A 115343-nucleotide genomic window follows, 5' to 3' on the forward strand; every position below is an offset into this window, starting at 1 on the left:
ACACAAACAACTTGACAGGCTCCGCCGCTATGGAGTCAGCCGCCGCTGGGTCCATGAACTCCTCAGGCGCGAAGCCGAAGGGGGCATCGACGCCGTCGAGCCCCGGTCCAAACGCCCGCTGAGCAACCCGCGCCGAACCACCGACGCTGTCACCGGCCGGGTCCAGGCCCTGCGGCGGGAACTGGACGCTGCCGGCCTGGACGCCGGGCCCGTGACGATCGCCTGGCACCTTGGACGTGAAGGACTACACGCGCCGTCGACCTCCACGATCCGCCGGATCCTGCACACCGCGGGCCTGATCGCCCCGGAGCCGAAGAAACGCCCGAAGTCCTCCCTGCACCGCTTCGAGGCGCACCAGCCCAACGAAACCTGGCAGTCCGACTTCACCCACTGGGCCCTGGCCGACGGGACCGATACCGAGATTTTGAACTTCCTCGATGACCACTCCCGCTACCTGCTCGCCTGCGCCGCGTTCACGCCCGTCACCGTCACTGCGGTGGTGTCCACCTTCCTGGCCGCCGCCGCGGAACACGGGTTGCCGGCCTCGACCCTGACCGATAACGGCATGGTCTACACCACCCGCCTGGCCGGCGGAAAAGGGGGGGGCGCAACGCCTTCGAACACCAGCTCCATGCCCTGGGCATCACCCAGAAAAACGGCTCACCCAGCCACCCGCAGACCCAGGGAAAGATCGAACGCTTCCATCAGACCCTGAAGAAATGGCTCACCGGCCAGCCCCGCGCCCACACCCTGGCGGACCTGAACGAACAACTGGACAAGTTCCGCCACATCTACAACCACGAACGCCCCCACCGGGCCCTGAACCGCAGAACACCGCACGAGGCCTACACCGCGACCCCCAAAGCAGCACCGTCCGGAGCGAAACAAGGAGACCACTGGCGCCGCCGCATCGACCGCGTCGACCGGTTCGGGAAACTCACCCTCCGCCACGCCGGACGGCTCCGCCACATCGGCATCGGGCGGGCCTACGCCGGCAAACACGTCCTGATGCTCATCCACGACACGGACGTCACGATCAGCGACACGGCCACCGGAGAGATCATCCGCGAACTCACCATCGACCCCGCCCGCGGCTACCAACCCAGACAAAGAAAAACACCCCGGTCCGAAGACCGGGGTGTTACCGATGACCCGACTCATCCATGAAGGATGTCTCGACTCATCACATTGTGCGCCCAGAGGGATTCGAACCCCCGGCCTTCTGTTCCGTAGACAGACGCTCTATCCAGCTGAGCTATGGGCGCATCTTGGTGATTCTCGGGAGTTTCAAACTCGTTCCCCCCTCGAACCTCAATAAACTTTACGCGAGATCCCTGTTGGTGCCAAATCGATGCGGTGTAATCTGCCTAACTAGACCGGTCTATGTGACCTTAGTCACTAAATTTGGCGTATCCGTGACGCGGATCCTTGATTTTTAGGGGTTTTGCTCCGAAATGGTCAAGAGATCCCACGTCCGAACCCAGATTGGTCTACTCCGCGACCCCTAGCATTTAGGACACACCACTGAACCCGAGGAAGGGAACCACGATGGGCGATCTGGCGCGACTGCCGTTGCTTGAGAAGGCACCTACTACGCATGCACGCCTGTTGGCCTGGGTGGAGGAAGTAGCCGAGCTGACACAGCCGGACCGCATCCACTGGGTTGACGGCAGTGAAGCTGAAAACAAGAAGCTGACCGACGAACTTGTCGCGGCCGGCACCCTGAAGAGACTGAACCAAGAACTCTTCCCCAATTCATTTGCTGCATTCTCTGATCCCGCGGACGTAGCCCGTGTCGAAGAGCAGACCTTCATCTGCTCCGAGAAGGAGCACGACGCAGGCTTCACCAACAACTGGATGGCTCCGTCCGAGATGAAGCTGAAGCTGCGCGGGCTGTTCGCCGGCTCCATGCGCGGCCGCACCATGTACGTCATTCCGTTCGTCATGGGCCACCTGGATGCCGAAGATCCGAAGTTCGGCGTCGAGATCACCGACTCGGCCTACGTTGTTGCCTCGATGCGCATCATGGCGCGCATCGGCACCGACGTCCTTGAGCGCATCACGCAGACCGACGCTTTCTTCGTCCCCGCGCTGCACTCCCTGGGCGCTCCGTTGGAAGCCGGCCAGGCCGACGTCGCATGGCCTTGCAACCCCGACAAGTGGATCGTGCACTTCCCGGAAGAGCGCTCCATTTGGTCCTTCGGATCCGGCTACGGCGGCAACGCCCTCCTCGGCAAGAAGTGCTACGCCCTGCGCATCGCATCCGTCATGGCCCGCGACGAAGGCTGGCTGGCCGAGCACATGCTCATCCTGAAGCTGACTTCGCCTGAGCAGAAGACCTACTACATTTCTGCGGCGTTCCCCTCCGCTTGCGGCAAGACCAACCTTGCGCTGCTCGACCCCACCATCAAGGGCTGGAAGGTCGAGACCCTCGGGGACGACATCACCTGGATGCGCTTCGGCAAGGAGGGCGAGCTCCGCGCCGTCAACCCCGAGGCCGGCCTGTTCGGCGTCGCTCCCGGCACCGGTTGGGGCACCAACCCCAACGCCATGCGTGCCATCGCCAAGGGCAACAGCATCTTCACCAACGTCGCGATGACCGACGACGGCGGCGTGTGGTGGGAGGGCATGACGGAGAAAACTCCGGCGCACCTGACTGACTGGCAGGGCAACTCCTGGACCCCCGACTCCGACAAGCCGGCGGCACACCCGAACTCCCGCTTCTGCACCCCGATCGACCAGATCGACATGCTCGCCGAGGAATACTTCAGCCCCGACGGCGTTGAGCTCTCCGCGATCCTCTTCGGCGGCCGCCGCAAGACCACTATCCCGCTGGTCACCGAGGCCCGAGACTGGTCCAACGGCATTTTCATGGGTTCCACGCTGTCCTCCGAGACCACCGCTGCTGCGGCCGGTGCCGTTGGCGTTGTGCGTCGTGATCCCATGGCCATGCTGCCGTTCATCGGCTACGACGCAGGCGACTACCTGAACCACTGGGTCAACCTGTCTGCCAAGGCGAACCTGGAGCGACTGCCCAAGATCTTCCTGGTCAACTGGTTCCGCCGCACTGCCGAGGGTGGCTTCGCCTGGCCCGGCTTCGGTGACAACGCCCGCGTCCTCAAGTGGGCCATCGAGCGCCTTGAAGGCAAGGCCGACGCCGTCGAGACTCCCATCGGCTTCGTGCCGACCGGCGAGTCCATCGATCTCGAAGGCCTGGACATGACCCCCGCCGAGGTGGAAGCCGCAGTGCGCGTCGACGCCTCCGAGTGGAAGACCGAACTGGCATCGATCGAAGAATGGTACGCAAAGTTCGGCGGTTCCCTGCCGGCTGCGCTCCTCTCTGAGCTCGACGGACTGAAGGCCCGCCTGGCCTAGACCACCTGCAGGCTTACGACGACGGTCCCGCACCTCGGTGCTGGACCGTCGTCGTCGTTTCCCCCATCTTGGAGCAGCCGAATCGGGAGCATTGTGCCGCGATTGGCGCGAGCGTAGCTTTTAGAGAACCAACAGTTCTCTATTTCGGGGGTCCGGGCCATGGACGATTCCCAGCCGCACACAGAAGAGTCCACTCTGCCTTCAGAACCGCGTGACGGGCCCAAAACGGCCCAGCAGGCTACCGCCCCCTTGGCCGATTTCGGCGTCGGGGATGTCGCCATTGCCGGTGGAAAAGGTGCCGCGCTGGGGGAATTGGTGCGTCAAGGGTTTCCAGTGCCGCCGGGATTTATTATCACCACGGGCGCGTACTCCTCCTTTCTGGCGGAAACGAACGTGGGTGCCGCACTGAGCGGTTTCCTGTCCGTCGGGCCTGATGAAGCTCCCGACGGCGGTGCGCCCGACGGCGGCGACGGTACCGGCGGTGACGGCGATGCGGCCCTCCGGGCACTTTTCGCCGCGGCGGAAATGCCCGGCCGGTTGCGGCAGGAGATCCTCGATGCCTATGCGAAGCTGGGCGGCGGGGCGGTCGCGGTCCGGTCGAGCGCCACGGCGGAGGATCTTCCGGGAGCCGCGTTCGCCGGTCAGCAGGACACCTATCTCAACGTGCTGGGCGGGGACGGTGTTGTCCAGGCCGTCGCCAATTGCTGGGCATCGTTGTGGACGGACCGGGCCATGGCTTATCGCCGACGGCAGGGAATTGATCCGCACGAGGTGGCCATCGCCGTCGTCGTGCAAAAAATGGTGCCGGCCGCCATGGCGGGTGTCCTGTTTACCGCGAACCCGGTCACGGGTGAGCGCGGTGAGATGGTGGTGGACGCGAACCCCGGGCTGGGCGAGGCCGTGGTCTCCGGGCGGGTGACCCCGGAGCACTATGTCCTGGACGCCTCGGGGAAAGTGCTGGGTTTCACGCCGGGTGGCCGCGAGGTAGTGATCAGCGCGGCTGAGGGCAGCGGCACGCGAGAAAGCTCCGGTATGCAAAGCACGAAACCAGGGCTCGCCGCGAAGGAATTGGCGGAGTTGGCCATGCAGGGAAACAAAGCCCAGCAGCATTTCGGCCGGCCTCAGGACATCGAGTGGGCGGCCGCCGGCGGAACGCTGTACGTACTGCAGTCACGGCCGATGACCGCTCTCCCGCCCCAACCGCCCGTCCTCAACGCGGTCCAACGTCGGGTGGGGCCGTTCTTCATCGAGATGTTCCAGGAGCGGCCCTATCCTTTGGACGTATCCGGCTGGATGAGTCGGGGGATCCTTGCGATGCTGCACGGCATGGCCGGGAGCGTGGGCGTGGTGTTCCCAACAGTGGAGGAGTTGTTGCCGGAGGAAGACGGGGTAGTGGTGCAGCTCATCCCGCCTGTGCCGCGCGCGACCATCCGAACGCTTGCCGCGCCGGTGTCCTTGCTGCGCCGGTCGAGGCGATTCAAAGCCGGCGCATGGACCCAGGATCCTCGTTTCTCCCTGTTTATCAACAACATTGAAAGGCTGAACGGCAAGGACCTCGGCCCGCTGCGGTGGCGTGCGGTGGTTGCATTTGCCGGGGAATGCTTCGCGGCGATGCAGGGCATTACGGACTTGAGGGTCTCCTACCTGCCCGGCATTCCGGTGCCGGTGCTGAAAATGCGTTTCATGCTTCTGCTCTTGGGCAAGATCAAGCTTGCGCCTGCGCTGATCGCGGGGGCGGAATCCCGCACGAGCCAGGCGAACCGGGCCCTTGAACGGCTCGCTTCCATCGCGGCGGACGATCCCGGGCTGTCCCGCGCGTTACGTGATGCAGGACCCCGTGAGCTCCTGGAGTTGCTGGAAAATGAGCCCGAACATCGCGCTTTCCTCGAGGCCTTCAAGGCGTTCCAGCTCGAGTACGGCCACCGCGAAACCACAAGCGTTGTCCTCAGCAGTTCGCCCACGTGGTCTGATGCCCCCGAGGTGGTTCTTGGTCTCGTGAAGGCCTTGTCTGGAGAGCGGCCCCAAACAGTCGACCAGGGCGGGATTGCGCTTGCGGAATTGAAACGTCATCCGGCTCTCCGCTTCGAACCGCTGCGGCGCAGGGTGCTCGCCGCCGTCGAGTCCGCCCAAGCCGGAATGGCTTTCCGCGAGGACAGCCACTTCTACGCCACCAAAGCCATCCCGCCTATCCGCCGGGCCTACCGGGAGCTCGGCCGCCGACTGGTGATGGCCGGCGTCATCGATGAGTCCGAGGAGATCTATCACCTGCGGTTCGAGGAACTGGAGTCCATCACAGACAACGACGACGGCGCGCTGCCGGCTTCACTCCGTGACCGTTTCCGGCCGCTGGTACTGGCTCGCGAGGCAAAGCGGCGCGAACTCGAAGGCATCCCGCTGCTCGATCCGGCTTTGCTCTTCGGCGGAGGCCGTCAGAGCCGTCAGAGCCGCCGAGGGCGCAAGGTGGAAGGGGTCCTCCTCTCCGGCACGGCAGCGAGCCGCGGCCAAGCGACCGGGCCGGTCCGGGTGATCCGTAGACCGGCCGAGTTCGGACGGCTGCGCAGCGGAGAGGTCCTCGTGTGCCCGTACACCAATCCAGCCTGGACACCGTTGTTCCAACGGGCCGCCGCGGTTGTGGTGGACGCCGGCGGGCTCGGCTCGCATGCGGCGATCGTTGCGAGGGAATACGGAATTCCGGCAGTTATGGGCACCGGTTCGGGCACGAGCGCCTTGACTGACGGGCAGCAAGTGCTCGTGGACGGAACCCTGGGGGTAGTCCTGCCGGCCGCTTCGGCGGAGAGACCTTGAGATGCCGGGGAACCGGGACCACCGGAAGCTCCCGCGCCGGCGCGGGGCGGCCCTGAACAGTGCGATTTTCGAGGCGGTCCTGGCAGAGATCGCCGAATCCGGCTACGCGGCGTTGACCATGGACAGTGTGGCCGAGCGCGCAAGGGCGAGTAAAGCTTCGCTCTATAGGCGGTGGCCCGGACGCGCGGCCCTGGTGCTTGAGGCAGCCTACGATGCCATGCCCGGCACGGCGTCCGCGCCGGACACCGGCAGCCTGCGCGAAGACGCCTTGGCGATCCTGCGGCTCGTCGCCCAACAACTCGAAGGGGCCGTGGGGCAAGCAATGCGCGGGCTCTTGGGGGAGGCGCTGCAGAATCCGGCTGTGGCTGCTGAGGTCCAGGAGTACGCCCGCGGCAACGTAGCCAAGACCATGCGAGCCATCATTGAGCAGGCCGCGGCCCGCGGCGAATGCGATCCCAGCGTGGTCACGGAGACAAGGATCGAGGCCGGCCCCGCCTTGCTGCGGCAGCGGTTCATCTTCTCTGGAGTGCCGATCGATGACGACTATTTGGTGCACGTGGTGGACGAGGTAATGCTGCCGTTGTTGCTGGTTGGGCCGCCCAACTGACTCGCAGTAGGTGTCGTTTTGGGGCCCCTAAACGACGCCTACTGCTAGTTAGTTGGCGAGCCAGATGTCCGGTCCGAAGACTTCGTAGTGAATCCTTGTGGCGGGGATTCCGGCGTTGATGGCTTCGTTGCGGATGTGCTTCATGAACGGCAGCGGTCCGCAGAGGTACAGCGAGGCATCGGCTGGGAGGTCCAGTTCGCGCAGTGACATGAAGCCCGCTTTGGACCCGGCCTGCGGTTCCTCCAGCCAGAGCTGGAGTTCCGCACCATCCAAGCGCTCGACGTCGTCCGTCATCTGGCCGCGCAACGCCCAACTGTCCAGATTGCTCTCCGCGTGCAGGACCAGCACTTGGCGGTCGGAGCCGGAATCGGCGAGCGAGCGCAGGATGGAAGCCGTGGGCGTGCAGCCGATGCCCGCCGAGGCGAGGACCACGGGACCGTTGCCCTCCTTGAGCGTGATCTCGCCATAGGGGTTGGAGATCTCCAGGACATCACCCACCCGAACGGTGTTGTGCAGCACGGGCGAGACCTCGCCGCCGTCGTCGATTTTTGTCGTGAAGCTGCGGCTGGTGCCGGCGTTGCCGGAAAGCGAGTACTGGCGGACCTGGCGCACGCCGTCGGGGAGTGTGACCTTGACGCTGATGTACTGGCCCGGCAGAGCTTCAGTAATCGGCGTGTCGTCGGCTGGCTCCAGGGTGAAGGTCGTCGACCCGGTGCCGGCAGGAGTCTTCGACGCGACCTTCCAGGGGCTCCACATCTTGCCATTGGCCTGCGCTGCGTAGAGTCCCTTTTCGAGCTTGATCAGCGCATCCGCCATGAGCCAATAGACCTCTGTCCAGGCTTCGGCGATTTCAGGGGTGATGACTTCGGCCAGGTCTTCCGCGATGGCGGCGAAGAGGTGCTCGTAGACCACTTGGTACTGTGGCTCGGTGATCCCCAGGGAAGCGTGGCGGTGTGCAATGCGGGACAGAACTGTCTCCGGCAGGGTTCCGGGGTTGCTCACCAGATGGCTTGCAAAGGCGGCGATGCTTCCAGCGAGGGCCTGCTGCTGGTTGCCGGAGCGCTGGTTCGAACGGCTGAACAGCCCATCGAGCAGTTCGGGGTGCGCAGCGAAGAGTCGGGAGTAGAACTTGGGGGTGATGTCACCAATCCGGGCGCCGACGAGCGGCAAAGTGGCCTCGATGACGGGGAAGGACTTGTCCGAGAGCATAGGTACTCCTGTCGTAGTGGCCCGTGGGACGCATACGGACCGGGATCAATACTTGTATTTGGAATGCAAGTATCTATAACTAATTTCTACACGTCGTAGAAGTATTTGCCTAATCGACCGCCCGAAGATGACAGAGGCCCGCCATAAGCCGGGTCTACAGTCCGGGGCGTAACCCGATCGTCTGGAATGCCGGCACCATCTGCCGAAGGCGCGGCAGCGAGGACACGACGACGTCGTCCAGCTCGCGGTAGAAGGCTTCCCTCGCGCGGGCCAGGGCATGCCGCAGGCCGCATTCAGTAATCAGCGGGCAGTCGCCATGTACGGATTGGCACTCGGCGGGGTCGGCCCTGTTATTCAGTTCACGCAGGATGTGGCCAACAGTGGCCTGCTGTCCGGCGGCGCTGAGCCGTGATCCGCCGTTTCGGCCGCGCTCGACGTCGATGAGGCCGAGCTCCCTCAGCCGGACGATGGCCTTGCTGACGTGGTGGTAAGGAGTCCCTACGGCGTCTGCGATGTTCTGGGTCGTCAGGAGTTCTCCTGCGGGCGCGGACGAGAGAACCAGGAGCGCACGCAGGCTCACATCCGCGAAGGCATTGATCTTCATGCCCTCAAGCTTACGGAGTAAGGTCTAGTCCACCCATACGAGGGGTTCATTGGTGTCGACTTCTGCGTTGTCAAAGCTGAAGCCTTCGGCGGTCTGGACATACGGGACAACGGCTGCGAGGAGACCGCCGCTGCGATGCTCAGCCGCGGCGTGGATCCCGTCCGAGCCGTGTTCCGGAAGGATGACGTCGTTGGCAATCGCCACCGCGCGGTATTCGTCACGGCCTTGGCGCAGTAATTCGAGGATGTCTGCCAGCATCGACTCTGTGTCGACGTTTCCCTCGTCGTCCGGCTCTCCGGGCGTTACGAAGACGATCCGGAGTTCGTTATCCTCCGCGAGTGTGACGGCGAAGGGCAGGAACCCACCGTTTTGTTCCAGGTGTTCCTGCGCTGTTGCCAAGGCGGCCCCAAGGGTTTCACGCACTTCGCGGAGTTCGTTTTCCTGTGTGCTTTCGAGGCCGTTGATCTGGGAATCCATGCTGCTGTCCGCCTTCGGGGCTGCCGGCTAGGACCGGACCAGTGCGAGGACGCGGTCCCGTACCTTTTCCATGGTTGCAACATCCTTCGCCTCGGCGTTCAGGCGCAGGAAAGGCTCCGTGTTGGACGGACGAAGATTGAACCACCAGCTGCCGTCCTTCGCCGTGAAGGTGCTGCCGTCCATGTAGTCCACGTCGACGTCTTCGCCAGCAAAATCGGCACGGACCCGCTCGATGGCTCCTGCCTTGTCCTCGATTTCGGAATTGATTTCGCCGGAAGAGACATATGGCTCGTACTGACGGCCAAGATCGGACAGTGGGCCGTCCTGCTCGCCCAATGCCGCCAAGACGTGCATGGCCGCGAGCATGCCGGTGTCCGCGTTCCAAAAATCGCGGAAGTAGAAGTGCGCCGAGTGTTCGCCGCCGAAGACGGCTCCTTCTTCGGCCATGACTGCCTTGATGAACGAGTGCCCCACACGGGTGCGCACGGCCCTGCCACCATCCGTCGCCACGAGCTCCGGGACTGCCCGCGAGGTCAGAAGGTTGTGGATGATTACGGGGGTCTTTTCCCCCGCCGCCTGTGCTCGGGCGATTTCCCGGCGCGCAACCATTCCGGTGATGGCAGACGGGGATACTGGTTCGCCCTTCTCGTCAATCACGAAGCAACGGTCGGCGTCACCGTCGAACGCCAGGCCGATATCCGCACCGTGCTCGATCACTGCGGCTTGCAGATCGCGCAGGTTTTCGGGCTCAAGCGGATTGGCGGGGTGATTAGGGAACGAGCCGTCCAGCTCAAAGTACAGGGGGACGATCTCGAACGGCAGGGCAGGAAGCAACTGGTCACCAAGCACCGCGGGAGTGGTCAGCCCGGCCATGCCGTTTCCGGCGTCAACGACGATCTTCAGCGGACGGGAGCCCTTGAGGTCAACCAGGCTGCGCAAGTACTCGGAATAGTCCTTCAGGACATCGCGGGTGCCGATGTTGCCTTGGACATCCGCAGCCGGAATGCTTCCGCTGTTGAGGTACTTCTCCGCCAGCGCCTGGATTTCCTTGAGGCCTGTTTCGGAGGAGATCGGCTGGGCGCCGGCCTTGGACATCTTGATGCCGTTGTACTCGGCGGGATTGTGGCTCGCGGTAAAAGTGGCGCCGGCCGCATTCAGGGCACCGCAAGCGTAGTAGAGCTCGTCGGTGGAGATGAGGTCCAGGAGCTGGACATCGGCGCCGCGGCGAGCGGCGCCGTCGGCGAATGCCTTGATGAATTCGGGAGACGACGGACGCATGTCGCCGCCAACCAGCACAGTTTCCCCGGCGAGGCCGAGGGTGTCGACGAAGGCCGCGCCGACGGATTCCACGATGTGGGAGGTGATGGATTCGCCGACGATCCCCCGAACGTCATAGGCCTTGAAGGAAGCCGAGAGGTCAAATGTATTGTTCTGCTCGCTAGTCACGCGCTCAATCTTACTGTGGAGCGAGGTCGTCGCTGTGCGGGAACGTCATCTATGTGGAAAACGTTTGTCCACATAGATGACGTCCCGGGTTCTGGCTGTCTGCGGGTGCTGGAATACTGAAGCCATGCCCAACAACCCGGATTCCGCCCTACTCGCAGCTGATCAGTCCACCACCCGGCTGCAGGCCCTTGAAGTATTGAAGGAGCTTGTGGGAAATGCGGACGCCCGTTTTCACGACGGCCAGTATGAGGCGATTGAGGCCCTCGTCGACGCCGGACGGCGCGCATTGGTGGTGCACCGGACAGGCTGGGGCAAGTCGGCTGTGTACTTCGTCTCGTCGTTGTTGTTGAGGCGCCGGGGCGCAGGGCCCACCCTCATCGTTTCGCCGCTGCTCGCACTGATGCGGGACCAGGTGGCGGCAGCCGCACGTGCCGGGGTGCGGGCCTTAGCTATCAACTCCGCCAATCAGCTTGAGTGGGACAATGTCCGCGAACAACTGGCCGCGGACGAAGTGGATGTCCTTCTGGTTTCGCCGGAGCGGCTCACGAATCCTTCCTTCCGGGAAAACCAGCTTCCCGAGCTCATCCGCCGTACCGGTCTCCTGGTGATTGACGAGGCACACTGTATTTCGGACTGGGGGCACGATTTCCGTCCCGACTATCGGCGCATCTCCGATCTCATCGAGCAATTGCCTGGCAGCGTTCCCGTCTTGGCCACCACGGCCACGGCCAACTCCCGGGTGGTCCATGACATCGAAGAACAGCTCGGCGCTGGAGTGCTGACCATCCGAGGTGAGCTTGGCCGGGAGTCCTTGCGGCTGGGTGTCTTGAAGCTCGCCGACTCGCGGGATCGCCTTGGCTGGTTGCTGACCCATCTTGCAGACATGCCAGGCAGCGGAATCATCTACACCCTGACCGTTTCTGCCGCTGAAGACACCGCCCGGCTGCTCTCCGAGGCAGGCCACCACGTCCTGTCCTACACCGGGCGGACGGACCCCGCGGATCGTGAACGGGCCGAGCAACTCCTCAAGGACAACCAAGTGAAGGCGTTGGTTGCCACATCGGCGCTCGGCATGGGCTTCGATAAGCCGGATCTCGGGTTCGTCATCCACCTTGGTGCCCCGTCATCGCCCGTTGCTTACTACCAGCAAGTCGGACGCGCCGGCCGTGGCGCTGCAAATGCCGATGTGCTCCTCCTGCCTGGATCCGAGGACCGCGAGATCTGGCAGTACTTTGCGACTGCTTCAATGCCCTCGGAGGAAAAGGCCGCAGCCGTCCTCGACGTCTTGGCCGAATCCAGCTCTGCCTTGTCCACGGTGGCCCTCGAAGCACGGGTGGACCTGCGCCGGACGCCTTTGGAACTCCTGCTGAAGGTGCTCGCCGTGGATGGAGCGGTGGAGCGCGTGGGCGGTGGGTGGAGGTCCACTGGAAGTCCGTGGATCTACGACGCCGAGCGCTACGCCCGGATCGCCGAGGCCCGGGTGGACGAGCAGGATTCCATGGTGATTTACCAAGAGACCGCCGGATGCCGCATGGAATACATCACCGCGGTCCTGGACGACGAGTCCGCGCGTGCATGCGGCCGCTGCGACAATTGCGCCGGCAGGTGGTTCCCGGCGGACGTGGCAGCTGCCGCCGCCGACGCCGCCGGGCAGACGCTTCGGCGCGCGGGTCTTGCGCTGGAACCACGGCTTCAATGGCCCAGTGGCATGGATCGGCTCGGCGTCACGGTGAAAGGCAAGATCAAGCCGGAGGAGTTGCTGGCCGAAGGGCGCGTCCTGGCCCGCCTGACCGATCTCGGCTGGGGTGGTGCCCTCCGTGAGCTCTTTGCCGCCGGCGCAGCTGACCGCGAGGTTGAACCGGCCATGTTGCAGGCTTGCGTACAGGTCTTGCGCGAATGGTCCGCCGGAGACGGCCGGTCCACGGGGTGGAGTGGCCAAGGCCGTCCGGCAGCCGTCGTGAGCATCCCCTCCAGGAACAAGCCGGCGCTGGTCGAATCCTTGGCCCGCGGCATAGCCGGCATCGGCCAGATGCCGTACCTGGGTTCCCTCCAACTCCAGCACGGCGGACCCACGGGCGGGCGCGGTGGCAACAGCGCCTATCGGCTGGCCGGTGTCTGGGAGCGCCTCGTGGTGGGTCCGGAACTTGGACAGAACCTTGCGTCGCTGGGCGGTCAAGGCATTCTCTTGGTCGACGACCTCGCGGACAGCCGCTGGACCATGACCGTTGCCGGCCGCGCCCTCAGGCAAGCGGGGGCAGGATCGGTGTTGCCTCTCGTCCTCGGTCAAGCCTCGTGACCGGCGCGGTCCCGGACGTCCAGTCCGGATCCAAGTGGCAGCCGCGGCTCGCTTTGCTGGTTGCCGCCACCTTCTTCATGGAGTTCCTGGACGGAACTGTCCTTACTACGGCCATGCCGAGCATCGCGGCCGACTTCAAAGTGGTCTCGGCCGATGTCAACGTCACGATGACTGCCTACCTGGTGACTGTGGCCATGGGAATTCCGCTCAGCAGCTGGCTCGCAGAACGCTTTGGGGCACGCCGGATCTTCTGCCTGGCGATCGCAGTGTTCACCGTGGCGTCGCTGTTGTGCGCGGCCAGCCAGGACCTCACCCTGCTGACCTTGAGCCGGGTGGCACAGGGGGCCGGCGGGGCCATGATGGTGCCGGTCGGGACTCTCGTAGTGCTGCGGGGCACGCCCAAGTCGGAGCTCCTCCGAGCCACCGCGTTCCTGGTGTGGCCCGGGTTGCTGGCCCCCGTCTTGGCGCCGCTTGTGGGCGGAGCGTTCACTACCTATCTTTCCTGGCACTGGATCTTCCTGATCAACGTACCGCTGGGGCTTGCTGCGTTCATCGCAGCCCTGAGGTTGGTTCCGCGTACGGGAGGCGATGCTGGCCGGCGGCTCGACTGGCGGGGGCTCACGCTCACCACCTTCGGCGTAGGATCGCTTGTTGTAGGCCTTGAAGGGGTTGGCGGCCACGGCGCGGGCGTGGTCCCGGCAGCTGTGCTGTTGGCCGGAGCACTGGCTTTGGCCGGAGCGGCCTGGTGGATGCTCAAAGCCAAGACTCCGCTCTTCGATCTCCGGGTTTTCGCCACTCGCACGTTCCGGGCCACCTCCACCGGAGGGTTCGTCTATCGCCTGACTATCAGCTCGGTGCCCTTTCTGTTGCCGCTGTTGTTCCAGGACGGCTTTGGCTGGGATCCGCTCAAATCCGGTGCCATGGTGGCTGCGGTTTTCATCGGCAACATCGGCATCAAGCCTGCCACGACGCCCATCATTCGGCGGTTCGGCTTCAAGCCCGTGTTGGTCTTCGCCTCTTTCGCTTCAGCAGTCACCTTTGCCGCTTGTGCAGCGCTCAACGCAGGGACCCCGGAGCCGTTGATTTTTGCCTTGCTCCTGGCCAGCGGAGCCTTCCGCTCGATCGGATTCTCGGCGTACGCCTCGGTGCAGTATGCGGATATCGTCCCGGGGGAGCTTCCCTCGGCCAACGCAGTATCAGCCACGTTGGTGCAACTGGCCGCGGGCGCCGGCATTGCAGTGGGTGCACTCTTCCTGCGCCTCTTCGACCATGTGTCGCTCTTCGGCGACGGCCCTTCCTCGGCGTACCGTGGCGCCTTCCTCGCCATGGCTGCCGTGATGCTGTTGAGCACAATAGACAGCCTGATGCTGCACCGCCACGCCGGCGCTGAAGTCAGCCGCAGTGCTGTGAGTAAACCCGAGAAACGGCGGGGCTGAGGCCTTCGAGGACGTTAGTCGCCGGAACTTCCATACGGGAGATCCCGGCGACTCTCGGCCGTCCGCCGTCTTGCTTGGATCGTTTAGCTAGGACGCCGGGTGCGTGAACGGGATCCGGTCGAACGACATGACGCTCGTTGCTTCACCCGGGTTGACCGTGACCTTCAGCCAGTCCTTGGCATTGTTGGATCCATCCACGGTGATTCGGGTCAGGTTCTTCGCTGCTGTGGCCTGGCCGTAGAAAGACAGCCATGTGGAACCGGCAGCGAGGGGGTGGTCTTGGTTGTAAACGTGACTGTCGCCATTGATCAGGTAGACCGGGCCGCCGAACGAGTTCGATTCCTCGATCAAGGTCTGCACCAGGGGCTTGAAAGCACCAAAATCCGCCTGGGAAGGGGCCGCGACTGTCGGGTCGAACATGTCCGCCTGAGTCATCACGACGACGGCCCGGTCACCGGTGTTCCGCGCCTTCCGGAAGGTATCCCTCAACTCCTGGATATCAGCCTCGGTCCTCTGCTGTACCTCGTTAAGTTGGGCGGCGGTGGGCTGGGTCTGGCCGAGTCCCGTCCAAGGCAGCATTGAATTGTTGCTGCCCGGAATGTTGACGGCAGTGAAGGCGACCTCATGCTTGCGGAAGCTGACGTTCTCCGGGAAGCCTTCCTTTGCCTGTGACTTCACCTGCATCGGCGAACCAAGCGTGACACCTGGCTGCGGGAAGAAGACTTCCCGCACCTTGGCCAACCTCTCCAGGGGGTTGTATGCACCGTTGTTCGTTCGGTGGCAGTCAGTCCATTCGTTGTCACCCGGGGTGTAGACGAGAGGGGCAGTAAAGCTGTCGAAGTTCGTCTTGATGGCCTGGAAGTACTGGTCCGTGCACTGGGACGATCCGTTCTTGATATCGCCCACGTGTGCTACAAAACTCAGTTCCTTGTGCGCGTTCAGGTCCTGAATGTAGGAGGGGAAGGCTTGGATTTCAGCGTTACCGTAGGGCACGTCGCCGATGACGCCGAAGCTGAAGCCCTCGGTATTGCCTTGGTGTCCGTTGCCGTTGGAGCCGTCTTGTCCCGCGTTGTTACCGGGGCTGGCCGCCAGTGCCGGCGGCGTGAGCAACGTGGTCGACAGCAGGACGGCCCCAACCGTTGCGATCGCGAACTTCGTCATTGAACGCATGAATCTCTCCTCGTCGTTGGTCTCCGTTACCCGGACGAGGTTATTGGCGCGAGCTGAATTCAAAGAGTCGGAGACATGAACCTTCCCCGCCGCCGCCGTTGAAGACCCAGGCCGCTGAGGGCCCGAGGAACGCAAAAGGCCCCGGTCAGGGACCGGGGCCAAAACGCGGAGACGGGGGTGTGTAGTTTCACGACATAGTTCACACATGAGTCGGGTCATCGTTCCCGGTTGACGCTTCACCGGTGAGTCGGGACATCGTTCACGCCCCGGGCGCGGCGAGCATGTTTCATGTCGAAGCAGAAAGTGATCGTCCTTGCAGTCCGTGACCAGGGCCTGAGCGTCGCGGATGCGGCCCGCCGCTATGGAGTCAGCCGCCGCTGGGTCCATGAACTCCTCAGGCGCGAAGCCGAAGGGGGCATCGACGCCGTCGAGCCCCGGTCCAAACGCCCGCTGAGCAACCCGCGCCGAACCACCGACGCTGTCACCGGCCGGGTCCAGGCCCTGCGGCGGGAACTGGACGCTGCCGGCCTGGACGCCGGGCCCGTGACGATCGCCTGGCACCTTGGACGTGAAGGACTACACGCGCCGTCGATCTCCACGATCCGCCGGATCCTGCACACCGCGGGCCTGATCGCCCCGGAGCCGAAGAAACGCCCGAAGTCCTCCCTGCACCGCTTCGAGGCGCACCAGCCCAACGAAACCTGGCAGTCCGACTTCACCCACTGGGCCCTGGCCGACGGGACCGATACCGAGATTTTGAACTTCCTCGATGACCACTCCCGCTACCTGCTCGCCTGCGCCGCGTTCACGCCCGTCACCGTCACTGCGGTGGTGTCCACCTTCCTGGCCGCCGCCGCGGAACACGGGTTGCCGGCCTCGACCCTGACCGATAACGGCATGGTCTACACCACCCGCCTGGCCGGCGGAAAAGGGGGGCGCAACGCCTTCGAACACCAGCTCCACGCCCTGGGCATCACCCAGAAAAACGGCTCACCCAGCCACCCGCAGACCCAGGGAAAGATCGAACGCTTCCATCAGACCCTGAAGAAATGGCTCACCGGCCAGCCCCGCGCCCACACCCTGGCGGACCTGAACGAACAACTGGACAAGTTCCGCCACATCTACAACCACGAACGCCCCCACCGGGCCCTGAACCGCAGAACACCGCACGAGGCCTACACCGCGACCCCCAAAGCAGCACCGTCCGGAGCGAAACAAGGAGACCACTGGCGCCGCCGCATCGACCGCGTCGACCGGTTCGGGAAACTCACCCTCCGCCACGCCGGACGGCTCCGCCACATCGGCATCGGGCGGGCCTACGCCGGCAAACACGTCCTGATGCTCATCCACGACACGGACGTCACGATCAGCGACACGGCCACCGGAGAGATCATCCGCGAACTCACCATCGACCCCGCCCGCGGCTACCAACCCAGACAAAGAAAAACACCCCGGTCCGAAGACCGGGGTGTTACCGATGACCCGACTCATCCATGAAGGATGTCTCGACTCATCACAAACGCGGAGACGGGGGGATTTGAACCCCCGGTGGAGTTGTGCCCCACACTTCATTAGCAGTGAAGCCCATTCGGCCGCTCTGGCACGTCTCCAGTTGCTATTGCTAGCCAACCAAGGATACGCAGAACTGGGCACCGAGCGCAAAACGGCCGCGCGGGCCGCCGTCGGGCGCCGTACCGCCGCTTGTCGGACTCGGCGCGGGCCGCCGTCGGGCGCTCCCCGTCGAGGGCGCTAGTGCCCCGAGCCCTCCTTGCCCGCAAGCGCCCGCCACAAGAAGTGTTGGCTGCGGGCTTGGAGTGAGGCTGCCTGACGGTTGTCCGATGCTCCGGCGTGACCACCTTCAAGTGCTTCGTGGAACCACACGTTCGGGATGCCCATTGCCTGCATCCGGGCTGCCATCTTCCGGGCCTGGACCGGGCCCACACGGTCATCGGAGGTGGCCGTCCAGATGAACGTCTCCGGGTACTCCACGCCGTCGCGCAGCAAGTGGTACGGCGAAAAGGTGCGGATGTACTCCCACTGTTCCGGGACGTCGGGATCGCCGTACTCGGCAATCCAGGAGTAGCCGGCCGAAAGCTTGGTGTAGCGGCGCATGTCCAGCAACGGGACGCCGCAGGAGATGGCTCCGAACAACTCCGGGTACTGGGTCAGCATGTTGCCCACCAGCAGTCCGCCGTTGGAGCCGCCCACGCAGCCGAGCCGCCGCGGACTGGTGACGCCCCGCGAAATGAGGTGCTGGGCCACAGCGGCGAAATCCTCGAACGCGCGGTGTCGATTCGCCTGCAAGGCTGCGCGGTGCCAAGCGGGACCGTACTCGCCGCCGCCGCGGATGTTGGCCACGACGTAGACGCCGCCACGTGAATGTGCCGCAGAGCCGTCTTCGGACGGGATGCTTTCGGTCCGGCGTTCCAGCCAGGCGCGCCCGATGGCTCCGCTGTAGGCCGGGGTCCTAGAGACTTCGAAGCCGCCGTAGCCCGAGAGCTGAGTGGGGTTCTCGCCGTCGAGGTCAAGATCTTTGGACGCCACCTGGAAATAGGGCACGCGAGTGCCATCTGCGGAGATGGCGAAGTGCTGCTGGACCTCGTAGTCCGCCTCGTTGAAGAACGACGGCGAGGACTTCACCACTGCGTGCGTGCTCGCCACCCCGCCGTCGTGGCCTGCGTCGAGCGTGTAGCTGGCGATGCCCGGGGACAGCGTTCCGCGCATGAGCGTGGTGGGGGTGGTGAAGCCCGTTGCGACGAGCCAGTAGTCGTTGCCGGCGTCGTCGCCTTCCACTTCGTCCTCATCGTCGACGGCGTAGGCGTTCACATCGTGCAGCGGCGGGGACGCATCCAACAATGTCGAGGCCCACCCACCCGCGGAGTCCTTGCGGGCCGGGTCGAGCACCCTGATTTCGGAAGAGACGTCGTGCAGCAGGTTCAGGAGGAGGTAGTTCCGGGTCCAACTCCACGACTGGAGGGACGTGTGTTCATCCGGGGTGAAAAGCATCGTGAAATCGCGTGCCCCGGACAGATAGCCCTCAAAGTCGGCAGCCAGCAGAGACCCGGCGGGATAGGTGGTTCCGTCCACGTTCCAGTCCTGCCGCGGTCGGAACATGAGCCATTCGCGGTGCGAACTGAGGTTGACGTCGGTGGGGACATCGATGGCCAGCCACGCGTCGTCATGCAGAACGGAAGTGGTCCGGTTGAAGAAGTCGATCCAGTCCACGGCGAAAGTGCGTTCGAAACCCGGGGTGGAGTCGTGGGCGACGAGGGACATCATGTGGTCTTCGGGGATCTCGAAAATCCGCTCCGCCTCAGTCAAGGATTGGCCGCGACGAAGCTTCACCCCGGTGCGCGCGTAGGACGAGCTGGTTTTCGGCAGGCCGTCGGCGGTGGTGGCAACCAACAGGGTGTCGGCATCGAGCCAGCTCACGTTGCCCTTCGCGGTCGGAAGGTCGAAACCGCCTGCAGCCGGGTCCACGAAGGTGCGGGTCTCAACGTCGAACTCGCGGTGGCGGTTGGCGTCACCGCCGTCGGGGGAGAGGGCGATGATGGCGAGGCGGTGCGGTTCGCCTTCGGCCGGGCGCAGGAAGTTGGCGCCGTGGAAAACCCATTCTTCGCCTTCGGCGGCGGCAAGTGCGTCGATGTCGAGCAGCACGTCCCATTCCGGGGCATCGCTGAGGTAGCTTTCCCACGTGGTCCGGCGCCAGAGGCCCTTGGGGTTCTGCTGGTCTTTCCAGAAGTTGTAGTAGTGCTCGCCACGCTTGTTGACCATGGCGATCCTGTCCGTGGAGTCCAGGACCTCCAGGATTCCGGCTTCCAAAGCCGGGTAGTCGGCGTCGTCGAGCAAGTCTTCGGTGCGGGCATTTTGCTCCCGCACCCAGGCCAGCTGTTCCCCGCCATGAATGTCTTCGAGCCAAATATTCTCGTCGACAGGTTCGGGGGTGATTGCGGTTCCCTGGGCAGTTTCGTTGTCGGGCGCGGGCGCTTGATCAGCTGCTGTGGTGGTCATCCCTCATCCTAGAGTGACTCTCTGAGAAGGAAGCAAGTCACAAGAAGTTAGGCTTGGGCGTGGGTAAATCGCAGAACATTCGGGTGGGGCTGATCGGGGCAGGTCCCCGCGGCACCAGTGTGCTGGAGCGTTTGCTCGCCAATTGGGCCGCGACGGAAACCCAAACACGTTCCTTGCACATCGACGTCGTCGACTCCTATCCCGCCGGCCCCGGGCACGTCTGGCAGCCCGAGCAGTCCCGGCTGTACCTCATGAACACGCAGTCGTTCTACCCCACGTTGATCCCCGAGGACGAACGACTCGCGCCGCCTTTGGCCGGGGGCTCCTTTGAGCAGTGGCGGGCGAAGCAGCGGTCAGGTGGCGGTCCGGGCCTGAGCGACGAGGAACGGGCCGAACTTGCCGTGCTCGCCTCCCACGACTTTCCCAGCCGTGCCCTTTACGGGCGGTATTTGCGCTCGACGCTGGAGGAACTGCTCCACCGTGTCCCCGCCGGCGTTGAGATCGCCTTCCACCGGAACAACGCCGTGGCGGCGCGTCCCCTCCCGGGCGGGCCGGCGGACGGTTCGCCGGGTGTGTCCACGGGCGGAGGGTTCGACGTCGAACTCGACGACGGCGCCCGGCTCACCGTGGATTCCCTCGTCCTCGCGCTGGGCCACCTTGAGTCCCGGCTCAACCCGGAGCAGCGTTCGTTCAGGGAGGTGGCGTCGGAGCTCGGGCTGCTATACGTCGCGCCCGCCGCACCTGCCGACGTGGACTGGGTGCTGGTGCCGGACGGGGAAACCGTCCTGGTCCGCGGCATGGGCCTGAATTTCTTCGACGTCATGGGCCAGCTGACGGAAGGCCGCGGGGGACGATTCGTGCCGGCTGAAGACGGTCTCCCGGGGAAGCTTAAGTACTTTCCTTCGGGCAGGGAACCGAAGATCATCGCGGCATCCAGGCGGGGAACTCCGTACCGGACCAAGGCCGGGTTGGACGGGTACTATCCCAAGTCCGTGCGCTTGCGGTATCTGACCGAGAGCGCGGTGGAACGCTTCGCCGCGGCAGGCATCCAACCTGGCTTCGACCACGATCTTTGGCCCCTCCTGCATCGGGACGCCCTGTGGGCCTACTACTCAACGTTGGTCGTGGCGGAACCCGTGGCCGTGTTTGATGCGAACGAGTTTCTTGCTGCCCTCGAAGACTTGTTGCAGCCGCACGCGCATGCCACCGGGCGATGGGAAAACCAGGTCGCAGAGCTGGTTGCCACCCACGTTGCAGCGTCGCGCCGCCTTGACCTGCTGGGCCTCGCGGCGCCCTTGGCCGGGCATTCCTTCGCGTCCAGGAAAGAACTCGACGCCGCCGTCGTCGACTATCTGGACGACGATGCCCGCCGCTCCGCGCTCGGAGAGTCAGATCCCGTGAAGATGGCCATCGGTGCCCTGCACGCGGGACGGGCCATCCTGAAGAGCGCCGTGGCCGACGGCGGCATCACGGACGAATCGTGGGTGGGCGAGCTGCGGGGCTGGTTCGAATCCTTCGTTGAGGGACTCGCGAGCGGTCCTCCCGCCCTCCGCGCCGAACAGTTGGCCGCTTTGGCGCGTGCCGGCGTCGTGAGTTTCGTTGGCCCGGATCCGCGATTCAGCGTTGATCGTTCCAAGCGCGTCTTCCGCGCGGTATCGGCCTGGGTGCACGACGACGCCGCGGAAGCCAGGACCCTGATTGAGGCCATGTCTCCCGCGAACCGCGTTGGCGTGAGTGTTTCTCCGTTCCTGCGTCAATTGCTGGCCGACGGATTGGTGCGGCCCAAAGTGATGATGACTGCCGAGGGAATGCCGGTGCAGACCTCCGGCTTGGACGTCGAGCCGCACCCCTACCGGCTGGTGGGCGCCAACGGTTCAGTGACTCCGGGGATGTACGCCCTTGGCCTGCAGCTTTCCTCCACCCAGTGGGGGACGGCCATCGCCGCCGAAGCCCGACCTTCCGATGGCACCGGCTACCGAAGCGGCCAACGGACCCTCCGCGACGCCGACGAAATCGCCAGGGACATGCTCGGCCTTCCCCTCGAAAAATGAGCATGCTCCGCCAAGAAAAATGAGCATGCTCCCCGCCCGATCCAACAAGTGGACATAAACCTGATATGTCCATTCGTCCGGGCCGGGGGAGAGCATGCTCATCCGGGGTTGGCGCTGCGGCTAGCCCCTAAGGCACTTCTGGTACTCAAGCCATGCGAAGGCGTATTTGATCCAGCCGAGCACGTCGTACCACTTGCTCGGCATGACGGGTGCAGTGCACTTGGGAGGCAGAGGAGCGGCAACCTTGACTGCAGCTTTGACTACCGTCCCGGACTCGACGGCGGTCAGCACCAGGGTTCCTGTTCCGGCTGCCGCTCCCGCGGGTACCTTGACGTTCACTGAGGCGGCACCGAAAGCGACGCTCACCGTTCCCAGTTGTGTCGCGACCCCCTTTGCATCCGTGAAGATTGCCTTGAGAGAGGTGTTTTGCGGGCTGCCGAGCGAGGTCAGGTTCAGTTTGGAGACGGACAGGGCCATGGCGTCACCGCTCCTCACCTCTGCTGCCGTGGTGTTTACGACTGCAAGGGAACGGCGGGCGAAGTCCGGTGACACTGGATTGTGGGCCTGCAAGTACTTGATCCACGCGTCTCGATCCACGAGTCCTGAGTCCTTGGTGTTGCTGCCTTCCTTGAAGACCCGGAAGTTGTCGCCGCCAGCGGCCAGGAAGCTGAAGGTTCCGATGCGGTACGACTTCGCGGGGTCGATGAGCGCCCCATTCACCCAGATAGAGGTGATCAGGTCGCCCGCAGCACGGGCGGCGTCGTACGTGTAGTTCACGTTCTTGGACACGCCTAGCTGCAAGTACGGACGGCTCGGCACGGAACCATCGGCGTTGGTCTGCCATTGCTGCTCAAGAAGCGACTTGAACTTGGCGCCCGTCAGCGACGTGGTCCAGAGATTGTTCACGAACGGCAGCACCGCGTTGGCTTCCGCGTACGTGATGGTGCCGTCGGGTGCGTAGTAAAGCTCGTTGCGCAGGCCGCCGGGGTTCACGACGCCGATCTCGGCCCCGCCAAGTTCGGGTGCCTTGAGGGTGTCCACGAGAGAATCCGCCACCAGGTTGCCCAGTGTGGATTCGCTCGCGCGGTCATCGCGCTTGGGAGTCCCGCCCGCGGGGTCCGGCGTGAACGCCGTGGTGATGTCCGCGGTGACGGCGCCGACCGGCTGATTGCCGACGACGGCGGCATCGGCCAGGGCCTTGTCGACGATGGCCTTGACCTGTGCAACACGGGGGTAGGTTCCGGACATCTCCGTTGTGGAGCGCTTGACGTTGCCGGCGGTATAGGCGGTCACGGCCATGCTCTTGGTATCTACAGTCAGCGTGATGCTGCCGATGTTTTCGCCGTAGTTGCCCGTCTGCACGATCGGGCGGGTCTTGCCTGTCGGCAGGCCGTTGGCGTCAAGGACTGGTGCGTCCCAGGCGTATTCCTTGTGGGTGTGGCCAGTGAAGATGGCTGCCACATCCGGTGTGGTTTCCTTCACGAGCTTGGCGAACGGCCCGCCCGCAGCAACTTCCTGCTCGATCGTGGCACCTTCCGGGGTACCCGCTCCGGCGCCGTCGTGGATTTCCGCGACAATCACATCGGCCAGCTTGCCGGCCTTGATCTTGGCGGCAACGCGGTTGACGGCGTCCACAGGGTCACCGAATTCAAGATCCGCGATGCCGGCCGGGCTGACCAGGGACGGGGTCTCCTGCGTCACGGTGCCGATGACGGCCACCTTGACGCCGTTCATGTCCAGAACCGTGTATTCGGGCAACACCGGTGTGGTGGTGCCCTTCTGGTAGACGTTGGCACCCAGGATTGGGAACTTCGCGTTGTTCCCGCCGGCGATGACGCGGTCCCGCAAGTCCGCCCATCCGCCGTCGAACTCGTGGTTGCCCACTGCGGACGCTTTGAGCTCAAGCGCGTTCAGCACATCGATGGTCGGCTGGTCCTTGGCCACCGCGGAGGCGAAGAGTGACGCGCCGATGTTGTCTCCCGCCGAGATGAAGGCGGTTGAACCGGGCGCGGCAGCGGCCCGGAGTTGTTCGATGGTGCTGGCGAACAGGACGGTGTTGCTGTCGATGCGTCCGTGGAAATCATTGATGCCCAGGAACTGCAGGTCTACGCTGGCCGGCGTGGTCGGCAGGTTCAGGCCGACCACCACGGGGTCGTGGTCACTCGCCCGGAACTGGTCCGCGGCGTAGTAGTTGCCTACGTTGTTGTTGTACCTGCTGTACTCGAAGGCGACCGACTCCACCGAGTTGATGTTCCAGATGTCGGTTCCGGTGACCACCTCATGGGCGGCGGGAGAGGCGAGGATGTGGTCGAGGGATCCGACCATTCCGCCGAACAGGTACGAGTGCTTCCCGGTGCTTGTTTCCAGGTCCGCGTAGCCGGCCCCGGTGAGGACGTTGATCGGGTCTTCTTTGGAATAGGCGTTGAAATCGCCGATGAGGAATACCTTGTCGGTGCCCTTGGAGGACTTCAACTGATCGGCGAAGGTCAGGAGCGACTGTGCCTGCTTGGTGCGGGCAACGTTGGAGGCGCCTTGGCCCTTGTCGGTGTCGTCCGGTGTTACTGCCGAGCCCTTGGACTTGAAATGGTTCACGATCGCGATGAACTTCTTTTCATCGCTGGCCTCCACGGGCTTGAAGACCTGGGCGAGGGGCTTGCGTGCGCTGGCGAAAGCGACAGTGTCGTTGTGGATGATCGACTCACCCAGTGGTTCGGCGCTGGCCTTCTTGTAAATGAACGCCGTTCGGATCATGTCCTCGTCGCTCAGCGGGGGAGCATTGGCTGGCGTGCGGACGTAGTCCCAGATACCGGGGGTTTCAATGTTGAGGGAATCCACCAGCTTCGCCAGGGCATCATCGCGGTTCTTGCCGAATTGTGCCGAGTTCTCGATCTCCTCCAGGGAGACGACATCGGCGCCGGACTTGGTGATTGCAGCCACGATCTTTGCTTGCTGGCGCTGGAGGTTCTCGGCGTTCGCCGCACCGCGGGCGTTGCAGCCGTCCTTGACCGTGATCGGATTTCCGTCGCGGTCAGTGTAGTAGGTGCAGCCGCTGAGCTGGTCACCGGTGGTGGGGAAGTAGTTCAACACGTTGAAGGAAGCGATCTTCAGGTTGCCGCCCACGTTGGCCGGGGCCTCGGGACGGCTACCGGTGAAGCTGACTGGCTGCACGGAGTCCGCGGTGGCCGGGGTCAGCTGGGAGAGCGGCTGGAATTTCCAGGCGTTGTTCCCGTAGCCGAGGATCACGTTGGTGCGGAAGGTCGCAGCCGATCCGACCCGGACAGGATTGCTCGTGGTCAGGTAGGGGAGCGGCTGTGCCTTCGTGGAGGCGTCCTTGAGGAAGTTGGTGGACGCGCCGTCGTCGAGTTTGATGCCGCGCAGTGCATTGTCGGCAACCACGGCGTTGTATTCCGCTGAGCCATAGTTTGCTACGGCAGTGGGCTGGACCAAGGGGGAGGTCCCTGCCGCCAGGCCGATTTCGCCGTACTGGTTCAGTGAATAGTTGTCCGTCACGGTGAAGGTGCCCTGGGGTGCCAGGAGCATGCCTTCATAGCGCTCGCGGGTGGTTTCGTCGGCCGGAAGTGCGAAGTTGCTGGGCTTGACTTCGGGCGCGGCTTCGCTGAGCTTCTTCACTCCAGCTGCGTCTGCGGTGAGCTGGGTCTGGTTGGAGAACTCGCTCACCGTGCCGGTGAGTTCGAGGTAGTCGCCGATCTGGGTGCTTTCCACGGTGGACGGTGAGTAGACGAAAATTGCGTCCGACGCCGTCCTGGCCGCCGGATCAGTGTCGCCGCCGGTTCCGGGGGTCTGTACGTAGTAGCCGTTGAATCCGCCCGTTGCGTAGACGGCGGTGACTTTGCCGCGGGTGGTGACCATGGCACCGGTGAAGGGGCTGGCCGCTCCGGTGCCTTGGATTTCCGCAATGGTCTTGTTCTCGGGCGCGGCGGGCGGAGGCGCTGTGGCTCCTGCCGCCGTCGGGGTGATGGCGGCGCTGAGGCTCAGGTCGGCGGCGTTGTCGTTGGTGTCCGCGCCGTTGCTCCGGTTCAGGCTCCGTACGTCGGTGTTGTTTGTCGGTGCCAGGGCCGCCGCGGTCTCAAAAGTGTTGCTGCTGCCGTAGCCGAGGAGATCGGCTACGGCAGAGTTGCCCACTACGGAACCCGTGGGGAGCGGGTTCACTGCAGTGCCTTGCTTCGCAAGGACGATGGTTCCGGCACTTCCGCTGGGGTTGAGGGTGCCGGAACCGTCGACGTCGGCAGCCGGCAATTCTGCCGCCGTCGAGGTTGAGCTGTTGCTGGCGCCCTTGATGAGGAAGTATCCCTTGGCCGGGATGTTCCCGGTGAGGGGAGTGATGAAGGTGGGCGGATTGACGTTGCTCGCCGCGCGGTATTGGAGCGACCAGCCGTTCAGGCTAACGGCGGAGTCCGAGTTGTTGTACAGCTCCACGAACTTGTTGCGGAAAGCAGCTCCGGCGCTGCCTCCGCTGAGATAGGCCTCATTGATCACCACCGACGGGCCCGTCGTGGGGGGTATATCGGCTGCCAAGGCCGGAACGGTGGCGAGCGGGGCTGCAAGCAATCCCGCCGACACCACCAAACCGACTAGAAATTTCCCATTTTTGAAATGCATTAGCTCTGACTTTCAATTGGCCCTGTGGGGCACAGTGGAAGACGCCCGCCGTGTGCGTCGGCGGGCGGTGATCCGGGCTTTACTCCGGTGGGGATATCACGCTCGGCATCTCATCAGTCGTGGGTGAATACCGGGTTGCCATATGGTGACGGCACAAACAAGAGAGAGCATGCCCTCCCTTTGAGGCGGGGAGTGGACATAATCCCAATATGTCCACTCCCCGCGTCGTGGGGAGAGCATGCTCTCTGGTGGGTGGCGGGCTGCGCCTAGCGGTTGGGCCTATGCAGCCTGGTTTTGGATGAGTTTGAAGATCGCACCCGTCGGGTCTGTCAGGGTGGCCATCCGGCCGTAGGGAGTGTCCTCAGCCGCCTGGACGACGGTGGCGCCAAGGGAGACGGCCTGCTCGATGGTGTCGTCGACCTTGTCCACCGCGAAGTAGACGCCCCAGTAGGACGGGACCTCCGCCGGGAGGAAACCGGAGGCATCCATGATGCCTGCCTTGGAGTCGTCGCCCGCCCCGAGGGTGGTGTAGCGGAACTCCGGGGTATCGCCCACTACGGTGGTTTCCCAGCCGAAGACGTTCTGGTAGAAGGAAACTGCCGAGTCGTACTCCTTGGCGAAGAGCTCGTGCCAGGCGGGTGCGCCGGTTTCGGCAGCCAGCTGATAGCCCTTCATCTCGCCGAACTGCCAGGCACCGATCGCTGCTCCGGAGGAATCCGCGTACATTGCCATGGTTCCCTGGTCCGGCACTTCCATGGGTTCCATGTAGACCTGGCCGCCGTTGGCGACGGCCGCTTCGGTGGTGGCCTTGATGTCGTCAGTGCGCAGGTAGGTGGACCAGACATCGGGCATCTGCGCCATTTCTTCCTGCTTCTGCATGATCCCGGCCACCATCTTGCCGTCCTTCGAGGCCGTGATGTAGCCGCCGTACTTTTCCTGGTCCCCGGTCTCGTAGGTCCAGCCGAAGAGCGAGTTGTAGAAGGACTTTGCCTTCTCCGGGTCCGAGGTCATCAGGTCGATCCAGCAAGGCGAACCGGGGGTGATGTCAGGCGTAGGCATGTTTGCTCCTGTGTCGTTTACCGCGGTTGTTGCCGCGGTTTCATGAGTGGGTGGTGGAGACAGACAAAACCCTATGCGGGGCCTCCGACAGTTTCAATGCCTTGGCTCGATGCCTTCAGCGGAACCTAGCCCATGACGAGCATCAGGATGAAGTAGATCGCTCCGCCGACCACCGAGTAGATGGCGAAGGGCGTCAAGGTCCGGGTCTCGAAGAAACGAAGCAGGAACTTGGTGGCGAACCATGCCGCGACACCCGCGCACAGCGCGCCCACCAGGAACACTCCACGCTCGTCGGCCATGGCCGGGGTGAAGAGTTCAGGCAGCTTGAGCACGGCGGCAGCGCCGATGATTGGCGTCGCGAGCAGGAAGCTGAAGCGCGCGGCGTTTTCATTGTTCATCCCGGACAGCAAGCCTCCGGCCATAGACGAGCCGGAACGGGAGATGCCCGGGATGAGGGCCGCTGCCTGGGCGGTTCCGATGGCCAAGGCGCGTTTCCACGGCAGGGTGGCGATTTCGGCGTCGGAAACCGTTGCGGTGGCCGCGTGTTCTGCTACACGGCGGCTGTCCCTGGTCCGCAGACGCTCGGCTGCAAAAAGGATGAGACCGTTAAGCACCAGGAAGGCGGCAGCGATCAGCGGCGAACCGAAGAGGTTCCGGATGGGCTTTTCCAGGACCAAACCGATGATTCCGGCCGGCACGGTTCCAACCACGAGGAGCCAGCCGAGCTTTGCGTAGGTGTCCGACGGAGCAATCTTCCGGTCCCGGATGGAACGGCCAAGGCCCTTGGCGATTTCAATCCAGTCCCGGAGGAAGAAGAAGAACAGCACAATTGCTGTAGCCAGGTGGGTGGCTATGAGGAAGTTCAGGAATTCGGGCGCCTTCTGGTCCAGGCCCCAACCGAACAGTTTGGGCAGGATGACGCTGTGGCCGAGGCTGGAAATCGGAAAGAGTTCGGTGATTCCCTGCAGCAGGCCCATAACGATGGCCTGGATCATATTAATCATGGGTTCGATCCTAGCCAGTACCGGTTACTGGGAGATGAACGTTTGCTGGGAGGCAGCCGTGTGCCAGCAGGTGAACGCGGTTAATGGGGTAGGTGACTAATATCGACCAATGACTCAAGAGCGATGGCGGCAGGTTTCCGAATGGCCCATGGTGGCGGCAGCGGTGCTGTTCCTGGTGGCCTATTCATTCCAAGTGATCGCCAATCTCAGCGAGGCCCAATCCACGGTCGTTGACACCATCATCTGGGTCACCTGGCTGGTGTTTGCCCTGGACTATGCGATGTGCCTCGTCCTGGCGCGGCGTCGCGCCCAGTGGTTCGTGCGGAACCTGCACGAATTGCTGATTTTGGCCCTCCCGGTCCTCAGGCCCTTGAGGTTGCTGCGGCTCGTGACACTCCTGAAGCTGCTTCATCGTACCGCCGGAAACGCCATGCGGGGCCGCATCCTCACTTTTGTCCTTGGGTCCGCGGCCCTCGTGACGTATTGCGGTGCCCTCGCCGTGCTTGATGCTGAGGAGAACGCCGCGGGCGCCAACATCACCAACTTTGGCGATGCCATCTGGTGGGCGATGGTCACCATCACCACCGTCGGCTATGGGGACCACTACCCGGTGACGGTTGTGGGCCGCTGCGTTGCCGGGGGTTTGATGGTCTGCGGAATCGCTGTCCTGGGCGTCGTGACCGCCTCGGTTGCCTCGTGGCTCGTTGAACAGGTCTCAACCGGAGCTGCGGCGGCCGCGACAGTCGCCGAGGAGCCCATGAAACAGGAGATCCGCCGGTTGGCAGAACAAGTCGAACGACTTAGCGCGCTTCTGGAAAACGCCGACGGCGAGCCACGGGGCGGCGTGGTCGGAGCCCGCGGCGACCACGCGCCGTCGCCCTAGCTCGCCGTCCGCATAGCCCTCCGCCGAGGTGCGTTCTTAGTCCCTTCCGCGGACGGGGATGCTCGCGGAAGAAATCAAGACGGCGCTTTTTTCTTCGTTGGTGGCGGGGCGGATCTGGCCGCGTTCGGGGACGAAGACGATTGCCTCGTCTTCTTGCTCGGGGGCGTTGACGAAGGAGCGGAAGCGGCGGAGGCGTTCCGGGTCCTTCAGGGTCGCCGCCCACTCGTCCTCGTAGGACCCAACGTGCTTGGCCATGGCGGCTTCGAGCTCGTCGGCGATGCCGAGGGAGTCCTCGACGACAACCTCGCGCACGTGCTCCAGGCCGCCGTCGAGCTCTTCCTGCCAGCGGGCCGTGCGTTGAAGCCGGTCGGCGGTGCGGATGTAGTACATGAAGTAGCGGTCGATGTATTTGATCAGGGTCTCGTCGTCCAGGCCGCCGGCGAGGAGCTGGGCGTGGGCGGGGTTCGCTCCGCCGTTGCCGCCGACGTAGAGGTTCCAGCCCTCCGATGTCGCGATCACGCCGACGTCCTTGCCGCGGGCTTCGGCGCATTCGCGGGCGCAGCCGGAGACGCCCATTTTGAGTTTGTGCGGGCTGCGCAGGCCGCGGTAGCGCAGTTCCAGGTTGATGGCCATGGCCACGGAGTCGAGGACCCCGAAGCGGCACCAGGTGGAGCCCACGCAGGATTTCACGGTGCGCAGGCTCTTGCCGTACGCCTGGCCGGACTCCATGCCTGCGTCAATGAGCTCGCCCCAGATCTCCGGGAGTTGTTCGAGGCGGGCGCCGAACATGTCGATGCGCTGGCCGCCGGTGATCTTCGTGTACAGGCCGTACTTCTTGGCGATCGTACCGATGACCACGAGCTTGTCGGGCGTGATCTCCCCACCCGGGATGCGCGGGACCACGGAGTAGGTGCCGTCTTTTTGCATGTTGGCCAGGGCGCGGTCGTTGGTGTCCTGCAGGGTGCCGCGGCCGGCGTCGAGCACGTACGCGGAATGCTGCGACGCAAGGATCGAGGCGATGGTTGGCTTGCAGATGTCGCAGCCCGCTCCGGTGCCGTATTTGGCCAGGATGTCTTCGAAGGAGTCCAGTTCCAGGACGCGGATCGCGTCGAAAAGTTCCTGCCGGGAGAGCTCGAAGTGCTCGCACAACGCCTTGGAGACTTCGATGCCGGACTTCTTCAGTTCCCCCTCGAGGAGCTTCTTGAGCATCGGCACGCAGGAGCCGCACTGGGTGCCGGCCCGCGAGCACGTCTTCAGTTCGCCGAGTTCCCGGACGGGGGTGTTGCCGTCGCAGGAGCCGCAGCCGTTGACCGCGTCGCGGATGTTCCCGGCGGGGACGTTGTTGCAGGAGCACAGGATCGCGTCATCGGGCAGTTCGGTGTCGGGGGCCTCCCCGCCGCCCGCGGCGGTGAGGTAGGCGCCCGGTTCGGCGGGCAGTTCGCGGCCGAGCAGGGGGCGCAGGCTCATGTACGGGGTGGCGTCGCCGACGAAGATGCCGCCGAGCAGGGTCTTGGCGTCGTCGGTGGTGACGATCTTCTGGTACACGCCGCGGGCGGGGTCGGCGTAGACGATTTCCAGGGAGTGCTCGGTTGTGGCGAACGCGTCGCCGAAGCTGGCGACGTCCACGCCGGAGAGCTTGAGCTTGGTGGCCGTGTCGAAACCGGGGAAGGTCGCTTGTCCGCCGTGCAGGCGGTCCGCGACGATTTCGGCCATCGTGTTCGCCGGTGCCACGAGCCCCAGGCACATGCCCTCGAAGTTCGCGACCTCGCCGATGGCGAAGACTCCGGGGATCTCGGTCTCGCAAGCATCGGAAATGACAACACCGCCGCGCTGGCCAAGCGTGAAGACCTGTTCCTCGCCCTCCGCTGCACGGAAGAGCTCATCGCGCGGCCTGACCCCGATCGCGACGATCACGATGTCGGCGTCGATGATGCGGCCGTCGGCCATGAGGACACCGGTGACCTGGCCGTCGTCGTCGGACAAAACTTCCGAAGGGAAGACGCCGCCGTGGATTTCGAAGCCCTTGTCTTTAATGAGGCGGCCCAGTGCCTGGCCGGCGCCTTCGTCGAGCTGGGTGGCCATGAGCCAGGACGCGCCGTCGATGACGATCGGGGTGGCTCCCAACCGCTCCGTCCCTGCTGCAGATTCAAGACCGAGGAGACCGCCGCCGATGGTGACAGCGTTGACCTTGCGGCCCAGCTTTTCCGTGAGCTGCGTGATTGCTTCGTTGATGGCCCAGACGTCTTCGAGGGTGCGGTAGACATGGGTGAGCTCGGCGCCCGGGATTGGCAGACAGGCGGCATTCGAACCCGTCGCAACCACGAGGGCATCGTATTCGTAGCTATTGCCGGCCGCGGTTTCCACGGACTTGGCATCGGTGTTGATCTTGACCACCCGCTCGCCGGTGCGCAAGTCCAGGGCCTCGTGCTCCCACATTGACGCGTGTCCGAGGGTGAGGTCGCAGTCCACCTCGATGAGCGCCTTGCTCAACGTGACCCGGTCATAAGGAAGATGCGCTTCCTCGGTCAGGACCGTGACGTGCCAGCCCTCGAGACCGCGGGTATGCATGGCATCGGCAAAGCGGTGGGCCGCAGGGCCTCCGCCCGCGACAACAATGCGGCGCGGGTTCTCTGAAGGGGAAGTATGTCCGGTCACTGGCGGCCTTTCGCATGTGCCGCAGAACCGTCATCCGCGACTTGTCACTTCAGACTAAAGACACGCAGTTTCGCGTCAGTTTCCCCTTTGTTTCGGGGGCTTAACTTCGGCATCACGGTGAGGATTGCGGCTATGTGAGGTCTCCTTTACGAACAGGACACATTGATTGCATTCCGGCGAAACATCGCAGGCCTACCGTGAAGTTGTGGCCGCAAACGGCCCGTGCCGGCTGGCGGAATTGGATCCGCCGGACCGGCAGGCTTAGCGATAGGGGCTGAAATGACCGTAATTCTGGATCGGCAAAACCTGATGGGCGCACCGACCGCGTCCGGCTGGCACCGCGTCTGCGCAATCGACGAGCTGGAGCCGGCTTGGGGCGAAGCTGCCCTGGTTGGAGGGAAGCAGGTAGCACTTTTCCGCACCACTCCGGATGAGGTCCTGGCGGTATCCCAGCAGGACCCGGCAACCCTGTCCAACGTCATGGCGCGGGGCATCGTCGGTTCCCGGGGCAGCCGTCCCACCATCGCCTCGCCGCTTCACAAAGAGGTCTACGACCTTGAAACCGGCGAATGCTTCACTAACCCCGAACTTCGGCTCGCAAGCTACGCCACCCGTCTGGTGGACGGATACGTCGAAGTAGCTGTCTAGGCTGCTTCAGCTTCCGACGCCAATGGCCGGTTCCGCCCGCGGAACCGGCCATTGGCGTTTCCTCGTGGTGTGTCGGGGGTCCGCCAGCGGGTTTGACGCAAAAGAGGCCGGCCATGGAATCCAAAGATTCGCATGAACCGGCCTCTCAGCCGCGCTGTGTCGCGCCACGCGGAAGGTAAGGGATTTGAACCCTTGGTGCGGGGTTACCGCACACTGGTTTTCAAGACCAGCTCCTTAGGCCGCTCGGACAACCTTCCCTGCCTAGTAGTGTTTCATAGGGAGTTGGCTGCGCCAAAAACCTGTCGCCGCGATTTGCGCGGTTAAGGTGTCTGAAAGGCCAACTGCACTGAGCGAGGGATCGGGAGCACTCTATGAAAGCCGTCTACATCTCCAAACCGGGCGGGCCCGAGGTTCTGGAAATCCGGGACGTCCCTGCTCCGGTTCCCGGCCCCGGCGAGGTTCTCATCGACGTCGTCGCCGCCGGTCTGAACAGGGCGGATGTCCAGCAGCGCCGCGGTTTCTACCCGCCACCACCGGGGGCATCCGAAATTCCCGGCCTTGAGGTCTCCGGCAGGATTGCCGCGTTCGGGCCTGAGGTGAGCAAGCCGTTTTCGGTCGGCGACAAGGTAGTGGCCCTGCTTTCGGGTGGCGGCTATGCGCAGCAGGTTGCTGTCCCGGCGGAGCAGGTTTTGCGATTGCCCGACGGCGTGGATCTGGTCACCGCCGCATCCTTGCCTGAGGTAGCCGCAACGGTTTACTCGAACCTCATCATGACTGCGCAGCTGCAGGCCGGTGAGACGGTACTGATCCACGGCGCCACTGGGGGCATCGGCACCATGGCCATCCAGCTCGCCAAAGCGTACGGCGCTACGGTCGCGACGACGGCCGGAACGGCCGAAAAGGTCGGAACCGCGAAAGCCTTCCTCGGGGCCGACATTGCCATCAATTACGCGGAGGAAGATTTCGTCGAAAGCCTCAAGGCACAAAACGGCGGCAAAGGCGCGGACGTCATTCTCGACGTCGTCGGTGCCAAATACTTGCAGCAGAACGTGGAAGCACTCGCGGACTACGGCCGGCTGGTGGTGATCGGGCTGCAGGGTGGCGTCAAGGGCGAACTCGACCTCGGCCAGTTGGTCAGCAAACGGGCGGCCATCATCGGCACGGCGCTCCGTCCGCGGCCGGTCGCGGAAAAGGGTGTCATCATGAATGCCGTCCGTGAATCGGTCTGGCCGATGCTGGCCGACGGCCGGATCAAGCCGTTCGTGGCCAAGTCGTTCCCCTTGGAGCAGGTCCGCGAAGCCCACGAGTACTTCGATTCCGGCGAGCACATGGGCAAGGTCTTGCTGCTGCTCTAGCGGCGCCCGCCAAACCCGCAGCACGAAGGAGAGCGATGTCCATTCGGTACAGCATCCTGGCATTGCTTCAGGAGCAACCACGCTACGGCTACCAATTGCGAGCGGCGTTCGAGGAACGCACGGGAGCCGTCTGGCCGTTGAACATCGGACAGGTGTACACCACCCTGAACCGCCTGGAGCGTGACGCTTTGGTCCGCAAAGAGGGCGACGACGGCCGCGGCCACGTGCTTTTCAGCATCACCGACGCCGGGACTGCGGAGATCCGTCGATGGTTCGCGACCGCAGTGGATCGTGGAGCGCCGCCGAGGAACGAATTGGCCATCAAGCTGGCGTTGGCCGTCACGACGGCGGGCACCGATGTCCCCGCGCTGATCCAGGCCCAACGTGAGATTTCCTTGCGCGAGCTGCAGGCGTATACCCAGGACCGCAGGGACCTGGCCGCCAACCAAAGAGTGACGGATACGGCCAGGCTGCTCGTCCTGGACTCCTTGATCTTCCATGCCGAGGCGGAGGTCCGCTGGCTCGATCTTTGCGACGCCAGGCTGGTGCAGCAGGCCAATGGCGCCAGCAACGGCATGATCGGAACCGTCCGCTCTACGGGGACACCCAACGCATAGACTGCTCCGCAGGGGAGGTGCTGACATCGAAACATTGACGAATGCCGGCGTCCGGATCCGGCTGCTCGGCCCCGAGGACGCCGACGCGCTGATCCGTCTGGCAGATACGGACAACTTGTTCGACGAGGATCCTTCAGTCGCGCCGTCAGGCGCGTTGACGTACGACGGCGCCCGCTCCTTTCTGGGCGACCCCGGCGTGCTTTTCTGGCTGGCTGAGCTCGGCGGCGAGACGGTGGGATTCCTCCACTGCTGCATTCAGCGCCGTCGTAATGCCGGACCTTGGGCCGAACTGCTCCTCATGGAAATGGGGACTCATGCGCAGTGGCGCCGCCGTGGTATCGGCCGGTCCCTTTTGGCCGTCATGGAGGAGTGGATGCGTGAACACGGGATGGAAGAAGTCTGGGTCCCGGCCAACCTCTATGCGACGGGCTTCTACGAAAAATGTGGTTTCGCTAAGGACGAAGGCGAAATACTCTTCAAGGCACTGGGCTGAGTTGCGGCCCGTGAGAGTATGAACGCATGAGCGATCAGGACGACACTCAACCCAGTGGCGAGAGTTTTGACGACCTCCCGGTGGAGGGCACAACCTTGGACGCTGGCACGGCACAGAGCACATCGGAAGCAGGTCCGAAGGCCGACGGGAAGCCTGGGGCCAAGAAGGGCAGCACCCTGCAGGACCTCGTCGACGAACCGGCCAAGGTCATGCGTATCGGCACCATGATCCGCCAGCTCCTCGAAGAGGTGAAGAGCGCCCCCCTGGACGAGGCAGCCCGCGGACGCCTTGCCGCGATCCACGAACGCTCCATCAAAGAGCTGGAAGAGGGCCTCGCACCGGAACTAGTGGAAGAGTTGGAGCGCATCAGCCTCCCCTTCCCTGAACACGCCACGCCCTCTGACGCCGAACTACGGATCGCGCAGGCCCAGCTCGTCGGTTGGCTCGAAGGGTTGTTCCATGGAATCCAGACCGCCATTGCTGCCCAGCAGGCAGCCCGGGAGCATGCTGTTGCCCAGTTGCAGCTTCGCCAGCTCCCGCCCGGAACCATGATCGCCCCGGGCGTCGTTATTGGCGAAAACGGTGAGCCGCAGCGTGCCCACCTTCCCGGCAAGGAAGCGGAACCCGACAAACCTTCTCGCGTTGAAGACCCGGACCGACACCCGGGTCAATACCTCTGAGCGCTGGGTTGGGATTCTTTGGGGCCGTCCGACAGGGACGGAAGGATGACGCTGAACTTGGCAAAGGACTGTGGCGCCGTGCCCACGATCGCTTCCATCGCGGCCTTGACCGGTACCACCAAGTGCTTGAAGGCGTAGAAGACGAACAGCTTTACGTCGAACTCGTGGCCATTGCGAACGAACTGGCGGACTTGTCGTCCAGGGTGCGTGCGATCTGCGTGGAGGCCCAACTCCAAGCGCCCAGTGATGGGCTGGACATTCCTGGATCGCTCGCGGGCGTCCATCGCGCGCTGTCCAAAGCGGGGAACTCTCTTGCCACCACGGCGGAGGCGGCCGCGATGCTGCGTCTCGCCGTCGGGCCCGTTCCTGTAGGAGCCGTTTCGGTACGACGACGCGCTGAAGCCGTTTACGAGCATGTCGAGGAAGCCGAACGCCTGCTGAGGGCCAAAGCCGGCTCGTAGGCTAATTGGGGATTTAGGTGCAGACGCGTCTATTCCCACATAACAACTATTAAGCGCCTAGCTTAGAGGGGCCGGAATCCGTAGCCACCCGGTGTGCGCGGCTGGCAGGATGGAAGCCATGACTTCGTCACCGAACCTTACTTTTAACGACGGCAACTCCATCCCCCAGCTCGGCTACGGGGTGTGGCAGGTTGAGGACGATGTAGCCGAAAAGGTAGTGCGTCAGGCCTTCGACGCCGGCTACCGCCACATCGATACCGCCAAGATCTACGGCAACGAGGCAGGCGTGGGACGCGCCATCGCATCCTCCGGCCTCAAGCCCGAGGAAATCTTCATCACCACCAAGCTGTGGAATGCGGACCAGGGCTACGAGTCCACGCTCGCGGCTTTTGAAGAGTCCATGAACCGCCTCGGCCTGGAAACCCTTGACCTGTACCTGATCCACTGGATGCAGCCGAAGCAGGACAAGTTCGTGGACACGTGGAAGGCGCTCATCGAGCTCCAGAAGCGCGGACGCATCAAGTCCATTGGCGTCTCCAACTTCAGCAAAGAAGGCCTGCAGCGCCTGATCGACGAGACCGGCGTCGTTCCGGCGATCCACCAGATCGAACTGCACCCGTTCTTCAACCAGGCCGAACTTCGGGAGTTCGCTACGGCGCGCGGCATTTTGACCCAGGCCTGGTCGCCCCTCGGCCAGGGCGGCGAGCTCCTTGAGAACGCCACTATCGCCCAGATCGCTGCCAAGTACGGCGCCACCCCGGCGCAGGTGGTTATCGCCTGGCACCTGGCGATCGGCAACGTCGTGATCCCCAAGTCCGTGACCGAGTCCCGGATCCAGGAAAACTTCGCAGCACTCGGCGTCACGTTGGATGAGGCCGACATTGAGGCCATCAACGGCCTGGACCGAGGCGCCGAAGGCCGCATCGGACCGGACCCGGCCGTCTCAGACTTCGCCTAGTTTCTCAACGGGAAGACCTCGCACCGAACAGGTGCGGGGTCTTCTTGCCTTAATCAGGCGCGATCTCGCAACGCGGGGTCACTTACGGCCCATTCGGCGCCACCAAATGGGCCGTAAGTGACCCCGCGTTTCTCAGAGGGGGCGCTGTGGGCTCACCTCGCTGGGCGGAGGGGTGGGCCGGTGGAGGCGCGGATCGTCAGATGGGTGGGGAGTTCGGCTTTCATGCGCATCTGGGACCGGCCGGGCCGCAGCCTGCTGACGAGCATGTCCGTTGCGACGCGCCCTGCTTGTTCGATGGGGGCGGTGAGGGTTGTCAGGGGCGGTTGGCAGAAGTCGGCTCCGAAGATGTCATCGCATCCGACGACGCTCATTTCATTGGGGACGTCGATGCCGCGTTCCCTCAGCCGGACGAGGACGCCGATGGCGACCAGGTCGTTGAACGCAATGCAAGCAGTGGCCCCGCTGTTGAGCAGGGTGTCAGCGGCGGCAGCCCCGGACCGCGTACTCGGGTGATAGGGGCCAAGACGCCTGATGGTGATTCCCAACAACTCGGCTCTCTCCTGCAGCGCGTCCCACCGCCGCCCGTCGGACCAGGAATTCGGCGGGCCCGCGAGATAGGCGATATCCCTGTGACCGAGTGAAAACAAGTGCTCCATCGCCTGCTGGACCCCCGAAGGGGTATCGATAATCACGCTGGGGACACCGGGTGTGCTGCGGTTTATTGTCACCAAGGGGGATTTGGCGGCGGCGCTGATCAGCTGTTCGTCGCTGAGACGGGTCGCGGGAAGAATGAAGCCGACGGCGGAGCCCCGGAACTCTTCCAGATACGTTGCTTCCAGCTCGACATCCTCTTCGGTGTCGACGAGCAGTTGGGTATAGCCGGCAGTCTTGAGTTGGTGCTGCGTGCTGCGGATGAAGTCAAAAAAGTACGGATTCGTGATGTCCGGAACCAGGACGGCGACGGCTCCGGACCTGCCCGGGCCGGTACTGCGGGGATATGCGGAGGGCGCGTAACCCAGTTCGCGGGCAGCCGCTTCGATGCGTTCCCTCGTCGCTTGGTTGACGCGATGCGGCTGAGATAAAGCCCGCGAGACTGTGGAGGCGGCCACGCCGCTGAGAGCGGCGACATCCCTGATAGTCGGTCCCCGCCCCAGAGGGCTGGTTCCAACGCCGGCCTCGCTAATGCTCATAGTGCTGCCCCCTTGCGGCCCCGCAATGCGTTCTGAGAATCCATCTTCTCTCATCTGCGTGGTCCCTTCCCATCTGTGACAGGACGGACCATGGAAGCAACTATGGCAATTTATGGCAACCGTTGCACTTGTTGCAGCAACTGTCATAGTGTTCCAGCTAACATCCGGTCTGTCTGGCCGGTTCCCCCGAAGATCTCGGGGCGACTCAACGAGGAGCATTAAGAAGACATGAACAACTCAAGGACGCGACTTATTGGCGCGGTCGTTCTCGTTTCGCTGGGAGCACTAGGAGTAACCGGATGCGGTGGCGACAACAGCTCCGCAAGCGCGAGCGGCGGCGCCCCCAACGGCCAGGGCAAGACCCTGGATGTCCTGGTCGGTGCCAACACAAACAAAGCCGAGCAGTACAAGGCCTGGCAGATTCACATTGCCGATGCATTCAAGAAGCAGACCGGCGCTGACCTGAAATTCGAGACGTTCGCCAACGCCAACGATGAGCTCTCGAAGATCCAAACCTCTGTTGTCGCAGGCCAGGGCCCGGATGTCTACGCAGTGGGTACGACCTTCACCCCGACAGCGTACTCAACAGACGCCTTCGTGAAGTTTGACTCAAATATGTGGAACAAGGTTGGCGGCCGCGATCGCTTCGTTCCGGCGACGCTCGGAATTTCCGGTCCCGACGCCCAGAACGAGGTGGGCGTCCCCTTCACCTCCAGGCCCTACGTTCTTGCCTACAACACCGAATTGTTCAAGAAGGCCGGGCTCGACAAGCCCGCGAACACCTGGGACGGGCTGCTGGATCAGGCCAAGAAGCTGACCACCGGATCCACGTACGGGTTCGCGACCGGATATGCGGACAACTACACACCCTGGAAGTTTGCCTGGGCCATGGCCAACCAGTCCGGCAACCCCCTGGTGGATGGAAAGACGGCCCGCATCGATGACCCCACGGTGCTCAAGGCATATGAAACGTACTTCGGCTGGCTGACCAAAGACAAGGTCGTCAACCCGGCCGCAGTGGGCTGGAACGACACCCAGGCTGCAGCTGACTTCGCCGCGGGCAAGTCCGCGATGATGTTGATGACCACGGCATCGTCAAAAGTCACGTTCGATGCCTCACCGGTGAAGGGCAAATACGCTTACGCCGTGATGCCGACCGTGCCGCCCGGACAGAGCTCCGCACCCTCCGGTGGCCAACCGGTGAGCTCAATCATTTCCGGTGACAACCTGGTGATCGCAAAGTACTCGGAGAACCAGGACCTCGCCGCTGCGTACATCAAGCTGCTCACCAGCGACGACGAGCAGATCAACTACAACAAGCTGTTCGGGGATCTTCCCACGAACGCCACAGCGGCCAAGAAGGTCCAGGACGCGGATCCCTCGTTGTCCCCGATTATTGATTCGGCATCCAAGGCCAAGACCACGCCGTTCACGGGCGCATGGGGCGACATCCAGCTGGCGCTGACCAACGTCGTCGTTCAGTCCCGCCCGGATCTTGGCAATGGCAGCTTCAATGAGACCAATCTCAAGGCTGCACTGGCCAAGGCCCAGAAGGACGCCCAAGCCTCCCTCGACAGGGCGACGTCAAACAAGTGAGCATCACTGTAAAAAAAGACGCCGCCCTGCGGCGCGCCCCGGAGCTTGGCGGGCAACCTCCTGCCAAGCGCCGGCGGACAGTGAGCGAACGAAACCGGCCGCTGTGGATGCTCACTCCGGGTGCGCTCCTGATCGGCCTGATAATCATCGTTCCCCTGATCCTGGGCATCTACATCGCGATGCTTCAGCTGGATCAGTACACCATCCGTAAATGGATCAGTGCCCCTTTCGTAGGACTGAACAACTTCGTCGAAGCGTTCACATCCACTGACTTGGTTCACGCCTTCGGCAACAGCGTCGGCTTCTCCCTGATCGCCACCGTCATCACCGTGCCGATCGGTGTTTACGCCGCACTGGCGACCCAGAACGCCTATCGCGGCAGGTCGCTGGTGCGATCGATGTTCCTGATTCCCTACGTCCTCCCATCGTTCGTGGTCGGAAGCTTCTGGCGCACCATGCTCCAGCACGATGGGATCGTCAACAAGGTGCTGACCGGGGTCGGGCTGCCTGCTGGTCAATGGCTCACTGGTCCGGCGAGCTTCTGGGTACTGATCCTGGTCGAAGTGTGGGCAGCTTGGCCGTTCATTTACCTCATGGCATTGTCGGGCCTTCAATCCGTGGACCAGGAAGTCCACGAGGCGGCGGCCATCGACGGCGCCCTGTGGTGGACGAAGCTGCGTTACGTGATCTTCCCTTATTTGCGAGGACCGGTCGCCCTGGCGTGCCTTATCGCGACCCTCCACCACATGAACAACTTTTCGCTTGCCTTCTTACTGTTCGGCGTCCCGGCTCCATTTGACGTGCAGGTTTTGCCGACCCTCGTTTACAGCATGAGTTTCACCAGCTTGCGGTTCGGCATGGGAGCGGCGATGGCCCTGATCTCACTTCTGCTGATCGCCATACCGCTCTACTTCTACCTGAAAGCCGTTCGACTCGACACAGGCGCTGACGCGGGAGGCAAGAAATGAGCAACAAAACCCCCGACGTCGTGTTGGACGTCCCGTTGGAGATCTCCGGGGGCCTTCGCACCGGAAGTGCGCCCCGCAAGACCGGGCGGCAGAATGTCGCGGTATACCGGCTGCTTCCGACACCTCTGCTGGTCGGAGGCACCATCTTTCTGTGCGCCATGGTCGGGATTCCTCTGCTATACATCGTGTTTTCGTCCATGAACTCCGATGTGGAAGTCGCCCGAGGGGCATTCTTCCCCACCGAATTCACCCTGGACAACTACACGAAGATCTGGAGCACGCTGCCCTTGGGCAATGGCCTGATCAATAGCGTCATGATCGCCGGCGCTGTGGCCGTCGTTTCCTCGTTGCTGGGTATCGTCACCGCCTACGTGCTGGTCCGGTTCGAGTTCGTGGGCCGCCTCAGCATTCTGCGCGGGCTCATCGGTCTTCAAAGCGTTCCGGGCGGACTGCTCCTGCTCCCGGTGTTTGTTCTCTTCGCCTCAGCGGGCAACTATCTGGGAATCACGGTCATCGGCACCTACTGGGGCCTTTTCCTCGCGTACCTGACATTTGCGCTGCCGTTTTCCACCTGGGTCATGGTCACCTACCTGAGGGGCCTGCCCAAGGAACTCGAGGAAGCAGCCCGCATCGACGGATCTTCTTCCCTCGGGGTCCTTTTCCGGATCATCTTCCCGCTCAGCTGGCCCGGGTTGGTGGTTGCCGGCGTCTTTTCCTTCCTGCTCGGCTGGAACGACGTCATGTTCGCCTCGGTCCTCACCCGTCCAAACACCCAGACCGTTGCGGTTGTCCTGCAGATCTTTGGTTCCTCCGCGGAGGGCGGGGCGCTTCCCCTTTACGGCCAAATGATGGCCGCATCCTTGGTCTGTGCCGCCCCGGTGGTCATCCTTTATCTCATCTTCCAACGATTCCTCGTCGGCGGCATGACCGCCGGCGGTGTCAAGTAGGCCAGCCACACCGGCTGCCACCCATGCATTACCTCAAGGAGAAAACGACGTGACCGTCAAGCAAACCCAGTGGACCCTGTCTGGATTCGGCGACGAAATAAGCGCTGACCCGCTCATCCAGATCGCAGTTCTGCAGGCCTTGGGCGCCAACCACATCGAAGTCCGCAGCGCTTGGGACACCAACATCGTCGAGATGTCCGAAGAGGACCTCGTCCGGCTGGACCAAATACTGCGCGAGCAAAACATGGGCGTGTCCGCGATTGCCTCTCCCATAGGCAAAGTGGACATCACCACGCCTGTCGCCTTCGAGGTGGACCGCCTCCACGCGGCCATTCGTGCCGCGAAGATCCTGGGCACCCGTTACATCCGGATCTTCTCGTTTTATCGACAGGACGGCCTCGCCGCCGAAGACATCCGCGACGCCGTCATGGTGCGGATGCGTGCGTTGGCCGCGGAGGCCCAGGCACACGACGTCGTACTCCTTCACGAAAATGAAAAGGACATCTACGGCGACACGCCTGAACGCGTCCTGGACATCATTACGACCGTTAATTCCCCGGCGCTGCGGGTTGCCTGGGACGCTGCGAACTTCGTTCAGGTAGGTGTCAAGCCCTTTGGCGAGGCCTACGACATGCTTCGCCCTTACCTGGAATATCTGCAAGTCAAGGATGCCCGAGCCGATGACCGCCTGGTGATGCCGGCGGGGGATGGCGACGGCCAACTCCGCGAAACCATCAACGCATTGAAGGCGGACGGTTTCGAAGGCTTCGCGTCCTTGGAGCCCCACCTGGCAAACACCCATCACCTCGGAGGGTTTTCCGGACCTGCGGCGTTCGGAGTTGCGGGCCGCGCATTCAACCGCCTCCTCGCTGAAGCCGGAGTTAGCACCAAATGACCACCTCGAACACAGCAACCACGCCCAACCGTCGGCTGCGCACCGCCGTCGTCGGCTGCGGAGTCATCGGACGCCAGCATGCCCGGGTCATCACCGAGAACAAGGATCTGGAGCTCATCGCCCTCGTTGACCCGGTTGGGCCAGCCGCGGCTGCACTGGCAGACTCGGTCGAGAATGAGCTGCACAACCCGCGTCCGGCGACGTATTCGTCGCTGGTTGCGGCACTGAAGGATGCCGACATCGACCTTGTCGCGGTCTGTACGCCAAGCGGTCTGCACTCCGATCTGGCAGTTGAGGCCCTGAATGCCGGCAAGCACGTCATCATCGAAAAGCCCATCGACGTGGACTTGCCCAGCGCCAGGCGCGTTGCCGATGCGGCGGCTGCCGCGACCGGGCAGGTCATTTCGGTGATCAGCCAGCACCGATTCGATCCGGCCAGCGTCGCCGTCGCCCGTGCGGTCCGGTCCGGACGCTTCGGCAGGATCACCTCGGGAGTGGCTTCGCTGGCGTGGTGGCGGGCCCAGAACTACTACGACTCCGGCCAGTGGCGGGGCACCTGGGAGCTCGACGGCGGCGGGGCCGTCATGAATCAAGGCGTTCACAGTGTTGATTTGCTTCTTTGGTTCCTGGGCACCCCTGTTCAGATCCAGGCCCATACTGCGCTGCTTGCCCACGAGCGCATCGAGGTGGAAGACACAGCAGTTGCTACCGTCCGCTTCGCCTCGGGCGCCCTGGCAGTCATCCACTGCACCACTGCGGCCTATCCCGGACTCACCGCCCGGATCCAGGTCCACGGCGAGAAGGGCTCGGCTGTTGTCGACAATGATCGGCTGCAGTATTTCCACGCCTCAGACAACGCTCCTGTAGAGGGAGAATCTTCCTACGGCATGGCCGGGGCCGGGAACCAGTCCGAACTTGAGGTCGGGGCGCATGATGCCTCAGCCAACATCGACGGATCAGACGACCTGCAGACCGCGCACCAAAAGCAGTATGCCGACGTCGTGGAAGCCATCCGGTTCGGAAGAGATCCGCGGGTCGGAGTCGAGGAAGCAACCGCGGCACTGGCCACGGTGCGGGCGCTTTATGTGTCGGCAACTCTCGGGACGTCGGTGTACTTCGAAGACGTCCTGGCGGGCAAGTATGACGACCTCGTCGCCCACACCGGGGGCGCTTAGGTCCGCCCCACGCTTAGGTCCGCTCCACGCGGAGCGGTCCCTGATGAGTTTGAACGCCGTGCTGGTGCCGCACTTCGCGGCATCAGCACGGTAACCAGATGATGTCCGGTGCCTCTCAGTCCTCCGAAAGTTCCGGGACGCGCTCGGCACGCAGTTCGCGCAACCAACCCAGGGCTTCTAGTTCGTCGGAGAAATACCGGGTCGGGCACTGCGGTGCGGGGAGTCCGTGCCTGCCGTGGGCAATGACACGGTCCACGGGGGTGCTGCCCAGGATCGCAAAGGCCGTGATGGTGGCGGCCTCACTGAAGAATCGGACGGCGTCGCGGCTGACGGACTCGACGCCGATGACCTGCAGCAGCACCGCGGCGCCCGTTCCGCCCGTCAGAGCCAGGTATCTCTCCCGGATAAGCGCTCCGTCCTCTGCGGTGATCCGGCGGCCTGGGCGCAAAGTGATCCGGAGTACCCCTTCACCAGTGTCATCAACCCTGACATTTTCATGTTCTGAACTGAACCACGCCCCACCGCCGTCCGCGTCGGAAGCGGTGCTCACCTCTGCCTGAAGGTGTAATTCGCCCTCGGACTGTACCAGCGTCGTCATCAGATCCCCCAGATGTGATTCCGCTGCAACCCCATTGACGCAGCTCCCGGGTCAGCAAGAGCCGGGTGCAGATCACAATACCGGTGAGGACGCCCGGCGTCCATGAATAGTGAGTGTGCGGAGTGTTTTCGCTCGAGTGGCCTCCGGAATCAAGTGGCGGGCACAGCGAAGGGCGCACCCTGATGGGATGCGCCCTTCGCTAGACGGTCAGGTCAGTCCTTCTTGAAAGCGTCCTTGACCTTCTCGCCGGCCTGCTTCAAATCGCCTTTGGCCTGGTCGGCCTGGCCTTCCGCCTTCAGGTTTTCGTCGCCTGTGGCGTTACCGGCAGCTTCCTTGCCCTTGCCGCCAGCCTTCTCGGCAGCGTTCTCAATCTTGTCGCCTAGTCCCATGGTGTTTCCTCCTCTGGTTCGGCAGCCGATCGATCCGGCCGTTACTACATACTAAGCATGCTTCGGGTTTGGATTTCAAGTCCGGTCCGTCTGTGATGAGTGCGGGCAATTTGGCCTACGGGTTCTGCAGCCTCTTTCCTCCTTGACGAACCCTGGGGCAATCGCGGAGGTCACCGGGGTCCTCACATTCGCCATTGTCTCCTACCGGCACGCGTCCCAGGCATGAGCTCGCGGCTACTGACCCAGGCGGCCGCTGCGTCTCGTCAGACTCCGTGGATTTCGCCTACCTCGGCTGTCATGAAGACTTGGCAACGTTCTACGAGTCCTGCGGTTGGCGGCGTGTCCGAGCGCGAGAGCGGTGCCTTTCACGATTGGACGGAACCACGGTCATCGAATCCGCAGATACTCCGATCCTGATCTGCTCCGCCGCTAAGACCACCGCATCGTGGTCCGCCGGACCGATCGACCTTCGGGGAACTCCTTGGTAGAACACCCAAGGATCGAGTCCCGGCCGCTGCCGGATGAGCGGCACATCCTTCGGCGTCCGGCATCATTCGGAGCGAACCGCTCGTGCTCTATCCCGCGATGAGCTCCTTGGCCGGCCCCTCGTGCAGGGCTAGATAAACAATGTCCCGGATCTGGTTGGCCTGTGGATCCGTCATGGTCCGGGTGAGGGGACGAAGCACCAAACGTATGAGGGCGTTGGCCTGTCCGTCGCGGATGCGGAGCCGCTCCCGCGCTGCCGCGGGGAGCTCTCCGGATTCAGTCAGCGCCAAGAGCTCGACGCTTTCCAGGTCTTCGGCTTGCTCACCTAGGGCTGTCCGCACCCGGTCTCCAAGCACTTCGGCGTCCAAGTCTGCGGGAACGACGATCGAGATGTCCCTTCGGATTGAGGGCAGCTGCGAGACCGGTTTCCATCGAGACAGGTCCAGCATCTGCTGTTCGATTCTTTTGTCCGTGGACCTGAGCAACCTGATGTCGGGGATGCCTTTTCGAAGCATCAGGGCCCGATCCAAGCCCATCCCCAGGGCCAGCCCCGACCATTTTGCAGGGTCGAGTCCGGCCTCGGAGAACAGATGCGGGGCCATAAGCCCGCATTCCGCGAGTTCAAGCCATTCCCCGTCCATGAGTACATCGACCTGCAAGCCCTCCCTGGTGTAGGGGTGAACTGCCGGAACCGCGCGCCATTGCGCCCCCGGAAGGACCGCTTGCACGAGGGCGGCGATTAATTTCTTCAGGTCGTCGGAGGCGAGGTGCTCCCGGGAGCTGACGCGCCACAAGTCCACCTGGTGTGGAGTGCCGACGTGGGTGCGGTCGATGGAATCGCGCCGGTAGACAAGACCGGGGATGGCCCAGAGCTCGTCGATGGAAGCCGAGGTATGGCTGCGGAGCATCACTGTAGGACTGACGTAGCGGGAGTATCTTTGATCCCTGGTCACGTCCGATTCGTTGAACCCCAGGCGGTCGTAGTTGTCGGCCACGCTCACCAGCGGGCTGTGTCGAACGATCCGTTCAGGCACACCCCATTTGCTGCCGACCGCGTCGATGGCTCCTTGCAAGAGTGTTTGCATTGCGTGCGGCCCGCCGTCCGGATTTGAGAGATCCCGGATGGTCAAAGCATCGTTGAGTTCGGAGGGACTGAGATAAGTGGGCATTGCTGGTCCTAATGTTCGGATTTGAGTGGCGGGTTCCACCCCCGACTCAAATCCAGCGCCAGGACCTAGGCGCGCGCCTGAGAGCCCTCGCGACCGGAACCCGGTCGGGGGCAAGTAAATCGGCGCATGGAGAGCATGGGGAGACTATACCCCAGCTGCCGACCCTGATCGTCGGAGTCAGCGCTTCGCGCAGCTACAAACCGAGGTCTTTGACGGCAGTGACCCAGTTGTGGGCGATCGCCTCCTGGGCAGCTGACAGGGTGACCTTGTGAGCGCAGATGGCCTTGTGCAGAGTGTTCTCCACCGCGTCTTTCGGGTTTGTGGTGCCCGTGGCGCTCGACTTGTTCGGCTCAGGCCACAGATTCGACACGGAGTTGGTGCCGCCGAGCTCCAGGCTGATCAGGTGATCGTATTCCGTGGTCTTCATTGCGACCTGGCCGTATTCGCGCAGGCTCTCGGCCTTCACCTTGTCCGTGTTCGAAGCGGGCGGGCGCACCGTAGCCGTATAGCCGCTTATGCATATCGTCGAGTCGATGTTCTCCTGGGTAACCGCTGGATCCGTGGCCCCCGGAGTGCACTCGGGGTCCGGCAGGTACTCGCCAGTAGCGGCGTCGACCACTTTGGCGGAGCACTGTCCGGCGGCAAGCTGCTCGTCGGTAGCGACCACGCCGGGGGAGTGGATGGACTTCACGGCTGCAGCCGCCGCACCGGAGGGTGTGTTCCCAGCCGCCGCAACTGCCTGAGGAACTGCCGGCGACGCGGACTTGGCCATCGGTTCGGCGGGGTGGGTTCCCTGCTGGCATCCACTGAGGGCCAATGCAGTAAAGAGGAATGCGGCGGGCAGGGCGAGACGATTGCGGAAGTTCATGACCCTCAGGTGTTCGGGAGCTCGGAAGTCTGTCCCTCGGAAAGGGGAACGACAAGCGGAAGCCAATAGCTCCCGCCCATCTTTTCTATCCTGTTGCCTGGACTTCGAAGCGACCGGCGCGCCGGGCAGCCTACTTGCCCCGGGTCTCAACGGCTTCGGCGAGCTCACGGAGCTTCGTGGACTTCATGCAGCCGAAGTCCTGGCCACGGGTACACAAACCCTACGGGCAGGATGCGGGCAAATAGGGCCACATGGCCAGCTGTGCATCACGGATGAAGGAGGTACCGCGCGATGAGGTAGAACGCAAAATCGGCGACACCGATGATCATGCCCGCGATGGCGAACCCGCGACCACGCAACCCGCGCTCTCTGGCCCGCCGGAAGCCTAGGCCTGAGATGGCGGTCCCGAGCGGGCCCACCATGGCAAAGACGAAAAGCCCGACGCAGCTGATGATGAAACCCGCTATTGCCGCCTTGCTGAACGGAGCGCGTGGCTGGACTGGTGCGTATGGGTTAGGTATCTGCGGGGCGTCGGACGGCCAGCGCTTTTCGGGAGGGGGAGGAACACTGCTCATGAGGTCTGTTCTTTCGCCTGGAATGGTGTCAGGCGAGCCTACGATATGGCGTGCAAGCATGCCTGCAGGCCGGGAATCCTCTGGTGTGTCGGAGCATTGAAAGGGAAGTACCTACTCTTGATGCCGGACGGGGTAGGAAAGCTCGTCCGCGGCTCCAAGGACCCCCTCCGGCCACTCGGCCACAAATATCCACGGCATGTTCTCCTTGGCGAGGAAGTTCACCGGAGTCCAGGAAAAGATGAAATGCGGACGCCCTGGATAGATCTCGAGGACGGCCGAACGCTCGAGCCGCCAAGGGCAGAAGTGGCGCGCCCACCACCGGGATCGGGGGCGGAACTCAAGCTGCGAGGCGCACATGGTGAGTATGACCCATGGCCCTTGGATCCCGAACCGTCCGGGGATCGAAAGGCCACCTCTGAATGTGTATGTCATTCGGTCACTCCAGCGACAGGCCGAATGGCAAGGCGGTATTGCCAACCATTCTTGGCCGTCGCACAATCGGCAAGTGAGGTTCGACGGAGTGATCCCCGAGGACGCACCGGATCCGCGTCTTGAGCAGGCCCGGCGTCTGGAACTGATGCCCATTCCCGTCATGGGACTTGTGCCCCAGCCTTCGCTGGAAGATCCGGATATGGTCGGCATCCAGTACGGGCAGGATTCCCGCGGATACAACGAGATGTCGGCGAGCATCACCTACACACTGTGGCGCAATCCCGCTGACCGATCCGACCCGATAAACCTAGCTGAGCTCGACGAGCAGACGCGAAGGTCGATCGAAGACATTCCGCCTTGGCCGCGGCCGGTCTGGCTGGTTGAAGGGGTTCAACGCATGAGGTACCCCCAGCTCTGGGAGGCCGTACGGACCACCTGGCACCGAGACCCTTCCGAACGCTCGTCCCCTGCCCGGGTGCTGGCTGAACACATGAACCATATCCTCATCAATCGCTACCGGCGCGACTGGCCCGGAGGTATTGCCTGGGACCGATTCGCCGGGGACGCCAGACGACCTCCAACCAACCGTGAGGTGGCCGTACGGATTGACGGCGTCGAAGTGCAAGGTGTGGAGATCGACACTGACCCCCTCGTGTGCGGGGTTGGAGCGTCCCTCGGACGGGGCGGTGTTGTGACGGCCGTCCTCCCACGTGATGAGCTCGGCTACATACGCATTGAATTCGCGAAACGCCGGTAGGCTGTGGGGACATCAGCGAGGGGACCAAGGATGAAGCGTCCGCGCACTGGGGCCGCGATCGCCGTGCTGCTGGGGTTGGCCCTCTCCGGGTGCCAGGAGTCGGCCGGGCCGCAGCCCACACCGGGACCGACCTCATCGCTGCCTAGCCCGTCGTCCTCCGAGCTCACGGCCATCATCCAGACCGCCGTCGAGGACCGGAACGGCACCGTCCTGGATGTTCCACCGGCTCCCCGCCTGACGGATGCGCAGACGACGACGGCGTACCGTGCCAAGCGCGCGCGGGACTTTCCGGTGGTGGCCCGGTCAAAGGCCGGGTTCAAGTCAAAGGGCTTCTGGTACTCGGACTTCACGACGAAGATCACCGCGGAATCCGTGGAGGTGACCGGGTCGACGGCAAGCGTCCATTTCAAGGAACTGACCGAAGAACACCAGGCATCGGCGGCGAACGGGCCAAGCAACGTCCCGTCGGGCTACTCGGTATCGGAGACAGCTACGTTCCGGGCATCCCCGGATGGATGGCAGCTGGACAGCATCGCCCCGTCCGCGCCGGGGGCCTCTTGCCGATGTCCATCGTCAAGGGCTGAAACCGGAGTGCGAATGAGGAAGCGATGTCCGGCATGCTCTGGCGGTTATTCACGTATGTCCCGGAAGTACTGCGCTACGTTGTAGTTGCCGATGAGCCTCGCCAGATCGACCGGCGTTTGGCCGCTCGCGTTGACGTGCAGCGGGTCAGCGCCGTGGGAGCGGAGCAGCCCGATCAGCTCGCCTCGACCTTTGGAATTGAAGACGGCGATCCAAAGTGGTGTGTTGCCGAAGACGTTCTCCGCGTCGACCTTTGCCCCTGCATCGATCAGAGCGGCAGCCGCCGCAGGGGCAAACTCCTGTGCCGCGAGATGAAGCGGTGTGAAGCCTTGGCGGTCCACAACGTCAGGCAATGACCCCGCGGCAAACAACGACCCTATCGCCTCGGGATCGTCTTCCAGCGCCGCGTAGTGGAGTGGAGAACGGCCAGCGCGGTCCATGCATCGCTTCGGCCCGTTGTCCACGTTCATGCCTTGTCCTCGATGGCGCCAAGTCGGATGCGCACTTCCGCAGCACCAAACTCATGACCGCTCGCCCGAGCTCCTGTCCAATTGAGGCCCACGAGAATCCCGTCACCCTCGAGACCGTCGATCCATCGCGTACGCCACACGTCGAAGGGAATCGCCATCGGCTCGAAACCTCCGTAGGCCGGAATATTCGCGATAACCTGCTCCGCCCGGCTCCGAAGGGACCAGAACGGCATGCTGCGCTCACCGTCCCCGCTGACCGGTGCCGGGATGCCAACTGCGTCGCGGATCCCCAACACCTCACCGTTCTTGACTATCTCTTCGTAGAAGAGAGCTGCCTGCGCTGCGTGGACACTCATTCCGACAGCCTATGACGCAACGGCTCGGCAGCAAGAAGCCGACGAAACCCTCATATGCATCTGACCGTGGATAGGTCGCTGCGAAATGCGCCCCCATACCGAGAAAATTGGTGATCATTGACTTCATGGGTTCCTTTACGATCACGAGCACCCCGCTATCGGTCGCACGCGAACTTTGGCGGCTGGGCGAGCCTGGTCTTGCCTCACGCGCTATGCGTTTGAGCGTCGAGCAGGCCGTCGACATCGGGATCAGGGCTGGTGACCTGGAACAATCCGGCCAAGCACGCACTATCTGGCCCGACGGTCCGAGCGGAGTCTCTTCTGCGCTGTTGCTAGCAGCCGTTGAGTATCTCGAAGGTTCCATGCGCCCGTGCGCCAGACGCCGCCGCCTTCCCGAGAAGCATCTGCCACCGGAACTTCAAGCCAGCGAATCAGACCTCTGGGCTGCGCTTTCTCCAGTACCTGACGCACTGGATCGTCGGCAGCTCGAGACCCGCCAGTAAGCCAGCCATCCCGAACTTCCGCGATGAGCGCAGGCCGCCACTGCTGCGTCTTGCGGACGGGTCCGACGCCAGTTTGGTCCACGGCAACGGCGGCGGGGAACGATTCAGCCCGTTGTCGGCGTCGTTCGCCAAACCGCCCCCACTCGCACTCCGGACGGAATGACATGGGAAAACCGACGGCGGCGCCGATATTTACCCCGTCGAAACTGGCACGAGGCAGATTCTCGTCAACGCGAATCCTGCCGCATGTTCGTGTGACATCATGGGCGGCCAGCGCTCCTGGACCAAAGCTCCGGACGGTATGGGATCCTCTAACGGACGCCGGCCCGTGTTGAGCTGATTAGCTGAGATTACTAGTCCGTGGCCCACGGGCTAGTCACTAATGAAAGGGAAGCTCCGCACCTTGCGGGAAAGGCAAGACTCCTTGTGCGGGGGTCATGGTGAACCACTCGCCGCCCTCCTTGGTCGCAAAAATGATGACTCTTTCAACTGTGTCGAGCGGATCGCCGTCCGGATACGAGTCGCTTCCAGAGCAGGTCGGGGGCATCGAGGAAATGCGCAGGTTCTCCCGTCCGGGATTCCCCTTGAGTACCTGCTCGACTTCAACAAGGTGGGTGGTGGCCTTTGAACCGTAAATGCTGCTCATGCCGACCTGCCTTACAGACTTTCCGATCAGCACCATGCTGGCCTTGTCATATTGGCCCTGAGCGGTCTCGAACCGGACCCAGTCAACGCACGCTACGGTGCCACCGTCTGGCCCGGGGCTGGGTGTAGAACCAAGGATTGAGCCGGTTGATTTCGCCGTTGACTCCGCAGCTGCCGGTCCGTCCGTGACCTTGTCGCCGCATGATGTCAACAGGGTGGTGAGAAGTATCGATAGAACCAGGCATCGCCACAACCCACAGCGTTTCATTGTGTTCCCCCATAAGTGGACGTTGATCGGAGGATATAGGGTGCGTACTCGCATTCATAGACGTAAGTCCCGCACGAGCGAATGCACCTTGACGGGGAATTACTGCAACTATGTTCTCCGCGTCGACCCTGCCGGGCTATGGTCCGGGGACACTGTGACTGCTCACAGTGGCGACCTGCCGCTCGGGCTCCTCGTAGTCGGGTCTCCGGCCGGGATCAGGGCTCTTCGAAGGCATCCGGTGATGGGCTTTCTTAGCAGCACTGATTGGGCAGCGCAGGACTAATCCCGTTCTGAATCTCCTAAGCATGGCCAATCACCGCAAGGAATGCGCACAAAGAACGCGCGGCACATGCCTACTTGGGCATAGGCGGCCGAGTCTAGACTCGTGCCACGAATCGATACGCGGGCCAAGCGTAAGTGTGCCCTGCCGGTGTTCCGGGCTTTCCTCAAGCCAACGAAAAACCCCGTATTCCCGCTGAACAAGTGGGAATACGGGGTTCTTTTCGAGCTTCCTATCAGAATCGAACTGATGACCTTTTCATTACGAGTGAAACGCTCTACCGACTGAGCTAAGGAAGCACCGCGTTATCGGCCGGGTACCGGCTGAATCACGCAAGATACAACTCTAATAGAGTCACCTCGTCCGGGTCAAAACAGCCCCGTGCGGAGCTACCGTGGCGCCGTTGTTGCGGAATTCACCCGCTCGTCGCGCCGGGTTCAGGCCGCCGTCGTGGACCGGGGGCAAGCTGGGCGGACTAACGTGGCCGCACGATTTCGGTCATCAACCAGCGAAGGGGCGCCATGAGCATGGACAGCGGCAAGAGGATCAACGCGGACGACGCCGGGGCACATCGTGCGCAGCGGCTCCGACTTGCTGTCTTGGACATGGTGGGCACCACCATTACCGACGATGGTCTTACAGAGCGTGCTATGTCCCTCGCCCTGCAGGAGACCGGCGTCGAGCCTGGTTCGCCCCGCTTCGAAAGCATGCTCGGCTACGCCCGGGACACGATGGGCTTTTCCAAGCTGACCGTTTTCAGCCACCTTTTCGAAGAAGCTCAACGGGCCGAGAGAGCCAACAAGGCTTTCGAACGCGCCTACGACGATCTGATTGCCGACGGCGGCGTCCGGGCCATTCCAGGCGCCGAGGAAACCATCGACTGGTTGCGGGACTCCGGCGTGAAAGTCTGCCTTGCTACGGGCTTCGGCCGGCACACCCAGAACATGGTGCTTGAGTCGCTGGGGTGGATGGGGAAGGCGGATCTCAGCCTGTGCCCCGCTGACGCCGGCCGCGGTCGCCCTTACCCGGACATGATTCTCACGGCCGTGTTGGCCCTTGACCTGGACGATGTCCGCGAGGTCGTCGTCGTGGGGGACACGAGCTCGGATATGTTGTCCGGCGTTCGCTCCGGCGCCTCCGCCGTGGTGGGCGTGCTTACTGGCTTCCACTCCGAGGCGGCTTTGCGCGCGGCCGGCGCCACCGCCGTCGTGCCCTCAGTCAAGAACCTTCCCGCGCTGCTGGAGCCCCACGCCGCACGGCTCTAGCGCCGGTCCCTCAACGATTTACCACTTTTGGTCCGATGTCTGCCACGCGGAAGCCGTCAATCCGCCACCTACGCTGCTGGGTGCGGTTGGGGAGGTCGATTTCGTCGTCGAGCGCCTCTTGATCGTTGAGCTGGACGGCAAGACGCACTTCGAACCCCGGGCCATCAAGAGGGATCGACGCCGGGACAACACTTCGGTTGCCGCGCCCCCAAAACACTCAGCACATAGTCCCGTCCGAAGGCGCCTTCCCATCCACGAAGTAGTTGTCCACGGCGTCGGACACGCATTGGTTGGAGCGGCCGTAGGCGGTGTGGCCTTCGCCCTTCCACGTCACGAGGGAAGCATTGCCGAGTTGTTTGCGCAGCGAACCAGCCCAGGCGACAGGCGTTGCGGGGTCCCCAGTGGTTCCGATGACTACAATCGGCGCACTGCCGGTGTACTTCACGGGAGCAGGCGCGTGTACCGGCTTATAGGGCCAGTCCTTGCAGTTGATGCCGGTGTAGGAGAAGTAATAGCCGAAGGTGGGGGAGAGCTGCTTCAAGCGCGCTTCTTCGGAACGCATCCCGGCCGTATCCGTGACCATAGGGTAGTCAAGGCAGTTGATGGCGTTGAACGCGAACGAGGTGTTCGACGTGTAGGTGCCGTTCGGGTCCCGGTCCGCGCCGAAGTCGGCAATCCGAAGCATGAGCGACACGTCGCCCTTGAATGCGGCCACCAGAGCCTGGGTCAGGACAGGCCACGATTCGTTGTCGTAGAGCGGGGTGAAGATACCGCTGACGAACGTAGCCCCGGTGACAAGCCGTCCGTCTTTGGCGCGTTTGGGATTCTGCTCGACGTCGGCGATGAGGTTCTGGATCTGCTGCACGCCATTGTCGACGCTGCCGGTCATGGGGCATCCGGACTTTGCCTGGCAATCCGCGACGTAAGTGCGGAGCTCCTTTTCGAACGCCTCGGCCTGCCCCGCGGTGAGGTCCTCGTTATTGAGGGACGGATCCACTGCGCCGTCCAAAGCGAGCTTGCCGACGTTGTTCGGGAACAATGACGCATAGGTGGCGCCGAGGGCGGTTCCGTAGGAGAAGCCAAGGTAGTTGAGTTTTGCGTCGTTCAGCACGGCGCGGAGTATATCCATGTCCTTGGCGGAGCTGGCGGTGTCAATGTGCGGCAGCGTGGGACCGGACTTTTCCACGCACTGGGCATTCATGGCCTTCGTGTCGGCCAGCGCCGCGGCGACGCCCTGGTCAGTGTCATAGTTGTAGACCTTCTCGCGGGAAGCGTCCCGTTCGGCATCGCTGAGGCACGTCACCGGCGCCGACCGCTTGACGCCGCGGGGATCGAAGCCCACCAGGTCGAAGCTGGACCGCAGCTTGCTAGTGAAGTGCGTCTTCGCCGCGTCCCTGACGAAGTCATAGCCCGAAGCGCCGGGGCCGCCGGGATTCACCAGCAGCGAGCCTTTCTTCGTGCCCTGGCTCTGGAGCCGGATGGCGGCGATGGAGATGCTGCCACCATCGGGTTTGGCATAGTCCACCGGCACTTGGATGTTGGCGCACTGGAATCCCTGCTCACAGGACGTCCAGTTCACTCTTTGGGAGTAGAAACTCTCCAGTCCTGCCGGCGCTGCGGCTGCGATGGACGCGTCCGGGGTGCTGACGTTACCGGACCCGTTGCTGGCGCCATCATTGGGCGCCGGTACAGAGAACACGCAGCCGCTCAGCAGAAGGCTCGCGGTGGCCGTGGCAGCCACTGCCGCTGCAGCCCGCCGCAGTGAGGGGAACCGTGTCCTGGAACTGGACCCGGCGGGCCGGCGTCGTGCGGGGGTCATGCGTTTCTCCTCAGGCTGGGGAAGCGTGCTGTATTTCTAAACTATCCGGCTATTGCTGAATCAGGCTGCTCGCCATGGACTCGACGGCCAACAGCGGTGCCACGTTGGTCGTGGTGATCCGCACTCGCGCCTTGTTGATGGCATCCATGCGCGCCAACGTGATCTCTGGCGTGGAGCTGGCCGCGTAGCCCTCCAGCTCACTCCTGAGTTCAACGTTGACCAACTCGACGGCGTTCCCCAGCTGAATGACCAGGACGTCCCGGTAGAAGGACAGCAGATCGGTCAGCGTGCGGTCGAGGGAATCGGTGATGGATCGCTTGGCACGGCGTTTCTGGTCGTCCTCAAGCTGCCTGACCTGGCTGCGCATCGACGGCGGCAGGGTGCCCGACTCCGGAGCGCCCAGGCTCGCGAGCAGGGCGACCTTCTCGGCGGCGTCGCGTTCGTCGTTGGAGCTGTTGGCCTCATCCGTTGCGATCTTGACCAGCTTTTCGGCCATCATCACGGCGGCAGTGACGCCCCGCAGGCCCAGCGGGAAACGGACAGTCTCCATCCGGCGTTCCCTGGCTTCGGGATCGCGGGCCAGCCGACGCGCGATTCCGATGTGGCTTTGGGCAGCGCGGGCGGCCCTGTCCGCAATGGCGGGGTCGACGCCGTCGCGCCTCACCAGCAGGGCGGCGACGTCGGCAGCCGGCGGAATCCGGAGGCTCACCGGGCGGCAACGCGAGCGGATGGTGACCAGCACATCGGCCGGCGACGGCGCGCAAAGCATCCAGATGGTCCGGGGCGTCGGTTCTTCGATGGCCTTGAGGAGCACGTTGGTGGTGCGTTCGGCCATGCGATCCGCGTCCTCCACCACGATGATGCGCCAACGGCCCGTCGCCGGCCGGTCGCCTGCCTTGGACACCAACTGGCGGGCTTCGTCGATGGTAATGGTGACCTTCTCCGTGCGGACAAAGGTCACGTCGGAGTGGGTTTCGCCCAGGATGGTCCGGCACGATGCGCATTCTCCGCAGCCGCGAAGTGCGACGTCATCCTGTTCGCAATTCAATGCCGCGGCGAATGCCTTGGCCGCGTTGGAACGGCCTGAACCCGGTGGTCCGGTGAACAACCATGCGTGCGTGAGGCCTTCGCCTTGGGCGGCGGCGCGCAATTGTGCGACGACGGGCGCCTGGCCCTGGAGCTCGTCCCAGACGCTCATGCGCGGCTCCCGAGCAAGTCCTGCACACGCCGGAGGATCTGCGCGGCGAGGTTTTCGACGGCGTCCTTGGCGGGCAACACGAGGTACGTCTCCGGGTGGGCCTCCGCCAGTTCCAGGAACGCCGCACGGATGCGGGCATGGAAATCGTCCGGTTCCGATTCGAGCCGGTCCTCGGTAGCGTCTCCGGCAGTTCTGCGGTCCCGGCCGTCGCCCGGGTGGACGTCCAGGAGCACTGTCAGGTCCGGCTCGAGGCCTTCGGTAGCCCATTCGTTGAGCCGCCTGACGTCGACGGTCCCGAGGTCCCTGCCGGCACCCTGGTAAGCGACGGAGGAGTCGATATAGCGGTCCGTGATCACCACAGAACCCTGCGCCAAGGCCGGGCGGATGACCTGGCTTGCGTGGGCAGCCCGGGATGCGGCGAACATCAGGGCTTCGGTCCGGGGGTCGATAGTGCCGTGGCCGTGGTCCAGCACCAAGGAACGCAGCTTCTCGCCGATCGGCGTGCCCCCGGGCTCGCGGGTGCGCAGCACCGAAAAGCCGAGGGACTCGAGCGATGCAGCCAATCGGGCGGCTTGCGTGGACTTGCCGGCCCCGTCCCCGCCTTCGAAGGCGATGAAGAGTCCTGGGCGCTGGTCCGGCGTAGGGCTCTGGTCCTGCTTGAGGCGCTGCGTAGTCACGGATCTAAGCGTACAGAGGAACTCTGACAGTGCCCGACGACGGCGCTTGCCCACCTGCGCGGGACCGAACCTGCCGCTCGACGGGACGGAGCCGTAACACCTTTCCAACGCCCGCGCCCCGCGCCGTAGGCTGGGGCAATGAGTCTTTCCCGAGAACACGCCGCAGATCTGTCCCCTGACACTGTGGTGGTGGCGGCAGGCCGTCCCGAACGAAGCCATGACCAACCCGTCAACCCGCCCATTGTTCTGTCCTCCACGTATTTCGGCACAGGAGCACTGAGCGACGGCGACCGCGGCTACGGACGCTATGCGAACCCCACGTGGGATCCGTTCGAAGAAGCACTGGCCCAGCTGGAAGGAGCCGAGCTGCCCGGTTTGCTCTATGCCTCGGGCTTGGCCGCAGTGAGTTCCGCGTTGTCGCTCGTGCCTGCCGGTGGTGTCCTGGTCATGCCCACGCACAGCTACGCAGGATCGCTCGTCATGGCCACCGAACTCGCGGCCAAGGGCATCCTTGAACTGCGGACCGTTGATATCGCGGACACCGACGCCGTCAAGGCGCAGCTCGCCCCCGCCGATGGAATACCCGCCAGCATGCTGTGGATTGAAAGCCCCACCAACCCGATGCTCGGCATCGCAGACGTACGGGCACTGGCCACCGCCGCCCATGAAGCCGGCGCCATCGTGGTCACGGACAACACCTTCTCCACGCCGCTGGTTCAGCAGCCCCTCAGTCTGGGCTCCGACGTCGTGCTCCATTCGGTGACCAAATACCTGGCTGGACACTCCGACGTCGTACTCGGCGCCTTGGTGACCTCGAATGCGGAGCTGCGAGCGGAACTCCTTCACCACCGGATCATCCACGGCGGCATCGCGGGCCCCTTCGAGGCGTGGCTCGCGCTCCGAGGCCTGCGCACGCTGGCACTCCGGATCGAGCGCTCGCAAGCTTCTGCCGCGACGTTGGCCGAGCGGCTGAGCACCCACCCGCGCGTCGAGTCGATCCGCTTCCCGGGCCTGCCCACCGATCCCGGCCATGAGCGTGCCAAGTCCCAGATGAAGGGCTTCGGCTCCATCCTGTGCATCCAGTTGGCCGGAGACGGAATCCGGAGCGGTGCCGACGCAGCAGATCAACTGGTTCGTGCACTGCAGCTGTGGATCCCCGCGACGTCGCTTGGCGGGGTCGAATCCCTCATCGAACGCCGACGCCGGCACACCGCCGAACCGCTCAGCGTGCCGGACAACCTGATCAGGATGAGCGTCGGGATCGAGAACGTCGAAGACCTCTGGGCGGATTTGGAGCAAGCGCTCAAGTCGCTTGACCGCTAGGCTTGTGGGCGTGGACGGAAAAATTTTGATTTCAAACATCCAGAATGGAATTTGGTTCATTCTGGGACTGGTTGCCTTCGCTTTGGAGCTGTGGGCGCTGGTCGATTGCCTGCGCCACAAACCCTCGTCGTTTGAAGCGGCATCCAAGCGCACCAAGACCTTCTGGCTGGCACTGACCGGCGTCGCCGCGGTGATTGGCGGCCTTTCCCTCCTCGGTGGCGGCGGTGGCTTCGGCATCTTTGGCATCGCAGCCGTCACGGCAGCGTGTGTCTATTTGGCGGACGTCCGTCCTGCGGTGAAGGAAATCGGGAACAGCGGCCGGAACCAGGGGCCGTACGGTCCCTGGTGATCCCCACCGGCTCCCTAAGCTCGCAAGCTCGCTCAGGGAACCCTGCCGGTGTGGGCCGAACCGGTTCCCTAAGCTCGCAAGCTCGCTCAGGGAACCCTGCCGGTGTGGGCCCCACCGGCTCCCTAAGCCGGGGCCACCGCTGACCAGTCGACGGTCAGTTCCCCCAAGCGCCAGCGCGAGGTTCCGTCCTGAAGGGGCCAACCGGCGTCGCGCATTGATCGGCACATGGCGGTCCACCGCTGCTTGCTGCCAAAGGACGCGAGCGGTGCGGCTTCCAACCAGGCCTGGTCCAGCGCATTCAGGAAAGCATGAATGCGTTCCCCCGGGATATTGCGGTGGATGAGTGCCTTCGGCAGGCGTTCGGCCACGTCGGAGGGAAGTTCGAAACCGCCGAAGCGCATGGACAGGCTCAAGCTCAAGGGCCCGTCCGGATCCAACGCAACCCACGTCACCCTGCGGCCGATTTCGTCACACGTGCCGTCGATGAACAATCCCTGCGGTGCCAGCCGCGACTGCACCAGCGCCCAGATCCCGGCCACATCCGATTCCTCGTATTGCCGCAGTACGTTGAAAGCCCGCACCAGCACGGGATTGCCTGGAACAGGAACCTCGAAACCGCCCACGTGGAAGCTGAGCCCGGGCCTTTCCAGGGATTTCGCGACCCGGACGCGCTCGGGCTCGATCTCGATCCCGCACACGCGGACATCGGGGCGGACTGCCTGCAGCCTTTCGAAGAGTTCGACGGCGGTGGCCGGGGAAGCGCCGTAGCCGAGGTCCACTACCAACGGGTCGACGGCGGAGCGTAGCCGCCATCCCTGCGGGCCCGCCAACCAGCGGTCCAGACGGCGCATGCGGTTGGGATTGGTGGTGCCCCTGGTGATGTTGCCGACTGGTTTACCGCGCCTTCCCTGCACCCGCTCCGCTTTTTGCACCACCGTCCCACTTTATCCTCCAACGCGGGGTCACTTACGGCCCATCCGGCCGGCAAACATCGGCGCTAAGTGACCCCGCGTTGCGACGTAACGCCCGGCAACGACCAGGCCTGATCGCTTAGGATGAAAACCATGACTTACAAGCTGATTCTGCTGCGCCACGGCCACAGCGACTGGAACGCCAAGAACCTGTTCACCGGCTGGGTGGACGTCGACCTGAACGACCAAGGCCGCGAGGAAGCAGCGCGCGGCGGAGAGCTCCTGGTCGAGAACAACGTTCTCCCGGACATCCTGTACACGTCCCTGCTCAAGCGGGCCATCAACACCGCGAACATTTCCCTGGACAAGGCCGACCGCGGCTGGATCCCGGTCAAGCGCGACTGGCGCCTCAACGAGCGCCACTACGGCGCTTTGCAGGGCAAGGACAAGGCCCAGACCCTGGCCGAGTTCGGTGAAGAGCAGTTCATGGAATGGCGCCGCAGCTACGACACCCCGCCGCCTGCCCTCTCCGATGACAGTGAGTTCTCCCAGGTCAACGACGTGCGCTACGCGGGCCTCGGGGACGCCCTGCCGCGCACCGAGTGCCTCAAGGACGTCCTGGTCCGTCTCCTGCCGTACTGGGAGTCAGACATCAAGGAAGACCTCAAGGCTGGCAAGACAGTCCTGGTCACGGCTCACGGCAATTCCCTGCGCGCCCTCGTCAAGCACTTGGACGGCATCAGCGACGAAGACATCACCGGTCTGAACATCCCGACGGGCATCCCGTTGGTCTACGACCTGGACGAAAACTTCAAGCCGATCAACCCCGGTGGAACCTACCTCGACCCCGAGGCCGCGGCAGAGTCCATCAAGGCTGTAGCTGCCCAAGGCAAGAAATAAGCTCTTGAGAAAACGACGGCGGCCGGCCCACCTCGCGAGGTGGGCCGGCCGCCGTCGTTGTTCGTTGAGCGTGGCTAGAAGCCTTCCGGCTGCCATTCACCGGTGACCAGGTAGGTCACCTTGCGGGCAACCGAGACGCCGTGGTCCGCGAAGCGCTCGAAGTAGCGGCTGGCGAGGGCCACATCCACGGTAGTGGCGGCTGTCTCGGCCCAAGCGGGATCGGCGATGGCCCTGAAGACGCTCAAGTGCAGATCGTCCACCCTGATGTTGAGCTTGAGGATGTCCCGGGCAACTTCCAGGTCGCGCGACTCCAGGAGCAGGGTGACCTTCTGGATGATTTCAAGGTCGAGGCGGGCCATGTCCTTGAACGTTGCCGTCAGCTGCTCGGGGATGACCGTGGCCGGGTAGCGCAAACGGGCCAGCTGGGCCACGTGCCGGGCGAGGTCACCCATGCGCTCAAGGGATGCGCTCATCCGCAGGGAACCGACAATCATCCGGAGATCGCTTGCCACAGGGCCCTGGAGGGCCAAGATATCGATGGCCCGTTCGTCGAGGCCGTTCTGCAGGAAATCGATCCGGGCATCGGCGGCAATGACATCCTGGGCGAGATCTACGTCGGCACCTTCGAATGCGGTGGTCGCGTTCTGGATCGCCTCAGTGACCAGTTTTGAGATCTCAATGAGGTCCTCACCGACCTGGATGAGCTCCTCCTGAAAAACCTTGCGCACGGTGGCGTCCTCTCCTTGGAAATCTCCTCCGCACCCTTCTGGCGGCGCGAAAATCATCACAGCTAACTACGGTCCAACTAGTAAGGGTGGCAGTGGTCAATGAACGATTGCGCACCTTTAGGTGAACGTTAGCTGAATCGGGGCTGTTTGGTGACCGTTCCATATTTTGCAGTGTTTTGAGCGCATAAGCTAGATCCGTGGATCCAGTGCTCATCGGTGTCATCGCAGGTCTAGTCGGCCTGTCGTGCGGCGTCTTTGGCGTGCTCGCGTTCAGGCTCAGCGAACGGCAGCGAAAGATCGTTGACCTGGACGTGACCGAGCCGCTGCTTCCGGAGGGAGCCGCGGAGGTGCTGTCCGTCGTCGGGCGCGCTTTCGTCGTGGTGGACGCGATCGACGGCGTCGTCCGGGCCAGTCCCGCGGCCTACGCCTACGGCCTCGTGAGAGGCCACACCGTGGTGCACAAGCAGTTGCTGGACATGACCGCAAAGGTGCGGCGCGACGGCGTGATCCTGGAAGAGACCTACGAGTTGCCCCGCGGCCCACTGGGCAAGGGAACCATCGTGGTGCAGGTGCGGGCAGCCATGCTCGGGTGGGAATATATCGTCCTGCTGGCCGATGACCGCACCGAAATCACCCGCACCGAAGAGATCCGCAACGACTTCGTCGCGAACGTCTCGCATGAACTCAAGACGCCAGTGGGCGCCATCTCCCTTCTGGCGGAAGCGCTCGAGGCAAGCCCCGACGACGAAGAAGCCGTGCGTCGCTTCGCGAAGCGCATGCACAAGGAATCGACAAGGCTGGCCGCGCTGGTGCAGGACATCATTGAGCTGTCCCGGCTTCAGGGAGCCAACGTGGCACAGCAAGGGCACGCCGTGGACATCAACACGGTGATCTCCGAGGCCGTGGACCGCTCGCAGCTCCCGGCCGAGCTCAAGAACATCAAGATCGTCGTGGGGGGCCGAACGGAAACAATGGTGTTCGGTGACCAGGACCTGTTGGTGACCGCCCTACGGAACCTGATCGACAACGCCATTCGTTATTCGCCGGAAAACACCCGTGTGGGAGTGGGGGTCCGCGCCAAAGAGGGCGTGGTGGCCATTTCCGTCACAGACCAGGGCGAGGGTCTCAGCCCCGAAGACCAGGAACGCATCTTCGAACGCTTCTACCGCGTGGATGCGGCGAGGTCCCGCCAGACCGGGGGAACGGGTTTGGGCCTGAGTATCGTCAAGCACGTGGTATCCAACCACGGCGGCGAGGTCACCGTCTGGTCCCAGCCCGGCCAAGGTTCTACTTTCACCATCCGCCTTCCGGAAATGGAAGGCCAGGAGGACGACGACGCCGGGGCGAAGCCCCGAAGCGTGATTCAATCGACGGGCGCTGTGCGCGCCCTAGAGCAAGGAGCTGGCGCTTGAGCAGGATTCTGATCGTGGAGGACGAAGAGTCGTTCAGCGACCCTCTGTCCTACCTATTGGGCAAAGAAGGCTTCGATGTCCAGGTTGTAGACAACGGCAGTGATGCCTTGGTGGAGTTCGACCGCAACGGGGCCGACCTGGTCCTGCTGGACCTGCAGCTTCCGGGAACTCCTGGCACTGAGGTTTGCCGGCAACTGCGCCAACGCTCCAGCGTCCCGGTCATCATGCTGACGGCCAAGGACTCGGAAATCGACAAGGTAGTTGGACTGGAGCTTGGCGCGGACGACTACGTCACCAAGCCGTACTCCTCCAGGGAACTCGTTGCGCGCGTCCGTGCCGTGCTGCGTAGGCAAGGCGAGCCGGAGGAGCTCATCACCTCCACCGTGCAGGCCGGCCCGGTGAGGATGGACATCGAGCGGCATGTGGTGAGCGTCAACGGCGAACAGGTATCGCTTCCACTGAAGGAGTTCGAACTCCTGGAGATGCTCCTTCGCAATTCGGGCCGTGTGCTCACCCGTGGGCAGTTGATCGACCGCGTCTGGGGTTCCGACTACGTGGGCGATACCAAGACCCTGGACGTCCACGTGAAGCGCTTGCGCAGCAAGATCGAGCCGGACCCCTCGGTTCCCCGCTACCTCGTGACGGTTCGGGGCCTGGGCTACAAGTTCGAGCCGTAAGAAGCTACAGCAAAAGGAAGGGCTCCCATCGGGAGCCCTTCCTTTTTGTCTTCGAGGATCCAGCGTATTGCCGACCGAAGCGGCGCAGGCCGCCGGCCGCCTAGTGGCCGGTGGCGCTTGCGCTCGGAGTCGGGGTCGCGCTGCTGCCCGGAGTTGCGCTGCTGCTCGGGGTGGCGGAACCGCTGACCGAGGGGCTCGGAGAAGCGGAAGCGGTGGGGAGGTACTTCGCGTATTCCTTCAAGGAAGCGTCCAGGACCGGGAACTGCACGGCGCGGGAATCGGAGCCGGTCTTGATGGTCACGGAAGCCATGGAGCCAGGGGCTCCGCCGCTCGTGCTCAGAACCGCGGCGTCCGTGGTCTCGTTGAGGTAGGTCTGGGACTTGGCCTTGACCGGAATGGTCGCCTGTGACCCGCCGGCACCACTGATGGTCAGGGTTGCATCGCTCGAGGAGGTGTTGAACACGGCACCAATGACGCGTCCCGGCTTGTTGGCATCCGTGGAGACGATGAGCATGTTGCGCAGCTGAAGCGAACCGAGGTCTTCCCTGACGCCGTCAGACGGAGAGTACTGCTCGTTGGTCTGCTGGGGGTTGATATAGCCACAGCCGGTCACGGACAAGAGACCGATGCTGATGGCGGCCGCCGCCATCGCCAGTTTGCCGCGCTGGACACGGTTCATCGCAGTAATGCGCACGACACGTACTCCTCTAAGAGTCATTGGAACACTTTTCAGCCATAGCCTATCGGCAAACTAGCAGGAACAAGGATTCCGATCACCATTGTGGCGGCCCTCCAGAAGGAGTAGGGTCATCCGGAACGCTGCGTCCAATGCACTTTTATGCCCTCCCGTCAAGAGGGTGCCGGAGGTCCGAAAAGGCCATTTTCCGCGTATTTACAGGGCTCAGGACCCCTTTCCGTGCCAATCGTATGCCTTAAGCGTGATAAACTGGTCTGCGGGAAAGGGGAAAGTCCACATGGTTTTTGAGGTCGGCGAGACAGTAGTTTACCCTCACCACGGTGCAGCAAAAATTGAAGAAATCAAGATGCGCACTATCAAGGGCGAAGAGAAAATGTATCTCAAGCTCAAGGTGGCTCAGGGTGATCTGACCATTGAAGTTCCAGCAGAAAACGTAGACCTTGTTGGGGTCCGCGACGTAGTGGGCAAGGAAGGCTTGGAGCACGTATTTGACGTTCTCCGTGCCGAGTTCACTGAAGAGCCCACCAACTGGTCCCGTCGCTACAAGGCAAACCTGGAGAAGCTTGCTTCCGGCGACGTCATCAAGGTTGCAGAGGTCGTCCGCGATCTTTGGCGCCGTGATCACGATCGCGGCCTTTCCGCAGGTGAAAAGCGAATGCTGGCCAAAGCCCGTCAGATTCTGATTTCAGAACTGGCACTGGCTGAGAAGACCGACGAAGAGAAGGCCGCAAGCGTTCTCGACGAAGTTCTGGCTTCCTAACAGAGATTCAAAGATTTGAGCCCCGGTAGCAACCTGCTGCCGGGGTTTCCTTTTGCTCCAAAGCCCAACTGACTAGCTCCAAAGCCCAACTGACTAGCAATAGATGTCGTTCTGGGCGCCCAAAACGACATTTGCTGCCAGCTAGTTGGGCGGGTGGCCACCACGTAGGCTTGGGCGCATGACTACACCATCCCAGCGCGAGGCCACCGCCGTCGTCGTCGTTGCGGCAGGCTCCGGTGAGCGGCTTGGCTACGGCATGCCTAAGGCAAAAGTGCCGCTGGGCGGCGAAGCGATCCTCACGCATGCCCTTCGCGGCGTCGCGACGGCGGACGTTGCCCGCCAGATCTGCGTGGCCGTCCCCGCAGGGGACCTGGAGTTGCGCGAGCTGTGCGAGGAATTCCGGCAGGAACTGGGCGCTGACGGCCCGCTGATTACCGTCGTCGACGGCGGATCCACCCGTGCCGCTTCGGTCCGCGCCGCCCTTGGGGCGGTCCTCGAAGGAACGCGCGCTGTCCTGGTTCACGACGCCGCGCGCGCGCTGACTCCCGAGCGGGTCTTCCACCGGGTTGCCGTGGCGCTCTCGTCCGGCGCCAAAGCGGTCATCCCCGCCATTCCGGTGGTGGATACCGTCAAGATGGTTGCGGAAACTGACGGTGACGACGCCGGAATCGCGCCGGAGATCGTCACCGGCACCGCCCCGCGCGAACAACTTCGTGCGGTGCAGACTCCGCAGGGATTCGACTTTGAGACTTTGTTGCGCGCCCACGCGGCGGCCGCCACGTTCGACGACGAGCAGTCGGCGGCAGTCACGGATGACGCCATGCTGGTCGAGCTCCTGGGCGTGCCGGTCCACGCGGTCCGCGGTGCCAGCCAGTCACTGAAGATCACCACGCCTTTGGATCTCATCATTGCGGAGGGCCTGCTGGAAGGGCCGCTCGGAGTCCGCTGGGTGGAAGGCTGATGGCAGGCCCGAAGAACGCGGCCATGATTCTGCCGCGCACAGGCATCGGGGTGGACGTGCACGCCTACGCACCCGACAACGATCCGCAGCCGCTATGGCTCGGCGGGCTGTTTTGGGAGGGCGAGCGCGGACTTTCCGGGCATTCCGACGGCGATTGCGTTGCCCATGCAGCCGCTGACGCGCTCTTCTCCGCTTGCGGCATTGGTGATCTCGGCACGCATTTTGGCACCGACCGTCCCGAATTCGCAGGTGCGTCCGGTGTGAAGTTGCTGGGGGAGGCGGCCAGGATTGTCCGGGCTGCCGGCTTTGAGATCGGGAACGTGGCAGTGCAGTTCGTTGCCAACAGGCCGAAGTTCGGGCCGCGGCGTGAGGAGTCGCAGCGTGTCCTCAGCGCCGCCGCAGGAGCTTCCGTCAGCGTCACGGCAACCACCAGCGATGGCCTGGGTTTCACGGGGCGGGGAGAGGGCATCTCCGCTGTCGCCACGGCCCTCGTGTACGCCGTGCCCGCAGCGACCCAAAGCGATAGCGCCTAAATAGCGCCTCAACAGGGGTAGATGGTGGGCAACGAAGCCAGAGGGTGCGCATCCGCTAATCTGGAGCGGTGACCCTGCGCTTTTACGACACTGCATCCGCCGAAGTCCGCGACTTCGTTCCCCTTGAAGCCGGCAAGGCCAGCGTCTACTACTGCGGTGCCACGGTGCAGGGGATGCCGCACGTGGGGCATGTCCGTTCCGCGATCGCCTTCGACCAGTTGACCCGTTGGCTTGAATACCGGGGCCTGCGTGTCACTGTTGTCCGCAACGTCACGGACATCGACGACAAGATCCTCGCCAAGTCGGCGCAGTCCTTCGGACCGGACTGGGCCGAGGAACCCACAGCCAAGGCCGAGGAAGAGTGGTGGGCCCTGGCCTACCGCTACGAGCAGGAATTCGAGCAGGCCTACGATGTCCTGGGCGTTTCCCGCCCCACCTATGAGCCTCGTGCCACCGGCCACATCCCGGAGATGCACGCCCTCATTCAAAGGCTCATCGACCGCGGCCATGCCTACCCTGCGCTGGACGACTCCGGGGACGTCTACTTCGACGTCCGCTCCTGGAGCAAGTACGGCTCGCTGACCCGCCAGAACATCGACGACATGCAGGGAGCCGCCGACGTCGAGCCTCAATTCAGCAGCAGGAAGCGCGACCCGCGCGACTTCGCGCTGTGGAAAGGCTACAAGGACGGGGAGCCGACGACGGCGAGCTGGGTTTCGCCGTGGGGAACGGGCCGGCCGGGTTGGCATCTTGAATGCTCCGCCATGGCCACGAAGTACTTGGGCCAGCAGTTCGACATCCACGGCGGCGGATTGGACCTCCGCTTCCCGCACCACGAGAACGAGATGGCACAATCGCAGGCCGCCGGTGACGGATTCGCCAATTTCTGGCTGCACAACGGCATGGTCACGTATGAGGGCGAAAAGATGTCCAAATCCGTGGGCAATACAGTGAGCCCCTCGGAAATGCTCGAGCTCGCCAGTCCGCGGGTTGTCCGGTACTACCTTGGCCAGGCGCAGTACCGCTCCGTCCTGGACTACCGGCCCACCTCGCTCCAGGAGGCTGCGGCGGCCGTAGAGCGGATCTACGGCTTTGTTGCGAAGGCTTCCAAGAAGTTCGGTGGCGACTTCGCCGCGCACCCTGAGTCGAGCCCCGTTCCGGATGCCTTTGCTGCTGCCATGGATGACGACCTCAACGTCCCGCAGGCCCTCGGCGCGCTGCATGAGACTGTCCGGGCGGGGAACACCGCTCTGGCGTCCGGAGACGACGCCGGGGCCGAGCAGGCGCTCCGGGCAGTGATGGCCATGACCACCGTGCTTGGATTGAACGACGTCCGCGGCGAAGTCCAGGAGAACTCCGAGACTGCCCAGGCCCTTGAGGTCCTCGTGGAAGCCCAGTTGCAGGCTCGCGCCGAGGCGAGGGTGAACAAGGATTGGGCGGCTTCCGACGCGATCCGCGACACTCTCGCGGCAGCCGGTATCGCCGTCGAGGATGGCGCCGATGGAGCCAGCTGGAGCCTCAAGAGGGATTGAGAAAGCGCCGTCGTCCCGATTTAAGTTGATTCAGTAGACTTGATTGCAGACGTACTCAACACAATCAAGGGTGGAATTCATGGCCAACAACGGTCGCCGGGCTGTCAAGAGCAAGAAGGGCCCCACCACCGGAACCGGTGGCCACGGTCGAAAGGCCCTCGAAGGCAGGGGTCCAACCCCCAAGGCTGAGGACCGCGAGTACCACAAGGCGTACAAGAGCAAGCAGCTTGCCGAGCGCTCCGCGGCCAAGCGCGCGGCCGGGGGCACCAGCCGCTCCAACCCGGGCGCCCGCTCAGGCCCGAAGGGCCGCGCTACTGAGGAAGTCGTCACCGGACGCAACTCCGTGGTGGAGGCGCTTCGCGCCGGAATCCCCGCGAAGGCACTGCACGTTGCCATTCGGATCGAGATGGACGACCGCGTCAAGGAGTCCCTCAAGCTCGCTGCCGAACGTGGCATCCCGCTGCTGGAAACCGGTAAGCCCGAGCTGGACCGCATGACCGAAGACGCCGTCCACCAGGGCCTCGTTCTGCAGATCCCGCCGTACGAATACCAGGACGCCTACGACCTTGCCGAAGAGACGGTCACAAAGTGGAAGAAGGGGTACATCCCCAACGCGCCCCTCTTCGTTGCGCTCGACGGCATCACCGACCCACGCAACCTGGGCGCCATCATCCGCTCCGTTTCCGCCTTCAGCGGCCACGGCGTGATTGTCCCGGAGCGCCGCTCCGTCGGCGTCACCGCTTCGGCTTGGAAGACCAGCGCCGGCGCGGCGGTCCGCGTCCCCGTTGCCCGGGCGGCCAACCTGAACAACGCGCTCAAGCAGTTCAAACAGATGGGCATCTTCGTGCTGGGCCTGGACGGCGACGGCGATGTCTCGCTGCCGGATCTCGCCCTGGCCACCGATCCCGTGTGCATTGTCGTGGGTTCCGAGGGCAAGGGGCTCAGCCGCCTGGTCCGCGAAAACTGCGACCAGATCATCTCCATCCCGATCGACTCCGCCATGGAATCGCTCAACGCCTCCATGGCCGTGGGCATCTCCCTGTACGAGGTCTCAAGGCAGCGCGCCACGAAGTAGCGGGTTGGGTGGCGGCACAGCCGACGCCCGCTCACTTATACGGTGTTTCCAACGGACGCCCGCTCACTTATAGCGCCAAATACAGCAACGCCCGCTCACTACTTTTGGTGAGCGGGCGTTGCTGTTCGCTTTATAAGTCGGAGTTAGAAGTCGTGTCGGTTCGCCAGGACCGGGAGCTTGACCCGCGCTTCCTTGACGACGGCGGCGTCCAGCTCTGCGAACAAGAGGCCCGGTTCGGCGTCGAGCTCTTCCAGCACGTTCCCCAGGGGAGACACGACCACCGAGTGCCCCACTCCGGTAGGCGCTGCACCCTTGGGTTCACGGCCTTGGCTCGCGGGATCGCCTTGGCCGCAAGCCAGCACGAAGGTCGTGGTGTCGATCGCCCGGGCCCGCGCGAGCAGCTTCCACTGCTCCGCCTTCCCAGGCCCGGCACCCCAGGAAGCGGACACGATATTCACATCGGCGCCGCGGTCGGCATTAGCGGTGAAGAGGGCCGGGAAACGGATGTCGTAGCAGGTGGCCAGGCCAAAGGTGAGGCCGCCGGCGTCGAACGTGACCGGATCGGTGCCGGCGTCGACGGTATCCGATTCCGCAAAGCCGAAGGCGTCGAAGAGGTGGATCTTGTCGTAGCTGGTGTCCACCCCGGGCCCGGTGGCGATCAGCGTGTTCCGGACTTTCCCATTGCTGCCGCCGTCGGAGGCCAGCCCGGGGGTGAACATTCCGGCCACGATCACGATTCCAAGATCCCGGGCGATCTTCCGCACCTGGCTGGCCCACGGCCCGTCCAGGGGCTCAGCGATGTCGAGCAGGGAATTCCCGAACGCCCGCATGGTCGCTTCCGGGAATACCACGAGCTCGGCGCCGCCCTCTTTTGCCCGGCGGGCGTAGCCTTCCAACAGGAGCAGGTTGTCTGCCAGCTCGCGGCCGCTGATGAGTTGAGCAAGGGCGATTCGCACAATTACCTCCACATTGGTGTATAGCCAAAGTATGCAACGACCGCGCCGAGGATACGAACCCAGCCGCGGGCAGCGGGCGTATTCGGCGCAATCGACACAATCCGCTCAAACGACAGGTTTCACAAAAAGCGCAACGAGCCGAATGGTTCGACGTTTCAGCAGGTGAGCGGCCTGTTTGCGTTCGTACTGGCCGCCGGCCTGGTTCAGACCGCCGGGCATGGGCACTGTCATATGGGCCGCGGGCGGGGGAGAATTGGCGTCGGAGACTAAACTCTCAAGTAATGGTTATGCCGATTTTTGACACAGCATCTACAGTGGACGCCTCGCGGCCGTCGCCGCTCGGGCTGAGTGTTCCGTTGCCCGGGAAAGCCGACCGCGACACCCCTTCTCCGGACCGGGTCAACGTCGCTGTGTGGGCCCCCGGACTTACTCGAGTCGAAATCGCTTACAAGGCCCCTGGCGACTCCTGGAAGATCCACACGCTTCCCAAACTTGAGGACGGCGTTCACCACGGGATTGTCGACGGGCTGCCGCCCGGCACCCGGTACGGCTTCCGCGCCGCAGTCCACGAGGACACGCTCCCACTGTCCGTTCCTGCCCCGGACTTTGACGCCGACGACGCCGAGCAGCTGTTGCTCGATCCCTACGGTCGGGCGGTGCACCAGCGCGGAGAACTGCTGACCTCCGTGCGGATGGAATCGGGTTTCGACTGGGGTGACGATCGCCCGTTGCGCACGACGTGGCGGGACACCATTGTCTACGAAGCTCACGTCCGGGGCCAAAGCATGCTGCATCCGGATATCCCGGAGCACCTCCGCGGCACGTACGCGGGGATGGCCCACCCCGCCATGATCGAGCACTTCCACTCATTGGGAGTGACTGCTGTGCAATTGCTGCCCATCCACTTCCACATGGACGAGCAGCACCTGCAGTACTTGGGCCTGACCAACTATTGGGGCTACAACACGGCAGCGTTCTTTGCGCCGCATGCGGACTACGCCACGCAGGCGGCCCAGCAGGCCGGCCCGCACGCCGTCCAGGACGAATTCAAGGGCATGGTGAAGCTCCTGCATGCGGCGGGGATCGAAGTGATCCTCGATGTCGTCTACAACCACACGGCGGAAGGCGGGCCTGACGGAGACACCTTCAGTTTCAGGGGTCTGGGCGAGGAGCGGTACTACCGTCATGATGCCCACGGCCGCTACCTCGATACGACGGGCTGCGGCAACACCCTCAATTTTGCCGAACCGAAGGTAGTGGATCTGGCGATTGAATCGCTGCGCTATTGGGCGGAAGAATTCCACATCGATGGCTTCCGCTTCGACCTTGCCGTGACCCTATGCCGCAATGCCGGCAACGAGTTCGATCCCGAGCACCCTTTCCTGAAGCGCATCGCGGAAGATCCGGTGATCTCCAAGACCAAGCTCATTTCCGAACCATGGGATGTGGGCTACGGCGGCTGGCAGACCGGACGGTTCCCCAAGGGCTGGGTGGACTGGAACGATCACTTCCGCGACGGCGTGCGCCGCTTCTGGCTCTCTGACCGGGGCGCCGCCGACGCCGGGATGTCCGGCGGCAACGTTGGGGTCCTGGCGGACGCCTTGACTGGCTCCGCCCGGGTCTTTGAACCTTCGGGGCGCTCGAGGCTCGCCTCCCTCAACTTCATCACCGCCCACGACGGTTTCACGCTTGCCGACCTCGTGTCCTACGACCGCAAGCACAACGAAGCCAACGGCGAACAAAACCGCGACGGCCACGGCGACAACCGTAGTTACAACCACGGATTCGAAGGACGAACGGAGAACGAGAGGATTCTCGCGGCCCGTGCCCTTTCCAAACGGAACCTCATGACCACCTTGATGATCTCCATCGGCGTACCCATGATCACTGCCGGCGATGAGCTCGGACGCACACAGCAGGGAAACAACAACGCCTATTGCCAGGACAACCCCCTGACATGGATCGACTGGACCCAGACACCCGAATCGCATGACATGCTGCGGAGCACCAAGCGGGTGATCCGGCTCCGCAAGGAGTTCCTGCACGCCCAGGACGAAGGTTTCCCGGACAAGGGAACGGGCCTGGAATGGTTTGATGAGGAGGGCCAGCCGATGACGGCGTCCCGGTGGCACGATCCCTCGCTGCGTGTTGTGCAACTCTTGGTGAGCTCGGAAGGCGGTGCCTACCGGGGCTTGCTCGTGATCAACGGGAACAAGGATGACCAGAAAGTTGTCTTGCCCAAATTGGTCGCCGAATCCGGGGCTGGCAGCCGGATGTTCGAACTAAGGCTGACAACCTCCGAGCTCAATGACCGTAGGCAAGGAGCGCTAGTCGCGGCAGGCGAACGGGAAGTCGTCCAAGGCAACACCATCAACATCTACCGCACTTAGGAACCATGAAAATCTATTCGGCAGACACGTGGACACTGGAAGAACTAAAGGAACAAGTGTCCGACGCCGGCCGCCGCACCGTGATGGTGCCGCCGGCAACAAACAAGGAGGGCGTCCTGGAAGTGTTCGGCCAGGTGCTCGATTTCCCCGAGTACGACGGGGTGGACCTGGATGCGCTCAACGATTCACTCCACGATTTCGCAGACAGTGTGTCCGAGGACGACCAATCACCTGTCACCCTGATTTGGCAGGTCCCGGCGGCCTACCGGACAGACCGGTCCTTCGGGTTGGTTTGCGAGATCCTCCAAGACGCCGAGTTCTACTCCGGGCGGGACCTCGCCGTCATAGCGGTCTTCCAGCAGTAGCTCGACTGGCCGGGCGGGCGATGCCCGTCCGGCCAGCTCGTCGCTACGCGTTGACGATCAGCCCCAGTTCGGCCTTCGAGGCCAGGGAGGGGTGCTTCGGGAAGACCCGGACGGTGTAGCCGAACGATCCGGAGCGGTTGATCAGGATGGACCCGGTGAACAGGTGGCGCCCGTTGCCGAGGTCCTCGAACGAGCTCAGTTCGGCCACGGTGATGTCCTCCAACTCATCGCTTTCTTCAGCCCGCCCGTAGGCCACCTCGACGCTGACGTCGTCCGGTGTCAGGGTGTGGAGGGCGATGTAGGCGTTGACCTGGAGGGTGTCGCCGATCTGGGGTTCTTCGGAGACGCCGATGGAATCGACGTGTTCCACGATCAGCTGCGGCCAGGCGTTGCGGACCTTGGTGGTCCACGCCGCCAGCTCCTTCGCCTCCTTGAAGAAGCCAGCCACGGCACGCCGTCCTGACTCCGCTGCCGGGCGGTAGAGGGTGTTGACGTAGTCCTGGAGCATCCGGTCGGCCGAGACTGCCGGGCCGAGGTGGGCCAGGGTGTGCTTGATCATGGACACCCAGTGCGTCGGCACGGCTTCCGGGCCCGACTGCGAGGGCCCGGCCGCGCCGGCGTCCGCGGAGACCGTGGAGCCGTAGAAGCGCGGTGCCACCTGGGTCTCGAGGAGCTCGTAGAGCGCGGCGGCTTCGATGTCATCGCGTTCGGTCGGTGACGCGTCGTTGTTCGCGGTCGGGATCGCCCAGCCGTTCTCGCCGTCGTACATCTCATCCCACCAGCCGTCCAGCACCGAGAGGTTCAGGGAGCCGTTGATGGCCGCCTTCATCCCGGAGGTGCCGCAGGCCTCCAGGGGCCGCAGCGGGTTGTTCAGCCACACGTCGCAGCCCGGGAACAGGGTCCGGGCCATGGCGATGTCGTAGTTGGGCAGGAACACGATCCGGTGCCTCACGGCGGGGTCGTCGGTGAACTTCACCAGGTCCTGGATCATCTTCTTGCCGGCGTCATCGGCCGGGTGGGACTTGCCGGCGATGACCAGCTGGATGGGGTGCTTCGGGTGCAGCAGCAGCGCCTTGAGGCGTGCCGGGTCCCGGAGCATCAGGGTCAGGCGCTTGTAGGTGGGCACGCGCCGGGCGAAACCGATCGTGAGCACGTCCGGGTCCAGCACGGTGTCCGTCCAGCCCAGCTCCGCATCGGCCGCCCCGCGCTTCTTCCATGCCGCCCGGAGCCGACGCCGGACATCCTCCACGAGGGAAACGCGAAGTTGACGCCGCAGCGTCCACACGTCCTCGTCGCTGACGTTGTAGGCGAGATCCCAGCGGCCCATGGCCTCGGCCTCGCTTCCAAACTGCTGGCGGGCCAAGGCAGAGATGCGCGGGTCCACCCAGGTGGGTACGTGGACGCCGTTGGTGACGGAGGTGATGGGGATTTCGGAGTGGTCGAAGCCTGGCCAGAGCCCGGAGAACATCTCGCGGGAGACCACGCCGTGGAGTTTGGCCACGCCGTTGGCCCGCTGCGCCAGGCGCAGGCCCATGACGGCCATGTTGAAGACCGCGGGGTTGCCGCCGTCGTAGTTTTCCCGGCCCAGGTCCAGGACTTTCTCCACCGGGACGTCCGGGGCCAGGCCGGCGTCGAAGAAGTGCCTGATCTGCACGGCCTCGAACCGGTCGATGCCGGCCGGGACGGGGGTGTGGGTGGTGAACACCGTGGACGCGCGTCCGGCGGCGAGGGCCTCGGACCAGCTCAGCGGGGCTTCGGCGGACATGAGTTCCTGGATGCGTTCGATGCCCAGGAACCCGGCGTGGCCTTCGTTGGTGTGGAACACTTCCGGGGCCGGGGTGCCGGTGAGGCGCTGGTAGACGCGCAGGGCCTTCACCCCGCCCATGCCCAGCAGCAGTTCCTGCTGCAGGCGGTGGTCACCGCCGCCGCCGTAGAGCCGGTCCGTGATCCCGCGCGCGGCGTCGTCGTTGGCCGGGACGTTCGAATCGAGCAGCAGCAGCGGCACGCGCCCGACGTCGGCCCGCCAGATGTGCGCGTTGAGCTTGCGTCCGTTGGGCAGCGGCAGTGAGATCGTCACCGGCTTGCCGGTGCCGTCTTCGGACGGTTCGCGCAACAGTGTCAGGGGCAGGCCGTCCGGGTCCAGGACCGGGTAGGTCTCCTGCTGCCAGGCGTCCCGGGAGAGGGACTGCTTGAAGTAGCCCGCCTGGTACAGCAGCCCGACGCCGATCAGCGGCACGCCCAGGTCCGAAGCGGCCTTCAGGTGGTCACCGGCCAGGATCCCCAGGCCGCCGGAATACTGCGGAAGCACCTCGGTGATCCCGAATTCAGGCGAGAAATACGCGATGCACGCCGGAGCATCCGGACCCAGGCCCTGGTACCAGCGCGGCTCACTCAGATACCGGTCCAGATCCGCCGCCGCACGCTGCACACGCTCTACAAGTTCATTGTTGGAAGCAAGTTGGTCCAGCTGATCGCGGCTGATTGACCCGAGGAGGCTTATTGGATCGTGACGGCTCTCCTCCCACAATTCCTGGTCAAGGCTCGCAAAGAGTTCACGGGTAGGCCGGTGCCACGACCAGCGCAGATTCATCGCGAGACGCGCCAGTGGCTGGATCGGCTCGGGGAGCAGTGTACGGACGGTAAACCTTCGAATTGCCTTCACGAGCGTCACACTAATCCACTCGGTGGACGGCAGGAACAGCTTTCGGTTTCTTTTAGGTAAATGACACATTGCGCGGAAGAGTCTGGGGTACCTCTTCGCAAAATGTGATTTTTCTCGCTAACGTCGAGGTTGTGACCACTACTGCAGCACCGCGATCCAGCTCAGCGTCCAAGTCCAAGCAGAAGGCCGGTATCACCGAAGGTCTTAGATTCGGCAGATTCCCCATCACGGCCGTGCAGCCCGTGATCGAGGAAGGCCGGTTCCCGGCCAAGGCCTTGCCTGGTGAAGATTTGGTGGTTGGCGCCACGGTCTTCCGTGAGGGCCACGACCAGCTGGGGGTGAGCGCCGTCCTGCTGGACCCCAAAGGCAAAGAACGCCAACGTGTCCGGCTCGCCCCGGCCCCGGGTGAGCGTGGCAAGGGAACGGACCGCTGGGAGGGCCTGCTGACTCCGACGACGCCCGGAGCCTGGACCTTCGCAATCGAAGCCTGGCACGACCGCTATGGCACGTGGCATCACAACGCGGAAGTGAAGGTCGAGGCCGGCATCGATGTGGAGCTCATGCTCGCCGAGGGTGTCGCGCTGCTCGCCGAAGCGGCAGGCGAAAGCGCCCGAAGCGCGGCGGACAAGCGAATCCTTCGCGCTGCCTCGGAAGGCCTCGCCGATACTTCGAAGACTGACGAGGAGCGCCTTGCCGCCGGCTTCAGCGAAGAGGTCGTGGCCGTCGTCGAGCGCCAGCCGATCCGTGAACTCGTGACCGTCTCGGAACAATACCCGCTCCTCGTGGAGCGTGACCTCGCCGGCCGCGGGGCCTGGTACGAATTCTTTCCCCGCTCCGAAGGTGCCGTTTTCGATCCCACCACGGGAACGTGGACTTCAGGCAACTTCACGACGGCGGCCAAAAGGCTCGACGCCGTTGCGGACATGGGCTTCGACGTCATCTATCTGCCGCCTATCCACCCGATTGGTTTCCAGCACCGCAAGGGACGCAACAACACCTTGACCCCGGGTCCGCAGGATCCGGGCTCGCCGTGGGCCATCGGCTCCGAAGCCGGCGGCCACGACGCCATCCACCCAGAATTGGGCTCGTTCGAGGATTTCGACGGGTTTGTGGCCCGCGCCAATGAGCTGGGCCTCGAGGTCGCTCTGGACTTGGCGCTGCAGGCCGCCCCGGACCACCCCTGGGTGAAGACCAATCCGGAATGGTTTACCACTCGGGTTGACGGCAGCATCGCCTATGCCGAAAACCCGCCCAAGAAGTACCAGGACATTTACCCGCTGAACTTCGACAACGATCCCGCTGGACTCTCCAAGGAAATCCTGCGCATTGTCTTCCTCTGGGTGAGCCACGGCGTGAAGATTTTCCGCGTGGACAACCCCCATACCAAACCGGTGTGGTTCTGGGAATGGCTGATCGGCAAGGTCAACAAAAAGTACCCCGACGTCGTTTTCCTCGCCGAGGCGTTCACCCGCCCCGCGATGATGCACGCTCTCGGCCGGGCAGGTTTCCAACAGTCGTACACGTACTTCACGTGGCGGAACACCAAGACCGAACTGGAATCGTATTTCCAGGAGGTCAGCCACGAATCCCCGGCGTATTTCCGACCCAATTTCTTCGTCAATACCCCGGATATCCTCACCGAATACCTCCAATACGGCGGTCCGGCCGCGTTCCGCATCCGCGCCGCTTTGGCGGCGACGGCCAGCCCGCTCTGGGGCGTGTACGCCGGATTCGAGCTGTACGAGCATGTGGCGCGTCCCGGTGCCGAAGAGTACATCGACAACGAGAAATATGAGTTCAAGGACCGCAACTGGGATGCCGCGGCCGCTTCCGGGCACAGCCTCGCCCCGTACATCACGCGGCTCAACGCCATCAGGAAGGCCCACCCCGCCCTGGGCGACCTGCAGAACCTGACTTTGCACCACAGCACTGACGACGCCACCATCGTGTTCTCCAAGCACAAGACCTTGCCTGACGGCAGCAAGGACACCTTGATCATCGTGGTCAACGTCGATCCCCACGGCATCAGGGAAAGCACCGTGACCCTGGATCTCTCGGCTCTTTCGCTGGATCCATCCGACTTCACCGCCAACGGACGATTCTGGGTGGATGATTTGGTCAGCGGCGAAAGCTGGGAGTGGGGCGAGTACAACTACGTCCGACTGGACGCCCATCAAGAACCGGCACACATTCTCAATATCCGGAGGTAGCCTTAGTGAGCTTTAATCCGCAGGGTCAAAATCAGTACTTCACGCCGAAGAACACTTTCGAGCTGAACGCCCCGGGTCTTCAACATGACCCTCATTGGTATCGAAAGGCTGTTTTCTACGAGGTTCTGGTGAGGGCCTTCGCGGACGCGAATGGCGATGGTTCCGGTGACTTCCACGGACTGATCGACAAGTTGGATTATCTGCAGTGGCTCGGGGTGGATTGTTTGTGGCTGCCGCCGTTCTTCGATTCGCCTTTGCGCGACGGTGGTTACGACATTTCCGATTACACATCCGTGTTGGACGAGTTCGGCACCATCAGCGACTTCAAGCGGCTCGTGGCCGAAGCCCACGCGAGGGGCGTCAGGGTCATCATTGACCTCCCGCTGAACCACACCTCGGACCAACACCCTTGGTTCCAGGAGTCACGTAAGAATCCGGATGGTCCGTTCGGGGACTTCTACGTGTGGAGTGACACCGACGAGAAGTACCAGGACGCGCGCATCATCTTCGTGGACACGGAAGAGTCGAACTGGACGTTCGATCCGATCCGCCGGCAGTTCTTCTGGCACCGCTTCTTCAGCCACCAGCCCGACCTGAACTTCGAAAACCCCAAGGTCGTCGAGGCCCTGCACGACGTCGTCAGGTTCTGGCTGGACCAAGGCATTGACGGATTCCGGGCAGATGCCATCCCGTACCTCTTCGAGGAAGAGGGCACCAATTGCGAAAACCTGCCGGCGACCCACGGTTTCCTGCGGGACCTTCGGAAGATGGTGGACGAGAACTACCCGGGGCGTGTGATCATCGCCGAAGCCAACCAACCGCCGCACGACGTCGTCGAGTACTTTGGCACGGAGGAAGAACCGGAATGCCACATGGCCTTCCACTTTCCCATCATGCCGCGCCTGTACTATGCGCTCCGTGACCAGAAGGCTGCCCCCATCATCGAGACGCTGCGGGACACCCCGGGAATCCCGGCCGGCGCCCAATGGGGCACCTTCCTGCGCAACCACGACGAACTCACCCTGGAGATGGTCACCTCCGACGAACGTGCCGCCATGCTGGGCTGGTACGCCCCGGACCCGCGGATGCGCGCCAACATCGGGATCCGGCGCAGGCTTGCCTCGCTGCTGGACAATTCCCGCTCCGAGATCGAACTGATCAACGCGTTGCTGCTTTCCCTTCCGGGCAGCCCCTTCTTGTACTACGGGGATGAAATCGGGATGGGAGACAACATCTGGCTTGACGACCGCGACGCCGTCCGCACGCCCATGCAATGGAACCCGGACCGCAACGCAGGGTTCTCCAACGCCGACCCCGGAAAGCTGTACCTGCCCGTCATCCAGTCGCTGGTCTACAACTACAGCATGGCGAACGTCGAGGCCGAAGCGGCCCATTCCGGATCGCTCCTGCGCTGGACACGGCAGATCCTGAGTGTCCGGAGGAACCACGCGGCCTTCGGGCTAGGCGGCTACCGGAACGTTCCGGCAGACCATGAAGTGGTCCTTGCCTATTTGCGCGAACTCCGGGAGGACAATCCGGAAGGCGAGGACGCCGAATCGATCCTGTGCGTTTTCAACCTGTCTCAGCATCCGGTTGCTACCACTCTGGATATCCCTGAATATGCCGGAAGAGGCTTGAGGGATGTGTTCGGAGGCCAACCGTTCCCGGGAATCGGCGCCGATGGCTCCCTGACCCTCACGCTCGGCAGCCACGACTTCTTCTGGCTTCGGATACGTTCGGCGGGTTCCACCGCCTCCTCGCCGTACACCCAGGCCATCCCAGTGCTCTCCATCGAAGGCTGAGATGAGTCTCATGGCGCCCACCACGGTTCTGGCCTCCCTGCTCAAGGAATGGCTGCCCCGGCAGCGCTGGTTTCCGGTCAAGGCAGGGTTATTCGAACTGGATTTCGTCGGTTCGTTCGTCCTTTCCGCGCCCGCCTTTGGCACAGGCTCGGAGGTCCAGCTATTGTCCGTCGCTTACGCAACGGCCGACGGCGGGAGGCAGACCGACATCATCCAAGTACCGCTTAGCTTTCGTTCCGCGCCCTCGGCCGCTTTGGCACCTGCCTTGGTGGGCCAGATCGGTGGAACAAGCGAGCAGGATCCGGCTATCTGGGTATACGACGCGCCCCACGATCCTGACTTTGTGACGGTATGGCTCGATCTCATCCGGGGTCAGGCGTCCGCCGAGCCCGGCGAGGGGGAGTGCACCGCGAGCGGACATACCGTGCCTGGCAGCCTGCGGCTGCCCTCTGCCTCAGGATCCGTGCGAGTCTCTTCCGGCGAGCAGTCCAACACTTCGGTGATCGTCGACGACGGCGTGTCCGCGGCGATCGTGAAGATCTTCCGGGTCGTGTCGGTCGGCAAGAACCCCGAGGTGGAGGTGGGCGCGGCCTTGACCTCGGCCGGTACGAAGGAAGTGCCGTCCACCCTTGGATGGATTACGGGAACGTGGGAGGTACGGACAACCCTGGGTCGCCATGGCACGGCCTCGGCGGATTTCGCCGTTGCCCACGAATTCCTTGCCGGCGGACAGGACGCTTGGCGCCTCGCCGTCGACGCCGCGGCATCGGGCAGCGACTTTACAGCCGAAGCCCGGCAACTGGGCCAGGCGACCGCCACCGTGCACCTCCGGCTCGCGGAAACCCTCGGAACCGTCCGGGAACGCGTCCCGGGCCAGGACATCGCGCCCGAAGTAGCCCGGCGCGTCCGCCAGTCGTGGGCTGAGGCGGGCACCGCCGTCGGGCCCCATGAGCAGCAGCTCGAGGCACTCCTGACGCAACTGTCGGGGAAGGAGGCCGGGACGCTGCAGCGCATTCACGGGGACCTTCACCTGGGCCAGATCCTCTTGGTGCCTGGCGCTGCGGGAGAACCGGCCCGGTGGGCGATCCTGGACTTTGAAGGCGAACCCCTGAGGCCGATCGAACACCGTAATATTCCCGACGTTCCCCTGCGGGACGTCGTCGGGATGCTGCGGTCGTTCGACTACGCCGCCGGCGCGGCCATCCGCGAGAACCCGGGCGCCCGGGTTCCCGCCACGTGGGTTGACGACTGCGCCGAGGCTTTCCTGGCAGGCTACAGCGACATCACCCCTGGAACTATTGACCGCCGCTCGCCGCTGTTTGTGGCATTGTGGCTGGACAAGGCCTTGTACGAGGTGATCTACGAGCTGCGGAACAGGCCGGACTGGTTGCCCATTCCGGTCAATGCTTCGCGGCAGCTCCTCGGAAACACGAGCCCCGGCACGGATGCCGTGGCGACATCGGAAGGTAAGGAAATGACAGGCTCAGCACGTACCGAACGGCCCCGAGTCCCGCTGTATGTGGACGCCGCAACCCTGGGCCGGGTGGCCGCCGGTGCGCACCACGCCCCGCACTCGGTGCTGGGCGCTCACCTTGACGACCACGGTCACGTCACCATCCGCACCGTCAAGCACCTCGCGGCGGAAGTAACCGTGGTCACCGAAGCCGGTTCCGTACCGATGACCCACGAGACCGACGGGATCTGGGTGGCGGTCCTCGAACCGCTGCAGCACGGCCACGTTCCGGACTACCGCCTCGACGTCGTGTACGGCGATTCCGCGCCGGTGACGATCAACGATCCGTACCACTACCTTCCAACCGTCGGCGAGGTGGACCTGCACCTCATCGGCGAAGGCAGGCACGAACGGCTCTGGGACACATTGGGCTCCCACGTCCAGCACTACCGCTCCCCGCTCGGCGATGTGGACGGCGTCTCCTTCGCCGTCTGGGCGCCAAATGCACAGGCAGTCCGCGTCAAGGGCGACTTCAACTCTTGGGACGGGCGTGAACACGCCTTGCGCTCGCTCGGTTCTTCAGGAGTCTGGGAAGTCTTCATCCCGGGCGTTGTAGCAGGGGCGTGCTACAAATTCGAGCTGCTGACGAAGGCCGGCCATTGGGTGGAGAAAGCCGATCCGCTGGCCTTCGGCACCGAAGTTCCGCCCTTGACCGCGTCACGCGTGGTGGAGTCCAGCTACCGTTTCAAGGACGACGCCTGGATGACGGCGCGCGCCAACAAGGACCCGCACAACTCACCCATGAGCGTCTACGAAGTCCACCTTGGTTCCTGGCGCCTTGGCCTGGGGTACAAAGAGCTGGCCAAGGACCTCGTGGACTACGTGAAATGGCTTGGCTTCACCCACGTCGAGTTCATGCCAGTGGCCGAGCACCCCTTTGGCGGTTCATGGGGCTACCAAGTCACGTCCTACTTTGCTCCGACCTCTCGATTCGGGCATCCGGACGAATTCCGGTTCCTCGTTGATTCGCTGCACCAAGCGGGCATCGGCGTCATCCTGGACTGGGTCCCCGCGCACTTCCCGAAGGACGCCTGGGCCCTCGCCCGCTTCGACGGCGAACCGCTGTACGAGCACTCCGATCCCCGGCTCGGTGAGCACCCGGACTGGGGCACGCTCATCTTCGACTTCGGCCGCACCGAGGTCCGGAACTTCCTGGTCGCGAACGCCCTGTACTGGCTTGAGGAATTCCACATCGACGGGCTCCGGGTGGACGCAGTGGCCTCCATGCTCTACCGGGACTATTCGCGCGAGGAAGGGGAGTGGTTCCCCAATGTCCACGGTGGACGCGAGAACCTGGAAGCCATCTCCTTCCTCCAGGAGGTCAACGCCACGATCTACAAGACCCACCCCGGGGCAGTGACCATCGCCGAAGAATCTACGGCGTTCCCGGGCGTTACCGCGCCGACCAACCATGGCGGCCTGGGGTTCGGCCTCAAATGGAACATGGGCTGGATGCACGATTCCCTTAAGTACATCTCCGAAAACCCGGTGAACCGCCGCTGGCACCACGGTACGGTGACTTTCTCCATGGTCTACGCCTTCACGGAGAACTTCCTGTTGCCCATCAGCCACGACGAGGTAGTGCACGGCAAGGGATCGATGCTGCGCAAGATGCCCGGCGACCGGTGGCAGCAGCTTGCCAACCTCCGGGTGTTCATGGCTTACCAGTGGGCGCACCCGGGCAAGCAGCTCATCTTCATGGGCACCGAATTCGGCCAAGAGGCCGAATGGTCCGAACAGCACGGGCTCGACTGGTTCCTTGCCGACATTCCGGCGCATCGCGGACTCCAGTTGCTCACCCGCGAGTTGAACACGCTGTACAGCTCGACGCCGGCCCTTCATGTCCGGGACAACGAGCCCGGCGGTTTCCAGTGGATCAACGGCGCGGACGCGGACCGAAACGTACTGACCTTTATCCGGTGGGACAACGACGGCAACCCCCTGGTGTGCGCCGTGAATTTCTCGGGAGGCCCGCACCAGAACTATGTGCTCGGCGTCCCGTCCGCCGGCGCATGGCAGGAAGTACTCAATACTGACGCCGAGGTGTACGGAGGCTCGGGCGTGATCAACAGCGGCGAACTGCTTGCCACCGCACCCGGGGCGGAAGGATTGCCTGCGGCACTGACCGTCACCTTGCCGCCGCTCGGAGCTTCTTGGTTCACGCCTGTGGGGTAGTTGTTGTGTTTGTCTGAGGTGAAGGGTCCGGAAGCCTTGAGTTTCCGGGCCCTTTGCGTGGATCTAGCGGACGACCGCTGAAGCGCAGCAGGCCGCCTGGCGGGGCTTTTGCCTCCCCGGAGAACTGGTGGTATAGTTAGTACCCGCGCTGCTCCCCAGTGGAGATCGGTGAAGTTGACTGAGTTCCTCGTGAAGATCAAGTCAAGAACGCCGATTTGACTAGGAGGCAAGCAGCCGGTAAGTTTGAAAAGTTGCTCCGGAGCGATCCTGGACCCTGTGGGGTGTGGGTGGTGCCGGGTGTGTCTGTTGTTTGAGAACTCAATAGTGTGCCAAGTTTGTTGATACCGATTTATTTTATATGAATTGGTTGTTTTGGCTGGTTCTGTGTCGCTTTGGTGGCGTGGGGCTGGTTTTTTACAGCTGGTTTCAAATTTTGTGCAGCTCTTCTGCCGTTATTTCCGGTGGTTGTGGTTGTGTCTGTTTTTGTTTTACTTCAACGGAGAGTTTGATCCTGGCTCAGGATGAACGCTGGCGGCGTGCTTAACACATGCAAGTCGAACGATGATCTCCAGCTTGCTGGGGGGATTAGTGGCGAACGGGTGAGTAACACGTGAGTAACCTGCCCTTGACTCTGGGATAAGCCTGGGAAACTGGGTCTAATACCGGATACGACTGCTCCGCGCATGCGGTGGTGGTGGAAAGCTTTTGCGGTTTTGGATGGACTCGCGGCCTATCAGCTTGTTGGTGGGGTAATGGCCTACCAAGGCGACGACGGGTAGCCGGCCTGAGAGGGTGACCGGCCACACTGGGACTGAGACACGGCCCAGACTCCTACGGGAGGCAGCAGTGGGGAATATTGCACAATGGGCGAAAGCCTGATGCAGCGACGCCGCGTGAGGGATGACGGCCTTCGGGTTGTAAACCTCTTTCAGTAGGGAAGAAGCGAAAGTGACGGTACCTGCAGAAGAAGCGCCGGCTAACTACGTGCCAGCAGCCGCGGTAATACGTAGGGCGCAAGCGTTATCCGGAATTATTGGGCGTAAAGAGCTCGTAGGCGGTTTGTCGCGTCTGCTGTGAAAGACCGGGGCTCAACTCCGGTTCTGCAGTGGGTACGGGCAGACTAGAGTGATGTAGGGGAGACTGGAATTCCTGGTGTAGCGGTGAAATGCGCAGATATCAGGAGGAACACCGATGGCGAAGGCAGGTCTCTGGGCATTAACTGACGCTGAGGAGCGAAAGCATGGGGAGCGAACAGGATTAGATACCCTGGTAGTCCATGCCGTAAACGTTGGGCACTAGGTGTGGGGGACATTCCACGTTTTCCGCGCCGTAGCTAACGCATTAAGTGCCCCGCCTGGGGAGTACGGCCGCAAGGCTAAAACTCAAAGGAATTGACGGGGGCCCGCACAAGCGGCGGAGCATGCGGATTAATTCGATGCAACGCGAAGAACCTTACCAAGGCTTGACATGAACCGGTAACGCCTGGAAACAGGTGCCCCGCTTGCGGTCGGTTTACAGGTGGTGCATGGTTGTCGTCAGCTCGTGTCGTGAGATGTTGGGTTAAGTCCCGCAACGAGCGCAACCCTCGTTCTATGTTGCCAGCGCGTGATGGCGGGGACTCATAGGAGACTGCCGGGGTCAACTCGGAGGAAGGTGGGGACGACGTCAAATCATCATGCCCCTTATGTCTTGGGCTTCACGCATGCTACAATGGCCGGTACAAAGGGTTGCGATACTGTGAGGTGGAGCTAATCCCAAAAAGCCGGTCTCAGTTCGGATTGGGGTCTGCAACTCGACCCCATGAAGTCGGAGTCGCTAGTAATCGCAGATCAGCAACGCTGCGGTGAATACGTTCCCGGGCCTTGTACACACCGCCCGTCAAGTCACGAAAGTTGGTAACACCCGAAGCCGGTGGCCTAACCCTTGTGGGGGGAGCCGTCGAAGGTGGGACCGGCGATTGGGACTAAGTCGTAACAAGGTAGCCGTACCGGAAGGTGCGGCTGGATCACCTCCTTTCTAAGGAGCACCATTATCGCTCCCTGTCCGGCCGCATGGTTGGTTGGGGGGTGTGTGGAAGCAAAGCCCATTGCGCAGGCGTCTGTTCTGCGGTGGGTGCTCATGGGTGGAATATCAGCAGATAGCGGCCGGTTGGTTCTTGTCCGCCCCTAGTACGGATGCTCTTTGAGTGTCTTGGAACGGTGCGGGTGGGGGGTGGCCGGTTTTCGTGTTTGGCACACTGTTGGGTCCTGAGGCAACAGGGCCGTGGCGTGGGGTGCGTGGCCTGTGAGGGTTGCGTGGTTTCCGTGGTGCGGGTTTGTGTGTTTCTGGTTTCCTGGCTGCATGGTCTTCGTGCGTTCGTGGTTGTTCTTCGTCTTTGGTGGCGGGGGTGGCCGGGTGCGGGGGGGTGTGGTACGGGGTTGTTGTTTGAGAACTACATAGTGGACGCGAGCATCTGATACGGGCCGGCCTTCGGGTTTGGTTCGTGTCATACAGCAATTTCTTTTTATGAACCTGGATCCGGCCGTGGTGTGCATCCTTCGGGGTGTGCGGTGTGGCGGTTTCTGTGGTTCTCTCGAGAAGTTTTTTGATCTTGTGTGGTCAAGTTTTTAAGGGCACACGGTGGATGCCTTGGCATTAGGAGCCGAAGAAGGACGTAGGAATCTGCGATAAGCCTGGGGGAGTTGATAACCGAACGGTGATCCCAGGATGTCCGAATGGGGAAACCCCGCCAGACGCGCTTGCGTGATCTGGTGACCCGCATCTGAACACATAGGGTGCGTGGGGGGAACGCGGGGAAGTGAAACATCTCAGTACCCGCAGGAAGAGAAAACAAGAGTGATTCCGTTAGTAGTGGCGAGCGAACGCGGATGAGGCTAAACCGTTCCATGTGTGATAGCCGGCGGGCGTTGCATGGGCGGGGTTGTGGGACTTTCCGTACTGGTTCTGCCGGACCGGTGGGGTGAGAGCATGGACATAGGTGAACGGTCTTGAAAGGCCGGCCGGAGAGGGTGTTAGCCCCGTAACCGTAATGTTGTGTGCCGCCTGGAGAGGATCCCAAGTAGCACGGGGCCCGAGAAATCCCGTGTGAATCTGTCAGGACCACCTGATAAGCCTAAATACTTCCTAATGACCGATAGCGGACCAGTACCGTGAGGGAAAGGTGAAAAGTACCCCGGGAGGGGAGTGAAACAGTACCTGAAACCGTGTGCTTACAATCCGTCGGAGCAACCTTGTAGTTGTGACGGCGTGCCTTTTGAAGAATGAGCCTGCGAGTTAGTGTTACGTCGCGAGGTTAACCCGTGTGGGGTAGCCGTAGCGAAAGCGAGTCTGAATAGGGCGAGTGTAGTGGCGTGATCTAGACCCGAAGCGGAGTGATCTACCCATGGCCAGGTTGAAGCGACGGTAAGACGTCGTGGAGGACCGAACCCACTTCAGTTGAAAATGGAGGGGATGAGCTGTGGGTAGGGGTGAAAGGCCAATCAAACTCCGTGATAGCTGGTTCTCCCCGAAATGCATTTAGGTGCAGCGTTGCGTGTTTCTTGCCGGAGGTAGAGCTACTGGATGGCCGATGGGCCCTACAAGGTTACTGACGTCAGCCAAACTCCGAATGCCGGTAAGTGAGAGCGCAGCAGTGAGACTGTGGGGGATAAGCTTCATAGTCGAGAGGGAAACAGCCCAGACCACCAACTAAGGCCCCTAAGCGTGTGCTAAGTGGGAAAGGATGTGGAGTTGCGAAGACAACCAGGAGGTTGGCTTAGAAGCAGCCATCCTTGAAAGAGTGCGTAATAGCTCACTGGTCAAGTGATTCCGCGCCGACAATGTAGCGGGGCTCAAGTACACCGCCGAAGTTGTGGATTTCAGATAGTAGACAAGCCTTCGTGGTTCAGTCGTCTGGAGTGGTAGGGGAGCGTCGTGTGGGCGGTGAAGTCGCGGTGTAAACCAGCGGTGGAGCCTACACGAGTGAGAATGCAGGCATGAGTAGCGAAAGACGGGTGAGAAACCCGTCCGCCGAATGATCAAGGGTTCCAGGGTCAAGCTAATCTGCCCTGGGTAAGTCGGGACCTAAGGCGAGGCCGACAGGCGTAGTCGATGGACAACGGGTTGATATTCCCGTACCGGCGAAGGACCGCCCATGCCAAGCGGGGGATACTAACCGCCCGGAGCCTGCCCAATCACCCTTGTGGTGTGCGGGTTTTGGCCGAGCGCGGGACCTGATCCCGGGAGGTAAGCGTATTAACAGGTGTGACGCAGGAAGGTAGCCGGGCCGGGCGATGGTTGCCCCGGTCTAAGGATGTAGGGTCAGCGATAGGCAAATCCGTCGCTGTGTCTTTGATGACGTTCCTGAGATCTGATGGGACCCCCGTCATGGGGGGATCCGGTGATCCTATGCTGCCTAGAAAAGCATCGGCGCGAGGTTCCAGCCGCCCGTACCCCAAACCGACACAGGTGATCAGGTAGAGAATACCAAGGCGATCGAGAGAATTATGGTTAAGGAACTCGGCAAAATGCCCCCGTAACTTCGGGAGAAGGGGGGCCCCAACCTTGAACACCACTTGCTGGTGGGAGGGGATCGGGGCCGCAGAGACCAGGGGGAAGCGACTGTTTACTAAAAACACAGGTCCGTGCGAAGTCGCAAGACGATGTATACGGACTGACTCCTGCCCGGTGCTGGAAGGTTAAGAGGACCGGTTAGCCGCAAGGCGAAGCTGAGAATTTAAGCCCCAGTAAACGGCGGTGGTAACTATAACCATCCTAAGGTAGCGAAATTCCTTGTCGGGTAAGTTCCGACCTGCACGAATGGAGTAACGACTTCCCCGCTGTCTCAACCATAAACTCGGCGAAATTGCAGTACGAGTAAAGATGCTCGTTACGCGCAGCAGGACGGAAAGACCCCGAGACCTTTACTATAGTTTGGTATTGGTGTTCGGAGTGGCTTGTGTAGGATAGGTGGGAGACGTTGAAGCCCGGACGCCAGTTCGGGTGGAGTCATCGTTGAAATACCACTCTGGTCACTTTGGACATCTAACTTCGGCCCGTGATCCGGGTCAGGGACAGTGCCTGATGGGTAGTTTAACTGGGGCGGTTGCCTCCTAAAAAGTAACGGAGGCGCCCAAAGGTTCCCTCAGCCTGGTTGGCAATCAGGTGTCGAGTGTAAGTGCACAAGGGAGCTTGACTGTGAGAGAGACATCTCAAGCAGGGACGAAAGTCGGGACTAGTGATCCGGCGGTACATTGTGGAATGGCCGTCGCTCAACGGATAAAAGGTACCTCGGGGATAACAGGCTGATCTTGCCCAAGAGTCCATATCGACGGCATGGTTTGGCACCTCGATGTCGGCTCGTCGCATCCTGGGGCTGGAGTAGGTCCCAAGGGTTGGGCTGTTCGCCCATTAAAGCGGTACGCGAGCTGGGTTTAGAACGTCGTGAGACAGTTCGGTCCCTATCCGCTGCGCGCGCAGGAAATTTGAGAAGGGCTGTCCTTAGTACGAGAGGACCGGGACGGACGAACCTCTGGTGTGTCAGTTGTACTGCCAAGTGCACCGCTGATTAGCTACGTTCGGATGGGATAACCGCTGAAAGCATCTAAGCGGGAAGCTCGCTTCAAGATGAGATTTCCATGCACCTCGTGTGTGAGAGGCCCCCAGCCAGACCACTGGGTTGATAGGCCGGATGTGGAAGACAGGACTAAAGACTGTTGAAGCTGACCGGTACTAATAGGCCGACAACTTACACCACACAAACACGATCACTGCTTGCGTCCACTATGTGGTTCCCGAACAACAAACCCGTTGCTCCAGGAACCAAACAACTGAACAACAACACCACAATGTTGTAACCACGTATCTTCCCACCCCGCACCTGCGGGGACGGGTAACAGGGTTACGGCGGTCATAGCGTGGGGGAAACGCCCGGTCCCATTCCGAACCCGGAAGCTAAGACCCACAGCGCCGATGGTACTGCACCCGGGAGGGTGTGGGAGAGTAGGACACCGCCGGACAACCATTAACGGCCAGGCCCCGACACCACGTGTCGGGGCCTGACCCATTTAACCACCCCCGGATTTAACCCCGGCCCGGCTGACGTGAGCGGGGGTTTCCGAACGGGGACACATAGGAGAGCGGGGGTTTGGGATATCAAACCCCCGCTCACCTATCACCCGGTTCCCACCAACCCCGGCTCACCTATGGGCGGGAAATCCCCAAACCCCCGCTCACCTATGGGCCGGTTCCCACTAACCCCGGCTCACCTATGGGCCGGTTCCCACTAACCCCGGCTCACCTATGGGCCGGTTTCCACGAACCCCGGCTCACCTATGGGCCGGTTTCCACGAACGCCTGCTCACCTATGGGCCGGTTTCCACGAACGCCTGCTCACCTATGGGCCGGTTTCCACGAACGCCTGCTCACCTATGACCCGGTTTCCACCAACCCCGGCTCACATAACAGGGTCGGGGCCGGGAGTGTCCGTTTTCCTTCGAAGCTGATGGCGAAGGCATTCAGGGCCGGTTTCCATCGTGCAATCCATCGTGCTCTGCTTCGCCCGGTGGGGTCCAGTGCCCGGGTGGCCAGGTAGAGGCATTTCAGGGCGGCCGGGATGGTTGGGAAGTGTCCCCGGGCCCTGACCGCGCGACGGTAGCGGGCGTTGAGGGATTCGATGGCGTTCGTGCTGCAGATGACCCGCCGGATCTCCACGTCGTAATCCAGGAATGGGACGAACTCGCTCCAGGCGTTGTCCCACAGTCGGATGATCGCCGGGTACTGCTTGCCCCATTTACCGGCGAACTCTCCGAGGCGTTCCTTGGCCGCGGTCTCGGACGGTGCCGTGTAGACCGGGCGGAGGTCCCGGGCCATTTCGGTCCAGCTTTTCCTTGAGGCGTAGCGGAAGGTGTTCCGCACCAGATGCACGATGCAGGTCTGGACCACGGCCAGAGGCCAGACGGTATTGATTGCTTCCGGCAGACCCTTCAGGCCGTCGCAGACGATGATGCAGACATCTTCCACGCCCCGGTTCTTGATCTCGGTCAGTACCGCGAGCCAGAACTTCGCTCCTTCCCCGCCGTCACCGGCCCACAGCCCCAGGATGTCCCGTTCGCCGTTGGTCGTGACACCGATAGCGACATAGATGGGCCGGTTGGTGACCTGCCCATCGCGGACTTTGACATGGATGGCGTCGATGAACATCGCCGGGAGCACCCGGTCCAGGGGCCGGTTCTGCCATTCGCTCATTTCCCCGACGATCTTCTCGGTGATCCTGGAGATGGTGTCCTTGGAAACCTTCGCGCCGAACACGTCAGCGAAGTGGGCGGCGATCTCCCCGGTTGTAAGACCTTTCGCGCTCAAGGACAACACGATTTCGTCCACACCGGTCAGCCGGCGCTGTCGCTTCTTCACCGTCTGGGGATCGAACGTGGAACCGGTGTCTCTGGGCACGTCGATTTCCACCGGTCCGATCTCGGTCAGCACGGTTTTGGTACGGGTGCCGTTGCGTGAGTTCCCGCTCCCGCGACCTGCCACCTCGTGCTTCCCGTATCCCAGATGCTCGTCCATTTCCGCTTCCAGAGCGGTCTCCAGGACGTTCTTGGTCAGTTTGTTCAACAGCCCGCCTGGGCCGACAAGCTCCAACCCCTGTTCCTTGGCCTGGGACAGGAGCTGCTGCGCCAACTCTTGCTGATCCACCTCAGTCGCCATGGGACCCATGGTCTCGCTCATGATCAGTCCTCCCCGCCAGGCAAAGCCCGGCGTGTCAGGCCAACCCCGGATCCACCGTTATTCCGACACTCCCTCGGGGCCACACCCCCGCTCACCCTTGAGGCGGACCGCGGCCCCCCTGCCCCCACCCACCCCCAGCAGAAATGAGCCGGCGTCCGGCCGGGACCCGGCATATGTGAGCCGGCGTCCGGCCGGGACCCGGCATATGTGAGCCGGCGTCCGGTCAGAACCGGTTATATGTGAGCGGGCGTTTGCGGGGAGCGCGTCGCGCCCGGAGTCGCGGGGGTCGCTGGGCGGTAAAGTTGGTGCACATGGAGAGCCTCTTTAGTCACCTCGCGCCGGACTCCGAACCCCAGCCGGAGCAATCCGGTGAGCTGGACCCGGTAGTGTGCACCGTCGTCGTGCCTTCGCCGGTGGCGCATGCTTTCAAGGGCTTCACTGATCACCCGCATCTTTGGTGGCCGATGGAGGACCACAGCGTCTACGGGGCGGGTTCGCACGTTGAGTTCGAGGAGAATTTGATCCTGGAGACAGCTGATGACGGACGTACCTCGATCTGGGGCACGATCGACGATTGGCAGCCGCCGTTGTCCTTCCATGCGAGCTGGTATCCGGGGCGTACCGCGATGTGGTCTACGGAACTTCGAGTCGCCTTCCGGGCTGTTGACGGAGGCACTGAAGTTCGCCTGGTGCACGACGGCTGGGAAGGCGCCGAACACCCAGCGCAGACCCGTGCAGACTACGCGGCTGACTGGCCGGGAGTTCTTGATCGCTATGTCCGGTTCATGGGCGGCGGCAGTGAATAGAATCCGTCGGCTGCAAGCGGCTGACTGGCGGTTGCTTCGCGACGTTCGGTTGGAGATGCTGTCGGACACCCCGATGGCCTACGTCGAGAGCCTCGCGGCCGCTCGGCGCCAGACTGACACTCAATGGCAAGAGCGCGCAGCAACGATGTCGAGCGACTCGAGCATCACCCTCGTGGCGGATGACGGTACTGACGGTAGCCGGATCAGTGGACTCATGCGCGTGGTCGTCAAGCAGCCGCAGGATCCTTCCCAGGCTCTACAAGCTATGTTGATCAGCGTCTACGTTGCACCTGAACACAGAGGCTTGGGCCTGGCCGACCAGTTGCTTGATGAAGCTTGCGCAGTAGCAGGCGCGGAGCTTGGAGCCGGCGTGATAGAACTGGGGGTCCACGAGGATAACGCCCGCGCGAAGGCGTTCTATGAGCGGCATGGATTTGAATACACCGGTGCAAGCCGGCCGTATCCGCAGGACAAAGCGAGGTTGGAGATCGTCATGGCCCGGCGGATTCCGCACTCTGGGCAGATCCAGCAGAGCAAAGGCCCTCACGAGTTCATCGATGAGCTAGCGGTCGCCCTTGCTCCAGGGCAAATCGCCGTCGACGAAGACACACGCACGAGCTATGCGGCAGACCTGGGACCAGTCTTGGACTTGCAGCTGCCCCTGGCTGTGGTGTTCGCCGAATGCGTTGAAGACGTGCAGCATGCGGTGCGCAGTTGCGCCAAGCACGGGGTTCCGATTGTTGCCCGCGGCGCCGGCACCGGGGTTTCCGGCGGCGCCCATGCCAGCCAGGGGTGCATCGTACTCAGCCTGGAACGCATGAACCGCATCCTGCAGCTCAACGCGGATGATGAGACCGCCGTCGTCGAACCTGGCGTGGTGAACGCTGACCTCAACGCGGCAGCGGGTGAACACGGCCTGATGTACGCGCCGGATCCCGCGAGCTACAAAATGTCCACGATCGGCGGCAATGTGGCCACGAACGCCGGCGGCTTGCGTTGTGCCAAATACGGCGTGACCAGGGACTCTGTGCTGGCGCTCGACGTCGTCATGGCCGACGGCTCGCTGATCCACACAGGGCACCAGACCTTCAAAGGTGTGGCCGGATACGATCTCACGGCGTTGTTTGTGGGCTCGGAGGGCACCCTCGGGATCGTGGTGGGCGTGACGGTGCGCCTGCGCTACCTGCCCCGCGAGGTACAGACCGTGGCGGCCTTCTATCCGGACTTCCGCGGTGCCGCGGCCGGCGTCCTGGCTGTCGGAAGGGCACGCGTCCAGCCTGCCATCATGGAAATGCTCGACGCCGGAACGCTGGCCCAGCTCGACGAACTGTACGGTTCGGACCTCGGAGAACGTGGACAGGCGCTGCTGCTGATCCAGACAGACGGTTTCGGAGCTGCCGCCGAGGCAGCGCTGGTGCGGGAAGTGCTCGCTGCCGGCGGCGCCGCCGTGACGGCGGAATCGAATGCGGAAGCCGAGAGGCTCATTGAGATGCGGCGGTCGAGTCGAGGCGACGAAGTGGACAACGAATACCGGGTAGGCGAGGACGTCGCCGTTCCGAGGTCACGGCTTGTCGACTACGTGGCCGCGCTCGAGGCCATGGCCATTACCCACGATGTCCGGCTCAAGGTGGTGGCCCACGCCGGCGACGGCAACCTGCACCCCACCTTCTGGGTGGACCGGGTGGACATGGAAGTGGACGCGGACGCCATGACCCGACTCAACAAGGCCCTCGACGACTCCATCGATGCCGCGCTGGCGATGGGCGGAACCATCACGGGCGAGCACGGGGTGGGGCAGTACAAGCTCCGCTGGCTCGGCCTTGAGCAGCCCGGGCCCATCCGCGAGTTGCAGCATCGCATCAAGGAGCTTTTCGACCCAGCCGGAATCCTCAACCCTGGCAAGGCCATCTAAGCCGTTGGTATTCCAAATCTGATCGCCAAGATCTCGCGTCACACATATCTGCTATTTTCATCGCAGTTTACTTTGCCCAAGGATGCCCCTAATCTTATTTGGTATACCAAATTGGGGCCAGGGAGGCAATCAATGGGACAAGCACAGCCGCCGCGCCGCGGTACTTCCGCCAAGGCCGGTCGGAGGACCGCGTGGGTACTCGTTGCCCTGGCGCTTGTCTCCATCAACCTCCGTCCTGCCATTACGACCATCGCCGGCACCATGGGGCAACTGCAGGCAGGGTTCGGACTCGACGCGCATTTACTGCCGCTGCTTGGAGCCTTGCCTGTACTTGCGTTCGGCGTCTCGGCTCCTTGCGGTCCATGGCTGGCCCGTCGCCTGGGGACTGGCAGGGCCGTTGCGGCGGCACTCCTGACATTGGCCGCCGCGCTGCTTGTCCGCGTACTCGTGCCCGGACTGTTGCTGCCCGGAACCTTCCTGGCAGGAGCATCCATCATGACTGCCAGCGTGCTGGCGCCACAGATCGTCAAAGCAAACCGCGGTACGGGATGGTGGACGGGGCTGTGCACCATGGGCTTCGGGCTGGGGGCGGCGCTCGGCGCCGGGCTCGTCCAGCCGCTGCAGCAAACGCTCGGCGGAAGCCTCGCCGGGGCACTGGCCGTCTGGGCCGTCCCCGCCTTGCTAGGGGCCGCGCTGATCCACCGCGCCGGTCAAACAGCCCGGCGTCCCGACGGGACCGGCGAGACCGGCGAGACCGGCGGAGCGGCGTCGGGCGCTGGCCTACAGGAGACGACGACGGCGGACGTCGCCACGCGGGAAGCCGGCACCATCCCGCTGCGGAAGCAACGGACGGCCTGGACCGTGACCGCATTCTTCGGGCTGCAAGCCATGCTGTATTTCGCCGTTACCTCGTGGCTCGCGGTGTTCCTGGTGTCGAAGGGCCAGACGGCGGCCGACGCGGCAGGGCTCCTGGCGTGGTTCAGCGTCGCAGGGCTGCCCGCTAGCCTGCTGGCTCCCGTTCTCGCTGGGCGTCGCGCGGTTCTGAAGGTCATGGCTCCTGGCCTCGGACTTCTTGTCGCGGCGGCTTTGATAGGAGTCCTGACGGCGCCCGTAGCTTTGCAGTTCCTCATGGTCGGCCTGTTGGGAATCGCCCAGAGCGCCGGCTTCGGGCTGGGAATGGCGTTGGTGGTCATCCGCTCGGCAGGGGCAGAGAGCGCCGGCAGCCTATCCGCCATGAGCCAGGGCTGGGGCTTCGCGCTGGCCTCCCTGGGGCCGTTGGGGGCGGGATTCCTGCATGAGTGGTCCGGAGGCTGGGACGTTCCCTTCTGGGTCTTGGCCGCGGAAGCGGTGCTGCTCGCGGTGGCCGGTTTCCTCGCCGTGCGCGGGCCCGCCGTCTCGGTGGCAGCCGCCGAGATGGAGCACCTTGGCGAGCCCGCCGCCGTCGGGCGCTAGCCAGGGGGGCAGGGCGCAAACCAAATCACGCACGGGCCTCCCACTCGGCCCATCTGACTAGCAGTAGTTGTCGTTATGAGCCCCCATAACGACAACAAATGCTAGTTAGTTGGGCAGACGCTGGCGCCGTCGTCGGGCGCTAAGCCTTAAACAAAGAGCCGGTCCCTCGCACGAGGGACCGGCCACTTTTTTGTGCGGAAATTAGACGAGCTCGAGCTGCTCTGCCACGACCTTTCCGCGGTGGATGACAGTGCGGTCGGTGCCGCGGTCCATGACGGCGGAGGCGACCGTTTCGCCGTCGAGCAGCAGGAGTTCGGCGGGGTCGCCGACCTCGACGCCGGGGCGGTGTGCCGTGCCCTTCAGGCGGGTGGCGGACGGGTCAAGGATGCTGGCGCCGCCTACCGTGGCGATCGCGAGGCAGTGCTCGATGAGCTCGTCCTTGCGGAAGCCGTGGGTGAAAGCGAGCTGCCAAGTGCGGTCGAGCATGTCGGTGTTGCCGTAGGGGGACCAGTAGTCGCGCTGGCCGTCCTCGCCCAAGCCCATCCGGACGCCGGCTTCGGCGAGCAGCGGGATGGGAAGCTGGCCCGCCACTCCGGCGGAGCCCGGCGCCACGGACGCCATGGAGATGTCCAGCTCGGCGAACTCTTCGATGAGGCGGCGCGTGGTGGCCTCGGAGACGCTGCCCAGCTGGTACGCGTGGGACATGGTGACCTTGCCCTGCATCCCCAGGGCGCGGGTGCGCTCGATGACCAGGTCCGTGCTGAAGACGCCGAGCTCACCGGGCTCGTGGAGGTGGATATCAATGGGGACCTGGTACTTTTCGGCCAGTCCGAAGACGATGTCCAGGTGGCGGGCGGGGTCGCGGTCCAGGCTGCAGGGGTCGATGCCGCCCATGACATTGGCGCCGGCCTTGAGTGCCTGGTCCATGAGGGGTACGGTGCCGTCCTCAAGGAGGAGGCCGGCCTGCGGGAACGCGATGATGTCGACGTCGGCCTGCCCTTTGAACTGCTCCTTGGCGGCCATCACGGCATCGAAACGCTCGAGGCGGCAATCGACGTCGATCTGGGCATAAGAACGGACACGGGTGGTGCCGCGAGCGATCATCCGGCCGAGGGTGTTGTTGACCCGTTCCTGTAGCGGGATCTCGGCGTTGCGCCAGTTCTGCCGGTCGTTCATCATCATGGTCCATACGCCCGGGCCGCCGGTGTGTTCACGGAACGGAAGACCGATGCGGGTGGAGTCCAGGTGCACATGGACGTCCGAGAACGACGGCACGAGGATGCGGCCGCGGCCCTCGACGACGGATGTGGTGCCAGGAACCGCTCGCGCCGGGTCATGGGCTTCGACGCCGGTGATCTTGCCGTCCGTGATGAGGACGTCGCTCAATGCTTGTCCCCAGGGGCGGACGGCGCGAATCAGGGTGTTCAATGTATTGCTCCTTTGATGTTGGATCTATTGCACACCAGCGAGAGCTGCAGATTCCAGACCTGCGTGATGGCAGGCCGGGGCAGCCGCGCTGGCTGGTCTCGGGACTTCGCTAATGCAGCGTTGCTGCTGTTCCGCGCCCAGGGTGCCGAACAACGGACACCGGGTGCGGAAGACGCAACCGCTGGGTGGGTTTGCCGGCGAGGGCAGATCTCCCCGAACTCGCGCTCGCGGAGGCTCAGCAGCTGGCCGCGCACGATGCGGGCGAGGTATGCCCAGCCGAAGAAGCCCAGAATGATCACGAGCGAAGCCATGGGAAGGAAGCTGCCTTGGCCCAGCGGGGTGTCGCGCAACCGTGACTGCAGGATGGGTGTCAGCGAAAGGATCAGCAGGAGGTGCGGGAAGGCAAGGAAGAGATCCATGATCCGGCTGATGATGGCGTCCGTCTTGCCGCCGAAGTAGCCCGCGGCTGAGGCGAGCCGTGCAAACAGGTCACGGCCCAGTCCGGGTTCCACGCCCAGCCAGTGGCTGGCCGAGGGGTACATGTATCCCGGGAGCGGCAGCCCGGGAGTCTGGAGGTCGTCCAAGACGTCGGGGCTGGTGTTGGACGTGAACGGATCGTTGCCTGACATGGCACTGAGCAGCGGGCCGAGGATGGCGAACAACATGATGGCCACCACCACGCAGAGGCTCAACAAGGCGATCTTGCTGCGACGGATCCGCAACCACGCGGTGGCCAGAAGCGATCGCGCCTCGGCGGTGGGTCTATTCGGGGCCGTACTGGGGGATGGACTCGCAGCCGTAGCTTCGACGGTGGACTGTAGCTGGGTCAACGGGGGTGCTCGATTCATGATCCAAGGAGCGGACTCCGGATTTTTTGTATACCAAAAATAGACTAGAGCAGGTTTGATGGGATGTAAATCACAAATATCGCACTATCTGGAATACCAAAAAGCTCTCTTTCCGTCCGTGTATGCTCGGGTGGAACGCAAGACGATGGGGAAGGGAAGGGTGGCCGAAGCCGATGCCCGAAACGTTGACAACCCGCGACGACGAAGCCCTGGCCGAACAGGTCTACCAGCTGGTTCTTGAGGGAATTGTGGCGGGGAGATACGAACAGGGCGCGCGGCTGCGCGAACGGGAGCTCTCCGAGCTCTACAACGTTTCACGGATCCCCGTGCGGGAAGCCATCCAACGCCTCGAGCGGGATGGCTTCGTGGAAACCTTCCCTCGCCGGGGCGCAGTGGTGCGCCAATTGACGCTCACCGACGTCAATGAACTCTTCGACGTACGGCTCTGCCTGGAAACGTTCGCGGCCCGCATGGCGGCCGTCCGCGTCGCGGCGGGCGAACCGGGCGGCCGCCTGCAGGAACTCCTCGACGACACAAGGCAAGCGATCGACGACGACCGGACCGATGACGTCGTGCGCCTCAGTGCGGCGTTCCACGCCGAAATCGTGCGGCTGTCCGGCAATCGGCTGCTGATCGAATCGGTCAAACCGTTGTTCGGCCGCATGCGCTGGATCTTCGGGCTCGCGCACAACCGCAGCAACGAACTCCAGCGCGACGAGCACATGGAACTGTGCAACGCCATCCTCGGCGGCAAGGCCGATCTCGCCTACACCCTGGCGTACTCCCACATCGAGCTCGGGCGTGAACCGGTGCTTAGGGGACTCTCGCAGACGTTGGAGCCCTGAACCTCAGCGCTAGTCGTCGGAATCCGGGTATTCGTCCTCGTCGTACCGGGATTCCTCGGTTTCAGCTTCAAGGATCTTGAGCATCGCCGTGTCCGGATTGAGCATGATTGCAGCCTCGTCGCGCCGGTGGCGCAGGATGGTGTCCAAGTAGGACTGCACGGCTTCAGCCAGCGGGATGTGGCTGTCCTGCTTCTGGCTCATGTACCAGCGGTGTTCGAGGACTTCGTGGACCACTTCCGCCGGCTCAAGCTTGCCTGCGAGGTCGCGCGGGATGGACCGGACGATGGGCTCGAAGATCTGGCTGACCCAGGTATGGGCACTGATTTCTTCGTCCATGTCCGGGTTGTTGTCCGCCCGGAATGAATCCATGTCATTGAGCAGCCGGCGGGCCTGGTTCTCCTGGGCGTCCAGGCCAGTGAGGCGGAGCAACCGCCGCTGGTGGTGGCCGGCGTCGACGACCTTGGGCTGAAGCTGGATGGTGGAGCCGTCCGCCGTGGTCTTGATGGCGTATTCCTCGACGTCGAAGCCGAGTTCGTTGAGGCGGCGGATGCGCGCTCCGACGCGCCAGCGTTCACCGAGCTCGAACGATTCCTTTTCGGTGAGTTCGGCCCAAAGCCGGCGGTACGAGTCCATGATGAGCTCCGACGTTGCCACCGGGTCCACCTTCTCCTCGATCAGGCCGCCTTCGAGCAAGTCCATGAGTTCCCCGGCGATGTTGACGCGGGCGATCTCCAGATCGTACTCACGCTGGCCCACCGACAGATCGGGGTACAGCTCGCCCGTCTCGGCATCCACGAGGTACGCGGCGAACGCGCCGGCGTCGCGGCGGAACAAGGTGTTGGACAAGGAAACGTCGCCCCAATAGAAACCGATCAGGTGCAGGCGCACCAGCAGCAGCGCCTGGGCGTCGATAAGCCTTGTGAGGGTGTCACGGCGCAGCATCTGGGAGAAGAGCGCCCGGTACGGCATGGAGAACTTGAGGTGCCGGGTGACCAGCACGGGGTTCAGGGGCCTGCCGTCAACAGTGGTGCGGCCGGTGATGACCGCGACCGGCTCGACACAAGGCACATCCATTCGTGCCAGCTTCCGGAGCATGTGGTATTCGTGCCGGGCAACGTGCTCGGACGTTTCCTTGATGGCGATGACGGAGCCGGCCAAGTGCGCGAAACGGACGATGTGCCGGGAAATACCGCGCGGCAGGGCGGCCAGGTTCGCTGCTGGCCAGTCTTCGAGTGCGATGTGCCAGGGCAGGTCCAGTAGCTCGGGATCCGCTGCAGCGGCGGTGATGTTGAGGGATCCGATCACACCCGCCGGCGGAGCAATGTCATTGGCGCTGGCAGCCTCGGTGCGCGGGAGTTTGCCGATCTGCGCGTAGTCGGTGGGTTCGTCATGCCACTTGGCACCGCTTTGCTCGGTCATGGAGTCAATTCTTCCGTATGGAGGCTGCTGTTAACGACGACGGCGGCCCGTCCACTCGGAAGGGCCGCCGTCGCTTCGATATTAGGGCCCACGCTGGCAGGGTTCCCTGGCCGAAGCGGAGCGAGGTTAGGGGACTGGTGGGGACTAGTCGCCCAGGCGCAGGCCCGACTTGGTGTCGAACAAGTGCACGTGGCCCGACTGCGGACGAACGAAGATGGACTCGCCCTTCATCGGGGGGCGGCGGCCGTCGACGCGGGCCACGATGTCGTGGCTCTTGCCGTCAAGCGTGGTGTGGCCGTAGACGTAGGCGTCGGCGCCGAGCTCCTCGACGACGTCAACCTCAACTTCGAGGCCTTCGCCGGCACCAACGGTCTCGAGGTCTTCCGGACGGGAACCGAGCGTGACGGTCTTGCCGTGTGCCTCTTCGAGGACATCGTGCGGTACCGGGTAAACGGTGCCACCGAACTGGACGCCGCCGTCGACGACGGGCAGCTCGAGCAAGTTCATGGCAGGCGAGCCGATGAAGCCGGCAACGAAGACGTTCTTCGGGCGGTCGTACAGGTTGCGCGGGGTATCTACCTGCTGCAGCAGGCCGTCCTTGAGAACGGCAACGCGGTCACCCATGGTCATGGCCTCGACCTGGTCGTGGGTCACGTAGACCGTGGTAACACCGAGGCGGCGGGTCAGGGATGCGATCTGCGTACGGGTCTGGACACGGAGCTTCGCGTCCAGGTTGGAAAGGGGCTCATCCATGAGGAAGACCTGAGGGTTACGGACGATTGCGCGGCCCATGGCAACGCGCTGACGCTGGCCACCGGAGAGTGCCTTCGGCTTGCGGTCCAGGTAAAGCTCGAGGTCAAGAAGCTTGGCTGCTTCGCGGACACGCTCCGCGCGCTCCTCCTTGGAGACGCCGGCGATCTTCAGTGCGAAGCCCATGTTGTCCGCAACCGTCATGTGCGGGTACAGAGCGTAGTTCTGGAAGACCATTGCGATGTCGCGGTCCTTCGGCGGGACGTCTGTGACGTCGCGGTCACCGATCAGAATGCGGCCGGAGTTTACATCCTCGAGGCCTGCGAGCATGCGCAGGGAGGTGGACTTACCGCAACCGGAAGGTCCAACAAGGACCAGGAATTCGCCATCGGCGATGTCGATGTTGAGCTTATCGACGGCGGGCTTATCTGTGCCCGGGTACAGACGCGTAGCGTTATCAAAAGTAACTGTTGCCACAGTTATCAATCCCTTCACCGGCAGGTACGTGCCGGACGATCCGTTGTGAATGGTTCATGTTTATTCAGTTGGGCTCCCCGCCCTGGGCTAGGCCCGGGCAAGGGAGACTGAGTGACGCCGCACGGTAGTTGTGCGCCACATCACAACCTAGAGTATGGCAGTAGCTCGGGGTATTCGCCTAAATGTTACGAATGTCACATGTGAGATGAGTCTCCCGAGACTTCGCGGCGACGTTCGCGAAGGACCGCTTCCAGGAGTTCGGCGACGTGGACAGGGGCCTCGACGCGGAACTCGGCCTGGGTGAAATCCAGCCCGACCTTGACCCCGACGTCGCCGGCGCCAAGCCTGGCGATTGCGTCCTCGTCGGTCACGTCGTCGCCGGCGAAAAGGATCCCGGTGGCGGAGGTGGCCTGGCGCAGGAACTCGACGGCCTCGCCTTTGGAGGAGTGCACCACCGAGGTCTCGAGGACCCGTTTGCCGTTTTTGAGGAAGACTCCCGGGCGATCTTCAAGGACCGCTCGGGCAGCGGCGACAGCGTCCTCCGCCACATCATCGTCGGCTCGCCGGGTGTGAAGTACGACGCCGGCAGGCTTGTCTTCGAGGACGGTCCCCGGAGCTTCCTGCGAGATTCCGGCCAGGACCTCGCGGACTTCGGCAAGGAGATCCCTTTGGGCGTCGTCCAGTTGGAGTTCCGCCGAACCGGGGCCCATCCAGGCCTCGGCGCCATGGCTGCCAATCAGCAGCGTTGCCTCGGGAGGGGAGGCGACCGCCCGCAGGCTGGCCAGTGCCCGACCGGAGATGAGCGCCGTCGTCGTCCTCGGTAGTTTGGCGAGTTCAGCGAAAGCGGCGGCTGAGCGCTTGAGCGGACGCGCGGCGTCGGCGTGGTCGACGATCGGGGAAATGGTGCCGTCAAAGTCCATGGCCACCAAGAGCTGATCGGTCCGGGCGATCCTGCGGACGGCGTCGAGCAGTTCGGGCGTCAGGCTCAGCGGGGGAGTAGCTGCTGTCTCAGGAGTCATCGCGCACCACGGTTTCTGCTAAGGCCGAAAGGAATTCGGCCGACCAATGATCGACGTCGTGGTCGAGGATTTGTTTCCGCATGGACTTCATCCGGCGGCGGGATTCGTTCGGGGGCAGGTGCACGGCCCTCATGATGGTGTTCTTCAGCCCGTCGATGTCGTGCGGATTCATGAGGAGTGCTTGCTTGAGTTGATCGGCCGCGCCCGTGAATTCACTGAGGACCAGCGCACCCGTGTTGCTGGTACGGGCTGTGACATATTCCTTCGCGACGAGGTTCATGCCGTCGCGCAAAGCCGTCACCAGCATGACGTCGGCTGCGAGGTACAGGGCCACCATCTCCTCGATCGGGTAGCTGTGGTGGAGGTAGCGAACGGCGGTGTTCTGCATCGTGTCGTAGCTGCCGTTGATGTGGCCCACGGTGCCTTCAATTTCTTCACGCAGGAGTCTGTACTGCCGCACGCGCTCGCGGCTGGGGCTCGCCACCTGGATCAGTGTGGCGTCCTCCACGGTGAGCCGTCCTTCCTTGAGGAGTTCCTCAAAGGCCTTCAAACGATGGGGGATGCCCTTGGTGTAGTCGAGGCGGTCCACGCCCAGGAGGATGGTTTTGGGGTTGCCGAGGTCCTGGCGGATCTGCCGGGCACGATCGATGATGTCCGGGCGCTCAGCGAGTTCGCTGATCTGATCCACGGCGATGGAGATCGGGAAGGCCTGTGCGCGGGCAATATGTGTGATCCGGCCATCGGTTCCTTTGACGTGGATCTGTTGCTGTTTGACGCTTGCGCCAATGAAGCGGCGTGCCGAGCGCATGAAGTTTGCCGCGTCACTAGGACGCTGGAAACCCACCAGGTCAGCGCCGAGCAGGCCTTCGATGATGGCCTGGCGCCACGGTAATTGGGCGAAGATCTCCGGAGGCGGGAACGGGATGTGGTTGAAGAAGCCGATGCGCAGGTCCGGGCGCGCCTGGCGGAGCATACTTGGCACGAGCTGGAGCTGGTAGTCCTGTACCCACACAGTGGCTCCTTGGTCCGCGTGCTGGATGACAGCGTCGGCGAACCGCCGGTTGACCCGGCGGTAGCTGTCCCACCATGTTCGGTGGAACTCCGGCGGGGCAATGACGTCGTGGTAGAGCGGCCAGAGGGTGGCGTTGGAGAAGCCTTCGTAATAGAGCTCAACATCGTCCGTGCTGAGGTCCACGGGAATCAGGTCCATGCCGCCGTGGCTGAAGGGTTCCAACGCTTCGTCCGGGGCGCCGTGCCAGCCCACCCACGCGCCGTCGGTCTTGGTCATCATCGGCGCGAGGGCAGTCACTAGCCCGCCGGGGGAGCGGCGCCAACCTTCTTCGCTGTTTTCCCCCTCATCGCTGGGGTAGCGGTCCACGGGAAGACGGTTGGAGACCACCATGAAATCGTGTTTCCGGGTCGGTGGAGCCTGTTTGCCTTCGGGTGCGCTGTCGATTTTTTCGCTTGCCGTTTCTTGCATTGCTGCCCCCTGGGGTTGCTTGTGACTCATCTCCCACCCTACCGGCGGGAATCATCAACGACACTTGCTCGTTCCTCAGACTGGAGTCGAAGACCCCAGCAAAGCTGCCGGTCTTCTCCCGTAAACTGGCCCCGTTGCCATTGCTACAACCAACGCCGTCGATCAATCACGAGGAACTGATGAGCCCCGCAAACGAACCACGCCTGTCCAAGGCAGAGCGCACCGCCCAGGCCCGCGAAAAGGCCCGCGAGATCCGCGAAGCTCAGCTGAAGAAGGACAAGCGCAACAAGTTGCTCATCGGATGGGGCATTGTGGTCGCCGTCGTGGCGATCCTCGCGGTCATTGCCCTCGTGGTCACCCAGAACATTGCGAACAATGCCCCGATCGCCGATCAGGGCCCGACGCCGGCCAACGCCAACGTTCACGGCGGCGTGACGCTGCTGAAGGGCACCGATGTGACGAAGGTGGCCGCCGGCACCGTTAGCCTCGCGTCGCTTCCGTCGGCCCCGGCCACCGCGCCCGCCACCGTGACCGCTCCCGGCGCCGAGGCTGAAGCTGGCAAACCGGTCAAGGTTGTGGCCTACATCGACTTCATCTGCCCCATCTGCAAGAACTTCGAGACCACGTACAGCCAGCAGCTGACCCAGCTGCGCAACGACGGCAAGATCACTCTGGAGTACCGTCCGTTCGGTTTCCTGGACGCCAGCTCCAGCACCAACTACTCCTCGCGCGCCGCCAACGCCGCAGCATGTGTGGCGAACACGTCACCTGACAAGTACTCGGCACTCGTGGACCTGCTGTACGCCCAGCAGCCCGCCGAGGGCAGTGCGGGCATTTCGGACAACGACCTCAAGAAGTTGGCCACCCAAGCCGGATCGGCCAACATCGACTCCTGCATCGACAACAAGACGTACCGGCCGTTCGTCAAGGTGGTCACCCAGGAGGCCAAGAATATCGGGATCTCCGGCACGCCCACGGTCTTCATCGACGGCCAGCAATGGGACAACAAGGCGGACTTCATGACCGTCCTGAATGCAGCTGTCGCAGCAAAGAAGTAGTTATCGAGGCCTAGGCCTCCTGCCCGCTGGAATTTCCGTGGGCGGGAGGTCTTGGGCTACCCTTATCTAGCGCTTGCGCGCACCAGCCCCGGCTTGCCGGGGCAACCAGCTCCGGCCTGCCGGGGCGCGCCTCCTTAGCTCAGTTGGCCAGAGCACCGCTCTTGTAAAGCGGGGGTCGTCGGTTCGAATCCGACAGGGGGCTCCAGATCCAGATGATGTAGGCCGACTCGGTCTAGCGGAGGACGGCCATTCCGGGCTGATCACCGCAGGTGGAGGGCACCCCGGTGATATTCGTCCGGCCACCCGATTCCGTTAAGGTCGGGCTTGGGGGTGTCCGCTCAGGTGGCGGGATCACGCAGGGTCGGGACTTTGGTCCGAGAGAGGTATTTGGCTCTAATGTTGACCGATGATTGAACCGCGCCAACTTAGTGAAAGCATCAGCATGCGCGTACTGCGCGTAGGTGATGCGGCTGCGCTCGCCGCCGCATATGTGCGCAACCGTGCCTACCTTTCACCCTGGGAGCCAGTACGGCCCGAGGAGTATTACACCGCAGACTGGCAGTCAGCGGACATTGCCAGCCGCCTCGCTGCGCATGAGGCAGGGGGAGCGCACCCGCTCGGACTGTTCGACGGCGATCGAGTCGTCGGCCGATTCAACCTGGCCGGAATCGTACGCGGTCCCTTCCAGAGCACGGGCCTGGGCTACTGGGTGGATAGCACATATGCAGGCCGCGGACTAGCGTCGGCGGCAGTCCAGGCGATAGTCGAAATGGCGCGCGACGAACTCGGCCTGCACCGCATTGAGGCGAGCACTCTTCTCCACAACGCTGCCTCGCAGCGCGTGCTGCTCAAGGCCGGGTTCCAGCAGATTGGCATGGCGCCGCGATACCTGCAGATTGCCGGAAAATGGCAAGACCACAATCTCTACCAAGTGGTCCTTCACGACTAGAACCGTCCACGGGCTCGCCCAGTACGCTATCGCCATGCAGATTCGCGAATGCACCCTCGACGACCTGGCGCAGGTGAATTCGCTCTGTGACGCCAGCGAGCGGAGACGCTGGACCAGCGAGATGGTCCTCCCAAGGAGCGACCGAGTCGTTTTGGTGGCCGTTACACACGGCAAGGTCATCGGCGTAGCCAAGACCCATTTCCATCCGAATCCCGACGGCGGCTCGCCCGCCGGCCACTATCTCGGGGGAGTGGTGGTCGCCCCGGGGTTTCGACGGCGAGGGGTCGGTTCTGCCCTCACCGTGGCGAGGTTGGAATGGATCTGGTCCCGGGCGTCCATCGCCCACTACTTCGCAAACGAACACAACACGGCATCCATCAGAATGCACGATGCGCTCGGCTTCCGCCTGGTTGCACGATTCCCGGAGATTCGCGGAGTGACCGCCGACGACGGCCGGGCCGAGCTCATTCTCTTCGCGGCGTCCCGAGGAGGGTGGGACCCGTCAGAGGTCACTGAGTCCAAGGCCTCGATCATCGAGGCACGGTGATCGTTTTCCTGCCGGGGCCCCGATTGATCGTAGGCAGGTGCAGGATGGGCCTTTGACGGACGGCAATTTCAGCCATACGAAGCGTTCCATTTTGTTGAAGGTTCCGAAGTCCAGAACGGCCCCGTCAAGCTTGGGGGCCAGGTCATGGCTGACGCTGACCGTGATCGTCGCGTCGCCCGGTAAGTCCGCTCCGGCGCGGGTTCCTTCGCGGCCGGCAGCGTACAAGACGCATTGAAGGGGCTTTTTCGGCTCGGTCCGCGAGAAGTAGAGCCCTTGCTTTCGGCAGCCGCCGTTGCCTTGGTAGCAATGCAGCAGCCCACCGAAAACTTCAATCATGTCGACGGCGGTCCCACTCACGAAAAAGCTGCCGTGGCCGGGAATCCGGGCGAGCATGCCTTGTCCCGTTGTCGCGGTCTTCATGGGCTGTTTCCGATCTATGGAGGTGTGCGGTCCGGCCTTGGCCTCGAGTGAGCCGGGCGCTTGCTTATATGCATCTATATGCAGATTCTTTCACATTCCTACTTGCGCGCTAAATCGCAGTTCGGCTCGCCTTCGCGATACAGCGCCTCGCGTGATAGCCGGACGGCCTGCCCGCACGGGATGTGCGGGCAGGCCGTCAGCTCTTGAACGCTATGACGGGTCAGGGGCGGAAGAGTTCCTCGAACGTGCCCGATGTAGTGGGCGAGCAGGTGTTCGCCAGGCAGCCGAGGTGCCACATGTGTTGGATGGTGGAGAGCAGGGTGTAGTGGTCGGAGAGCTGGTTCGAGGTCTTGTGCGGGCCTGCAGCCGAGTTGATCACGATCATTGGTGCGTGGCCGCCGCCCAGGACCGCGCCGTTCTGTCCGACCGGGCTGCCCGGGCCGCCCGTGGAGCCCGAGTAGTCGTTCTCGTCCCAGGCCAGGACGATGCTTGACTTAGTCGTCTTCCACGTCTGAGAATCCATGATCTGCTGGACGGTCTGCTTGAGGTAGGCGTCGCCGAGCTGGATCGCGCGGTGGTCGAGGCCGGAGTCCGGGTAACCGCATTGGGGCAGTCCGATGAGGGCTGCTCCGGAGGGGGAGATCCCGTGCATGTCGTGGCACTGGTTGGGACTGATCCAGACAAAGTTGGGCACGTTGCCGCTCGCGAGGTCGGTTTTTAGGTTGTTCTCAAGCGGCACGATGTTCTGCAGGCGCGGGCTGCCCGGGTAGTTGATGTCCGAGAAGTACATGAACGGGTTGTGCTTCTGGGCGTACAACTTGACCGTGGTGGAGCCGATTGTGGGTGCGTATTCGACCTGGGAGCCGGTGCTAGGGAGGTTCTCCATGTATGCCTTCCAGCTCAGTCCCTTGTTTTCGAGCTGGTCGACGATGGTCTGGCCGGAGAACATATGCGGAGTCGCGGCGGCGCTGGCCGCCTGTTCTGGCGTGAGTTGCCCGGTGACTCCAGTGTCGCTGGAGCCGGGGACGAACTCTTCAGGGGCGCACGTGACATTCGCTCCCGCTTTGCAGTCGTCCCAGATTCCTTGGAAGCTGCCCGAGATGGCTGAGAGGTAGTTGGGCAGGCTCGGGTGCGTGACGCCGTGGTAGTTCGCCGCAGTGTTGTAGCGCTGCGCGAGGGTATTGATGTAGGGCGCGTCGGCGGTGTTGCCGATGATCTGGTCGTAGCCGTGGTTCTCCATCATGATGACGAAGACATGGTCGGGACCGTTGGCCCCTTGTCCGCTCGCTTGGGCGACGGAGCCGGACGCGGCCAGTGCCGTGGCGGGGCCAACCGAGCCGACCACTGCGGTGCCTGTGAGCGCGATGGTGGCCGCAATGGCTGCCAGGGCTCCGGACTTGCGGCTTTTCAACACATTGAGCATTGAATTGTCCTTTCGGGTTGCGCCCCTGTCGGAGCGCTTCTATTCGGGGTGAAGAACAGCGGGCGACGGCGGGCGACTGCCCGTCAGCGGCCCAATTGGGGGTCGGACGTGAGAGCCCTGCCGTCGTCGAGGCGCCCTGCGAGGACTCGCACGAGCTTCGGATCCGCCGCGGCGGTGATCTTGAGGTCGTACCAGCCGCCTTGCGTGGGGATCACCACGGTCTTGGCCTGGCCCGGGTTGAGCGCGAGGGCCTGCGACCCGGCGCCGTACGCGTCTGTGATCGTGAGCGCGGCAGCGGCCGGGCCAGCGTTCTCGATCCGGAACTGCGCGTGGCCGGACACGCCGTCGCGGGTGACGGTCGCGCGGATGTCCGCGGCCGCCGTCGTGCCCGCGAAGCGGCGGTACCAGCCCGCCGGGCCGTGCATCTGCACGTCGTACTCGGCGCCAAGCGCCCACGACGCGTCGAGTGATGCACCCGCGCCGATCGTGTACGAGTACGGTCCCGCCGGAAGGAGATTCGAGCGGACCTGCACGTGTGCGCCGAGCTTCCCGGCGTTCAACCAGTGGGCGGAGAGCTTGCCGCCGGCCACCGAGACCGCGACGTCGAGCGCGTACCCGAGCGGTCGCGACGGTCGCGTGCCCTTCTCCTGGGCCGGCATTGAGTTGACTGCGGGAGGCGTCGGCACGTAGCTCGGATGCCGATTGTGGTCCGCGGCCTTGAACGCCGAGGTGTCGGGCAGGGCCGGCGCCGCGCCCGCGTTCGCCGAGAAGTCGAACGCGCTCGTGAGGTCGCCGCACACCGCGCGGCGCCACGGCGAAATATTGGGGGACTTAACACCGAAGCGTGACTCGAGGAACCGCACGATCGACGTGTGGTCGAACGTCTCCGAGCAGACCCACCCGCCCATGCTCCAGGGCGAGGCGACGAGCATCGGCACGCGCACTCCGAGACCGTAGTGGCCCGGGACGTCGGCGATGCCGGAGAACGTCATCCGGCCGTCGTACCACTCGCCCTCGGTCGAGACCGTGGATGCGCCGGGGATCTGCGGGGTGTTGGGGTGCGGCGGGACGACGTGGTCGAAGAAGCCGTCGTTCTCGTCGTACATGAAGAACACGGCTGTCTTGCTCCAGAGGTCCGGGTTGGACGTGAGGATGTTGAGGATGTTCGCCGTGTACCAGGCGCCGAAGTTCGAGGGCCAGTTCGAGTGCTCGGTGTACGCCTCGGGGGCCACGACGTAGGAGACCTCCGGGAGCTTCCCGCTCGCGACGTCCTCGCGGAAGATCCGGAACAGGTCGTCGCCCGCTTTCGCGTTCGTGCCTGTCAGCGCTTTCTCGTAGAGCGGGCTGCCGGGCTTCGAGTTCTGGTACTGCGTGAGGTACAGGAGCGAGTTGTCCCCGTAGTTGCCGATGTGCGCGTCGCCCGTCCAGCCCCAGTAGCCCGCGGCCGTGAGGCCGTCGCCGACGTCCTGGTACACCTTCCAGCTCACGCCGGCCTTCTCAAGCTCCTCGGGATACGAGCTCCACGAGTAGCCGACCTCGGCGTTCCACAAGTCGGGGCCGCCGGCCTTGTAGTCGTTGCCGTCCCAGCCCGTGAACATGTAATAACGGTTGGGGTCCGTGGGGCCGAGCAACGAGCAATGGTACTGGTCGCAGATCGTGAACGCGTCCGCGAGGGCGAAATGGAACGGGACGTCGCCGCGCTCGTAGAACGCCATGGTGGCCTCGGACTTGGCGGGGAGCCACTTGTCGTATTTGCCCACGTTGAAGGCCTCGTGGGTGAGCTTCCACGAGTGGTCGAGGTCTTCCATGAACTGCATGCCGAGATTCGGCGCGGTCGGGTGGTAGGGGAGGATGTCCCGCGTTCCGTTGTTCTGCGCGAACGCGTCCTTCCCGCTCGGGAGGATGGCCGGATGCGGGTCACCGAACCCGCGTACGCCCTTGAGCGTGCCGAAGTAGTGGTCGAAGGCGCGGTTCTCCTGCATGAAGACGATTACGTGCTCGACGTCTTTGATCGAGCCGGTGGCACGGTTGGCCGGAATGGTCGCGGCGCGCGCGATGCTCTCGCCTAGCATTTCCGCGATTGCGGCACTCGCCGCGCTGGCCCCTGATAGTTGAAGAAAACGTCGACGGTTGAGACCTGACATGAGCTGCTCCCAGTGCTTGGCTTTGTTGACAAAACCCCCGCCGGACTCTTCCAGCACCGGGCAAAAGCTAAGTGCAGGAAAAGCAAACTTTGGGCAACATACGGGAGGGGGCAAGCCGGAGCCGGCTTTTATCTGCCTGGGGTCTCGGTCCGGGCGTGGTTGAGCTTTTCAGTCTTTCGGGCGGTGAGGTAAAGGCGGTGGGATGTAATGACCAGGACCAGCCAGACGGCGCCGAGCGTCCAGGCCGCCAGGACATCGGTGAGCCAGTGGTGGCCCAGGAACACCCGGCTTAGGCCGATGGTCAGGGCGAAGAGGGCCGCGGTGGTCACTGTCCAGGCGCGGGCCCGGCGGGAGCGGCAACGCAGGATGACCAGGTAGGCGACGATTCCGGCGATCACGAACGAATTCAGCGAATGCCCGCTGGGAAACGAAGGGGAATACTCGTAGGGCGGCACGGCGTCGCTGAGCGGGGGCCGGGCACGGCCGATGAGTTGCTTGCCGGCAATGGTCATGAGGAGGGAGCCGGCCGCAGCGGTCACAATGAGGATCGCCGGCGTCCACGAGCGGCGCCGCAGGACCAGCACGGCGGTGGCAATCACGGCCAGGATCGGCATCCCGATTCCTCCGCCCAGATCGGTGTACGCCGTGGCGGCGGCGTCCAGTGCGGGGCTGCGCAAGGTCATCGCTGCCTCCAGGACCGGGTGGTCCAGGGCGGACACGCCATCTGCTTCTGTCACGGCCTCGTACACTCCGCCGGTCGCGAAAGCGAGCAGTGATGCCACTGCGGCTCCAGCAGCGAGGATCAGGATGAGCGCACCGTACGGGCCGAGACGGGCACTGAGGCGTTGTGCGCGGGAGGCGAGCCACCTACCAGCGGGCGACTTCCACCGGGCCAGGTCGGCGTCACCGACGAACCGGTCGTCGGCAAGCTCGCCTTTGCCTTTGGCTGAGTCGTCGTCCGACGTGCCTTGGGGATGAACGCCCATTGTCTTCCGCCTCACCTCGTGAATTGATTTGATCAGTAAGGTTACCTTCTAGGCTGTTTGAAGACCGGACCCCAGAGGATTGGCCCCGCCCCCGGAAGGAGCACTGAGTGGACACTGATGCTGGCACGTGGTTCCTGAGTCGCGCTGAGCGGGGGAATCTGGCCACGAAGGTGCACGCGGGCGGTGCCGGGTCTTCGGCGTGGTCGGAGGGCAACCTGGTGCGGCCCCTGATTCATGGAGCGAGCTATTTTGCCCGACTGCATGAGGAGCTGACTGCTCTGCGGGCGGGAGACCGTGTGTGGTTCACCGACTGGCGTGGCGACGCCGACGAACGGCTGCTGGCGGACGGACCGACGATCGGGGACCTGCTCGCAGGGTTGGCTCGCCAGGGCGTGGAAGTGCGGGGCCTTGTCTGGAGATCCCACGGCGAGCGGGTATCAGCCCCGATGAGCGGCCGATCCAACGAGCTCCTGAGCCGCAAGATCAACGACGCCGGCGGAGAAGTGTTGTTGGATCAGCGTGTCCGCCTGTTCGGTTCCCATCACCAGAAAATGTTCGTCATCCGCCGTCGTGACGATCCGTCGCGGGATGTTGCGTTCATCGGCGGGCTCGACCTTTCCCACAGCCGAAGGGACGACGCCGACCATGCGGGAGACCCGCAAGCGGTGACCATGGATCCCCGGTATGGGAAACGTCCGCCGTGGCACGATGCTGCGCTCGAACTGCGGGGGCCCGTGGTCGCGGATGTACTGGCAGTGTTCGCTGAGCGATGGAACGACCCCCATCCACTGGATCGACGCACCCCCTACCGGATGCTGCTGCAACGCCTGGCCCGTATGCCCCGGCACCCCGAACCGCTCCCGGCCGCTGCACCGCCGCCACCCGCGGCCGGACCCCATGCCGTGCAGCTGCTGCGCACCTACGGTGTGAAACGTCCCCCGTTCCCGTTCGCGCCCGAAGGGGAACGCAGCGTTGCCCGAGGCTATGCGAAAGCCTTCGCCCGCGCCCGCTCGCTGATCTACATAGAGGACCAGTACTTGTGGTCGACCGAGGTCGCAGCCGGAATCGCAGAGGCACTAGAGCGGAATCCTGACCTTAACGTGATCGTCGTCGTGCCCCGCTACCCCGACTCAGATGGCTCGCTTACGGGGCCGGCAAGCCGGATCGGGCAACTTCGCGCCCTCAAGATGTTGCGCCAGGTCGCACCCGACAGGGTCGGCGTGTTCGACCTGGAGAACAGCTCCGGAACTCCGATCTACGTCCACGCCAAGATCTGCATTATCGACGACATCTGGTTCACCTGCGGCTCAGACAATTTCAACCGCCGGTCCTGGACCACCGACAGCGAGCTCACCTGCGCTGTATTCGACACCACTGCCGACACCACTGCCGAGAACGGGGAGCCGCCCGGCACCGACAACGGCCACGCCGCTTCCCGGCCGCTGGCCCGCGGGCTCCGGCTCCAACTCTGGGCCGAACACTTGGGCTTCGATCAGGACGATCCCCGAATTCACGACCCGGCGGCTGGGCTAAAGCTGTGGAAGACCAGCGCCGACGCCCTCGATAACTGGCACGAAACCGGGCGCCGCTCGCACCGCCCCACCGGAAACGTGCGGCACCACACCCCGGAACCTGTTTCGGCCCTCCAGCGTCTGTGGGCGGATCCGCTCAGCCGCTTCGTCGTGGACCCGGACGGCCGTCCCCGGCGACTGCGCGGCACCACCAAGTTCTAGGCAAGCTGGGTCGAAGCGCCCACCGCGTTCAAAGCCGCCGGATTCAGGCGGCCATCACCGCGTCTGCGGATGACCGGACGGAGATGTTGACATCTGACTGTTGGGGATCGATCAGGGCCGGAAGACGGCGGGATTGCGAGCAGCGGTGGAGCGCTTCCATGGCCGCCGGTTCCACGTTGGCCCCGCTGACGTCGATTTCGAGGGCCAGGCCAGGCATAAGGGCGTTGGCCCGCCTGGCGACTACGTAAAGGGCGTGGAGGCTCCGGGAGGTTAGCCGTCCATGGGCTGTGATGCGGACCTGGGCACCATCGATGTCCATTTTTACGAGAAGCCGGATTTTTTCGGTCATGAGTCCTCTTCCGATCAGGAACCGCGACGCTGCGGCCCGGAACAAAGACTAAACGGAGGATGTGACGCGGGCAACAGTTTCCTCTGTTAGCGGCTTAACTGATTGCGAACCATCTCTTCGGGCTTGCCCATGGCCCTGCAGGGAATCCTGGCATAGGGTTTGACCCACTACCCGCTGGCTGCCCCATTGGGTTCATAGGCACGATGCGGGCGCCCGGGCATGAACTTTGAACTCGGGATGTGGCCAGCGCCGATTCCCGACCGATGAAGACGTGAGGGAGAAACATGACGCTTGCTCGTGCTGGACATCGAATTTCCGCCCATCGTCCCTGTATCCCCGCAGCGCTGCCAAGGGTGCCAGCCTGCGGGCAGTGCGGCCCTGGGTTTCCGTTGACCTTCCATGAGTATGTTCCCGCTGTCTATGCGGCCGATGGCAGCGGATTGCGGCCGCCGTCGGCAAGCTACAGCTGTGCAAAATGCGGGACGAAGGACAACCATCAGGTTCCCTCGGGCTGGGAGCCGCCTGAGTGGCAGTGGTACTCCTGAGCGGCGTCGCCGCTCAACGCAGGGAACGACGGCGGGAGGCCCCGCCGTCGTCCACGCTCAGCGTTTCATGGAGCTCCGCCTCGGAGGGTAAGACCAGCAGCCCAGCTGGAACAGCAACGCGGAGACTCGTTGCGGGAGCTCGCTTCCGCGCCCTATGATCGCCATGGGCTTGCCGTCGGCGGGCTTCGGGGTGCGGCACGGGCGTCGCTACATGGGTGCGTCTAAAGTGACTTCAATATTGATCAGGACCCGGGAATTCACGAGGCGTTTGATGCGTCTTGGATTCATGACGACGACTATTGCTTCCATGGCGGCGACCGGCATCATGGGGATGGGTGCAGGTCTCATGCCCCCGGGATCACCCGGTGCCCCCATAGCCGTGGACGGAGTCTCTTCGGCCAGCGTTTCCGTTTCCGCGCCGTCTTCCGGCGGGGCAGTGGATTCATACACAGTGACAGCCAACCCCGACGGTGCCACCTGCACCATCACAGGGGCATCGGGTTCGTGCGTGGTCAGAGGTCTGATCAATGGTTACACGTACAGCTTCACAGCCACGGCCACCAACAGTGCCGGTACGTCAGAGCCGTCGCCACCCAGCAATTCGGTCACCCTCCACCTGACTCCTATCGACATCTACTACTTTTCCCTCGGCGGCCCTGCATTTCTTGGTGATCCCACCGGCTGGGAGGTAGACAATTTGCGCTTCGGTGGAGCCTACCGCAACTACAGCAGGGGGACGATCTACTGGTCGCCGACGACCTACTCCCACCTCAATCAGGGTGCGATCCGATCCGCCTACGCGGCTCAAGGATGGGAGAACGGCCCCCTCGGATACCCCACCTCCGATGAAGTCGGACCGATTCGCGGCGGCGGCGTCTACCAGTCCTTCCAGGGCGGGGCGATCTACTGGTCACCGGCCACAGGCGCCCACGTGAACGCGGGCGCCATCCGCTCTGCGTATGTCGCTCAAGGTTCGGAGAACGGCCCGCTGGGCTACCCCACGGGCAACGAGGTAAAGGGGCTGCGCGACGGCGGCGCCTACCAGTCGTTTCAAGGCGGGGCGATCTACTGGTCGCCGGCGACCGGCGCCCACGTGAACGCGGGCGCCATCCGCTCCGCCTATGCGGCACAAGGATGGGAGAACGGCGAGCTCGGCTATCCCACAAGCAACGAGTACTCCGTTTGTTGCGGTGGTGCTGCCCAGGACTTCCAAGGCGGCCGAATCACCTGGACGCCAACAGGGGGCACCTCCATCCCCCGACGCTAGCCGTGCCAGCCCGGAAGCCGCGAGCGGAGTGGGTGATTCCGCGTCGCGGCCTCGGAAGGGTGGTTCTAGTCAGCGAGGATGTGGTACAGCGCTCGCCGTGTTTCGTCGATCTTTTCCATGGCGGCTGTGCGCTGTTCGTCGGTTGCGGCGAAGCGGAATTGGTGGATAACCCCCATGAGCTTTGCCACGCTCTGGTGAAACGCGGGTCCTGATCCTTCTGGATCGATGTTCCACGCATTTTCCAGCTCCTCGGCGTGCTCCGTTACGTATGCCTTTCCGGCGTCGGTGAGTGTGAACTCAGTGCGCCGGCCTTCGCCGACGGGTGCAATGAGCTCTTCGTCAACGAGCTGCTGCAGCGTCGGATAGACGGAACCCGGGCTTGGGCGCCACGATCCGGACGTCTTCTCAGCGATTGTCTTGATGAGTCCGTATCCATTGGATGGTGCTTCGGCCAGCAAGGAGAGGATCGCGAAGCGAACGTCGCCCTTGTTGGCCCGACGCTGGCCGCCGGGGCCAAAGCCGGGACCAAAGCCTGGGCCAAACCCCGGCCCGAAACCGCGGCCTGGCCCAAACCCGCGGCCTGGCCCGAATCCGCCGTGTCCGTGGGGCCCGCGACGGCTCCGGCCGCGTCCGAAGCGTTCCATATCCGGACCGCAATCCGTGTGTCTGTTGTCGTGAATGCCTTTCATAGCGGCATCGTCCTTTCAATCTTGTGTGGGTTGCCCTGAGGCTCGCAGTGTGTTCTGCGATAGTTAACGATATATCGCTGACTGTCGTTAAACAAGAGTTGGATTTTGCTCGAACTGGGCTGCGACGCAGC

Annotated in this window: 89 protein-coding genes, 5 tRNA genes, 3 rRNA genes and 2 pseudogenes; 53 read left to right on the forward strand and 46 right to left on the reverse strand. The window is 63.4% G+C overall.

Annotated elements, in window-relative coordinates; all coding sequences use genetic code 11:
* Positions 1-22: 22 nt before the first annotated feature.
* Positions 23-1167 (forward strand): annotated as a pseudogene (locus tag ACSKT0_RS02720) (IS481 family transposase); the annotation flags it as partial.
* Between the two features lie 24 nt (positions 1168-1191).
* On the opposite strand, the gene ACSKT0_RS02725 reads toward ACSKT0_RS02720, so the two are convergent.
* A tRNA-Arg gene (locus tag ACSKT0_RS02725) sits at positions 1192-1265 on the reverse strand.
* 283 nt (positions 1266-1548) lie between these two features.
* Between ACSKT0_RS02725 and ACSKT0_RS02730 the strand changes: the two genes are divergently transcribed.
* The 3 genes from ACSKT0_RS02730 to ACSKT0_RS02740 all read left to right on the forward strand — a co-directional run bounded on the left by ACSKT0_RS02730 (position 1549) and on the right by ACSKT0_RS02740 (position 6787).
* A complete protein-coding gene (locus tag ACSKT0_RS02730) occupies positions 1549-3375 on the forward strand; it encodes a phosphoenolpyruvate carboxykinase (GTP) (protein WP_437772398.1) in 1827 nt (608 codons plus the stop codon).
* A 159-nt stretch (positions 3376-3534) separates the two neighbouring features.
* A complete protein-coding gene (locus ACSKT0_RS02735; protein ID WP_437772399.1) occupies positions 3535-6180 on the forward strand; it encodes a PEP/pyruvate-binding domain-containing protein in 2646 nt (881 codons plus the stop codon).
* Between the two features lies 1 nt (position 6181).
* On the forward strand, positions 6182-6787 hold the full coding sequence (locus tag ACSKT0_RS02740) for a TetR/AcrR family transcriptional regulator (RefSeq protein ID WP_437772400.1): 606 nt from the start codon (positions 6182-6184) through the stop codon (positions 6785-6787).
* Positions 6788-6835: 48 nt separating this feature from the next.
* Here ACSKT0_RS02740 and ACSKT0_RS02745 read toward each other — a convergent pair whose 3' ends face one another.
* From ACSKT0_RS02745 to ACSKT0_RS02760, 4 genes are all read right to left on the reverse strand, one after another.
* Positions 6836-7996 carry a globin domain-containing protein gene (locus ACSKT0_RS02745; protein WP_437772401.1) on the reverse strand — a complete coding sequence of 387 codons (1161 nt, stop codon included), beginning with the start codon at positions 7994-7996 and terminating at the stop codon, positions 6836-6838.
* 154 nt (positions 7997-8150) lie between these two features.
* The gene (locus ACSKT0_RS02750; protein WP_437772402.1) at positions 8151-8600 is read right to left on the reverse strand and encodes an RrF2 family transcriptional regulator; all 450 of its coding nucleotides are present in this window, start codon (positions 8598-8600) and stop codon (positions 8151-8153) included.
* A 24-nt stretch (positions 8601-8624) separates the two neighbouring features.
* Complete coding sequence (locus ACSKT0_RS02755) at positions 8625-9077, reverse strand: hypothetical protein (RefSeq protein ID WP_437772403.1); 453 nt, start codon at positions 9075-9077, stop codon at positions 8625-8627.
* A gap of 27 nt (positions 9078-9104) precedes the next feature.
* Complete coding sequence (locus ACSKT0_RS02760) at positions 9105-10523, reverse strand: phosphomannomutase/phosphoglucomutase (protein ID WP_437772404.1); 1419 nt, start codon at positions 10521-10523, stop codon at positions 9105-9107.
* 124 nt (positions 10524-10647) lie between these two features.
* Here ACSKT0_RS02760 and ACSKT0_RS02765 point away from each other — a divergent pair, with 124 nt between their 5' ends.
* Positions 10648-12819 (forward strand): RecQ family ATP-dependent DNA helicase, encoded by a 2172-nt coding sequence (locus ACSKT0_RS02765; protein ID WP_437772405.1) that lies wholly within the window; start codon positions 10648-10650, stop codon positions 12817-12819.
* On the forward strand, positions 12816-14255 hold the full coding sequence (locus ACSKT0_RS02770; protein WP_437772406.1) for an MFS transporter: 1440 nt from the start codon (positions 12816-12818) through the stop codon (positions 14253-14255). Before ACSKT0_RS02765 ends, ACSKT0_RS02770 begins: the two co-directional genes overlap by 4 nt.
* An 87-nt stretch (positions 14256-14342) precedes the next feature.
* Here ACSKT0_RS02770 and ACSKT0_RS02775 read toward each other — a convergent pair whose 3' ends face one another.
* Positions 14343-15425 (reverse strand): hypothetical protein, encoded by a 1083-nt coding sequence (locus tag ACSKT0_RS02775; protein ID WP_437772407.1) that lies wholly within the window; start codon positions 15423-15425, stop codon positions 14343-14345.
* A 288-nt stretch (positions 15426-15713) separates the two neighbouring features.
* Here ACSKT0_RS02775 and ACSKT0_RS02780 point away from each other — a divergent pair, with 288 nt between their 5' ends.
* Positions 15714-16922, forward strand: a complete 1209-nt coding sequence (locus tag ACSKT0_RS02780) for an IS481 family transposase (protein WP_437772408.1) — start codon at positions 15714-15716, stop codon at positions 16920-16922.
* A 25-nt stretch (positions 16923-16947) separates the two neighbouring features.
* Here the strand turns inward: ACSKT0_RS02780 and ACSKT0_RS02785 are convergent.
* Together ACSKT0_RS02785 and ACSKT0_RS02790 are read right to left on the reverse strand one after the other, a co-directional pair.
* Positions 16948-17035 (reverse strand) — tRNA-Ser (locus ACSKT0_RS02785).
* A 139-nt stretch (positions 17036-17174) separates the two neighbouring features.
* The gene (locus ACSKT0_RS02790; protein WP_437772409.1) at positions 17175-19436 is read right to left on the reverse strand and encodes a prolyl oligopeptidase family serine peptidase; all 2262 of its coding nucleotides are present in this window, start codon (positions 19434-19436) and stop codon (positions 17175-17177) included.
* Positions 19437-19495: 59 nt separating this feature from the next.
* On the opposite strand from ACSKT0_RS02790, the gene ACSKT0_RS02795 reads away from it, so the two are divergent.
* Positions 19496-21487, forward strand: coding sequence for an FAD/NAD(P)-binding protein (locus ACSKT0_RS02795; RefSeq protein WP_437772410.1), 1992 nt, complete (start codon positions 19496-19498; stop codon positions 21485-21487).
* A gap of 120 nt (positions 21488-21607) precedes the next feature.
* Here the strand turns inward: ACSKT0_RS02795 and ACSKT0_RS02800 are convergent, their stop codons facing one another.
* The 3 genes from ACSKT0_RS02800 to ACSKT0_RS02810 form a co-directional block, all read right to left on the reverse strand.
* Positions 21608-26107, reverse strand: coding sequence for an ExeM/NucH family extracellular endonuclease (locus ACSKT0_RS02800; RefSeq protein ID WP_437772411.1), 4500 nt, complete (start codon positions 26105-26107; stop codon positions 21608-21610).
* Between the two features lie 279 nt (positions 26108-26386).
* Positions 26387-27166, reverse strand: coding sequence for a VOC family protein (locus ACSKT0_RS02805; protein WP_437772412.1), 780 nt, complete (start codon positions 27164-27166; stop codon positions 26387-26389).
* A 125-nt stretch (positions 27167-27291) separates the two neighbouring features.
* Positions 27292-28170: an undecaprenyl-diphosphate phosphatase gene (locus tag ACSKT0_RS02810; RefSeq protein WP_437772413.1), complete on the reverse strand. Its 879-nt coding sequence runs from the start codon at positions 28168-28170 to the stop codon at positions 27292-27294.
* A 109-nt stretch (positions 28171-28279) separates the two neighbouring features.
* On the opposite strand from ACSKT0_RS02810, the gene ACSKT0_RS02815 reads away from it, so the two are divergent.
* Positions 28280-29053 carry a potassium channel family protein gene (locus tag ACSKT0_RS02815; protein ID WP_437772414.1) on the forward strand — a complete coding sequence of 258 codons (774 nt, stop codon included), beginning with the start codon at positions 28280-28282 and terminating at the stop codon, positions 29051-29053.
* 36 nt (positions 29054-29089) lie between these two features.
* Here the strand turns inward: ACSKT0_RS02815 and nirB are convergent, their stop codons facing one another.
* Positions 29090-31708, reverse strand: coding sequence for a nitrite reductase large subunit NirB (gene nirB, locus ACSKT0_RS02820; RefSeq protein WP_437772415.1), 2619 nt, complete (start codon positions 31706-31708; stop codon positions 29090-29092).
* Positions 31709-31987: 279 nt separating this feature from the next.
* Here nirB and nirD point away from each other — a divergent pair, with 279 nt between their 5' ends.
* Positions 31988-32356 (forward strand): nitrite reductase small subunit NirD, encoded by a 369-nt coding sequence (gene nirD / locus ACSKT0_RS02825; protein ID WP_437772416.1) that lies wholly within the window; start codon positions 31988-31990, stop codon positions 32354-32356.
* 169 nt (positions 32357-32525) lie between these two features.
* Here nirD and ACSKT0_RS02830 read toward each other — a convergent pair.
* Positions 32526-32613 (reverse strand) — tRNA-Ser (locus ACSKT0_RS02830).
* Positions 32614-32727: 114 nt separating this feature from the next.
* Between ACSKT0_RS02830 and ACSKT0_RS02835 the strand changes: the two genes are divergently transcribed.
* The 6 genes from ACSKT0_RS02835 to ACSKT0_RS02860 all read left to right on the forward strand — a co-directional run bounded on the left by ACSKT0_RS02835 (position 32728) and on the right by ACSKT0_RS02860 (position 36920).
* Positions 32728-33711 (forward strand): NAD(P)H-quinone oxidoreductase, encoded by a 984-nt coding sequence (locus tag ACSKT0_RS02835; protein ID WP_437772417.1) that lies wholly within the window; start codon positions 32728-32730, stop codon positions 33709-33711.
* Positions 33712-33746: 35 nt separating this feature from the next.
* Positions 33747-34328: a PadR family transcriptional regulator gene (locus ACSKT0_RS02840; RefSeq protein ID WP_437772418.1), complete on the forward strand. Its 582-nt coding sequence runs from the start codon at positions 33747-33749 to the stop codon at positions 34326-34328.
* Between the two features lie 34 nt (positions 34329-34362).
* The gene (locus ACSKT0_RS02845; RefSeq protein WP_437772419.1) at positions 34363-34821 is read left to right on the forward strand and encodes a GNAT family N-acetyltransferase; all 459 of its coding nucleotides are present in this window, start codon (positions 34363-34365) and stop codon (positions 34819-34821) included.
* A 26-nt stretch (positions 34822-34847) separates the two neighbouring features.
* Positions 34848-35501: a bacterial proteasome activator family protein gene (locus ACSKT0_RS02850; RefSeq protein WP_437772420.1), complete on the forward strand. Its 654-nt coding sequence runs from the start codon at positions 34848-34850 to the stop codon at positions 35499-35501.
* Positions 35502-35509: 8 nt separating this feature from the next.
* The gene (locus tag ACSKT0_RS02855; protein ID WP_437772421.1) at positions 35510-35962 is read left to right on the forward strand and encodes a hypothetical protein; all 453 of its coding nucleotides are present in this window, start codon (positions 35510-35512) and stop codon (positions 35960-35962) included.
* A gap of 118 nt (positions 35963-36080) precedes the next feature.
* Positions 36081-36920 carry an aldo/keto reductase gene (locus ACSKT0_RS02860; RefSeq protein WP_437772422.1) on the forward strand — a complete coding sequence of 280 codons (840 nt, stop codon included), beginning with the start codon at positions 36081-36083 and terminating at the stop codon, positions 36918-36920.
* Positions 36921-37072: 152 nt separating this feature from the next.
* Here the strand turns inward: ACSKT0_RS02860 and ACSKT0_RS02865 are convergent, their stop codons facing one another.
* The gene (locus ACSKT0_RS02865; protein ID WP_437772423.1) at positions 37073-38110 is read right to left on the reverse strand and encodes a LacI family DNA-binding transcriptional regulator; all 1038 of its coding nucleotides are present in this window, start codon (positions 38108-38110) and stop codon (positions 37073-37075) included.
* 228 nt (positions 38111-38338) lie between these two features.
* Here ACSKT0_RS02865 and ACSKT0_RS02870 point away from each other — a divergent pair, with 228 nt between their 5' ends.
* The 5 genes from ACSKT0_RS02870 (at position 38339) to ACSKT0_RS02890 (ending at position 43691) form a co-directional block, all read left to right on the forward strand.
* On the forward strand, positions 38339-39706 hold the full coding sequence (locus ACSKT0_RS02870) for an ABC transporter substrate-binding protein (protein ID WP_437772424.1): 1368 nt from the start codon (positions 38339-38341) through the stop codon (positions 39704-39706).
* The gene (locus ACSKT0_RS02875) at positions 39703-40674 is read left to right on the forward strand and encodes a carbohydrate ABC transporter permease (RefSeq protein WP_437772425.1); all 972 of its coding nucleotides are present in this window, start codon (positions 39703-39705) and stop codon (positions 40672-40674) included. The genes ACSKT0_RS02870 and ACSKT0_RS02875 overlap by 4 nt, the downstream gene beginning before the upstream one ends.
* 158 nt (positions 40675-40832) lie before the next feature.
* Entirely contained in the window at positions 40833-41621 is a 789-nt protein-coding gene (locus tag ACSKT0_RS02880) for a carbohydrate ABC transporter permease (protein ID WP_437773954.1), read from the forward strand.
* Positions 41622-41670: 49 nt separating this feature from the next.
* Complete coding sequence (locus tag ACSKT0_RS02885; protein ID WP_437772426.1) at positions 41671-42516, forward strand: sugar phosphate isomerase/epimerase family protein; 846 nt, start codon at positions 41671-41673, stop codon at positions 42514-42516.
* On the forward strand, positions 42513-43691 hold the full coding sequence (locus ACSKT0_RS02890) for a Gfo/Idh/MocA family protein (RefSeq protein WP_437772427.1): 1179 nt from the start codon (positions 42513-42515) through the stop codon (positions 43689-43691). Before ACSKT0_RS02885 ends, ACSKT0_RS02890 begins: the two co-directional genes overlap by 4 nt.
* A 115-nt stretch (positions 43692-43806) precedes the next feature.
* Here ACSKT0_RS02890 and ACSKT0_RS02895 read toward each other — a convergent pair whose 3' ends face one another.
* From ACSKT0_RS02895 to ACSKT0_RS02920, 6 genes are all read right to left on the reverse strand, one after another.
* Complete coding sequence (locus ACSKT0_RS02895) at positions 43807-44289, reverse strand: DUF7793 family protein (RefSeq protein WP_437772428.1); 483 nt, start codon at positions 44287-44289, stop codon at positions 43807-43809.
* 212 nt (positions 44290-44501) lie between these two features.
* The gene (locus ACSKT0_RS02900) at positions 44502-44678 is read right to left on the reverse strand and encodes a CsbD family protein (RefSeq protein WP_236815163.1); all 177 of its coding nucleotides are present in this window, start codon (positions 44676-44678) and stop codon (positions 44502-44504) included.
* A gap of 575 nt (positions 44679-45253) precedes the next feature.
* Positions 45254-46333: a PheS-related mystery ligase SrmL gene (gene srmL / locus ACSKT0_RS02905; protein ID WP_437772429.1), complete on the reverse strand. Its 1080-nt coding sequence runs from the start codon at positions 46331-46333 to the stop codon at positions 45254-45256.
* 193 nt (positions 46334-46526) lie between these two features.
* Positions 46527-47201, reverse strand: coding sequence for a hypothetical protein (locus ACSKT0_RS02910; RefSeq protein WP_437772430.1), 675 nt, complete (start codon positions 47199-47201; stop codon positions 46527-46529).
* Between the two features lie 266 nt (positions 47202-47467).
* The gene (locus ACSKT0_RS02915; RefSeq protein WP_437772431.1) at positions 47468-47776 is read right to left on the reverse strand and encodes a DUF4190 domain-containing protein; all 309 of its coding nucleotides are present in this window, start codon (positions 47774-47776) and stop codon (positions 47468-47470) included.
* Positions 47777-47887: 111 nt separating this feature from the next.
* Entirely contained in the window at positions 47888-48208 is a 321-nt protein-coding gene (locus ACSKT0_RS02920; RefSeq protein ID WP_437772432.1) for a hypothetical protein, read from the reverse strand.
* 73 nt (positions 48209-48281) lie between these two features.
* On the opposite strand from ACSKT0_RS02920, the gene ACSKT0_RS02925 reads away from it, so the two are divergent.
* A complete protein-coding gene (locus ACSKT0_RS02925) occupies positions 48282-48965 on the forward strand; it encodes a hypothetical protein (RefSeq protein WP_437772433.1) in 684 nt (227 codons plus the stop codon).
* Here ACSKT0_RS02925 and ACSKT0_RS02930 read toward each other — a convergent pair.
* The 3 genes from ACSKT0_RS02930 to ACSKT0_RS02940 form a co-directional block, all read right to left on the reverse strand.
* On the reverse strand, positions 48932-49375 hold the full coding sequence (locus ACSKT0_RS02930; RefSeq protein WP_437772434.1) for a hypothetical protein: 444 nt from the start codon (positions 49373-49375) through the stop codon (positions 48932-48934). The two genes, ACSKT0_RS02925 and ACSKT0_RS02930, sit on opposite strands and share 34 nt — an antisense overlap.
* Before the next feature lie 219 nt (positions 49376-49594).
* The gene (locus tag ACSKT0_RS02935) at positions 49595-50017 is read right to left on the reverse strand and encodes an ankyrin repeat domain-containing protein (protein WP_437772435.1); all 423 of its coding nucleotides are present in this window, start codon (positions 50015-50017) and stop codon (positions 49595-49597) included.
* Positions 50014-50373 carry a DUF2750 domain-containing protein gene (locus ACSKT0_RS02940; RefSeq protein ID WP_437772436.1) on the reverse strand — a complete coding sequence of 120 codons (360 nt, stop codon included), beginning with the start codon at positions 50371-50373 and terminating at the stop codon, positions 50014-50016. Before ACSKT0_RS02940 ends, ACSKT0_RS02935 begins: the two co-directional genes overlap by 4 nt.
* Before the next feature lie 125 nt (positions 50374-50498).
* Here ACSKT0_RS02940 and ACSKT0_RS02945 point away from each other — a divergent pair, with 125 nt between their 5' ends.
* Positions 50499-50876: a hypothetical protein gene (locus tag ACSKT0_RS02945; protein WP_437772437.1), complete on the forward strand. Its 378-nt coding sequence runs from the start codon at positions 50499-50501 to the stop codon at positions 50874-50876.
* Between the two features lie 379 nt (positions 50877-51255).
* On the opposite strand, the gene ACSKT0_RS02950 is transcribed toward ACSKT0_RS02945, so the two are convergent.
* Complete coding sequence (locus ACSKT0_RS02950; protein WP_437772438.1) at positions 51256-51522, reverse strand: hypothetical protein; 267 nt, start codon at positions 51520-51522, stop codon at positions 51256-51258.
* Positions 51523-52295: 773 nt separating this feature from the next.
* Positions 52296-52368: transfer RNA gene (locus ACSKT0_RS02955), tRNA-Thr, on the reverse strand.
* A gap of 222 nt (positions 52369-52590) precedes the next feature.
* Between ACSKT0_RS02955 and ACSKT0_RS02960 the strand changes: the two genes are divergently transcribed.
* Entirely contained in the window at positions 52591-53334 is a 744-nt protein-coding gene (locus ACSKT0_RS02960; RefSeq protein WP_437772439.1) for an HAD-IA family hydrolase, read from the forward strand.
* Between the two features lie 217 nt (positions 53335-53551).
* Here the strand turns inward: ACSKT0_RS02960 and ACSKT0_RS02965 are convergent, their stop codons facing one another.
* Genes ACSKT0_RS02965 through tmk form a run of 3 tightly spaced genes read right to left on the reverse strand, consistent with a single transcriptional unit; the run spans position 53552 to position 57028 of the window.
* On the reverse strand, positions 53552-55153 hold the full coding sequence (locus ACSKT0_RS02965) for an alpha/beta hydrolase (RefSeq protein ID WP_437772440.1): 1602 nt from the start codon (positions 55151-55153) through the stop codon (positions 53552-53554).
* Positions 55154-55202: 49 nt separating this feature from the next.
* The gene (locus tag ACSKT0_RS02970) at positions 55203-56351 is read right to left on the reverse strand and encodes a DNA polymerase III subunit delta' (protein WP_437772441.1); all 1149 of its coding nucleotides are present in this window, start codon (positions 56349-56351) and stop codon (positions 55203-55205) included.
* A complete protein-coding gene (tmk, locus tag ACSKT0_RS02975; RefSeq protein WP_437772442.1) occupies positions 56348-57028 on the reverse strand; it encodes a dTMP kinase in 681 nt (226 codons plus the stop codon). The genes ACSKT0_RS02970 and tmk overlap by 4 nt, the downstream gene beginning before the upstream one ends.
* 138 nt (positions 57029-57166) lie before the next feature.
* On the opposite strand from tmk, the gene ACSKT0_RS02980 reads away from it, so the two are divergent.
* Together ACSKT0_RS02980 and ACSKT0_RS02985 are read left to right on the forward strand one after the other, a co-directional pair.
* Positions 57167-58351 (forward strand): trans-sulfuration enzyme family protein, encoded by a 1185-nt coding sequence (locus tag ACSKT0_RS02980; RefSeq protein WP_437772443.1) that lies wholly within the window; start codon positions 57167-57169, stop codon positions 58349-58351.
* 10 nt (positions 58352-58361) lie between these two features.
* Complete coding sequence (locus tag ACSKT0_RS02985; protein ID WP_234758806.1) at positions 58362-58700, forward strand: DUF2516 family protein; 339 nt, start codon at positions 58362-58364, stop codon at positions 58698-58700.
* A 122-nt stretch (positions 58701-58822) separates the two neighbouring features.
* On the opposite strand, the gene ACSKT0_RS02990 is transcribed toward ACSKT0_RS02985, so the two are convergent.
* Positions 58823-59635: a class I SAM-dependent methyltransferase gene (locus tag ACSKT0_RS02990; protein ID WP_437772444.1), complete on the reverse strand. Its 813-nt coding sequence runs from the start codon at positions 59633-59635 to the stop codon at positions 58823-58825.
* Between the two features lie 129 nt (positions 59636-59764).
* Between ACSKT0_RS02990 and ACSKT0_RS02995 the strand changes: the two genes are divergently transcribed.
* Entirely contained in the window at positions 59765-60511 is a 747-nt protein-coding gene (locus tag ACSKT0_RS02995) for a phosphoglyceromutase (protein WP_437772445.1), read from the forward strand.
* 74 nt (positions 60512-60585) lie between these two features.
* On the opposite strand, the gene phoU is transcribed toward ACSKT0_RS02995, so the two are convergent.
* Complete coding sequence (phoU, locus tag ACSKT0_RS03000) at positions 60586-61239, reverse strand: phosphate signaling complex protein PhoU (RefSeq protein ID WP_284753411.1); 654 nt, start codon at positions 61237-61239, stop codon at positions 60586-60588.
* A 206-nt stretch (positions 61240-61445) separates the two neighbouring features.
* Between phoU and ACSKT0_RS03005 the strand changes: the two genes are divergently transcribed.
* Complete coding sequence (locus ACSKT0_RS03005; RefSeq protein WP_437773955.1) at positions 61446-62651, forward strand: sensor histidine kinase; 1206 nt, start codon at positions 61446-61448, stop codon at positions 62649-62651.
* Positions 62648-63328 carry a response regulator transcription factor gene (locus ACSKT0_RS03010; RefSeq protein WP_059388662.1) on the forward strand — a complete coding sequence of 227 codons (681 nt, stop codon included), beginning with the start codon at positions 62648-62650 and terminating at the stop codon, positions 63326-63328. The genes ACSKT0_RS03005 and ACSKT0_RS03010 overlap by 4 nt, the downstream gene beginning before the upstream one ends.
* Before the next feature lie 100 nt (positions 63329-63428).
* Here ACSKT0_RS03010 and ACSKT0_RS03015 read toward each other — a convergent pair whose 3' ends face one another.
* Positions 63429-64007: a hypothetical protein gene (locus tag ACSKT0_RS03015; RefSeq protein WP_437773956.1), complete on the reverse strand. Its 579-nt coding sequence runs from the start codon at positions 64005-64007 to the stop codon at positions 63429-63431.
* Positions 64008-64302: 295 nt separating this feature from the next.
* Between ACSKT0_RS03015 and ACSKT0_RS03020 the strand changes: the two genes are divergently transcribed.
* The 5 genes from ACSKT0_RS03020 (at position 64303) to rlmB (ending at position 68886) form a co-directional block, all read left to right on the forward strand.
* On the forward strand, positions 64303-64785 hold the full coding sequence (locus tag ACSKT0_RS03020; RefSeq protein WP_011690592.1) for a CarD family transcriptional regulator: 483 nt from the start codon (positions 64303-64305) through the stop codon (positions 64783-64785).
* Between the two features lie 178 nt (positions 64786-64963).
* Positions 64964-65746: a 2-C-methyl-D-erythritol 4-phosphate cytidylyltransferase gene (ispD, locus tag ACSKT0_RS03025; RefSeq protein ID WP_437772446.1), complete on the forward strand. Its 783-nt coding sequence runs from the start codon at positions 64964-64966 to the stop codon at positions 65744-65746.
* Positions 65747-65769: 23 nt separating this feature from the next.
* Positions 65770-66279: a 2-C-methyl-D-erythritol 2,4-cyclodiphosphate synthase gene (ispF, locus tag ACSKT0_RS03030; protein ID WP_437773957.1), complete on the forward strand. Its 510-nt coding sequence runs from the start codon at positions 65770-65772 to the stop codon at positions 66277-66279.
* Positions 66280-66347: 68 nt separating this feature from the next.
* Positions 66348-67811, forward strand: coding sequence for a cysteine--tRNA ligase (gene cysS / locus ACSKT0_RS03035; RefSeq protein ID WP_437772447.1), 1464 nt, complete (start codon positions 66348-66350; stop codon positions 67809-67811).
* A 79-nt stretch (positions 67812-67890) separates the two neighbouring features.
* Entirely contained in the window at positions 67891-68886 is a 996-nt protein-coding gene (gene rlmB, locus ACSKT0_RS03040) for a 23S rRNA (guanosine(2251)-2'-O)-methyltransferase RlmB (protein WP_437772448.1), read from the forward strand.
* A 143-nt stretch (positions 68887-69029) separates the two neighbouring features.
* Here rlmB and ACSKT0_RS03045 read toward each other — a convergent pair whose 3' ends face one another.
* Entirely contained in the window at positions 69030-69842 is an 813-nt protein-coding gene (locus ACSKT0_RS03045; RefSeq protein ID WP_437772449.1) for a carbon-nitrogen hydrolase family protein, read from the reverse strand.
* A gap of 281 nt (positions 69843-70123) precedes the next feature.
* On the opposite strand from ACSKT0_RS03045, the gene glgX reads away from it, so the two are divergent.
* A complete protein-coding gene (gene glgX, locus ACSKT0_RS03050; protein ID WP_437772450.1) occupies positions 70124-72232 on the forward strand; it encodes a glycogen debranching protein GlgX in 2109 nt (702 codons plus the stop codon).
* 5 nt (positions 72233-72237) lie between these two features.
* A complete protein-coding gene (locus ACSKT0_RS03055) occupies positions 72238-72597 on the forward strand; it encodes a barstar family protein (protein WP_437772451.1) in 360 nt (119 codons plus the stop codon).
* A 43-nt stretch (positions 72598-72640) separates the two neighbouring features.
* Here ACSKT0_RS03055 and glgP read toward each other — a convergent pair whose 3' ends face one another.
* On the reverse strand, positions 72641-75259 hold the full coding sequence (gene glgP / locus ACSKT0_RS03060) for an alpha-glucan family phosphorylase (RefSeq protein WP_437772452.1): 2619 nt from the start codon (positions 75257-75259) through the stop codon (positions 72641-72643).
* A 131-nt stretch (positions 75260-75390) separates the two neighbouring features.
* Here glgP and ACSKT0_RS03065 point away from each other — a divergent pair, with 131 nt between their 5' ends.
* The 6 genes from ACSKT0_RS03065 (at position 75391) to rrf (ending at position 88955) form a co-directional block, all read left to right on the forward strand.
* Positions 75391-77469, forward strand: a complete 2079-nt coding sequence (locus ACSKT0_RS03065) for an alpha-1,4-glucan--maltose-1-phosphate maltosyltransferase (protein ID WP_437772453.1) — start codon at positions 75391-75393, stop codon at positions 77467-77469.
* A gap of 5 nt (positions 77470-77474) precedes the next feature.
* Positions 77475-79271: a maltose alpha-D-glucosyltransferase gene (gene treS, locus ACSKT0_RS03070; RefSeq protein ID WP_437772454.1), complete on the forward strand. Its 1797-nt coding sequence runs from the start codon at positions 77475-77477 to the stop codon at positions 79269-79271.
* Between the two features lies 1 nt (position 79272).
* The gene (locus ACSKT0_RS03075) at positions 79273-82959 is read left to right on the forward strand and encodes a 1,4-alpha-glucan branching enzyme (RefSeq protein WP_437772455.1); all 3687 of its coding nucleotides are present in this window, start codon (positions 79273-79275) and stop codon (positions 82957-82959) included.
* Between the two features lie 493 nt (positions 82960-83452).
* Positions 83453-84975: ribosomal RNA gene (locus tag ACSKT0_RS03080) — 16S ribosomal RNA — on the forward strand.
* Between the two features lie 580 nt (positions 84976-85555).
* A 23S ribosomal RNA gene (locus ACSKT0_RS03085) occupies positions 85556-88693 on the forward strand.
* Between the two features lie 145 nt (positions 88694-88838).
* Positions 88839-88955 (forward strand): 5S ribosomal RNA (gene rrf / locus ACSKT0_RS03090).
* Together the 16S, 23S and 5S rRNA genes form the textbook arrangement of a ribosomal RNA operon.
* 409 nt (positions 88956-89364) lie before the next feature.
* Here rrf and ACSKT0_RS03095 read toward each other — a convergent pair.
* Complete coding sequence (locus ACSKT0_RS03095; RefSeq protein ID WP_437772456.1) at positions 89365-90666, reverse strand: IS256 family transposase; 1302 nt, start codon at positions 90664-90666, stop codon at positions 89365-89367.
* Between the two features lie 311 nt (positions 90667-90977).
* Here ACSKT0_RS03095 and ACSKT0_RS03100 point away from each other — a divergent pair, with 311 nt between their 5' ends.
* From ACSKT0_RS03100 to ACSKT0_RS03115, 4 genes and pseudogenes are all read left to right on the forward strand, one after another.
* Positions 90978-91472 (forward strand): SRPBCC domain-containing protein, encoded by a 495-nt coding sequence (locus tag ACSKT0_RS03100; protein WP_437772457.1) that lies wholly within the window; start codon positions 90978-90980, stop codon positions 91470-91472.
* A 145-nt stretch (positions 91473-91617) separates the two neighbouring features.
* Positions 91618-91863, forward strand: a pseudogene (locus tag ACSKT0_RS03105) (GNAT family N-acetyltransferase); the annotation flags it as partial.
* Positions 91864-91965: 102 nt separating this feature from the next.
* Positions 91966-93384, forward strand: a complete 1419-nt coding sequence (locus ACSKT0_RS03110; RefSeq protein WP_437773958.1) for an FAD-binding oxidoreductase — start codon at positions 91966-91968, stop codon at positions 93382-93384.
* Positions 93385-93516: 132 nt separating this feature from the next.
* Positions 93517-94836, forward strand: coding sequence for an MFS transporter (locus ACSKT0_RS03115; RefSeq protein WP_437772458.1), 1320 nt, complete (start codon positions 93517-93519; stop codon positions 94834-94836).
* Positions 94837-95037: 201 nt separating this feature from the next.
* Here the strand turns inward: ACSKT0_RS03115 and ACSKT0_RS03120 are convergent, their stop codons facing one another.
* Positions 95038-96264 carry an amidohydrolase family protein gene (locus ACSKT0_RS03120; protein WP_437772459.1) on the reverse strand — a complete coding sequence of 409 codons (1227 nt, stop codon included), beginning with the start codon at positions 96262-96264 and terminating at the stop codon, positions 95038-95040.
* Positions 96261-97112, reverse strand: a complete 852-nt coding sequence (locus ACSKT0_RS03125) for an ABC transporter permease (RefSeq protein ID WP_437772460.1) — start codon at positions 97110-97112, stop codon at positions 96261-96263. Before ACSKT0_RS03125 ends, ACSKT0_RS03120 begins: the two co-directional genes overlap by 4 nt.
* 173 nt (positions 97113-97285) lie before the next feature.
* On the opposite strand from ACSKT0_RS03125, the gene ACSKT0_RS03130 reads away from it, so the two are divergent.
* A complete protein-coding gene (locus ACSKT0_RS03130; protein ID WP_437772461.1) occupies positions 97286-97957 on the forward strand; it encodes a GntR family transcriptional regulator in 672 nt (223 codons plus the stop codon).
* Between the two features lie 9 nt (positions 97958-97966).
* Here ACSKT0_RS03130 and ACSKT0_RS03135 read toward each other — a convergent pair whose 3' ends face one another.
* The 4 genes from ACSKT0_RS03135 to ACSKT0_RS03150 form a co-directional block, all read right to left on the reverse strand.
* Positions 97967-99376: a DUF4032 domain-containing protein gene (locus tag ACSKT0_RS03135; protein WP_437772462.1), complete on the reverse strand. Its 1410-nt coding sequence runs from the start codon at positions 99374-99376 to the stop codon at positions 97967-97969.
* A 144-nt stretch (positions 99377-99520) separates the two neighbouring features.
* On the reverse strand, positions 99521-100603 hold the full coding sequence (locus ACSKT0_RS03140; RefSeq protein ID WP_234751365.1) for an ABC transporter ATP-binding protein: 1083 nt from the start codon (positions 100601-100603) through the stop codon (positions 99521-99523).
* Between the two features lie 194 nt (positions 100604-100797).
* Positions 100798-101622, reverse strand: coding sequence for a trehalose-phosphatase (gene otsB, locus ACSKT0_RS03145; protein ID WP_437772463.1), 825 nt, complete (start codon positions 101620-101622; stop codon positions 100798-100800).
* Positions 101612-103102, reverse strand: coding sequence for an alpha,alpha-trehalose-phosphate synthase (UDP-forming) (locus ACSKT0_RS03150; protein ID WP_437772464.1), 1491 nt, complete (start codon positions 103100-103102; stop codon positions 101612-101614). Before ACSKT0_RS03150 ends, otsB begins: the two co-directional genes overlap by 11 nt.
* A 179-nt stretch (positions 103103-103281) precedes the next feature.
* Between ACSKT0_RS03150 and ACSKT0_RS03155 the strand changes: the two genes are divergently transcribed.
* From ACSKT0_RS03155 to ACSKT0_RS03170, 4 genes are all read left to right on the forward strand, one after another.
* Positions 103282-104160 (forward strand): DsbA family protein, encoded by an 879-nt coding sequence (locus tag ACSKT0_RS03155; protein WP_437772465.1) that lies wholly within the window; start codon positions 103282-103284, stop codon positions 104158-104160.
* 128 nt (positions 104161-104288) lie between these two features.
* Positions 104289-104365, forward strand: a tRNA-Thr gene (locus ACSKT0_RS03160).
* A gap of 201 nt (positions 104366-104566) precedes the next feature.
* Positions 104567-105109 carry a GNAT family N-acetyltransferase gene (locus ACSKT0_RS03165; protein ID WP_437772466.1) on the forward strand — a complete coding sequence of 181 codons (543 nt, stop codon included), beginning with the start codon at positions 104567-104569 and terminating at the stop codon, positions 105107-105109.
* 34 nt (positions 105110-105143) lie between these two features.
* Positions 105144-105656: an N-acetyltransferase family protein gene (locus ACSKT0_RS03170; RefSeq protein WP_437772467.1), complete on the forward strand. Its 513-nt coding sequence runs from the start codon at positions 105144-105146 to the stop codon at positions 105654-105656.
* On the opposite strand, the gene ACSKT0_RS03175 is transcribed toward ACSKT0_RS03170, so the two are convergent.
* From ACSKT0_RS03175 to ACSKT0_RS03190, 4 genes are all read right to left on the reverse strand, one after another.
* Positions 105612-106076, reverse strand: a complete 465-nt coding sequence (locus tag ACSKT0_RS03175) for a peptidase (protein WP_437772468.1) — start codon at positions 106074-106076, stop codon at positions 105612-105614. The genes ACSKT0_RS03170 and ACSKT0_RS03175 overlap by 45 nt on opposite strands.
* Before the next feature lie 220 nt (positions 106077-106296).
* Entirely contained in the window at positions 106297-107499 is a 1203-nt protein-coding gene (locus ACSKT0_RS03180) for an alkaline phosphatase family protein (RefSeq protein ID WP_437772469.1), read from the reverse strand.
* An 83-nt stretch (positions 107500-107582) separates the two neighbouring features.
* Positions 107583-109643: a phosphocholine-specific phospholipase C gene (locus ACSKT0_RS03185; RefSeq protein ID WP_437772470.1), complete on the reverse strand. Its 2061-nt coding sequence runs from the start codon at positions 109641-109643 to the stop codon at positions 107583-107585.
* Between the two features lie 128 nt (positions 109644-109771).
* The gene (locus ACSKT0_RS03190; RefSeq protein ID WP_437772471.1) at positions 109772-110629 is read right to left on the reverse strand and encodes a phosphatase PAP2 family protein; all 858 of its coding nucleotides are present in this window, start codon (positions 110627-110629) and stop codon (positions 109772-109774) included.
* 107 nt (positions 110630-110736) lie between these two features.
* Between ACSKT0_RS03190 and ACSKT0_RS03195 the strand changes: the two genes are divergently transcribed.
* Complete coding sequence (locus ACSKT0_RS03195; RefSeq protein ID WP_437772472.1) at positions 110737-112362, forward strand: phospholipase D family protein; 1626 nt, start codon at positions 110737-110739, stop codon at positions 112360-112362.
* 43 nt (positions 112363-112405) lie between these two features.
* Here the strand turns inward: ACSKT0_RS03195 and ACSKT0_RS03200 are convergent, their stop codons facing one another.
* On the reverse strand, positions 112406-112711 hold the full coding sequence (locus ACSKT0_RS03200) for a hypothetical protein (RefSeq protein WP_437772473.1): 306 nt from the start codon (positions 112709-112711) through the stop codon (positions 112406-112408).
* A gap of 831 nt (positions 112712-113542) precedes the next feature.
* Between ACSKT0_RS03200 and ACSKT0_RS03205 the strand changes: the two genes are divergently transcribed.
* Positions 113543-114523 carry a fibronectin type III domain-containing protein gene (locus ACSKT0_RS03205; protein ID WP_437772474.1) on the forward strand — a complete coding sequence of 327 codons (981 nt, stop codon included), beginning with the start codon at positions 113543-113545 and terminating at the stop codon, positions 114521-114523.
* 65 nt (positions 114524-114588) lie between these two features.
* Here the strand turns inward: ACSKT0_RS03205 and ACSKT0_RS03210 are convergent, their stop codons facing one another.
* Complete coding sequence (locus tag ACSKT0_RS03210; RefSeq protein ID WP_437772475.1) at positions 114589-115212, reverse strand: helix-turn-helix transcriptional regulator; 624 nt, start codon at positions 115210-115212, stop codon at positions 114589-114591.
* Positions 115213-115343 lie beyond the last annotated feature (131 nt).

Origin of the sequence: Arthrobacter sp. KNU40, assembly GCF_051515115.1 — a bacterium.
Lineage (GTDB): Bacteria > Actinomycetota > Actinomycetes > Actinomycetales > Micrococcaceae > Arthrobacter.

Bases quoted from the DNA above. Each gene is read 5' to 3' on its own strand.
- ACSKT0_RS02730 (WP_437772398.1), top strand. From the start codon at position 1,549: ATGGGCGATCTGGCGCGACTGCCGTTGCTTGAGAAGGCACCTACTACG.
- ACSKT0_RS02735 (WP_437772399.1), top strand. From the start codon at position 3,535: ATGGACGATTCCCAGCCGCACACAGAAGAGTCCACTCTGCCTTCAGAA.
- ACSKT0_RS02740 (WP_437772400.1), top strand. From the start codon at position 6,182: ATGCCGGGGAACCGGGACCACCGGAAGCTCCCGCGCCGGCGCGGGGCG.
- ACSKT0_RS02745 (WP_437772401.1), bottom strand. From the start codon at position 7,996: ATGCTCTCGGACAAGTCCTTCCCCGTCATCGAGGCCACTTTGCCGCTC.
- ACSKT0_RS02750 (WP_437772402.1), bottom strand. From the start codon at position 8,600: ATGAAGATCAATGCCTTCGCGGATGTGAGCCTGCGTGCGCTCCTGGTT.
- ACSKT0_RS02755 (WP_437772403.1), bottom strand. From the start codon at position 9,077: ATGGATTCCCAGATCAACGGCCTCGAAAGCACACAGGAAAACGAACTC.
- ACSKT0_RS02765 (WP_437772405.1), top strand. From the start codon at position 10,648: ATGCCCAACAACCCGGATTCCGCCCTACTCGCAGCTGATCAGTCCACC.
- ACSKT0_RS02775 (WP_437772407.1), bottom strand. From the start codon at position 15,425: ATGCGTTCAATGACGAAGTTCGCGATCGCAACGGTTGGGGCCGTCCTG.
- ACSKT0_RS02780 (WP_437772408.1), top strand. From the start codon at position 15,714: ATGTCGAAGCAGAAAGTGATCGTCCTTGCAGTCCGTGACCAGGGCCTG.
- ACSKT0_RS02790 (WP_437772409.1), bottom strand. From the start codon at position 19,436: ATGACCACCACAGCAGCTGATCAAGCGCCCGCGCCCGACAACGAAACT.
- ACSKT0_RS02800 (WP_437772411.1), bottom strand. From the start codon at position 26,107: ATGCATTTCAAAAATGGGAAATTTCTAGTCGGTTTGGTGGTGTCGGCG.
- ACSKT0_RS02805 (WP_437772412.1), bottom strand. From the start codon at position 27,166: ATGCCTACGCCTGACATCACCCCCGGTTCGCCTTGCTGGATCGACCTG.
- ACSKT0_RS02810 (WP_437772413.1), bottom strand. From the start codon at position 28,170: ATGATTAATATGATCCAGGCCATCGTTATGGGCCTGCTGCAGGGAATC.
- ACSKT0_RS02815 (WP_437772414.1), top strand. From the start codon at position 28,280: ATGACTCAAGAGCGATGGCGGCAGGTTTCCGAATGGCCCATGGTGGCG.
- nirD (WP_437772416.1), top strand. From the start codon at position 31,988: ATGACCGTAATTCTGGATCGGCAAAACCTGATGGGCGCACCGACCGCG.
- ACSKT0_RS02835 (WP_437772417.1), top strand. From the start codon at position 32,728: ATGAAAGCCGTCTACATCTCCAAACCGGGCGGGCCCGAGGTTCTGGAA.
- ACSKT0_RS02840 (WP_437772418.1), top strand. From the start codon at position 33,747: ATGTCCATTCGGTACAGCATCCTGGCATTGCTTCAGGAGCAACCACGC.
- ACSKT0_RS02850 (WP_437772420.1), top strand. From the start codon at position 34,848: ATGAGCGATCAGGACGACACTCAACCCAGTGGCGAGAGTTTTGACGAC.
- ACSKT0_RS02860 (WP_437772422.1), top strand. From the start codon at position 36,081: ATGACTTCGTCACCGAACCTTACTTTTAACGACGGCAACTCCATCCCC.
- ACSKT0_RS02865 (WP_437772423.1), bottom strand. From the start codon at position 38,110: ATGAGCATTAGCGAGGCCGGCGTTGGAACCAGCCCTCTGGGGCGGGGA.
- ACSKT0_RS02870 (WP_437772424.1), top strand. From the start codon at position 38,339: ATGAACAACTCAAGGACGCGACTTATTGGCGCGGTCGTTCTCGTTTCG.
- ACSKT0_RS02880 (WP_437773954.1), top strand. From the start codon at position 40,833: ATGGTCGGGATTCCTCTGCTATACATCGTGTTTTCGTCCATGAACTCC.
- ACSKT0_RS02890 (WP_437772427.1), top strand. From the start codon at position 42,513: ATGACCACCTCGAACACAGCAACCACGCCCAACCGTCGGCTGCGCACC.
- ACSKT0_RS02895 (WP_437772428.1), bottom strand. From the start codon at position 44,289: ATGACGACGCTGGTACAGTCCGAGGGCGAATTACACCTTCAGGCAGAG.
- ACSKT0_RS02900 (WP_236815163.1), bottom strand. From the start codon at position 44,678: ATGGGACTAGGCGACAAGATTGAGAACGCTGCCGAGAAGGCTGGCGGC.
- srmL (WP_437772429.1), bottom strand. From the start codon at position 46,333: ATGCCCACTTATCTCAGTCCCTCCGAACTCAACGATGCTTTGACCATC.
- ACSKT0_RS02910 (WP_437772430.1), bottom strand. From the start codon at position 47,201: ATGAACTTCCGCAATCGTCTCGCCCTGCCCGCCGCATTCCTCTTTACT.
- ACSKT0_RS02915 (WP_437772431.1), bottom strand. From the start codon at position 47,776: ATGAGCAGTGTTCCTCCCCCTCCCGAAAAGCGCTGGCCGTCCGACGCC.
- ACSKT0_RS02920 (WP_437772432.1), bottom strand. From the start codon at position 48,208: ATGACATACACATTCAGAGGTGGCCTTTCGATCCCCGGACGGTTCGGG.
- ACSKT0_RS02935 (WP_437772435.1), bottom strand. From the start codon at position 50,017: ATGAACGTGGACAACGGGCCGAAGCGATGCATGGACCGCGCTGGCCGT.
- ACSKT0_RS02940 (WP_437772436.1), bottom strand. From the start codon at position 50,373: ATGAGTGTCCACGCAGCGCAGGCAGCTCTCTTCTACGAAGAGATAGTC.
- ACSKT0_RS02945 (WP_437772437.1), top strand. From the start codon at position 50,499: ATGGGTTCCTTTACGATCACGAGCACCCCGCTATCGGTCGCACGCGAA.
- ACSKT0_RS02950 (WP_437772438.1), bottom strand. From the start codon at position 51,522: ATGAGCAGCATTTACGGTTCAAAGGCCACCACCCACCTTGTTGAAGTC.
- ACSKT0_RS02960 (WP_437772439.1), top strand. From the start codon at position 52,591: ATGAGCATGGACAGCGGCAAGAGGATCAACGCGGACGACGCCGGGGCA.
- ACSKT0_RS02965 (WP_437772440.1), bottom strand. From the start codon at position 55,153: ATGACCCCCGCACGACGCCGGCCCGCCGGGTCCAGTTCCAGGACACGG.
- ACSKT0_RS02970 (WP_437772441.1), bottom strand. From the start codon at position 56,351: ATGAGCGTCTGGGACGAGCTCCAGGGCCAGGCGCCCGTCGTCGCACAA.
- ACSKT0_RS02980 (WP_437772443.1), top strand. From the start codon at position 57,167: ATGAGTCTTTCCCGAGAACACGCCGCAGATCTGTCCCCTGACACTGTG.
- ACSKT0_RS02995 (WP_437772445.1), top strand. From the start codon at position 59,765: ATGACTTACAAGCTGATTCTGCTGCGCCACGGCCACAGCGACTGGAAC.
- ACSKT0_RS03015 (WP_437773956.1), bottom strand. From the start codon at position 64,007: ATGAACCGTGTCCAGCGCGGCAAACTGGCGATGGCGGCGGCCGCCATC.
- ACSKT0_RS03020 (WP_011690592.1), top strand. From the start codon at position 64,303: ATGGTTTTTGAGGTCGGCGAGACAGTAGTTTACCCTCACCACGGTGCA.
- ispD (WP_437772446.1), top strand. From the start codon at position 64,964: ATGACTACACCATCCCAGCGCGAGGCCACCGCCGTCGTCGTCGTTGCG.
- ispF (WP_437773957.1), top strand. From the start codon at position 65,770: ATGATTCTGCCGCGCACAGGCATCGGGGTGGACGTGCACGCCTACGCA.
- rlmB (WP_437772448.1), top strand. From the start codon at position 67,891: ATGGCCAACAACGGTCGCCGGGCTGTCAAGAGCAAGAAGGGCCCCACC.
- glgX (WP_437772450.1), top strand. From the start codon at position 70,124: ATGGTTATGCCGATTTTTGACACAGCATCTACAGTGGACGCCTCGCGG.
- ACSKT0_RS03055 (WP_437772451.1), top strand. From the start codon at position 72,238: ATGAAAATCTATTCGGCAGACACGTGGACACTGGAAGAACTAAAGGAA.
- ACSKT0_RS03075 (WP_437772455.1), top strand. From the start codon at position 79,273: ATGAGTCTCATGGCGCCCACCACGGTTCTGGCCTCCCTGCTCAAGGAA.
- ACSKT0_RS03095 (WP_437772456.1), bottom strand. From the start codon at position 90,666: ATGAGCGAGACCATGGGTCCCATGGCGACTGAGGTGGATCAGCAAGAG.
- ACSKT0_RS03100 (WP_437772457.1), top strand. From the start codon at position 90,978: ATGGAGAGCCTCTTTAGTCACCTCGCGCCGGACTCCGAACCCCAGCCG.
- ACSKT0_RS03110 (WP_437773958.1), top strand. From the start codon at position 91,966: ATGGCCCGGCGGATTCCGCACTCTGGGCAGATCCAGCAGAGCAAAGGC.
- ACSKT0_RS03115 (WP_437772458.1), top strand. From the start codon at position 93,517: ATGGGACAAGCACAGCCGCCGCGCCGCGGTACTTCCGCCAAGGCCGGT.
- ACSKT0_RS03125 (WP_437772460.1), bottom strand. From the start codon at position 97,112: ATGAATCGAGCACCCCCGTTGACCCAGCTACAGTCCACCGTCGAAGCT.
- ACSKT0_RS03130 (WP_437772461.1), top strand. From the start codon at position 97,286: ATGCCCGAAACGTTGACAACCCGCGACGACGAAGCCCTGGCCGAACAG.
- ACSKT0_RS03135 (WP_437772462.1), bottom strand. From the start codon at position 99,376: ATGACCGAGCAAAGCGGTGCCAAGTGGCATGACGAACCCACCGACTAC.
- otsB (WP_437772463.1), bottom strand. From the start codon at position 101,622: ATGACTCCTGAGACAGCAGCTACTCCCCCGCTGAGCCTGACGCCCGAA.
- ACSKT0_RS03150 (WP_437772464.1), bottom strand. From the start codon at position 103,102: ATGCAAGAAACGGCAAGCGAAAAAATCGACAGCGCACCCGAAGGCAAA.
- ACSKT0_RS03155 (WP_437772465.1), top strand. From the start codon at position 103,282: ATGAGCCCCGCAAACGAACCACGCCTGTCCAAGGCAGAGCGCACCGCC.
- ACSKT0_RS03165 (WP_437772466.1), top strand. From the start codon at position 104,567: ATGATTGAACCGCGCCAACTTAGTGAAAGCATCAGCATGCGCGTACTG.
- ACSKT0_RS03170 (WP_437772467.1), top strand. From the start codon at position 105,144: ATGCAGATTCGCGAATGCACCCTCGACGACCTGGCGCAGGTGAATTCG.
- ACSKT0_RS03175 (WP_437772468.1), bottom strand. From the start codon at position 106,076: ATGAAGACCGCGACAACGGGACAAGGCATGCTCGCCCGGATTCCCGGC.
- ACSKT0_RS03180 (WP_437772469.1), bottom strand. From the start codon at position 107,499: ATGCTCAATGTGTTGAAAAGCCGCAAGTCCGGAGCCCTGGCAGCCATT.
- ACSKT0_RS03185 (WP_437772470.1), bottom strand. From the start codon at position 109,643: ATGTCAGGTCTCAACCGTCGACGTTTTCTTCAACTATCAGGGGCCAGC.
- ACSKT0_RS03190 (WP_437772471.1), bottom strand. From the start codon at position 110,629: ATGGGCGTTCATCCCCAAGGCACGTCGGACGACGACTCAGCCAAAGGC.
- ACSKT0_RS03200 (WP_437772473.1), bottom strand. From the start codon at position 112,711: ATGACCGAAAAAATCCGGCTTCTCGTAAAAATGGACATCGATGGTGCC.
- ACSKT0_RS03205 (WP_437772474.1), top strand. From the start codon at position 113,543: ATGACGACGACTATTGCTTCCATGGCGGCGACCGGCATCATGGGGATG.
- ACSKT0_RS03210 (WP_437772475.1), bottom strand. From the start codon at position 115,212: ATGAAAGGCATTCACGACAACAGACACACGGATTGCGGTCCGGATATG.